At 57.6% G+C, this 113,780-nt stretch carries 108 protein-coding genes, 1 tRNA gene and 3 pseudogenes (1 of these 112 running past the window's edge); 48 read left to right on the top strand and 64 right to left on the bottom strand.

Annotated features, from left to right (window positions below; translation table 11 throughout):
• Nucleotides 1-296, bottom strand: the beginning of a protein-coding gene (locus JIF53_RS14685) for an AraC family transcriptional regulator (protein ID WP_153740803.1). The gene continues 742 nt to the left of window position 1, outside the view; 296 of the gene's 1,038 nt are visible here — the first part of the coding sequence; it begins with the start codon at nt 294-296; its stop codon lies beyond the left edge, outside the window.
• A 235-nt stretch (nt 297-531) separates the two neighbouring features.
• Between JIF53_RS14685 and JIF53_RS14680 the strand changes: the two genes are divergently transcribed.
• Nucleotides 532-1,131, top strand: coding sequence for a sigma-70 family RNA polymerase sigma factor (locus JIF53_RS14680; RefSeq protein ID WP_014420382.1), 600 nt, complete (start codon nt 532-534; stop codon nt 1,129-1,131).
• Complete coding sequence (locus JIF53_RS14675) at nt 1,128-1,766, top strand: ChrR family anti-sigma-E factor (protein ID WP_023011742.1); 639 nt, start codon at nt 1,128-1,130, stop codon at nt 1,764-1,766. Before JIF53_RS14680 ends, JIF53_RS14675 begins: the two co-directional genes overlap by 4 nt.
• A gap of 34 nt (nt 1,767-1,800) precedes the next feature.
• On the opposite strand, the gene JIF53_RS14670 is transcribed toward JIF53_RS14675, so the two are convergent.
• Complete coding sequence (locus JIF53_RS14670; RefSeq protein WP_023011743.1) at nt 1,801-2,535, bottom strand: SDR family NAD(P)-dependent oxidoreductase; 735 nt, start codon at nt 2,533-2,535, stop codon at nt 1,801-1,803.
• A gap of 176 nt (nt 2,536-2,711) precedes the next feature.
• Here JIF53_RS14670 and JIF53_RS14665 point away from each other — a divergent pair, with 176 nt between their 5' ends.
• From JIF53_RS14665 to JIF53_RS14655, 3 genes are all read left to right on the top strand, one after another.
• Nucleotides 2,712-4,487, top strand: a complete 1,776-nt coding sequence (locus tag JIF53_RS14665) for an acyl-CoA dehydrogenase C-terminal domain-containing protein (protein WP_121208256.1) — start codon at nt 2,712-2,714, stop codon at nt 4,485-4,487.
• Nucleotides 4,488-4,747: 260 nt separating this feature from the next.
• Entirely contained in the window at nt 4,748-5,539 is a 792-nt protein-coding gene (gene tcdA, locus JIF53_RS14660) for a tRNA cyclic N6-threonylcarbamoyladenosine(37) synthase TcdA (RefSeq protein ID WP_199453062.1), read from the top strand.
• 21 nt (nt 5,540-5,560) lie between these two features.
• Nucleotides 5,561-7,429, top strand: a complete 1,869-nt coding sequence (locus tag JIF53_RS14655) for a cation:proton antiporter (protein WP_199453060.1) — start codon at nt 5,561-5,563, stop codon at nt 7,427-7,429.
• A 15-nt stretch (nt 7,430-7,444) separates the two neighbouring features.
• Here the strand turns inward: JIF53_RS14655 and JIF53_RS14650 are convergent, their stop codons facing one another.
• From JIF53_RS14650 to JIF53_RS14635, 4 genes are all read right to left on the bottom strand, one after another.
• Nucleotides 7,445-8,425 (bottom strand): NADP-dependent oxidoreductase, encoded by a 981-nt coding sequence (locus tag JIF53_RS14650; RefSeq protein WP_114434727.1) that lies wholly within the window; start codon nt 8,423-8,425, stop codon nt 7,445-7,447.
• Nucleotides 8,426-8,506: 81 nt separating this feature from the next.
• Entirely contained in the window at nt 8,507-8,977 is a 471-nt protein-coding gene (locus JIF53_RS14645; protein ID WP_041654511.1) for an acyl-CoA thioesterase, read from the bottom strand.
• Nucleotides 8,974-10,062, bottom strand: a complete 1,089-nt coding sequence (locus JIF53_RS14640) for an SMP-30/gluconolactonase/LRE family protein (protein WP_041655364.1) — start codon at nt 10,060-10,062, stop codon at nt 8,974-8,976. The genes JIF53_RS14645 and JIF53_RS14640 overlap by 4 nt, the downstream gene beginning before the upstream one ends.
• A 101-nt stretch (nt 10,063-10,163) precedes the next feature.
• Nucleotides 10,164-10,958 carry an alpha/beta fold hydrolase gene (locus tag JIF53_RS14635; protein WP_014420373.1) on the bottom strand — a complete coding sequence of 265 codons (795 nt, stop codon included), beginning with the start codon at nt 10,956-10,958 and terminating at the stop codon, nt 10,164-10,166.
• Nucleotides 10,959-11,342: 384 nt separating this feature from the next.
• Between JIF53_RS14635 and JIF53_RS14630 the strand changes: the two genes are divergently transcribed.
• The 3 genes from JIF53_RS14630 to JIF53_RS14620 all read left to right on the top strand — a co-directional run bounded on the left by JIF53_RS14630 (nt 11,343) and on the right by JIF53_RS14620 (nt 14,540).
• Nucleotides 11,343-12,383, top strand: a complete 1,041-nt coding sequence (locus JIF53_RS14630; RefSeq protein ID WP_041654510.1) for an AraC family transcriptional regulator — start codon at nt 11,343-11,345, stop codon at nt 12,381-12,383.
• Complete coding sequence (gene cls, locus JIF53_RS14625; RefSeq protein WP_014420370.1) at nt 12,380-13,816, top strand: cardiolipin synthase; 1,437 nt, start codon at nt 12,380-12,382, stop codon at nt 13,814-13,816. Before JIF53_RS14630 ends, cls begins: the two co-directional genes overlap by 4 nt.
• A 64-nt stretch (nt 13,817-13,880) precedes the next feature.
• Nucleotides 13,881-14,540 (top strand): GntR family transcriptional regulator, encoded by a 660-nt coding sequence (locus tag JIF53_RS14620; RefSeq protein WP_041654509.1) that lies wholly within the window; start codon nt 13,881-13,883, stop codon nt 14,538-14,540.
• Nucleotides 14,541-14,552: 12 nt separating this feature from the next.
• Here the strand turns inward: JIF53_RS14620 and JIF53_RS14615 are convergent, their stop codons facing one another.
• Nucleotides 14,553-16,799 (bottom strand): patatin-like phospholipase family protein, encoded by a 2,247-nt coding sequence (locus JIF53_RS14615; protein ID WP_199453058.1) that lies wholly within the window; start codon nt 16,797-16,799, stop codon nt 14,553-14,555.
• On the bottom strand, nt 16,777-17,385 hold the full coding sequence (locus JIF53_RS14610; protein WP_022992135.1) for a hypothetical protein: 609 nt from the start codon (nt 17,383-17,385) through the stop codon (nt 16,777-16,779). The genes JIF53_RS14615 and JIF53_RS14610 overlap by 23 nt, the downstream gene beginning before the upstream one ends.
• A gap of 239 nt (nt 17,386-17,624) precedes the next feature.
• Here JIF53_RS14610 and JIF53_RS14605 point away from each other — a divergent pair, with 239 nt between their 5' ends.
• Nucleotides 17,625-17,990, top strand: coding sequence for a hypothetical protein (locus tag JIF53_RS14605; RefSeq protein WP_011784046.1), 366 nt, complete (start codon nt 17,625-17,627; stop codon nt 17,988-17,990).
• A 13-nt stretch (nt 17,991-18,003) separates the two neighbouring features.
• On the opposite strand, the gene JIF53_RS14600 is transcribed toward JIF53_RS14605, so the two are convergent.
• Entirely contained in the window at nt 18,004-20,751 is a 2,748-nt protein-coding gene (locus JIF53_RS14600) for an ATP-binding protein (RefSeq protein WP_023011755.1), read from the bottom strand.
• Nucleotides 20,752-20,868: 117 nt separating this feature from the next.
• Between JIF53_RS14600 and JIF53_RS14595 the strand changes: the two genes are divergently transcribed.
• Entirely contained in the window at nt 20,869-21,102 is a 234-nt protein-coding gene (locus JIF53_RS14595; RefSeq protein ID WP_023011756.1) for a DUF2789 domain-containing protein, read from the top strand.
• 9 nt (nt 21,103-21,111) lie between these two features.
• On the opposite strand, the gene JIF53_RS14590 is transcribed toward JIF53_RS14595, so the two are convergent.
• From JIF53_RS14590 to JIF53_RS14560, 7 genes are all read right to left on the bottom strand, one after another.
• Nucleotides 21,112-22,497, bottom strand: a complete 1,386-nt coding sequence (locus JIF53_RS14590; RefSeq protein WP_011784043.1) for a GGDEF domain-containing protein — start codon at nt 22,495-22,497, stop codon at nt 21,112-21,114.
• Nucleotides 22,498-22,508: 11 nt separating this feature from the next.
• On the bottom strand, nt 22,509-23,483 hold the full coding sequence (xerC, locus tag JIF53_RS14585; RefSeq protein WP_011784042.1) for a tyrosine recombinase XerC: 975 nt from the start codon (nt 23,481-23,483) through the stop codon (nt 22,509-22,511).
• Nucleotides 23,480-24,229, bottom strand: coding sequence for a DUF484 family protein (locus JIF53_RS14580; protein ID WP_023011759.1), 750 nt, complete (start codon nt 24,227-24,229; stop codon nt 23,480-23,482). Before JIF53_RS14580 ends, xerC begins: the two co-directional genes overlap by 4 nt.
• An 18-nt stretch (nt 24,230-24,247) precedes the next feature.
• A complete protein-coding gene (gene dapF, locus JIF53_RS14575) occupies nt 24,248-25,174 on the bottom strand; it encodes a diaminopimelate epimerase (RefSeq protein ID WP_153740811.1) in 927 nt (308 codons plus the stop codon).
• Nucleotides 25,175-25,188: 14 nt separating this feature from the next.
• Complete coding sequence (gene lysA / locus JIF53_RS14570) at nt 25,189-26,439, bottom strand: diaminopimelate decarboxylase (RefSeq protein WP_011784039.1); 1,251 nt, start codon at nt 26,437-26,439, stop codon at nt 25,189-25,191.
• A 35-nt stretch (nt 26,440-26,474) separates the two neighbouring features.
• Nucleotides 26,475-26,669 carry an LPS translocon maturation chaperone LptM gene (gene lptM, locus JIF53_RS14565; RefSeq protein WP_022992130.1) on the bottom strand — a complete coding sequence of 65 codons (195 nt, stop codon included), beginning with the start codon at nt 26,667-26,669 and terminating at the stop codon, nt 26,475-26,477.
• A 71-nt stretch (nt 26,670-26,740) separates the two neighbouring features.
• The gene (locus JIF53_RS14560) at nt 26,741-29,590 is read right to left on the bottom strand and encodes a class I adenylate cyclase (RefSeq protein ID WP_011784037.1); all 2,850 of its coding nucleotides are present in this window, start codon (nt 29,588-29,590) and stop codon (nt 26,741-26,743) included.
• Nucleotides 29,591-29,717: 127 nt separating this feature from the next.
• On the opposite strand from JIF53_RS14560, the gene JIF53_RS14555 reads away from it, so the two are divergent.
• Nucleotides 29,718-32,162, top strand: coding sequence for an EAL domain-containing protein (locus JIF53_RS14555; RefSeq protein WP_199453056.1), 2,445 nt, complete (start codon nt 29,718-29,720; stop codon nt 32,160-32,162).
• 72 nt (nt 32,163-32,234) lie between these two features.
• On the opposite strand, the gene JIF53_RS14550 is transcribed toward JIF53_RS14555, so the two are convergent.
• The 3 genes from JIF53_RS14550 to argH form a co-directional block, all read right to left on the bottom strand.
• The gene (locus JIF53_RS14550) at nt 32,235-32,837 is read right to left on the bottom strand and encodes a DUF2931 family protein (RefSeq protein WP_023008373.1); all 603 of its coding nucleotides are present in this window, start codon (nt 32,835-32,837) and stop codon (nt 32,235-32,237) included.
• Entirely contained in the window at nt 32,837-34,939 is a 2,103-nt protein-coding gene (locus tag JIF53_RS14545) for a T6SS phospholipase effector Tle1-like catalytic domain-containing protein (protein ID WP_228285574.1), read from the bottom strand. The genes JIF53_RS14550 and JIF53_RS14545 overlap by 1 nt, the downstream gene beginning before the upstream one ends.
• Nucleotides 34,940-35,083: 144 nt before the next feature.
• Nucleotides 35,084-36,493: an argininosuccinate lyase gene (gene argH / locus JIF53_RS14540; RefSeq protein WP_023011763.1), complete on the bottom strand. Its 1,410-nt coding sequence runs from the start codon at nt 36,491-36,493 to the stop codon at nt 35,084-35,086.
• A gap of 59 nt (nt 36,494-36,552) precedes the next feature.
• Here argH and JIF53_RS14535 point away from each other — a divergent pair, with 59 nt between their 5' ends.
• The 6 genes from JIF53_RS14535 (at nt 36,553) to JIF53_RS14510 (ending at nt 42,610) form a co-directional block, all read left to right on the top strand.
• On the top strand, nt 36,553-37,671 hold the full coding sequence (locus JIF53_RS14535) for a sensor histidine kinase (RefSeq protein WP_416234186.1): 1,119 nt from the start codon (nt 36,553-36,555) through the stop codon (nt 37,669-37,671).
• Nucleotides 37,668-38,426 carry a LytR/AlgR family response regulator transcription factor gene (locus JIF53_RS14530; RefSeq protein ID WP_014420353.1) on the top strand — a complete coding sequence of 253 codons (759 nt, stop codon included), beginning with the start codon at nt 37,668-37,670 and terminating at the stop codon, nt 38,424-38,426. Before JIF53_RS14535 ends, JIF53_RS14530 begins: the two co-directional genes overlap by 4 nt.
• Nucleotides 38,427-38,511: 85 nt before the next feature.
• Complete coding sequence (gene hemC / locus JIF53_RS14525) at nt 38,512-39,453, top strand: hydroxymethylbilane synthase (RefSeq protein WP_011784032.1); 942 nt, start codon at nt 38,512-38,514, stop codon at nt 39,451-39,453.
• A complete protein-coding gene (locus tag JIF53_RS14520; RefSeq protein WP_199453054.1) occupies nt 39,434-40,246 on the top strand; it encodes a uroporphyrinogen-III synthase in 813 nt (270 codons plus the stop codon). Before hemC ends, JIF53_RS14520 begins: the two co-directional genes overlap by 20 nt.
• Nucleotides 40,247-40,256: 10 nt before the next feature.
• Nucleotides 40,257-41,372: a uroporphyrinogen-III C-methyltransferase gene (locus JIF53_RS14515; protein WP_206769614.1), complete on the top strand. Its 1,116-nt coding sequence runs from the start codon at nt 40,257-40,259 to the stop codon at nt 41,370-41,372.
• The gene (locus JIF53_RS14510; RefSeq protein WP_023008378.1) at nt 41,369-42,610 is read left to right on the top strand and encodes a heme biosynthesis HemY N-terminal domain-containing protein; all 1,242 of its coding nucleotides are present in this window, start codon (nt 41,369-41,371) and stop codon (nt 42,608-42,610) included. The genes JIF53_RS14515 and JIF53_RS14510 overlap by 4 nt, the downstream gene beginning before the upstream one ends.
• Nucleotides 42,611-42,689: 79 nt before the next feature.
• Here JIF53_RS14510 and JIF53_RS14505 read toward each other — a convergent pair whose 3' ends face one another.
• From JIF53_RS14505 to rho, 3 genes are all read right to left on the bottom strand, one after another.
• The gene (locus JIF53_RS14505; protein ID WP_183580081.1) at nt 42,690-43,682 is read right to left on the bottom strand and encodes a CDP-6-deoxy-delta-3,4-glucoseen reductase; all 993 of its coding nucleotides are present in this window, start codon (nt 43,680-43,682) and stop codon (nt 42,690-42,692) included.
• A 14-nt stretch (nt 43,683-43,696) separates the two neighbouring features.
• Nucleotides 43,697-45,184, bottom strand: coding sequence for a 4-hydroxy-3-polyprenylbenzoate decarboxylase (gene ubiD, locus JIF53_RS14500; protein ID WP_011784027.1), 1,488 nt, complete (start codon nt 45,182-45,184; stop codon nt 43,697-43,699).
• A gap of 165 nt (nt 45,185-45,349) precedes the next feature.
• Nucleotides 45,350-46,612 carry a transcription termination factor Rho gene (rho, locus tag JIF53_RS14495; protein WP_023011768.1) on the bottom strand — a complete coding sequence of 421 codons (1,263 nt, stop codon included), beginning with the start codon at nt 46,610-46,612 and terminating at the stop codon, nt 45,350-45,352.
• A gap of 355 nt (nt 46,613-46,967) precedes the next feature.
• Between rho and moaB the strand changes: the two genes are divergently transcribed.
• Genes moaB through JIF53_RS14475 form a run of 4 tightly spaced genes read left to right on the top strand, consistent with a single transcriptional unit; the run spans nt 46,968 to nt 49,478 of the window.
• Nucleotides 46,968-47,540, top strand: a complete 573-nt coding sequence (gene moaB, locus JIF53_RS14490) for a molybdenum cofactor biosynthesis protein B (protein ID WP_011784025.1) — start codon at nt 46,968-46,970, stop codon at nt 47,538-47,540.
• A gap of 12 nt (nt 47,541-47,552) precedes the next feature.
• A complete protein-coding gene (gene glp / locus JIF53_RS14485; protein WP_022992120.1) occupies nt 47,553-48,767 on the top strand; it encodes a gephyrin-like molybdotransferase Glp in 1,215 nt (404 codons plus the stop codon).
• 2 nt (nt 48,768-48,769) lie between these two features.
• On the top strand, nt 48,770-49,030 hold the full coding sequence (gene moaD / locus JIF53_RS14480; protein ID WP_023008381.1) for a molybdopterin converting factor subunit 1: 261 nt from the start codon (nt 48,770-48,772) through the stop codon (nt 49,028-49,030).
• Between the two features lies 1 nt (nt 49,031).
• On the top strand, nt 49,032-49,478 hold the full coding sequence (locus JIF53_RS14475) for a molybdenum cofactor biosynthesis protein MoaE (RefSeq protein ID WP_199453052.1): 447 nt from the start codon (nt 49,032-49,034) through the stop codon (nt 49,476-49,478).
• Nucleotides 49,479-49,624: 146 nt separating this feature from the next.
• Here the strand turns inward: JIF53_RS14475 and mobA are convergent, their stop codons facing one another.
• Together mobA and trxA are read right to left on the bottom strand one after the other, a co-directional pair.
• Nucleotides 49,625-50,215, bottom strand: a complete 591-nt coding sequence (gene mobA, locus JIF53_RS14470; protein WP_199453050.1) for a molybdenum cofactor guanylyltransferase MobA — start codon at nt 50,213-50,215, stop codon at nt 49,625-49,627.
• Between the two features lie 57 nt (nt 50,216-50,272).
• On the bottom strand, nt 50,273-50,599 hold the full coding sequence (trxA, locus tag JIF53_RS14465) for a thioredoxin TrxA (protein ID WP_014420340.1): 327 nt from the start codon (nt 50,597-50,599) through the stop codon (nt 50,273-50,275).
• Nucleotides 50,600-50,917: 318 nt separating this feature from the next.
• On the opposite strand from trxA, the gene ppx reads away from it, so the two are divergent.
• The gene (gene ppx / locus JIF53_RS14460) at nt 50,918-52,399 is read left to right on the top strand and encodes an exopolyphosphatase (RefSeq protein ID WP_199453128.1); all 1,482 of its coding nucleotides are present in this window, start codon (nt 50,918-50,920) and stop codon (nt 52,397-52,399) included.
• 12 nt (nt 52,400-52,411) lie between these two features.
• On the opposite strand, the gene JIF53_RS14455 is transcribed toward ppx, so the two are convergent.
• Nucleotides 52,412-54,358 carry an ATP-binding cassette domain-containing protein gene (locus JIF53_RS14455; protein ID WP_199453048.1) on the bottom strand — a complete coding sequence of 649 codons (1,947 nt, stop codon included), beginning with the start codon at nt 54,356-54,358 and terminating at the stop codon, nt 52,412-52,414.
• Nucleotides 54,359-54,400: 42 nt separating this feature from the next.
• Between JIF53_RS14455 and JIF53_RS14450 the strand changes: the two genes are divergently transcribed.
• The 3 genes from JIF53_RS14450 (at nt 54,401) to JIF53_RS14440 (ending at nt 56,182) form a co-directional block, all read left to right on the top strand.
• Entirely contained in the window at nt 54,401-54,943 is a 543-nt protein-coding gene (locus tag JIF53_RS14450) for a DUF2390 domain-containing protein (protein ID WP_036149388.1), read from the top strand.
• Nucleotides 54,934-55,314 carry a DUF4124 domain-containing protein gene (locus tag JIF53_RS14445; RefSeq protein WP_022992113.1) on the top strand — a complete coding sequence of 127 codons (381 nt, stop codon included), beginning with the start codon at nt 54,934-54,936 and terminating at the stop codon, nt 55,312-55,314. Before JIF53_RS14450 ends, JIF53_RS14445 begins: the two co-directional genes overlap by 10 nt.
• A 136-nt stretch (nt 55,315-55,450) precedes the next feature.
• A complete protein-coding gene (locus JIF53_RS14440; RefSeq protein ID WP_022992112.1) occupies nt 55,451-56,182 on the top strand; it encodes an FKBP-type peptidyl-prolyl cis-trans isomerase in 732 nt (243 codons plus the stop codon).
• A 93-nt stretch (nt 56,183-56,275) separates the two neighbouring features.
• Here the strand turns inward: JIF53_RS14440 and JIF53_RS14435 are convergent, their stop codons facing one another.
• Nucleotides 56,276-56,755, bottom strand: coding sequence for an Rsd/AlgQ family anti-sigma factor (locus JIF53_RS14435; protein WP_011784014.1), 480 nt, complete (start codon nt 56,753-56,755; stop codon nt 56,276-56,278).
• A 105-nt stretch (nt 56,756-56,860) separates the two neighbouring features.
• Entirely contained in the window at nt 56,861-57,367 is a 507-nt protein-coding gene (locus tag JIF53_RS14430) for a disulfide bond formation protein B (RefSeq protein WP_199453046.1), read from the bottom strand.
• A 102-nt stretch (nt 57,368-57,469) separates the two neighbouring features.
• Here JIF53_RS14430 and JIF53_RS14425 point away from each other — a divergent pair, with 102 nt between their 5' ends.
• Nucleotides 57,470-57,925 (top strand): flagellar basal body-associated FliL family protein, encoded by a 456-nt coding sequence (locus JIF53_RS14425; protein ID WP_081699726.1) that lies wholly within the window; start codon nt 57,470-57,472, stop codon nt 57,923-57,925.
• 30 nt (nt 57,926-57,955) lie between these two features.
• Here JIF53_RS14425 and rmf read toward each other — a convergent pair whose 3' ends face one another.
• From rmf to JIF53_RS14405, 4 genes are all read right to left on the bottom strand, one after another.
• A complete protein-coding gene (rmf, locus tag JIF53_RS14420; protein WP_199453044.1) occupies nt 57,956-58,171 on the bottom strand; it encodes a ribosome modulation factor in 216 nt (71 codons plus the stop codon).
• 111 nt (nt 58,172-58,282) lie between these two features.
• Nucleotides 58,283-59,839 carry a glutamate--cysteine ligase gene (gshA, locus tag JIF53_RS14415; RefSeq protein ID WP_199453042.1) on the bottom strand — a complete coding sequence of 519 codons (1,557 nt, stop codon included), beginning with the start codon at nt 59,837-59,839 and terminating at the stop codon, nt 58,283-58,285.
• Nucleotides 59,840-59,904: 65 nt separating this feature from the next.
• On the bottom strand, nt 59,905-62,229 hold the full coding sequence (locus JIF53_RS14410) for a Tex family protein (RefSeq protein WP_199453040.1): 2,325 nt from the start codon (nt 62,227-62,229) through the stop codon (nt 59,905-59,907).
• Between the two features lie 52 nt (nt 62,230-62,281).
• Nucleotides 62,282-64,015 (bottom strand): EAL domain-containing protein, encoded by a 1,734-nt coding sequence (locus JIF53_RS14405; protein ID WP_199453038.1) that lies wholly within the window; start codon nt 64,013-64,015, stop codon nt 62,282-62,284.
• 146 nt (nt 64,016-64,161) lie between these two features.
• Between JIF53_RS14405 and rep the strand changes: the two genes are divergently transcribed.
• Nucleotides 64,162-66,180, top strand: a complete 2,019-nt coding sequence (gene rep, locus JIF53_RS14400) for a DNA helicase Rep (RefSeq protein ID WP_011784007.1) — start codon at nt 64,162-64,164, stop codon at nt 66,178-66,180.
• 50 nt (nt 66,181-66,230) lie between these two features.
• On the opposite strand, the gene JIF53_RS14395 is transcribed toward rep, so the two are convergent.
• Nucleotides 66,231-66,644, bottom strand: a complete 414-nt coding sequence (locus JIF53_RS14395; RefSeq protein ID WP_041654495.1) for a c-type cytochrome — start codon at nt 66,642-66,644, stop codon at nt 66,231-66,233.
• A gap of 197 nt (nt 66,645-66,841) precedes the next feature.
• Between JIF53_RS14395 and JIF53_RS14390 the strand changes: the two genes are divergently transcribed.
• Both JIF53_RS14390 and JIF53_RS14385 read left to right on the top strand, forming a co-directional pair.
• Nucleotides 66,842-67,183, top strand: a complete 342-nt coding sequence (locus tag JIF53_RS14390) for a hypothetical protein (protein WP_011784005.1) — start codon at nt 66,842-66,844, stop codon at nt 67,181-67,183.
• Between the two features lie 9 nt (nt 67,184-67,192).
• Nucleotides 67,193-68,290, top strand: coding sequence for a phospholipase A (locus JIF53_RS14385; RefSeq protein ID WP_011784004.1), 1,098 nt, complete (start codon nt 67,193-67,195; stop codon nt 68,288-68,290).
• 166 nt (nt 68,291-68,456) lie between these two features.
• On the opposite strand, the gene JIF53_RS14380 is transcribed toward JIF53_RS14385, so the two are convergent.
• From JIF53_RS14380 to JIF53_RS14325, 12 genes are all read right to left on the bottom strand, one after another.
• On the bottom strand, nt 68,457-69,809 hold the full coding sequence (locus tag JIF53_RS14380; RefSeq protein ID WP_011784003.1) for a phosphomannomutase/phosphoglucomutase: 1,353 nt from the start codon (nt 69,807-69,809) through the stop codon (nt 68,457-68,459).
• Nucleotides 69,810-69,989: 180 nt separating this feature from the next.
• Complete coding sequence (gene bfr / locus JIF53_RS14375) at nt 69,990-70,466, bottom strand: bacterioferritin (RefSeq protein WP_011784002.1); 477 nt, start codon at nt 70,464-70,466, stop codon at nt 69,990-69,992.
• Between the two features lie 116 nt (nt 70,467-70,582).
• A complete protein-coding gene (locus tag JIF53_RS14370) occupies nt 70,583-70,789 on the bottom strand; it encodes a bacterioferritin-associated ferredoxin (protein ID WP_011784001.1) in 207 nt (68 codons plus the stop codon).
• Between the two features lie 99 nt (nt 70,790-70,888).
• On the bottom strand, nt 70,889-72,178 hold the full coding sequence (gene pepQ, locus JIF53_RS14365; RefSeq protein ID WP_011784000.1) for a Xaa-Pro dipeptidase: 1,290 nt from the start codon (nt 72,176-72,178) through the stop codon (nt 70,889-70,891).
• A gap of 1 nt (nt 72,179) precedes the next feature.
• A complete protein-coding gene (locus JIF53_RS14360; protein ID WP_011783999.1) occupies nt 72,180-73,085 on the bottom strand; it encodes a LysR family transcriptional regulator in 906 nt (301 codons plus the stop codon).
• A gap of 75 nt (nt 73,086-73,160) precedes the next feature.
• Nucleotides 73,161-74,171: an ABC transporter ATP-binding protein gene (locus JIF53_RS14355; RefSeq protein WP_014420321.1), complete on the bottom strand. Its 1,011-nt coding sequence runs from the start codon at nt 74,169-74,171 to the stop codon at nt 73,161-73,163.
• Entirely contained in the window at nt 74,168-75,166 is a 999-nt protein-coding gene (locus tag JIF53_RS14350) for an ABC transporter ATP-binding protein (protein ID WP_023008397.1), read from the bottom strand. The genes JIF53_RS14355 and JIF53_RS14350 overlap by 4 nt, the downstream gene beginning before the upstream one ends.
• 4 nt (nt 75,167-75,170) lie before the next feature.
• Entirely contained in the window at nt 75,171-76,103 is a 933-nt protein-coding gene (locus tag JIF53_RS14345) for an ABC transporter permease (RefSeq protein ID WP_011783996.1), read from the bottom strand.
• Nucleotides 76,100-77,149 (bottom strand): ABC transporter permease, encoded by a 1,050-nt coding sequence (locus JIF53_RS14340; protein WP_011783995.1) that lies wholly within the window; start codon nt 77,147-77,149, stop codon nt 76,100-76,102. The genes JIF53_RS14345 and JIF53_RS14340 overlap by 4 nt, the downstream gene beginning before the upstream one ends.
• A gap of 81 nt (nt 77,150-77,230) precedes the next feature.
• Nucleotides 77,231-78,793 carry an ABC transporter substrate-binding protein gene (locus JIF53_RS14335; protein ID WP_011783994.1) on the bottom strand — a complete coding sequence of 521 codons (1,563 nt, stop codon included), beginning with the start codon at nt 78,791-78,793 and terminating at the stop codon, nt 77,231-77,233.
• 156 nt (nt 78,794-78,949) lie between these two features.
• Complete coding sequence (locus JIF53_RS14330; RefSeq protein ID WP_014420317.1) at nt 78,950-79,672, bottom strand: LrgB family protein; 723 nt, start codon at nt 79,670-79,672, stop codon at nt 78,950-78,952.
• Complete coding sequence (locus JIF53_RS14325) at nt 79,665-80,030, bottom strand: CidA/LrgA family protein (RefSeq protein ID WP_011783992.1); 366 nt, start codon at nt 80,028-80,030, stop codon at nt 79,665-79,667. The genes JIF53_RS14330 and JIF53_RS14325 overlap by 8 nt, the downstream gene beginning before the upstream one ends.
• 78 nt (nt 80,031-80,108) lie before the next feature.
• Between JIF53_RS14325 and JIF53_RS14320 the strand changes: the two genes are divergently transcribed.
• Nucleotides 80,109-80,654: a YaeQ family protein gene (locus tag JIF53_RS14320; protein ID WP_011783991.1), complete on the top strand. Its 546-nt coding sequence runs from the start codon at nt 80,109-80,111 to the stop codon at nt 80,652-80,654.
• A gap of 90 nt (nt 80,655-80,744) precedes the next feature.
• Nucleotides 80,745-80,821: transfer RNA gene (locus tag JIF53_RS14315), tRNA-Arg, on the top strand.
• Between the two features lie 198 nt (nt 80,822-81,019).
• On the opposite strand, the gene JIF53_RS14310 is transcribed toward JIF53_RS14315, so the two are convergent.
• The 4 genes and pseudogenes from JIF53_RS14310 to JIF53_RS14295 form a co-directional block, all read right to left on the bottom strand.
• Nucleotides 81,020-81,259: a hypothetical protein gene (locus tag JIF53_RS14310; RefSeq protein WP_199453036.1), complete on the bottom strand. Its 240-nt coding sequence runs from the start codon at nt 81,257-81,259 to the stop codon at nt 81,020-81,022.
• A 630-nt stretch (nt 81,260-81,889) separates the two neighbouring features.
• Entirely contained in the window at nt 81,890-82,297 is a 408-nt protein-coding gene (locus tag JIF53_RS14305) for an HNH endonuclease family protein (protein WP_228285573.1), read from the bottom strand.
• 489 nt (nt 82,298-82,786) lie between these two features.
• A pseudogene (locus tag JIF53_RS14300) lies at nt 82,787-83,140 on the bottom strand (DUF3703 domain-containing protein).
• 64 nt (nt 83,141-83,204) lie between these two features.
• Nucleotides 83,205-84,101, bottom strand: coding sequence for a cation transporter (locus JIF53_RS14295; protein ID WP_011784792.1), 897 nt, complete (start codon nt 84,099-84,101; stop codon nt 83,205-83,207).
• A 172-nt stretch (nt 84,102-84,273) separates the two neighbouring features.
• Between JIF53_RS14295 and JIF53_RS14290 the strand changes: the two genes are divergently transcribed.
• The 3 genes from JIF53_RS14290 (at nt 84,274) to JIF53_RS14280 (ending at nt 86,835) form a co-directional block, all read left to right on the top strand.
• On the top strand, nt 84,274-84,741 hold the full coding sequence (locus JIF53_RS14290; protein WP_041343552.1) for a hypothetical protein: 468 nt from the start codon (nt 84,274-84,276) through the stop codon (nt 84,739-84,741).
• A gap of 485 nt (nt 84,742-85,226) precedes the next feature.
• The gene (locus JIF53_RS14285) at nt 85,227-85,832 is read left to right on the top strand and encodes a DUF6088 family protein (protein ID WP_199453032.1); all 606 of its coding nucleotides are present in this window, start codon (nt 85,227-85,229) and stop codon (nt 85,830-85,832) included.
• A complete protein-coding gene (locus tag JIF53_RS14280) occupies nt 85,825-86,835 on the top strand; it encodes a nucleotidyl transferase AbiEii/AbiGii toxin family protein (RefSeq protein WP_303293793.1) in 1,011 nt (336 codons plus the stop codon). The genes JIF53_RS14285 and JIF53_RS14280 overlap by 8 nt, the downstream gene beginning before the upstream one ends.
• Before the next feature lie 544 nt (nt 86,836-87,379).
• Here JIF53_RS14280 and JIF53_RS14275 read toward each other — a convergent pair.
• The 6 genes and pseudogenes from JIF53_RS14275 to JIF53_RS19795 form a co-directional block, all read right to left on the bottom strand.
• On the bottom strand, nt 87,380-88,153 hold the full coding sequence (locus JIF53_RS14275) for a TonB-dependent siderophore receptor (RefSeq protein ID WP_023008775.1): 774 nt from the start codon (nt 88,151-88,153) through the stop codon (nt 87,380-87,382).
• Nucleotides 88,125-88,511: pseudogene (locus tag JIF53_RS14270) on the bottom strand (IS66 family transposase); the annotation flags it as partial. The pseudogene JIF53_RS14270 and the gene JIF53_RS14275, both read right to left, overlap by 29 nt.
• A gap of 109 nt (nt 88,512-88,620) precedes the next feature.
• Nucleotides 88,621-89,091, bottom strand: a complete 471-nt coding sequence (locus JIF53_RS14265) for a hypothetical protein (RefSeq protein WP_100690258.1) — start codon at nt 89,089-89,091, stop codon at nt 88,621-88,623.
• Between the two features lie 1,515 nt (nt 89,092-90,606).
• The gene (locus JIF53_RS14260; protein WP_034733587.1) at nt 90,607-91,071 is read right to left on the bottom strand and encodes a hypothetical protein; all 465 of its coding nucleotides are present in this window, start codon (nt 91,069-91,071) and stop codon (nt 90,607-90,609) included.
• A gap of 94 nt (nt 91,072-91,165) precedes the next feature.
• Nucleotides 91,166-91,435 carry a hypothetical protein gene (locus tag JIF53_RS14255; RefSeq protein WP_199453026.1) on the bottom strand — a complete coding sequence of 90 codons (270 nt, stop codon included), beginning with the start codon at nt 91,433-91,435 and terminating at the stop codon, nt 91,166-91,168.
• Nucleotides 91,436-91,870: 435 nt separating this feature from the next.
• Nucleotides 91,871-92,194: a DUF6678 family protein gene (locus JIF53_RS19795; protein WP_303293792.1), complete on the bottom strand. Its 324-nt coding sequence runs from the start codon at nt 92,192-92,194 to the stop codon at nt 91,871-91,873.
• 354 nt (nt 92,195-92,548) lie between these two features.
• Between JIF53_RS19795 and JIF53_RS14250 the strand changes: the two genes are divergently transcribed.
• Nucleotides 92,549-93,517 carry an integron integrase gene (locus tag JIF53_RS14250; protein ID WP_199453024.1) on the top strand — a complete coding sequence of 323 codons (969 nt, stop codon included), beginning with the start codon at nt 92,549-92,551 and terminating at the stop codon, nt 93,515-93,517.
• A gap of 388 nt (nt 93,518-93,905) precedes the next feature.
• Here the strand turns inward: JIF53_RS14250 and JIF53_RS14245 are convergent, their stop codons facing one another.
• The 5 genes from JIF53_RS14245 to JIF53_RS14225 form a co-directional block, all read right to left on the bottom strand.
• Nucleotides 93,906-94,658 carry a VIT1/CCC1 transporter family protein gene (locus tag JIF53_RS14245; RefSeq protein WP_011784790.1) on the bottom strand — a complete coding sequence of 251 codons (753 nt, stop codon included), beginning with the start codon at nt 94,656-94,658 and terminating at the stop codon, nt 93,906-93,908.
• A gap of 75 nt (nt 94,659-94,733) precedes the next feature.
• A complete protein-coding gene (locus JIF53_RS14240) occupies nt 94,734-96,950 on the bottom strand; it encodes a PepSY domain-containing protein (protein WP_199453022.1) in 2,217 nt (738 codons plus the stop codon).
• Between the two features lie 22 nt (nt 96,951-96,972).
• Nucleotides 96,973-97,446, bottom strand: coding sequence for a DUF2271 domain-containing protein (locus JIF53_RS14235; RefSeq protein ID WP_011784788.1), 474 nt, complete (start codon nt 97,444-97,446; stop codon nt 96,973-96,975).
• A gap of 54 nt (nt 97,447-97,500) precedes the next feature.
• The gene (locus JIF53_RS14230) at nt 97,501-97,881 is read right to left on the bottom strand and encodes a PepSY domain-containing protein (RefSeq protein WP_011784787.1); all 381 of its coding nucleotides are present in this window, start codon (nt 97,879-97,881) and stop codon (nt 97,501-97,503) included.
• A 76-nt stretch (nt 97,882-97,957) separates the two neighbouring features.
• Nucleotides 97,958-99,274: a ferric reductase-like transmembrane domain-containing protein gene (locus JIF53_RS14225; protein ID WP_011784786.1), complete on the bottom strand. Its 1,317-nt coding sequence runs from the start codon at nt 99,272-99,274 to the stop codon at nt 97,958-97,960.
• 167 nt (nt 99,275-99,441) lie between these two features.
• Between JIF53_RS14225 and JIF53_RS14220 the strand changes: the two genes are divergently transcribed.
• From JIF53_RS14220 to ltrA, 5 genes are all read left to right on the top strand, one after another.
• A complete protein-coding gene (locus JIF53_RS14220) occupies nt 99,442-100,107 on the top strand; it encodes a response regulator transcription factor (protein ID WP_011784785.1) in 666 nt (221 codons plus the stop codon).
• Nucleotides 100,097-101,422 carry an ATP-binding protein gene (locus tag JIF53_RS14215; RefSeq protein ID WP_199453020.1) on the top strand — a complete coding sequence of 442 codons (1,326 nt, stop codon included), beginning with the start codon at nt 100,097-100,099 and terminating at the stop codon, nt 101,420-101,422. The genes JIF53_RS14220 and JIF53_RS14215 overlap by 11 nt, the downstream gene beginning before the upstream one ends.
• A complete protein-coding gene (locus tag JIF53_RS14210; RefSeq protein WP_011784783.1) occupies nt 101,413-102,552 on the top strand; it encodes a helix-turn-helix domain-containing protein in 1,140 nt (379 codons plus the stop codon). The genes JIF53_RS14215 and JIF53_RS14210 overlap by 10 nt, the downstream gene beginning before the upstream one ends.
• A gap of 216 nt (nt 102,553-102,768) precedes the next feature.
• Complete coding sequence (locus tag JIF53_RS14205) at nt 102,769-103,350, top strand: DUF6448 family protein (RefSeq protein ID WP_011786660.1); 582 nt, start codon at nt 102,769-102,771, stop codon at nt 103,348-103,350.
• A gap of 218 nt (nt 103,351-103,568) precedes the next feature.
• A complete protein-coding gene (gene ltrA / locus JIF53_RS14200; RefSeq protein WP_081265577.1) occupies nt 103,569-104,414 on the top strand; it encodes a group II intron reverse transcriptase/maturase in 846 nt (281 codons plus the stop codon).
• Here the strand turns inward: ltrA and JIF53_RS14195 are convergent.
• Genes JIF53_RS14195 through phnC form a run of 5 tightly spaced genes read right to left on the bottom strand, consistent with a single transcriptional unit; the run spans nt 104,329 to nt 108,751 of the window.
• Nucleotides 104,329-105,189, bottom strand: a complete 861-nt coding sequence (locus tag JIF53_RS14195) for a LysR family transcriptional regulator (RefSeq protein ID WP_199453018.1) — start codon at nt 105,187-105,189, stop codon at nt 104,329-104,331. The genes ltrA and JIF53_RS14195 overlap by 86 nt on opposite strands.
• Nucleotides 105,183-106,193: a phosphonate dehydrogenase gene (locus JIF53_RS14190; RefSeq protein ID WP_011783502.1), complete on the bottom strand. Its 1,011-nt coding sequence runs from the start codon at nt 106,191-106,193 to the stop codon at nt 105,183-105,185. The genes JIF53_RS14195 and JIF53_RS14190 overlap by 7 nt, the downstream gene beginning before the upstream one ends.
• A gap of 9 nt (nt 106,194-106,202) precedes the next feature.
• The gene (gene phnE / locus JIF53_RS14185) at nt 106,203-107,033 is read right to left on the bottom strand and encodes a phosphonate ABC transporter, permease protein PhnE (protein ID WP_011783501.1); all 831 of its coding nucleotides are present in this window, start codon (nt 107,031-107,033) and stop codon (nt 106,203-106,205) included.
• 10 nt (nt 107,034-107,043) lie between these two features.
• Nucleotides 107,044-107,907: a phosphate/phosphite/phosphonate ABC transporter substrate-binding protein gene (gene phnD, locus JIF53_RS14180; protein ID WP_011783500.1), complete on the bottom strand. Its 864-nt coding sequence runs from the start codon at nt 107,905-107,907 to the stop codon at nt 107,044-107,046.
• A 4-nt stretch (nt 107,908-107,911) separates the two neighbouring features.
• Complete coding sequence (gene phnC / locus JIF53_RS14175; RefSeq protein WP_011783499.1) at nt 107,912-108,751, bottom strand: phosphonate ABC transporter ATP-binding protein; 840 nt, start codon at nt 108,749-108,751, stop codon at nt 107,912-107,914.
• 510 nt (nt 108,752-109,261) lie between these two features.
• On the opposite strand from phnC, the pseudogene JIF53_RS14170 reads away from it, so the two are divergent.
• From JIF53_RS14170 to JIF53_RS14135, 8 genes and pseudogenes are all read left to right on the top strand, one after another.
• A pseudogene (locus JIF53_RS14170) lies at nt 109,262-109,627 on the top strand (Tn3 family transposase); the annotation flags it as partial.
• Between the two features lie 386 nt (nt 109,628-110,013).
• Complete coding sequence (locus JIF53_RS14165) at nt 110,014-110,322, top strand: hypothetical protein (RefSeq protein ID WP_223268882.1); 309 nt, start codon at nt 110,014-110,016, stop codon at nt 110,320-110,322.
• Nucleotides 110,323-110,432: 110 nt separating this feature from the next.
• On the top strand, nt 110,433-110,738 hold the full coding sequence (locus tag JIF53_RS14160; protein ID WP_011784777.1) for a hypothetical protein: 306 nt from the start codon (nt 110,433-110,435) through the stop codon (nt 110,736-110,738).
• 99 nt (nt 110,739-110,837) lie between these two features.
• On the top strand, nt 110,838-111,350 hold the full coding sequence (locus tag JIF53_RS14155) for a DUF411 domain-containing protein (protein WP_199453016.1): 513 nt from the start codon (nt 110,838-110,840) through the stop codon (nt 111,348-111,350).
• Nucleotides 111,351-111,360: 10 nt separating this feature from the next.
• Nucleotides 111,361-112,215: a WD40/YVTN/BNR-like repeat-containing protein gene (locus tag JIF53_RS14150; RefSeq protein WP_199453014.1), complete on the top strand. Its 855-nt coding sequence runs from the start codon at nt 111,361-111,363 to the stop codon at nt 112,213-112,215.
• Nucleotides 112,208-112,639: a c-type cytochrome gene (locus JIF53_RS14145; RefSeq protein WP_011784774.1), complete on the top strand. Its 432-nt coding sequence runs from the start codon at nt 112,208-112,210 to the stop codon at nt 112,637-112,639. The genes JIF53_RS14150 and JIF53_RS14145 overlap by 8 nt, the downstream gene beginning before the upstream one ends.
• A gap of 36 nt (nt 112,640-112,675) precedes the next feature.
• Nucleotides 112,676-113,152: a hypothetical protein gene (locus JIF53_RS14140; RefSeq protein ID WP_011784773.1), complete on the top strand. Its 477-nt coding sequence runs from the start codon at nt 112,676-112,678 to the stop codon at nt 113,150-113,152.
• 26 nt (nt 113,153-113,178) lie between these two features.
• A partial coding sequence (locus tag JIF53_RS14135) for a cytochrome c biogenesis CcdA family protein (protein ID WP_199453012.1) occupies nt 113,179-113,780 on the top strand: 602 nt, incomplete at its 3' end.

Genomic DNA, 113,780 nt, shown 5'->3' with positions numbered 1-113,780 from the left:
GTGTCGCAACTGATGGCAGCCTGGGACAGGGCTCCGTGCGCGGTGAACTTCAGGCGTTTGCCGTATTCCAGCCCCAGGCATTCATCACCACAGCGGGTCAGTGCCTGCTGGCATAACGCCGTGAACTGATCAAGTGTAATGAAATTGTCGGGATGACTGAGCTGGCTGTTTCGAATACCAGCCACTGACACGAGATCCGAACGACGCACCCCACGCTCCTCTGCCAACTGGCAGAGAATTTCAGCGTAATGCACCCGCATAACGGGCAAAGAGCCACTGGAGAGCGTTGCGTTCATGGTCTGGAATTTTTGATCGTTGTTTTACCGATCAGACTAGCCCCTGCCGGGGCAACCGGCAATAACCCCGGTGACGCAGTTCTTCCGGCCTTCAGGCCATCCCGACAATTTTTTCGGAATCCATGAATCCGCCCGGTAATCCATTGCGTAAACACTCTCACTGACAAATCTGTGACGAGTGCATAGAATGATGACCATAGCCAGCTCAAATACGATAACTGTCAAGGAGCGCCCGGTGACAACACTGGAGCAGCAACCAACGAAAACCGAAGGGCGCAAAGACCCCTGGGGTGTTTTGTTGGAAAAAGTCGGCAAGCATCAGGATCGGGCGGCTTATCATGCTTTGTTCGAGCACTTTGCCCCGCAGATCAAGTACTACGCAATCTCGAACGGGCTGGCCAGCCACGCGGAAGAGCTGGTGCAGGAAGTCTTCGTCTCTATCTGGCGCCGCTCTTGTCTTTACGACTGGCGCAAAGCGGCCGCATCCACCTGGATTTTCACCATTGCCCGGAACCAGCGCATTGATATGCTGCGCAAAATGCAGCGCACCAGTGCTGAGATGGCGGTGGAAACCGAGGATCTCTGGCAGATCCCGGGTGATAATGAAGACGAGCCGGTCACCTCCCTGCACCGCCTGATGTCCGAGCGGCGCATCCGGGAGTCGCTGAGCCAGCTCCCGGAAGAGCAGATTACCGTAATCGCGAAGGTGTATATGGAGCACAAATCCCACCAGATGGTGGCAGATGAGCTCAACATTCCTCTCGGCACCGTGAAAAGCCGGGTTCGCCTGGCACTGAACAAACTGAAAGTGATTTTGCAGGATCAAAACGTATGACACGGCACCATCCCGACAGCCTGAGTCTGATGGAGTACAGTGCGGGCAACCTGAGCGAGCCCCATGCACTGTGCATCCGCCTGCATCTGGAGCAGTGCCCCCACTGCCGTAGCCGGGTCGATACTCTGAACAGTCTGGGCGCGGTCATGATGGATCACCAGCCAAAGGTGACGGTGGCTGATTCGAGCTTTGATCAACTGATGGCGCGTATCGATAGCTCCCCGCAAGCATCATCCCCGGTGGTTCCCCAGCCAAAGGTGAGCCCTCTGCAGAAACTGCTCGGGGATGACATCAATGCGCTGCCCTGGAAACGTCAGCTTGCGGACGTGAGTGTGCTCGACATTACCGACAAGTTTCCCGGCCAGAACGAGCGGGTCGTCCTGCAAAAACTGGTAGCGGGCGGCAAGGCGCCGGCCCATACCCACCGTGGCGATGAAACCACGATTGTGCTGCAAGGGGCATTTGCCGACCAGAAGGGCGTATTCAATCAGTGGGACTTTGTGGTTCTGAACGAACAGGACGAACATCGTCCGGTGGCCGTCGGTTGCGAAGACTGCATCACGCTGTCAGTGCTGAGCGCCCCCCTGAAGCTGACCGGGGCCTTCACCCGTCTGCTCAATCCGTTCCTGCGTTAACAGCGTGCTGCGGCACCGCCGCAGCATGACTTCGCTACCATGGCAGATCACTGCCATCCCAACTGATAAAACGCCCATTATCCCTGGCATCGAGGCTTTCCAGAACCGAAAACAGATTGCTTGCCGTCTGCTCTGGCTCGTGCACCGTTAACTGCTCCAGCGACTGCTGAAATGGTTGGCTCAGCGACGACAAGGTGGTGCCCGGGTGCAGGGAAACGCATGCCAGTGGCGCGTAACGCCTCGACAATTCAATAGAAAGGTTCTTCACCACCATATTCATCGCCGCCTTGGAGGCGCGATAGGCGTACCAGCCCCCTAACTGGTTGTCCGAAATAGACCCCACTTTCGCAGACACCGCGGCAATACGCTTGAAGTGCTTTCCCCTCAGCACCGGAGCCAGCCTCTGCATCAGCGAGACAAACCCGAGGCAGTTCACCTGGTAGCTCCGCATCATGCTTCGGCCATCGATATCCTCCAACCGTTTCTCCGGAAACATCTGGCCATCGTGCAGCAGGCCTGCGGCATAAATAACGGTTTGAACCGGACCAGAAGCTTCCAGCACAGCCTTGAACTCGGCGACATCAAGCCGCTGCTCGTCCTCTGCATCCCAGGCCATCAATCTCACGCCAGAGTGATTCTTCAAATCGTCCGGCGCCGTCTCCGGCCTCCGGCACAGCCCAATCAGGCTCCGGTCCGGATAGCTGCTCAGATAACGTCGGGCCAATGCCGCACCGATGGCACCGGACACCCCCGCAATAACGGTCGTCATTCACCGATCTCCCGATTATCAATCAAGCCCATGTCGTTGATACGAAAAATCAATGCGTTCGGGCCATCCTGAAGCAAACCAAATAATTCAAACGCCCGTATGAAGAAAGGCTTCCAGATCAGAACGACGATATCCGGCGGTCGTTTAGACCGTCAAATCAAAACAGGAGAGTATCCATGCAATACCAGGCACCAGCGAACGATCTTCGCTTTCTGTTGTTTGATGTGTTGGGTGCAGACAAGCTGCACGAGCTGGAAAAATATGCCGATGCCACACCGGACCTGATCTCCGCGGTCATTGATGAGGCCGGCAAGCTGGCGGCAGAGGTCATTCAGCCCACCAACCAGGTTGGCGACCGTCAGGGCTGCAGCTACGACCCCGAAACCAAACTGGTCAAGACTCCAGACGGCTTCAAAGAGGCCTACCAGAAGTTTGTCGAAGGTGGCTGGACCGCGCTGGACGCGCCACTGGAGTTTGGCGGCCAGGGCCTGCCTCACACGCTGAAATTCGTGGTGGACGAGATGGTGTGCTCCACTAACCTGTCGCTGGGCATGTACCCCGGCCTGACGCATGGTGCCATCAGCGCCCTCTTTGCCCACGGCTCGGAAGAGCTTAAGCAGACGTATCTGGAAAAACTGATTTCCGGCGAATGGACCGGCACCATGTGCCTGACCGAGCCCCATTGTGGCACCGATCTGGGCCTGATTCGCACCAAAGCCACGCCGAATGATGATGGCAGCTACGCGATTGAGGGCACCAAAATCTGGATCACCGGCGGTGAGCACGATCTGGTGGACAACATTGTCCATCTGGTGCTGGCCAAGTTGCCGGGCGCGCCAGACACCACCAAAGGGATTTCCCTGTTTGTGGTACCCAAGTTCCTGCCAGACTCCGGTGAGCGCAATCCGGCCTTCTGTGGTGGCCTGGAGCACAAGATGGGCATCAAGGGTTCCGCCACCTGCGTCATGAACTTTGAAGGCGCCAAGGGCTGGCTGGTGGGCGAGCCCAACAAAGGCATGAGCGCCATGTTCACCATGATGAACGAAGCTCGTCTGATGGTGGGCATGCAGGGCCTGGGCCTGGCGGAAATGGCCTACCAGGAGAGCCTGGCCTTCGCCAAAGAGCGTCTGCAAAGCCGCTCCCTGAGTGGCCCGAAAAACCCCGACGGCCCGGCCGACCCGATCATTGTGCACCCGGATGTACGCCGCATGCTGATGCGCCAGAAAGTGCTGAACGAGGGCATGCGTGCACTGGCACTGTTTACCGGCCATCAACTGGATCTCTCGGTGGCACACCCGGACGAAAAGGTTCGTGAAAACGCCGACGACCTGGTACAGCTGCTGACGCCGGTGGTCAAAGCCTTCCTGACCGATGAGGGCTACAACAACGCCAACTGGGGCCAGCAGGTGCTGGGTGGCTCCGGCTTCACCCAGGACTGGCCGCTGGAACAACTGGTACGCGATGGCCGTATCGCCCGTATCTACGAGGGCACCAACGGCATCCAGGCGATGGATCTGGTGGGCCGCAAACTGTCGCTGAAGGGCGGGCAACTGGTACGCGCCCTGTTTGCCGAGCTGACGGGTTACCTGAAAGACAATCCTGATGCGCCCTACCGGGAAGAACTGAAAGGCGCCGTCAAGGGTCTTGAGCAGGCCACTCTGTGGCTGGCCCAGAATGCCCCGAAAGATCCGGAGCAGGCTGGCGCTGCGGCAACACCATATCTGCGTCTGACAGCCCTGACCGTCATCGGCTATCTGTGGTCCCGCATGGCTGCGGTGGCTGGCCAGCAGCTCGAAGCAGGCGCAGGTAACAAGCCACTACTGGAAAGCAAGCAGGTATCCGCCCGTTTCTATTTCGAGAAACTGATGCCCGAGGCGGACTGGCTGCTACGGGATATCCAGTCCGGCAAAGACAGCCTGATGGCCCTGGAAGATGAGCAGTGGATGGCCTAAGCGGCAGAGTTTCCGGTCAGGCCAAAAATTCTGGCCGGAAATGACCGACAAATGGCAATTTGTGACCTTCATCAAGACAGATCAGAAATTGATAATAGTCACGTTGATTAGTGTCTCTGAACTAGTCCAACCCGCCTCCTTGCGAGGCTGGTACCTTCTTGAAGCCGCGCTTTGCGCGGCTTTTTTTATGAATGCTTTTCGCCAGTCCTGCTACACAAGTACAATGCACGCTGCATTTTTAATACTCCAGTAGAGACCGCATGACCACCGATGACTACCATCTCCGCTTTGGCGGCATAGAGCGTCTGTACGGCCGCAAGGCCCTGCATGCTTTCCGCAATGCCCACATTGCCATTGTCGGCCTTGGCGGTGTTGGTTCCTGGGCGGCGGAATCCCTGGCGCGCAGTGGTATCGGCACCATCACCCTGATTGATATGGACGACATCTGTGTCTCCAACACCAACCGGCAGCTGCATGCTCTGCAGGGCCAGTATGGTCGCACCAAAACCGACGCCATGGCGGAGCGGTTGCGGGCCATCAATCCCCAGGCGGACATTCGGGTGCACTTCGGCTTTCTCACGGTGAAGAATGTCGGGGAGCTGATTACAGAAGACATGACCGGCGTGGTGGATGCCATCGACAGCGTGAAGGCAAAAGCGGCGCTGATTGCCCACTGCCAGCGGCGCAAGATTCCGATCATCTGTGCCGGTGGTGCCGGGGGCCAGATGGATCCGACCCAGATCCAGGTTGCAGACCTGGCGAAAACCACACAGGATCCATTATTGGCCAAGGTCCGTAATATGTTGCGCCGGGAATACGGTTTTTCCCGAAACCCGAAACGGCGCTTCGGCGTAGAAGCTGTATACTCTCTGGAACAACTGACCTATCCCGCCCCGGACGGCGAGGTATGTCAACAGAAACCGACAAGCGATGGCCCGGTGCGGCTCGACTGCGCCACCGGTTTTGGTGCTGCCAGCCCGGTGACCGCGAGTTTCGGCTTTTTCGCAGCGTCCCGGCTGCTGAACCGCGTCGCCCGTAAGGCCAACGCCTAATTCAACCATCGGGGCCCTTTTATGGCCGTAAGCACCACGTTAATTCTGGCCGGTATCGGCGTTTCTTCCCTGGTCTGTCAGTGGCTGGCATGGCGAGTACGCATGCCGGCTATCCTGTTCCTGCTCGCCGGCGGCATCCTTGCCGGCCCGGTGACCGGCTTCCTGCAACCGGAAGCCATTTTTGACGACCTGCTGTTTCCCGTCATCTCCCTGGCAGTGGCCATCATCCTGTTCGAGGGCAGCCTTACCCTGCGCTACGAGGAAATAAAAGGCCACGGCAAGATGGTGCGTAACCTGATTCCGGTGGGCACCATTGTCACCTGCATCATCGGTACCCTGGCCGCCCGCTGGATTCTCGAAGTGTCCTGGGAAGTCGCACTGTTGTTCGGCGCCATATCCGTGGTCACCGGGCCCACGGTGATTGCGCCCCTGCTCCGGGCTGTACGACCCACCTCCAAGCTGGCGAACATCCTCACCTGGGAAGGCATCATCATTGACCCGGTGGGCGCATTGCTGGCGGTTCTGGTGTTCGAGGGCATCGTTTCCTGGGGCCAAGGCAATGTTTTCAGCCATTCCCTCTATATTTTTGGCAAAACCCTGCTGGTAGGCTTTGCCATCGGTGCCGCCGCCGGCTACCTGAACGGCCTGGTCCTCAGAAAGCACTGGATCCCGCAGTACCTGCATAACGCCGGCACGCTCACCTTCATGCTGGGTGTCTTTGCCATCTCCAACGAACTGGCACATGAATCGGGCCTGCTCACCGTCACCGTGATGGGCATCTGGATGGCTAACATGAAGCAGGTTCCGGTCGACAGCATTCTGGAATTCAAGGAATCCCTCAGTGTCTTGCTCATTTCGGCCCTGTTTATCATTCTGGCCGCCCGCGTGGAGTTTGCTGCCATCGCCGAACTGGGCTGGGGCCTGGTTGCTGTGCTGGCTATCCTCATGCTGATTGCACGCCCCGCGAGCATTTTCCTCTCGGCCATTGGCACCACACTGAACTGGCGCGAAAAGCTGTACCTGAGCTGGATTGCTCCACGTGGCATTGTCGCTGCGGCGGTCTCAGCGCTGTTCGCATTCCAGCTTGAACGAATCGGGTATGAGAGTGCCGGCGTGCTGGTACCGCTGGTGTTTATGCTCATCATCACCACCGTTACCCTGCAAAGCCTCACTGCCCGGCCAGTGGCAAAATTGCTGGGAGTTCAGGAACCGCCTGCCCACGGCTTCCTGATACTGGGCGCCAACCCGGTAGCCCGGCTGGTGGCCCAGGCTCTGAAAAAGCATGACATTCCCACCATGCTGACCGACACCAACTGGGAGAACGTGCGTCAGGCGCGCATGGAAAACCTGCCGGTGTATTTCGGCAATCCGGTGTCGGAACATGCCGCCACACATATGGACCTGACCGGAATCGGCAACCTCCTGATACTGTCGCCATACAAGCAGATGAACAGTCTGGCCACCTACCATTTTCTGGACTGGTTCGGAGATGATTCGGTATTTGGTCTGGTGGAAGGCGACCAGGATCAGCGGGCGCGGCTTCAGACCGCAGGCAAGGTGCAGCGAACCCGGGGTCTGTTCGATGGTGTCAGCTATGCCAAGCTGGCGAGCCTGGTCAGCCAGGGCTACACCGTGAAAACCACGCAGCTAAGCGAAGAGTTCAGCTACCAGCAGTTTCTGAACCAGTATCAGAACCAGGCCCTGGTGTTGTTCGTACGCGACAGTCGGGACCATATTCACCCGGTCAAGGACATGGAAACCCTCGAGCCCGGTGACGACTGGGTACTGATCAGCCTGGTTCCCCCACAACCCCAGAAGGAACGTCGGGACCGGGAAGAACCTGCCGGTGAGAAGGGCGACAAAACGGCAAGCGGTGCCGCTCCAGCCTGACGCTATTCGCCTCCGTCAGCGGCAGTCAAGCACCAGCTTGCCACGGACGTGGCCGCCCTCCAGCAATGCGTGGGCGGCCTGCACCTGATCCAGCGGGAAAGCCTGTTCAATGTGAACCCGCACATCGCCGTCCTCAATCAGCTCGGCGATCTCGTCCAGGTGAAACACATCCGGCCTCACGGTCATACCATGGGCCCGAAGCCCCATGGCCTCGGCGGCGCTGACAATGTCATCGGCGGTCACGGTGGGAACGGTCACCAGCACGCCGGTTTCTGACAGGGTATGCAGGGAGCGTTTGCCGGCTTCCCCTCCCACCAAGTCCAGCACCACATCCAGGCCATAGCACTCCTCAGCCACGTCGGTAGTGTGGTAATCAATCACTTCGTGCACGCCGAGCTCTGCCAGAAAATCCCGATTGGCCGGTGAGGCTGTCGCCACCACATGGGCGCCACGCTCCAGCGCAAACTGAACCGCAAAATGGCCGACACCGCCAGCCCCGGCGTGAATCAGTATCTTCTGACCGGATTCCAGCCTGGCCACCTCAAACAGAGCCTGCCAGGCCGTTAATGCCGCCAGGGGCACCGCGCCGGCAGTCACCAGATCAAGCTCATCAGGGACGATGGCCAACTCGTCAGCACGAGCCAGTGTGTACTCCGCATAAGCACCACCGCCGGCCGGAAAGCCCACCATACCCATTACCCGGTCCCCCGGGGCCAGGGTGGTTACGCCCTCAGCAACGGCGACGACCTCACCGGCAACGTCGTACCCCGGCGTCCAGGGCAGCCGGTTTTCGATCTGTCGGGCGGCGAACCCCAGCCCCTTCCGGGTCTTCCAGTCAATCGGGTTTAAACCGGCGCCATGCACTCGGACGACCACTTCACCTTCCCGGGGCTCAGGCACCGGAGCCTGCGCCACCTGAAGCACCTCCCGCTCACCAAACTCGCCGTAGATGACGTGCTGCATGAGGATTGATTCACTAACGTCGGTAGGTTCCATGGTTGCCTCCGGAGTGCATGGGGTCAGATGTCCCTCGAAGGGCATCAAGGATGAGACTAGCAGATATTTCCGTCGACGGCCCTAGCGCGGCAGGCCCCGGCCGCCGGGCACCAGAGCGCCGGACAGAATATCGACAAATGCTTTCGGCGCCCGAGCCGGGCGCTGGGATTTCATATCAACGCAGGCGTGAGTAGACAGGCCCCGCAACAGGGTTTTGCCATCGGCCCTGCGAATCAACTGGAATTGTCGGGCCGAGCGAAAACGACCATCCCAGTCCGTCAGCCAGGTGCCCAGCACCAGCTGGTCGCCGGCATTAGCCGACATCAGGTAGTCAACGTCGGTGTGGGTAATGGCCATGGCCTTGCCGGTTTCCTCGTGCAGGGCCCAGGTCATGCCCAGGCTCTCGATGTGGGCCCAGCTCACTTCCTCCAGCCAACGGATGTACACCACGTTATTGGCATGGCCAAGTCGATCGGTATCTTCGGCCTGAACCGAGATTTCCAGAGTGAACGGGCCGGGCAAATCCCAGTTCAGGGCGGGGGCATCAGTCATGGGGTGGCTTCTCCAAGGCCGGGGATGGCCTGCAACGGTAGCCGGCCAATACGGTCGTTGTGAAGTGAACCAAAGTATAGAACACCGTCGTGGGGGTTAACTGAGGTAATCTCCTGCAGATGAGTACCGCGAGTGTCGTGCAGGCTGGTCAGCATCTGGCCCTTGCTATCGAAGGCGACTACCAGACCGTAGTTCTGGGGCTTGGGCTTCAGGCTCTCCGGCAACTTGGCAACCAGATCCTTCAGCCAGGGGGACTTGTGCATGGCATCGACCCGGGGATTACGCAGGGTCGGGAAGGCGACCCAGTAACGGCCCTCACCATCCACCGCCAGGTTATCCGGAAAACCCGGCAGGTTGTCGGCAAATACCTCAGCCCTGCCAGCCTTGGGGCCACTGATCCAGTACCGGAGAATGCGGTATTTCCAGGTCTCGTTCACCAGCACATAATCGCCCTGAGGGGCTACCGCCACACCGTTGGCAAAGTGCAGGTTGCCCAGCAGCACCTCGGTTTTCCGGGTCTTCGGATTGTATCTCAGCAGCCGGCCGTGAGGACGCATCTCCAGCAAGTCGAGTACGTAATCAGGCTGCTGGAAGCGGGAACTGGCGTCGGTGAAATAGATCCGGCCATCGGGGGCGATCACCACATCATCCGTGAACCGGAAGGGGGTGCCCTCGGCCTCTCGGGTAAGCACCGTGATGTCACCCTGAGGGGTAATGGATAACAGGCCTTTCCAGGCGTCGGCGACAATCAGATTGCCGTTGCTGTCAAACACAAGTCCAAGCGGCCTGCCACCGGTTTCCAGCCAGTGTTCCACCGTACCATCAGGGTGAACACGAACAATCCACCCATCCTGGGTACCGGTGTAGAGCACACCATCAGGGCCGATGGTGGTGTCTTCCGGGCCGTACACCTCACCACGAGCAAGCAGATCCGCCAGCCGCAACCGTTCATTGGGCGCCAGCACACCGGTCATGGCCGGTGGAGAGGGCGCATCCCAGGCTTTACTGTCAATCGGAGACGGGGTCAGCAGAAAGCTGCCAAGCAACAAAAAGACAACCAGCAAGCCAACCAGCAACCATTTCATCATGCGCGCCCGTTCCCTTTTATGATTCTTTGTCCGCAGGCGACCCGGCGGATAACTCCGTGTGCCTAACCTTAGCAGACATCACAGGGTTTCTGACAAGATCAGGCCTGTTCCAGAAAACGCCGGCACAGCATGGCAAAAGCGTCCGGCTTTTCCGCGTGCAACCAGTGCCCGGTGCCTTCAATGATTTTCAACTCGGCGCCCGGAAACAGGGTACGAATGGTGTCCCGGTGTTTCTCCTGGATGTAGGCGGAATCCGCACCCTTGATAAAAAGCACCTGTCCCTCAAAAGGTCCCTGCCCTTCCGGCGCTGCCGCCAGCTTGTCATAACATGCATCAATGACAGACAGGTTCAGCCGCCAGCGGAAGGCCACCTCGTCGTCGGCCTGTTCCTGGGCCGGAATACGCTCCAGGTTTTTCAGCAGGAACTGGCGCACACCCGCCACTTCGACAAACTTGGCCAGGCGGGCATCCGCCTCGCTGCGGGATTTCACGCCACGAAGATCCATCTGCTGCATGCCTTCAAGAATGGCGTCGTGGTGGGCCTTGTAGGTAACCGGCGAGATATCCGCCACAATCAATGACCGCACCCGCTCAGGATGCTTCAGGGCAACCTGCATGGCGACTTTGCCGCCCATGGAGTGGCCCAGCAGACTGGCTTTTTCAATACCCTGGGCATCCAGATAGGCAATGACATCCTCGGCCATAGCCGGATAGTCCATGTCGTCAGTATGGGGAGAGCTGCCGTGATTGCGTTCATCCAGAGCATGGATCTGCCAGCCGTCCTCAAGCCGGCGGGCAATACCACCCAGGTTTTCCAGGGAACCAAATAGTCCGTGCAGCAGGATCAAGGGATCTCCCTGACCGGAAATTCGGTGGTTCAGTGCAACACTCATGGTCTGGCAGCCTCCGGTTGTCGGATCAAACCGGATACACTACCACTGCCAGTTTACGGGGCAAGGGGAAATTGGTGACAACCCCACGGGCAGAAAAAAGCCGGGCATGGCCCGGCTGGAAGGTCACAGACATACGCCTGAAAGATCAGCAATAGAAAATGCTGTCCAGGTATTCAGCGAGTGCCAGAACGTTTTTGCGCTCCATTTCGCTATGGGGTACAAAGATTTCCTGTTCCATACAACACCTCCACTTTGCAACGCATTACTTCAACCTGATAGCCAACATGCTATCGTTGAAGCAGTGGCAACCCGTTGACTTGCTGTCCCAATCATTTGACATTTTGTATCAGTCCACCAGATAACAAACGGGAGCAGAACCCAGGCATGCAGCCCCAGACCGAATATCCGGAATCGCCCCAGGTGGCGGCATCCAGCACACTGGCGCTGGTGCATTATCTGGAAACACGGGGTCTTCTGGATCGTGTCCGGGTGGAACAGGCTACCGGGCTGACACTGGCGACTCTGAAAGATCCGGACCTACGGGTACCCGCTTCTGCCCATTACCGTTTGTGGGAACTGGCCGAGCAGTTGACCGCCGATCCGGGCGTCGGCCTGCATGCCGGCCAGGTCATCGACCCCGAGCGCATGGGGCTGGTCGGCCATGTGTTCTTCAACTGCGACACTCTGGGCGAAGCCGTGGTGCAGTATGTCCGGCTGCACCGACTGATCAACGAATCAGTCACCCTGAGTTTTGAGCAAACCCCGGACCAGGCCATCCTGACCTGGCAGCCGGATCGTCCGGATCATTACTGTCGCCAGGACATGGACCGCACCCTGGCCGCCGCCCTGTGCCGGACCCGGCACTTTATCCATCGCAGTATCGAGGCTGACTGGCTGGAAATTGCCCATCCGGAGCCCGTATATGCCGGTGAATACCGCAAACTGTTCGGTGGCACTGTCCATTTCGGCTGTGGCGTTACCCGCATGGCGTTTAACAGCAAGCACCTGGGCCACCCCATCCCGCACCGGAATCCCTATGTTTACTCAGCGGTGCTGAAACAGGTAAATGCGGTCATGGCCCGGCTACAGACCCGCCGCTCGTTCAGCCGAAAGGTGCGTCGCCTGATTTCCCGGCAGATGGCCACCGACCGGATTGACGCCGACACCCTGGCCCGGCAGTGTCATATGAGCCGCCAGACCCTGTACCGAAAACTCAAGAAAGAAGGCATGAGTTTCCACGACCTGGTGGAGCAGGTCCGCAAGGACAAAGCCCTGCGCTATGTCGCCGACGACCAGTACGCACTTGGCGAAATCGCCTTTCTCCTGGGGTTCTCCGAGCTGAGTGCCTTCAGCCGTGCGTTCAAGCGCTGGACCGGTGTCGCCCCGGCCCAGTTCCGGGCCAGTCATCAGGGACACGAGTCATGATCACAGAGAACCTTTCGCTACTGGCCATTCCGCTGGCTGCGCTGTACCTGGCGGCGCTGGCCTGTATTTACCGCATCCTGCTCACCTATCGAACGGCCCAGGGAGCCATAGCCTGGATTCTCGCGCTGGTGGGCCTGCCCTACATTGCCGTGCCCATGTTCCTGCTGTTTGGTCGTTATCGCTTTGGTGGTTACGTCAAGGCTCGCCGCATGGGTAACAAGTCTCTGACCAGCCTGCTCGATAATTTTGAAAACCAGACCACCTCCATCACCAATCCGGGCCAGGAGCATTTCAGCGACGAGTTGCAGGTGTTGTGCAAACTCGGCCGGCAACCGTTCACCGCTGGCAACCACTGCACGCTGCTGCGAGACGGTGAAGCCACCTTTGAAGCCCTGTTCGATGCCATGGAAGACGCCCGCCATTATCTGCTGCTGGAGTTCTACATTGTCCGCTCAGACCGTGTCGGCCAGCGCATCAAGGCCATCCTTGAACGCAAGCTGGCCCAGGGCGTGGAGGTCTGGTTCCTGTATGACGACATTGGCAGCGCGTTTCTGTCCCGCAAATGGCTGAATGAACTGTCTGCTGCCGGCGCCCGCATTGCCTCGTTTGGTGACGGCAACATCCGGCGTCGGCGCTTCCAGATCAACTTCCGTAATCATCGCAAGCTCCTGGTCTGCGATGGCAAGGTGGGATTCGTCGGTGGTATCAACCTGGGCGACGAATACCTGGGCACCGCCATGGACCAGGAACCCTGGCGCGACACCCATTGCCGGATTGAAGGGCCCGCTGTCACCGGCCTCCAGCTGGCCTGGCTGGAGGACTGGAACTGGGCCAGCAATACCCGGCCGGAACTGAACTGGGCGTCCGTGTCTCAGCCTCCCGGCGACCAGGAAGTACTGGTATTGCCCACCGGCCCGGCAGACACCTGGGAAACCTGCACCCTGTTCTTCCTGAACTGCATCAACAACGCGCGCACCAGGATCTGGATTGCCTCGCCCTATTTTGTGCCGGATTTCCAGATCATGAATGCCCTGCAGTTGGCGGCGCTCAGGGGGGTGGATGTTCGCATCCTGATACCGGAGAAAACCGACAGCCCACTGGTCCGGCTGGCCGCCTATTCCTATCTGGTACAGGCCAGTCAGGCCGGCATCGGCATCTATCGTTACCAGCCCGGCTTCATGCACCAGAAAGTGGTTCTGGTGGACAGCCGCTACGCCGCCATCGGCACCGCCAACCTCGACAACCGGTCCATGCGCCTTAACTTCGAGATTACCGCCGTCAACACCAGCCCGGCGTTTATCCAGCAGGTGGAAACCATGCTGGAGGAAGATCTGGGCGCCAGCCGGCCCATGACCGAAAACGACTATCGCCAGCGCTCAATCCTGTTCCGGCTGGGCTGCCGGGCGGTACGACTATTGGCGCCCCTGCTTTGATCTGGCCCCGGGCGGGCGCTTGTGCGAACATGAGCGCTCGACTGATGCTGTAAACGAACATTTCATGAACGCATTCAAACCCAGAGAAACCCTGACCGAACAGGTCGCTCGCCACATTGAAAATCTGATTGCCTTCGAGCAACTCCGTTCCGGCGAGCGCATCTATGAAAGTGCCATGGCCAAGCAGATGGATGTCAGCCACGGCTCCATCCGGGAAGGCCTGCTGCTGCTGGAGAAGCGCCATCTGGTGCGTAACGTCCCCCGCAAAGGCGCGTTCGTCACGCCGCTGGATGAACACTTTGTCCGCAGTCTCTATGAGACTCTGGAACTGTACCTGACTCACACCGGACGGAAGCTGGTGCGTCAGTGGCAACCGAATGACATGCAGCGGCTGGAATCCCTGTACGAGCAGATGCGTGACCGTTTTCAGAACAACGATCTGATGGCGTTTCTGGAGCTGGGTATTGAATACACCAAAGCCTCACTGGTGTACGCCGACAATTACTTTATTGTCTCGGCCATCGAGGATCTCTGGCCCTCTGCCAAGCGTTGCGCCTTTGTCGCCCTGCGCCATGGCGGCAAAAAGGTTCTGGAAGACAACCTGGTGCACATGGAAGAATCCATCCGGATAATACGGGAACGGGACGAACAGGCCCTGGCCGATATCCTGCACCGCTATGCCGTGCAGCAGTGTGAGCAGGTGCTATCCGCTCTGAACAACTGATACCGCGAAAACTCAGTAGAACAGCTGGGTGAATGAGAAGCCGATATTGAGGTATGCGGTCCATTCGTCTTCGTTGTTATAGGCGGCCGAGAGCTGTACCGGCCCCAGGAAGGTATCCACACCGGCGAAAACACTCCAGGATCGCACCAGCCCAGACCAGGTGGCATCATCCATCTGCTCCCAGGCATTGCCGGTCTCAAATCCCAGGCCGGTGAACCAGGGCAGCACCGGCCCGCCGAATTCGCGCCTGGCCCAGGCCGCCAGTAAAACGGCATCGTTTCCTGTGATCTCGCCCGGGGCGTAGGCTGACAACTGCCGAAAACCGCCAAGACGCGCTGCGTTCTCAACGCCCGGTTCACCGCTGATGACCTGCCGGGTATACAGCAAGCCGGTGAGATTGAAACGTTGCCAGGTGCCGGTTCCCAGCAACATGCCGGTGAGGGCATCGAACTCCCGGTCACTGCCGAGCTCTTCCCGCTCTACTCTGGCCCGGATACCGGCAAAAGCACCGGATTTCGGATAGAAGGCATCACTCAGGGAATCATGCACCAGTTGCAGGCTGCCGTAGCCCTGATGCACCTTACCGGAAGGTGCAACCGGAACGCCCACTTCGTCATCCACGGTGGCATAGCCACGGACATAACCCAATCGGATCTCGCCATCGCCACCCAGTTCCATGCCAAGGGCCAGATCCACTTCCCGAAAGGTCACATCTATCTCGGAAATACGGTCGCCGTTGTCGTAGACACTGTAATCATCACGGCGATATTCAACCCCAACCACCGCAAACCGGTCATAACCGTAATCCAGAGGCTGGTACCATTGGCTACGCACCCAGGGCTGGGTGCCTAATTGGAGCCCGGTCTGCCATTCCGCGCCAAGGCGATTGAGTTCGGTCATCCGTAACCCGGTGGCCAGATTGAATCGTGTATCGCCGTCGAAGTTGTCCTCATAATTCAGGCCAAACGACAGATAGTTGGGCCCCCAGCTCTTCTCCCTGGCCTGGATAATCAGCACGGGGCCGGCCTCGGAAGGACGCATGGACCAGGACACGGTCTCGTAGTACCCCAGCCCGTAGATGCGTTTGAGATCGGCTTCCAGTTGCTCCACATCGAGCGGCTCACCCTCTTTCTGCCGGATCCGCTCGCGCAGAAAATCACTGGCCAGGCGGTCGCCTTTACGGAATTCGATCCGGACGACCGGCCCCGGTGCCAGTTTCTCGGCCCGGAGCCGTGCACGGTAATCCCGCCACTCCGAGTCAGACACCGCCAGCCGGTTCAGGGCCACAGCATGATCCCTGGCTCCACTGGCCCCCAGCTCAAACAGCACCGGCGCGTCGTAGAAATCGGCAGAGGTGTGGCCTTGCAGATCTGGCTGGATCAGAATGTCGCGATCGGTTAACAGGCCCAGCTGTAATTCGGTGTTGCGCCGGGTCATCAGCGTGGTGAGCTGCCCGACCACTGAAAAAGCTTCGCGCATGTCCTCTGTGGTCATGAGCGGATCGGTGATATCCACGGCAATGACCACATCAGCCCCCATGTCCCGGGCCACGCTGACCGGTAGGTTGTTGGCCACCCCACCATCCACCAGTAATCGCCCGCCTCTTTCCACCGGGGCGTATACGCCGGGAATGCTCATACTGGCACGAATGGCGTCGGCCAGGTTGCCGTCGCCAATCACCACTTCAACACCGGTTTCCAGATCAGTGGCCACAGCCCGAAAGGGGATGGGTAGCTGATCAAAGTCATCCACCAGCGCGGCGTTACGGGTCAGCTCATTGAGAATAAACCCGAGATTCTGGCCGGTAACCAGTCCGCCACCAAACCGAACGCCCTCGGAACCGACGCCAATACCCGGCACCAGAGGCAGGCGCCAATCGTCCTGCTTTCGGCGCACCGGCTTGTAGGCCCGGCCCGGGTCATCGCGAAAGCTGGACAGCCAGTCCAGCCCGATAAAGCGCTTTTCAATTTCTTCCACCGGCATCCCGGTGGCGTAGAGGGCGGCAACGGCCGATCCGGCACTGGTACCGACCACCACATCAACCGGCACCTGCATTTCTTCCAGCACCCGCAATACACCGACATGGGCCATACCTTTGGCGCCACCGCCACTGAGCACCAGGCCAATGGTTGGGCGAGCGCTACTCGCGCCAGCATCGGCGAAAGCAGAAGGGAATACGGGCAGGACAAGCAGAATGCACAGCAACCAGGACGGCCAACGAGTGCTCACAATCCCGTCACGAGCTCTGTTTATTGTCATCGTCGGCCAGTGACAGATGGGAGGTATCCGGCACAACCGGTGGGGGGAGATCCCGTTTTATACCCAGATCACTGCCGGCCGGAGCCAGTGTCCAGTCATCAAGATGCTCAAACATCGGTGCCTCAGCCTCCTGATGCTCAACCAGAGTCACCCCGACCGGGTCCAGGCTCAGGCCGGAACCGGCCAGAATATCATCCACCTTTTCGCCGGCCACTGGCAGGCGATCGCCCGGTTCAACGGCTGGAGTGTTACCGGATTTCGCTTCCGGTTGCGCCGACTTTGGTGCCGGAGACTGTGGCGGGACCGGCTGTGAGGCCAGAGTCTGAGCAGAGGGCGCCGGTGCTGGTCTGGCCGGCTCGGCTCCGGGCATCGGCTGTGCATACGCCACCATTCCGTGTTTTTTCAGCACCGCCAGATACTTCTCGGCCTGAACCTGCTCAAGCTTGTTACGAATGACGACCGGTTGCCCACTGAACATGCGGTCCAGCTGCTCGACGCTGGCCTTGAACAGGGCCCGGGCATTGTTGCGAGCGGTTTCCAGATCGGTGCCTGGTGTGCACTCTCCTTTGAACACGAGCTGGTACATGGCTATCCCTCTGCTTTTACAACAACTGTTGGTCAATGATAGCTGAAATCACAGGCCACAACAGGCATTAACCAACGCCGGGCCTTACCATCCGGAAATCATTTCAGCATTGCAAACAATTGAAAAATCCAGCGTCCACAGGAGGAAAAGTAAGCCACACTCTGCAACAATCAACTGTAACCAAACTTTACACTTGGTTACACTAACAAGAATCGCAGATTACGTTCCGGGAGCCTCACATGCGCACCAACATTACCGCCCTTCTCTCTGGTCTGGTGCTCGGCTTGTCATCGGCGCAGGTATCCGCCGAAAACCTGGATGTATTGATGAGCCAGGTTTTTCAGGCCAATGAAGCCACCTACATAGGCTATGAAAGCATCGAGCGCGAGGACATTCCCGCCCGGGCCAGCGTAGACCGGAAATACCTGATTGTGGATTTCCGCTTTCCGAACCAACAGCCGGCCGCCGAACAACTCCAGGCCAGCGTACACAAAGTGTGCATGACCCTGCTGAAAGATCGTGAACTGATCCGCTCGCTGTCGGATTCCGGCTACGACATGGTGGCCGTGGCCTTTGACCGCCAGTCCCAGTTTGACTGCCTCTAGCCTGTAGCCCGGGCTATTCCTGTCCCAGTAGGCGGGGGAATGCATCCAGGGCGGTATTCACCGCGTCCAGATTAAAGGCCTCCACATCCGCCAACAGCTTCTCACCGTAGCGCGTGACCGACGATGAGCGATGCCGCTGCCCCCATTCGATAATGCGGACCGCGAAATCCTTCATCTGTTCCGGGTCGCCGCTCTCGCGCACTTCCTGCCATTCATTACCGAAGTCTTCAGCCAGTTTTTCCCGCAGCCAGCCCCGCTCATGCATACTCATGGTCTGGGCCAGCAGGCGCTCGGATTCCTCCGGCGCGCCATCGTCATCAGCCTGCTCCACCGTCGCTTCTACTCTGGGCAGTACCACCTTGAACGTCGAGCCCACATTGGCTTCACTTTTCACGGTCAGTCTGCCGCCCATCATTTCCACCAGTTTACGACTGATCGCAAGCCCCAGCCCGGTACCGCCATAACGCCGGGAACTCTGGCCTTCCTGCTGCTCGAAGGCTTCAAAAATGCGCTCCTGCTGGTCCGGGGCTATGCCGATACCGGTGTCAGCTACGGTCACCACCAGCCGGTAGTAACAAACCTCGGAATCGGCATCCGCCGGCTCGCCCAGCGGCTTGGCGACCGCTCGCACGGTAACCCCGCCGTCGTGGGTGAATTTGATGGCATTGCCCACCAGATTAAACAGCACCTGTCGCAAGCGGGTTTCGTCCAGCATCATCGCCGAGGGCATACCCGATCCCACGCTCACTTCCAGGGTAATGCCCTGCTCCGTCGCCCGCAGGTCAAAGATGTGGCGGACATCACTGAGCAGCCGGCGCACGGAAACAGGGCCGAAATCCAGGCGCATCTTGCCGGCCTCGATCCGCGACAGGTCCAGAATGTCATTGATCAGCATCAGCAGGCTTCGACTGCCCGCCCGGATGGCATTGAGGTAATTGCGCTGTTGGGGATCTGTGACCGAATTGTAGAGCAGATCGCTGTAGCCAATCACCGCGTTCATAGGCGTTCGGATTTCATGGGACATGTTGGCCAGGAATTCGCTCTTGGCACGGCTCGCAGCCTCCGCCTCCCGGGCCAGCCGCTCCGCCTCAAGCTTGGCGGCACGGAGTTCATCCTCACTCCGGCGCAGCGCGTTCTCGGACCGGATTCGCTCATCCACTTCCAGTGAAAGTTTGCGGTTCCAGTACAGGAAGATCAGCACCACCACGATGGCTATCAGAATGATCCGCCGAACCACGGTGTAATCGGCTTCCTGTTCGATATCCAGGTGAATCCAGCGATTATAGATGGCTTCGGTTTCGGACGTCGGCAGACTGCCCAGCGCCTTGTTCAGAATGCGGTGGAGCTCAGGCTGGGCCGGGCTGACCGCCAGTCCCAGATCGTACTGGTAAGGGGTAATACTGGTAATCCTCAGGTTCGACAGACCGAGCCGTGCCACCGTGTAGCTTACCGCCGGGATATGCGTCACCATCACATCCAGATCGCCGTTGGAAAGCGCAAGCAGCCCGTCTTCCACGGTCTGCTGGGGATAGAGGTCGAGATTCGGATGATTGATCAGCAGATAGTCATGACTGGCCTGGCGGTTTACCACGCCGACCCGCTCATCCCGAAGTTCACGCAGGTCTCCGATAAAGCGACCGGCGTCGCGGATCGCCAGCGCAATGGGCACGTTGACATAGGCCCGGGTGAACAGGAATTCCTGCTCGGTACGAGGCGTGCGGGACATGCCGGGAAGCACGTCCAGCTCACCGGATTTCAGTTTTTCCTCGGCGTCGGCCCGACTGTCTACCGTCACTCGCTGGAAGCGAATCCCCAGATCCTTCTCCAGCCGGCTGAGCAAGTCGGCGACCAGCCCCGTGGGCCGGCCATCCTGTTCAAACTCGAACGGCGGCCAGTCCGGCCTCAGTCCGACGGTAATCTCCGAGTTACTGGCCAGCCATTCCAGTTCACCGGCGGTCAGGGCCACGTTTCGGGTCTCGACTTCAGGCAGCTCCCCCGCCAACCAGGACTGGCGAATATTGCGATGTTCCTGATGGGTCAGTGACGATACCGTGCGATCAAACACCCGAAACATGCGCTCCTGCTCAATGGGAACCTGCAGCACCACATCCACAGGTCGCCGATCCAGCAACACCGCCAGCCCGACACCATTGATCATCGCCGATTCGAGGTAGTCAGACACCACCGGAACCGGCCCGAGAAAAGCATCTGCCTCGCCCGACATAACCCGGCTGACCGCCTCACCCAGGCTGGAAACCGGTACCGGCGTAAAGCTTTCCACCGGGTCCAGCAGCGGAAACTGATTGGGGTCGTCGCCGACAATGACAACCTTCGCTGCCTCCAGATCAGACAAAGTCCGGATTGCCGGGTCGCCGGCATTCACAAACACCCCGTAGGTGAGTGACATCAAGGGCGCTGTGTGTCGCACGCCGGGAATAACCGGGGCGCCGGGCAGTCGGGTGGTCAGGATCAGGTCCGGCTCTGGCCGCTCAGTGCCCAGCATCTGGTTCATCAGAAAGGGCTCAATGGGCAATCCCAGCTTGGAGGACAAGCGGTTGAGGTAGTCCACCCAGATGCCCGCCATGCGCCCCTCCCCGGTATCGAACACCAGCGGCACCTGGGTATGCCTGACCCCCACATTGAAGCCATCCTGTTCTGCAAGCCAACGCAGATCTTCAACGCCCAGTACGGGCGCCGGCGAATTCTGGGGTGGATCCGCCAACACGGCCCCTTGAAAAAGCAGCAACAGGAGGCAAAACATGAACTGTGAACGAGACTTCACTGGATATCCTCGGCGGGTCCACTACATTTCAGGAAAACCATACCTGCAAACGGGCAGGATTGCATTTTGCCAATGAGCTGATGGAGGTACGTAACCATGGACACCAGCAAACACAGCCTGAGCACCCTGTTCGAACAACTGGGTCTGCCCTCCGGTCAATCGGAAGTCGAGCATTTCATCGCCCGACATTCACCATTACCCAGTGAAGTCGCTATCCAGGATGCGCCCTTCTGGTCAGAGAGCCAATCCCATTTTCTGGAGGAAGGGCTGGAAGATGACAGCGACTGGGCGGAGGTGATTGATGAACTGGATGCCCTGCTAAGGCGCTGATTGGCTGGGTCAGAGCACCGACACCCGATTTCGGCCCTCATCCTTGGCCTGATAGAGGGCCCGATCAGCCCGGTCAAACACCGACTCTTCGGTGTCGTCGTCCTGAAAACCGGTCAGCCCCGCTGAAAAGGTAATGCTTACCGGCTCGCCGCTGAAATGGAACGGCAGGCCGGATACATGTTCGCGCAGGGAATCCAATACCTTGCGGGCTTCATCTGTGGGCGTTTCCGGCAGAAGCACCACAAACTCCTCGCCACCGAACCGGGCGATAAAATCCGTCGACCGCAGGCGAGTGCTCATCTCCCGGGCCACCAACTGCAGCACGCGATCCCCTGCCTTGTGGCCATAGGAATCGTTGATGCGCTTGAACAGATCCACGTCCAGCACAGCCACCGTGAGCGGGTGCCGGTAGCGCAACCAGCGATTGTATTCAAACGACAGCCGTTCCTGCCAGGCTTCACGGTTGGGCAGCTGGGTGAGCAGATCGGTCAGGGCTCGCTGACGCTCTTCACGCACCTGGGCCTGCATCTGTTCCGAATGGGCCTCCATGGCCGCGACTTTCTCCTGCATGGCTTCCAGTTGGTTCGCCAGCAGTTTTTCACGCTCGCTTTCCGACGTCCGGAACCGCTCCAGCGCACTGCCAATAAATTCCAGGCGTTGACTGACCGACTGCTTCAAAGCTTGAATATCCTCGCTGGCGCGGATGTCATCCCCCACCTTGTCCAGCTCGGCACGGATTTCCCGGTCCAGCGTTGCTGTGGCGTCCTGCCGGCCAGTCTGGACATCGCTCTGCTGGGCAAAATGCTCCCGTAACGCCTGCAAGCGCTCATCCAGGCGTTTCAGGAAGGCCTCGAATTCGCGCTGGCTGCGGGTGATGGCGGCGATCACCAGGTCGGCGACCCGGTTCAGCCCCTCCCGGAGCACTTCCCAGTCGTTGCTGGTCAGCAAGGTCTGCTGTAATTCCCGGGCTTCTGCTTCTGCGGCCGGCTCCAGGGAAGCCTGTTGCAACAGTTGCCCCAGTAACTGGCCGATGCGGCGTGCAATTCTCAGTCGCTGTGTGGTATCCGCCAGATCCACACCTTCTGCCGGGGCTTGCGGTTCCGGTGTGGGCGACACAGCCTGAGGCCCGGCCTGCTCGTCCAGCAGGGTAATCTGCCGGTCAATCTGGTCCTGCAGCTCCCGCCAATGCTGCAGGTTGATCTGTTTCTTACGGATATCCTCCCGCAACCGACCCAACAATTCGTCCAGCTCCGGTCGCTGTCCTTCAGAGGCCAGACTGGTTCGTACCAGCATTCGTTCCAGCAGATTACGTTCGGATTCCCACTGTTTTTCCCGATGCTCTGCTTCTTCCAGTTCCCTGAGATATTTCTCTTTCCAGGAATCTTCAGATGCCATGAACTACTCCCTTACTGGCCGGCACGATGCTCTTCCTCTTCACACCCTGTGCGATCGGTCGTTCGGCGGCGCGCCCGGGGATGGCTCTGATCATAAACCCGGGCAAGATGTTGAAAGTCAAGATGAGTATAGACCTGGGTTGTGGCAATGTCCGCATGACCCAGCAATTCCTGAACCGCGCGCAGGTCGCCACTGGATTCCAGCATGTGACTGGCAAAGGAATGCCTGAGCAGGTGGGGGTGCAAACGCTGGTCCGCGCCGTGCAGAATACCCCAGCGAGACAGGCGACTCTGGATACTGCGCCGGCTCAGACGGGTACCCCGCTGGCTGACAAACAGTGCCTTCTCACCCTCGGTGACCAGTGCCCGCCGGCAGGACAACCACTGTTGCAACGCCGCCACGGCCTTACGGCCGACCGGCAGCACGCGCTCCTTGTTACCTTTACCGAGAACGCGGATTTCTGGGCCCTTCAGATCCAGAGCCGACAGATCGGCCCCGGCCAGCTCCGCCAGCCGAAGGCCGGAGGAATACATAAGCTCGAACATGGCCAGATCACGGATTTCGAGGGGGTCTTCGGGGGTGGCATCCAGTAACTGGCCAATCTGATCAACATCCGCAACGCGGGGCAAACGCCGACCACTTTTCGGCGCCCTGATGTCCAGAGCCGGATTATCGATGGCAAGCCCTTCGCGAAGCAGATACTGGTAGAAACGCCGAATCGACGACAGGTGCCGGGCAATGCTGCGTCCGCTCAGCCCATCCCGGCTGAGCCGGGCTACGTAGCGCCGAACATCGTGGGCAGACAGCTCTGACCAGTCGTTGAGGCCGTTATCTGCAAGCCAGGCGACCAGCCGCTGAAGGTCGCGCTGATAGTGTTCGCAGGTACGGGGTGAATGCCGTTTCTCGGATTGCAGATGACGAATGAAGCCGGTCAGCGCCGCCAATTGGCTCGCTGATCCTTTGTGGTCACTCGCCGCCACGCTCACCCCTGGCCGGTCTCCGCGGTCAGATCCGTCACCGGAGCGCCGGTACCATGGCGCTTGAGCATGGGCGGCAAAAGCCGGCTCAGGGTGTCACTGATGTAGCTCAGGAACAGCGAGCCCATGCTCTGATCAAAGTAACCGGGTTCACAACTACCGACAGCAAACACACCCACCAGACCTTCGTGGCGCAGGGGCACAAGGGCAACGGAGGCGATGGGCTCGTCACGGTCCGGGAACAGGAATTCACGCTCATTCTCGCGGAACTGGCCACAAACGGCCCGCTCCCCTTCCAGCAGGCTTCCCAACCGTTCGCGTGCCGCGGCCGCATCCACCATATGCAGGGCACCCTGTGACTGAAGCTGACCGGTTTCACTGAACAGAAGTACCGACGCGGCATCCAGACCAAAATCACCCCGGATACTGTCATCAATGGCAGCCGCCATATCCTGCAGGTTACGGGCTTCAATCACCTGCATCAGCAGGCGTTTGCTTTTCTCGAACAACCGGTCGTTGTGGCGGGCGATGGACACCAGTTCCACCAGCTCCCGGCGTAACGTGTCCCGCTGTTCCCGGAACAGGTGCACCTGACGCTCCACCAGGGAAATCGCCCGGCCGCTGTCATGGGGCAGAGTCAAACTGCGCAGCAGCTCGTCCTGGTCGATAAAAAAGTCCGGATTGGCCCTCAGATATTCTGCGACCTGTTCCCTGGTGAGTTCGCCGGCCTTCTGGCGGGCCGTTTGTTCTGTCATCGTGTTCTCCTGATCGGTTCAGGCCCCGTTTTTATGAGGTCGGGTGTTCGGGCGGGCACTCCTGCGGCGCCGGGGCTGGGGTTCGCCAGGCAGCCGCAACTGGCCTTCAAATACCGTGGTTGCAGGACCTTCCATCATAACAGGGGTACCTTCCCCCTGCCATTCAATGACCAGCCTGCCGCCACGCAACTCGACTTCGACCCGACTGTCCAGCAAGCCGCGGAGACAACCGGCCACCACCGCTGCACAGGCACCGCTGCCGCAGGCGAGTGTTTCGCCGGAGCCCCGTTCAAACACACGCAACCGGGCATGGCGGCGATCAATCACCTGCAGAAAACCAATGTTGGCCCTGGCCGGAAACCGGGGATGCTTTTCCAACTGCGGGCCAAGGCTTTCCACCGGCGCCGTATCGACATTGTCCACCACCAGCACTCCGTGGGGATTACCCATGGAGATGGCTGACAGCTCGACCGTCTGACCATTCACGTCGACGGTATACACATCCTTGCGCTGATCCGCTGCAAAGGGGATCGCGGGGGGGTTGAGCTCCGGCACCCCCATGTTGGCCGCTACCAGGCCATCCCGACCCACTTTGAGCTCAATCACACCCTTGGCAGTCTGGACCCGGATAACACGCTTGTTGGTCAGGCGCTGATCGCGCACAAAGCGGGCGAAGCAGCGGGCTCCGTTGCCGCACTGTTCCACCTCCGAGCCATCGGCATTGAAAATGCGGTAGCGAAAATCAACATCCGGAAGCCCCGGTGGCTCCACCACCAGCAGCTGATCAAAACCGATCCCGAAATTGCGATCCGCCAGCTCCCGGATGGTGTCCGGGGCCAGCCGGAATGGCTGGCTGATGGCGTCGACCACCATGAAGTCGTTACCCAGCCCGTGCATCTTGGTAAAGCGCAGGACCGGACCCTGGCCACGTCGTTGCTGAGACATCTCGTTCCCCCCGCTCATTCCGGCAGGCAACTTTCCGGCGCCAGTTGGTCGTCCAGAGTCTCCCGGCGCCGAACCACATGCACCTGATCTCCGTCCACCATCAACTCCGGGGGCCGGTTGCGGGTGTTGTAGTTAGAGGCCATAACAAATCCGTAGGCCCCAGCCGAGCGCACCGCCAGCAAATCGCCGGCTTTCAGGCGCAGAGCGCGATCCTTGCCGAGGAAATCGCCGGTTTCGCACACCGGGCCCACCAGGTCCCAGGGCCTTTCCTCACTGTCCTGATGGGGCTGAACCGGAATAATGGCCTGCCAGGCACTGTAGAGTGCCGGCCGGATCAGATCATTCATGGCCGCATCGATGATGGCGAAATTCCGGTGTTCGGTGCACTTCAGGAATTCCACCCGGGTCACCAGAATGCCCGCATTCGCGGCAATGGAGCGGCCCGGCTCGAGCACCAGTTCGAGCTCCCGATCACCCATGCGTTCATTAAGGGCTTTCACATAATCTGCCGGTTGCGGCGGGGTTTCCTGGTTGTAGGTCACACCCAGACCGCCCCCCATATCCAGATGGCGGATACGGATGCCCTGCTCTGCCAGGGTGTCGATCAGAGAAAGCACCCGGCCCAGGGCATCCAAGAACGGCGAAACAGACGTCAGCTGTGAGCCGATGTGGCAGTCCACCCCGTGGATATCCAGGTTGGGCAGGCTGGCCGCCCGGGCATAGACTGCCGGCGCCTCGGCGATATCGATGCCGAACTTGTTTTCCTTCAGGCCGGTCGAGATATAAGGATGAGTGCCCGCATCCACGTCCGGATTCACTCGCAGGGAAATGGGCGCTTTCACTCCCAGTTCGCCAGCCACCTTGTTCAGGCGATCAAGCTCGGTGTCGGATTCGACATTGAAACAGCGAACGCCGGCCTCCAGGGCCCGCTTCATTTCCCATTCCTGCTTGCCAACGCCGGAAAAAACCACTTTACCGGCATCCCCGCCGGCACGAAGCACACGTTCAAGCTCTCCGGCCGAGACTATGTCAAAACCGGCCCCCAGACGAGCCAGCACATTGAGCACGGCCAGATTGCTGTTCGCCTTGACCGCATAACACACCAGATGAGGGCGATTCTTCAGGGCCTCATCGTAAGCACGGTAATGGCGCTCCAGCGTCGCCCGGGAATAGATGTAGGCTGGCGTACCAAAGCGCTCGGCGATATCGGCAACGGCAACGTCTTCGGCGTAGAGTTCGCCGTTACGGTAATTGAAGTGATCCATGCTGTTCCTGAAAGCTTAAGGTCGGGTGGTCTGGCTCAGGGCTGTTCATTGTCCTCATCGGCATTTTCGCCCGCCTCCGCAGCTGCCTCGGTGTCACCAGTCTGCGATGGTACGGCGTCGGGCACCGGCGCGTTCCGGTACAGCGGCCCTTTCTGGCCACAACCGGATACCATCAAAACCACAAACACCGAGAGCGCGACGGCCAGGCGGCGCACAAGCCCAAGCTGCATACCCAATCCCCTGAGTGAATAATGGCCGAAGTATACCCGACACCCGGGCCGCACCGCGAGGATTCACATGTTCAGGACAGGTGCTGGTTTAGGGCATCTTCCAACTGCGCCCGGTAGAACAGGTACTGGCTGGTCTGGATATCGCGCTGATACAGCTGTGGATCGAGATCGTGGGGCAGATGCAGGTCAGTCAGATACACCGGATAGGGGTCCGGACTCTGCCGCAGGGAGCGGATGTAATGGGCCACCGCCGGAATCAACCGGTCGCCATATTCCTGCACGGTAAACTCCTGATCGTTGCAATACAGATCAAAGCGCAGAATGCTGTCACCCTGTTGCACGCCCACCGCCTGCACTTCGAGGCCGGACAAGGGCATTCCGGCGACCAGTTCTGGCCGCGGATCGGCCAGCCATCGGCCATCCCTGCGTACCAGTTCGTAACACCGGATACCGGCGACCGGCTCCAGATTATCTGCCTGGCGCAACTGCCGGCGCTCAATAACACTGTCCAGAAATCGCAATAACGGTGCCAGTAGATGACGGCGTTGCTGGGCCTTCAGCTGGCGATGCCACAGACTGCCATACTCATCCACCACCCAGAGCTGGCCCTGGTCTCCCTGCAGCTGCCAGAATACCTGGATGTTACCGGCTTCGGAGGCTTCACATACCGCTTTCAATAGGGGAGCATCCTGCAAAGCATAGCGATCCGGCACCACCGGCAGAAAACTGTCCTGGGGCTGGAACAAGGCATCCATCAATGCCGCGCGGCTATCCAGGGCAACAAACCCCGGCTCCTGCCCATTGAACTGGAGCAGAAAATAACGCTGATCCATCTCGATGATATAACGCAAGGGATGGGGGCCGGTGCCGCCTGCAAAAAACTGTCGGAGCACATCGGCAAACAACTCACTCACACGCCGGGCAATGGCCTGTCCGTGCCCCCGGCTGGGCGCCATCACTCGGATATCCGGCAATTCCGCAGGGTTGATCGCCACCTGAGCGAGCACATTCTTCAAACACTGGATCAGGGTATCCCCAGCCGCGTAATGCTGCAGACTGACTTCGTGCCAGCTGTTCAGGGTAATCTGGTCGATGGTCACCACCAGGTTGTCCCGGGCCCCACTGAACCCGAGCGAGTCGTTGCGGGCGCTGAGTTTATGCAGCCCCCGCTCGGTCAGATGAGCCTGTGGGTCCACCGCCACATTCAGCAACAACAGGTTGCGTAACGGCCGTACTGCACGGGACAGGGCCTGCCGGGGCGCCGGGGGCATAGGCACCGGCAGGAAACCAGCCAGCACATCCAGTATTTCCTTCAACTCGCTGACCGACGCCACGCTCTGGCCCGCTCGCACATTCAACCGTGTACTGCGACTGAGCAGCCCGTTGCAGTAACACCAGACAAGCAACTCAGCCAGGTTGCCGGCGCGGCGAATAACCGGCTGCCAGAAGGCGTCGGACGGATCTTCAAGATCCCGGTACAACAACCAGCCGTCTCCGGCTGCCCCCTGTTCACTGCGATGGTGAAACGACAGATTCTCTTCTGCCAGCGAGGGCACCAGCCCAGGATTGATCAGCTCGACCTTACCGGCCTTGCGCTGGAAGGCGGCATAGAGCTTGCGGCCCAGCAGGTTGATGTCATTGGCGCTGATCGACGCCTGTGCATCCTGTTCCCGGGCCAATCTGGCCAGCAAGCGGTAACTGTGGGTAAGCTCGGCAACCACCCGCCGGCGTAACCCCATCACTTCCTCGGCACACCAGCGCTGACGATCGTCCAGCCTGCCCAGATCCTCCGATGACCAGCCCCAGCCTTCAACCAGGCTGCGCAACAACTCGACCCGCCAGGGGTCACCTACCATACCCGCCCGGCTGAGCGGCAAGCCGGATTTCAGGTACAGGCTTCGGCGCACCAGCTCCAGCCGATCTGCGCCGTCACGGGCCAGCAACCACTGCTCCAGTCTCTGGTACAAAAGCACGTAGGGGTCCAGGGCATCGGCGCTAATCACACCATTGTGAACCGCCTGCTTGAAGCTGGCCGAGAGCAGTGGTCGCTCCCGGTCGGTGGCGTAACATTCAATCAACAGCAGCTTGAGGATGGCTTTCCAGGGCGCATCGATTCCTTTGTAGAGCTGCCAGATGCCAGCGCCAGGCAGTTCTGCGGGAGGAATGTCCGGCACCGCGCCAAAGTCGATGTAATCCCTGGCCTGGATAAACCGACACTCCACCAGCTGTCGCCGGCAGTGGTCGTAATCGGCCTCCCGGTCTACCGGGATCAGCCACCACAACGGATATTGGCCGGCGAGGTGAATGCTGGTGCGGTAGAACTCATCCAGCAACAGAAAATGCTGGGCGCTGCCGCAGTTTTCCCCGGTGACTTCCACGCGCTGTCGCCCGGCCCGCCAATCGGCGGCAGAGAACACAAACACGTGCAGCTCCACCCCCAGGCCACCGGCCCATTCCGACAGTTTTTCGGCTTTTCGCTCCAGGCACCGAATGCCCGACGCCGGCAAATCCTGACGGTGGCAGAGCCAGACATCCAGATCACTGGCCACCGAGTGGCCGAGGGTGCCAGGGCTTCCCATCAGGAACAGACTGTCCAGATCAGGCTTTCGAGTGCCCTTGTCACGATAGTGAAAGCTACGGGCGTAACGGCGGGCGGCGTCCAGCACTTCCTGGCCGGGCGTGTAACCACTGAAGCCGTCCGGGCAGTTACCATCCAGATAGCCAGGCAAGGCCGGATGGTTACGGTGAAAAACCAGCGGCAACAACTCCAGCACCATCTGCTGCCGGTAGGTCAGTGCCGAGCACGCCCGCTGCCAGCGCTGCTGGTTAACCAGCAGAAACCGGTCCCGCAGGCGCCTGAGCGTCTTTCGGTCGATTCCATCCTCGAAATCGAGAACTATGGGCGCGGCGTGAACGGTCAAGAGAGCTCCGGCAAGAGGTTATTTTCGGCAAGATAGTCAGTATGATGAATGAATCGTGGCAAAACCTGTAAAAAAATAAAAGCACAGGCAGTGAACACGCTGCCAGCCCGAGCGAGGCACCCGAGCTGTGAAAGAGTTTCTGATTCAACGCTACCGGCCCGATCCGACGGGCCCCGTTATCCGGCCCACCCTGCTTCGGGTGGATGACGATGGCCGGATCATCCAGGCTGATCGCCATGCAGAAACCATGTTTGGCTACGACATCAGCGATCTGACCGGGCAGAAAGTCCAGCATATTCTGGCTTCCCGCCAGGACGATCCCTTCGCCCCCGCCCACCGACACCGGCTCGACAATGGCCAGACAGTGCTGGTGACGTTCCGCCACAAGGATGGCTTTTTCTTTACTGCCCTGCTCGGGCTGCGAATGGAGATCCGGGATTCAGACCAGGCCGCTACCGCCTCGATTACCCTCAGGGACAGCGATGCCATGGATAGCCGGATTCAACGACTGGCGGAACAGAGTGCCGGCTTTGGTCTCTGGGAACTGGACATGCCCAGCAACGAGATCAGCTGGTCCGAAGGTATGTACCGCCTGCTGGAACTCAAAGCCGGCAGCGAGCTGACACCGGAACAGGCGCTGTTTTATTGCCAGACAGGCCAGAACCGGGTACGAGCGATGTTCAGGCGCTGTATGCGCACCGGCCAGCCGTTCAGCATGGACCTGACCATTCTCACCAGCCGGCAACGGCCACAACGGGTTACTCTGGCCGGTCGTGCTCTGAAGAACGGCGGCCGGGTGCATAAACTCGGCGGCGTGATGGTCAACCACAGCGAGGCCATGGTCCACGATCTGGAAAAACAACAGGCTCAGCAGATTCTTCAAGCCACGACCGCCGCATCCTCTGATCTGGTGGTAGCCATCGACACCGAATTCAGACTGTTGCATTTCAACACCCCCTGGTGCCAGCAGTTTCAACACGCCTTTGACCTGACGCCAAAGACCGGAGACAACCTGCGCAGCCTTTTGAAGGACTTCCCCAATGAGCGGAGACTGATCGAACGGCTATGGCAACGGGCCTTCGACCGTGAGCATTTTGTGGCAGAAATGCCCCTGAACCGCCAGGGAGAGGGACTGCCGATTTACGAATTTCATTTCCAGAGCATCCGCGGAGACCGGGGCGAGGTCACCGGGGCCGTTCATGTCGCACGCGATATCAGCAACCGGATCCAGCACACCAGCAACAGCGATTACCGCATGCGACACGATCCGGTCACCGAACTGATGAATCGCCGTTCTTTCATCGAACACCTGGAACGGGCCATGGGCCATCGCCACAAACGCCAGAGCACCGACGGGCTGCTGTTTCTGGATCTGGACAACTTCGAACAGTTCAACGAGGACGCTGGCAGCGGCACCTGCGACCGCTACCTGCGGGAACTGGCCGCCATGCTCGGGCTGCGCGTGCGACAGCGCGATGCCCTGGCACGACTGGCCGGCGATACCTTTGCGCTGTTCATCGAGAACTGCCCGGAACCCAGAGCGCGAAAGATCGCCGAGGAAATCCGCGAACAGATTGCCCAGTTCCAGTTTGAATGGCAGGGGCATACCCTGCAGACCACTACCAGCGGCGGTCTGCTGATTCTGGACAGTGAGTTGCCGGAACGGGCCGACACGCTGCTCACCCAGGCTGCGGACCTGTGCCATACCGCCAAGACTTCAGGCCGGAACCGGATCCACACCGCCCATGCACTGCCGGATGCCGCCGGCGATACTGGTACAAACAAGCAGCTGGAACAGCTCCGCCAAGCCCTGGACCACCATCAACTGATCCTTGAGTTCCAGGCTCTGAAGCCGGTGGCGAGTGTGACCTGGGGCGACCATATTGAAATACTGTGTCGCATTCCCGGTCAGGGACCGGACGACACCACACTCCTGCCCGGACAGTTCCTGCCCCTGGCCGAGCGCTTTGACCTGGCCAAACGGCTGGACCGTCAGGTCATTCGTCAGGCCCTGGACTGGCTGGGGCAGCACCGACTGCTGGAACCAAGGCTGAAATACTGCGGCTTCAACCTGTCTCTGGCCTCGGTACTGGATGACACCTTTGCCGATTTCATGGAACAGCTACTGGCACCCTCACCGTTCCGGGCGGAGTGCTTCTGCCTGGAGATCCGGGAAGCCCATGCCACCCAGTATCCGGACGAAGTGGCCGTGCTCTGCGATGCACTGCATCGAATCGGTTGCCGGGTGGCTCTGGAGGGCGCTGGTGCCTCCGTGGAAAGCTACAGCCTGGCCGCCCAGCTGCCGGTGGATATCATCAAACTGGATAGACGGGTGATGGATCATCTGGAGGATGACCCGGTTCAGCAAGTAATGGTGGATGCCCTGCATCGTATTGCAGAAGCCGCAGGCAAGGAGACCGTTGCCACCTTTATCGAGAGCGACGAAACCCTGAGAAAGGTCCGTACCCTGGGCATCCATTTTGGCCAGGGTTACCGGTTATCAAGGCCCCGACCGCTGGCGGAGCTGAAGCCGGTAGGGGTTGAGCTGAGTACGGGCTGGATCGGCGGCTAAGTTATGTTGAGGGCAGGCTTCATTCTACCCCGACCTCACACTGGATCACTTCAGAACCGCTTCCGCGGCTGCTTACCAGCCCTCCGTCGGGATTCCGTGTTCCCTGAGGTAATCGCCGTTCCTTTCGAGATAGCCTTTTGTGCGTTCCGTGAACCGGGAAGGGTCACCCGGCAACTCCGTGGCCTGCATGCGCATCACCTCGATCTCGTTGCCAATCTGGTTCGAAATCCAGACCACCACGGTACCGCCGGGCGCCAGGCCAATGGTCAGGAGGTTCCGGGGGCCTGAGCGCACATCAACCTGCGTAACATAGGTTGCCGGCTCCCGCATTCGGTCCAGCAGGTCTTCCGGCACCTGAATGATCTTGGTGTAATATTTCTGCTCCGCGTAGGAAAACCACTTGACCAGAATCAGTTCCGGAAAGGGGTCAGCTCTGCCCCCAGGCCCGGTTGGGCCACGGGCCCCCTTCCAGCAGCACCCCACCGTGCCTATCGGCTGGCGCCAGCTCCGCTCACCCGACTTCTCCAGGAACATATCAGTCACCCACACTTCGTAGTGCTGTGGCGCCGCTATCCTGACCATCCAAAGAGTGTCGTCCGCCTTCGACCACGCCGAACAGCCGCTGCCCAACAGGGCGATGGCCATGACTCCCATGGCCAGTATTTTCTGAATCATTAGTCGCCCTCTGTCTGTGGATACACCAGGCGCTCGCCTGAAGGTGCTGGTGCATTGGGATGAAACCCCTGCAACTTCGCAGGCAAGCCCGCCACCATGGTCTCAATAGCGTTGTAGTGCGCCGAGTAATGGATATAGCGCTGGAGCAACAAGTTCTCATGTTCCGTGGTCAGTGAGGGGGCGTCATTCCCTTGTACAACCTGTTCCAGAATTTGTTGAAGGATGGGTTCAAGTTCACCCTGTATCAACACGGTCTCATCAGTGGGATCAACTTCTCTCAGTGGCACTTCCTGTTCTACCGCCAATCGGTGCATCAACCGAAGAGGCACCCGTGAATACTCCCCCCGCACCTGGCGCAGCATCCGCAACACCAGTTCTACCCGGCCATCCTGGGCCGGGTGCTCGTGGCGCAGGGTGACAATGTCCAGCCGGGCTGGCCCTTCCGGGCCCTGGTCTTTCGGCCATGCCTGCAATTGCTCGGATTGCCGTACCGGCAGATTATATGGGCCAATCCAGCCTGCCGCCTCTATCTGTTGCCGCTTGGCCTCCAGGTTATCCCATTGGAGGGTTTGGTCCGGCCTGCTCAGCCGGTCGCGAGGCACCTGTAACCTGAGGCTTAACAGCACGTCCTCTCGCTGGCTGTCGCCGTAGCCACCGCCAATATCGGAATGAACACCCGGCAGGGAAATTTCCCGGAAGTTGGCCGGCAAGCTGCCGTCGCGGCTTCGCAGACTGTTCAGGGCAAAGTTCCTGCGGTGCTCATGGGCCGCGGTCAGGTGCACCGCCTGGCCCACCTTGCCTGGATCCAGGTACAACTCCACCGGGTGGTTGCGGTTGTTATGGGCCAACGCATCACCAGCAGCGAGGTTAACGATGGCGGCCACGGAGTCGAACAGCCCCACGAAGCGAATTTCTACCGTCTTCGGCCAGAGGATACCGCTGTCAGCCAGCATCTGGGCCAGCAGACCATTCTCCCCCTGATTTATCTCGTGTGCAGTATGGCGGCCAGCCGCCGCGCCCCGGCTGAAGCCGAACAGGTCCAACGTAAGTTTGTCGATGGGTTTGTCCAGACGGTCGGCGGGCAGGTTCTGCAAGACTTCTTTCACCCGCAAGGCCAGTTGCGAGAAAGCATAGTCCACCTGTGCGATAACGCCGGCCTCCCCCATGCCGGTGGCTGCGCTATACATCACATCATCCTCGCCAGTCTTGGTGCCAGCCCCAGGAGCATAAATTTTACGCCGGTAGGTGCTGGTACCCTCCTCCTCTTTTTCGTCTTCGACGTACAAATCCCACAGCTTCGCCACATTGCTGGCCGCATTGGCGTAACTGTCGCCCAACATCAGACCCATCCGCCGCTCACACTCTTCCCGGCCGATGGTGTTATTTTCGTAGGGAATCAGGCACTCCTGCTCCAGCTGCTCAACGAAGGCCCGGGTATTGGCGGCGTTGTTCATGGTGCCATCGGTAAACAGGCCCACTTCCAGGTGTATCTTTGGGGCGGGTGCCTGAGAGGAGTCTGCCTTAGCGTCTTCGGTTGCGGATGCTGCAGACATCAACACGGGAGCCACCAGTGCGGAAGCCCCTAAGGGCAGGCTCAGCCGATGGTCATCCACGCTACCTTGAGCCGCCCGCTCCCGGCGCTGACGCTGCCGGTAGTTCATTGAGAACATGTTCACTTCCAGCGACCCGACACCCCAGGATTCGGATTGGCGCAACTGCTCGCAGGTAATGCCACAGTTGTTCAGCTCTGCTACTGCACACTCAATCTCAGATGGAACGTTCAGCCAACTGCCCTCTATCCGCCACTGGCCACCGGCAGGCAGACTGTTGTCTGGCCGCCAGGTCACCATCGGCGAGAAAGGCTTATTCCACTCCGAACAGACCAACATCAACTCGCCGTCTCTGACCGCCCGATGGACAGTTTCCGCTAGGTTCCGTCGGTCACCAGAGCCATACCTGAACAGCGATTGCATGCTTGAACGAAGATGGTTGTCCTGCTCAACCAGGAGGCGGGCCCTGTCGGCAGCAAAAAAAGGAGTTTCAACAAAGGGAATGTCGAGGACCTTCAATTCTGAAGGCCTGACCAGTTTCACAAAGCTCATCGTCAGCGTCCTTGTTGACGGTAGCAAGCAGGTAAAGTTAGTCGGACAATCCTAGCCGATATTGTGTATTTATGACAAAACCGCACTTTACGGTTTTGTCATAAACTTTTTTTCTAAACTGCCTCGCCCATGACAGCCAATCGACTATGCCAGAGTTTTCCGAGCGCGGGCCACCGCTGCACGTACCTGGTTTGGCGCAGTTCCACCCAGATGATCACGGGCCTGCACGGAACCTTCCAGGGTCAGCACGTCGAACACATCTTCGCCGATCACATCGGAGAACTGTTGAAGTTCCTCCAGCGTCATATCTGACAGGTCACGACCTTCGGCGACACCGAAAGCAACTGACTTGCCGACAATCTCATGGGCATCACGGAACGGCACGCCTTTCTTGACCAGGTAATCAGCCAGATCCGTGGCGGTGGAGAAGCCCCGCTTGGCGGCTACCCGCATGTTGTCGGCCTTGGCCCTGATGGCCGGGATCATGTCGGCGTAGGCCTTCAGGCAGCCCTTGATGGTATCGACCGTGTCGAACAGCGGCTCTTTGTCTTCCTGATTGTCCTTGTTGTAGGCCAGCGGCTGGCTCTTCATCAGGGTCAGCAGGCTGATCAGATGGCCGTTTACCCGGCCGGTCTTGCCACGCACCAGCTCGGGTACATCCGGGTTTTTCTTCTGGGGCATGATCGAGGAACCGGTGCAGAACCGGTCCGGCAGGTCGATGAAATCGAACTGGGCGGAGGTCCAGAGCACAAGCTCTTCACTGAACCGGGACAGGTGGGTCATCAGCAGCGCGGCGAAACTGCAGAATTCAATGGCGAAATCCCGGTCGGAGACCGAATCCAGGCTGTTTTCAGTGGGCCGGTCAAAGCCCAGCAGTTCGGCGGTCAGATTGCGGTCAATCGGGTAAGTGGTGCCGGCCAGGGCAGCAGCCCCCAGAGGCATCACGTTCACCCGCTTGCGGCAATCCTGCAGACGATCGGCATCGCGCACCAGCATTTCGTACCAGGCCAGCAAATGGTGGCCAAAGGTAACCGGCTGGGCGGTCTGCAGGTGGGTAAAGCCGGGCATAATGGTGTCTGCCTCGCGCTCGGCCAGGTCCAGCAAGCCAGCCTGCAGGCGCTCCAGTTCCTCGGCAATCACGTCGATTTCATCGCGCAGGTAGAGGCGGATATCGGTGGCGACCTGATCATTCCGGCTGCGGCCGGTATGCAGTTTCTTGCCGGTGATGCCGATGCGATCGGTGAGCCGGGCTTCGATGTTCATGTGCACATCTTCCAGGCTGACGGACCATTCGAAGCGCCCGGCTTCGATGTCTTCCTTCACGCCCTTCAGGCCGTCGATGATCTGGTCGCGCTCGGCGTCCGTCAGCACACCCACCTTCGCCAACATGGTGGCATGGGCGATGGAGCCGGTAATATCATGATGATACAGGCGCTGGTCGAAGCCCACCGAGGCGGTGAAGCGTTCAACAAAGGCATCGGTAGGCTCGCTGAAGCGGCCACCCCAGGGTTTTTCGGAGGATGTGGTCTGGTCAGACTTTTTCTGATCCGTCATGGTCTATCTTTCCTGCTGACAGCCCGGCATCATCATGCCGGCAATGGATAAGTTAAAAGTTGCGGCAGTATAGCATTCCGGCCCCGGTTAAGGAGACTCCCCTGAAACCCGACAAAGGCATGAACCACAAGGACACCGACAGCTTCTACGTGCCCGATCTGTGTCGTGTGCGGGCCGTGTTCATGCTGTTGATTACCAGCGAACTGCTGGTTCTGGTGCTGGCCATCGTGCAGGCACAGAACAGCTGGATCGACTGGAACTACTTCGGTCTGCTGTCCCTGTTCGTGCAATGGACCACCCTCACCAGCGCCGCACTGATCTGTCTGTTGCGCCCCCGCCTGGCCCGCATGAGCAACAGCCGCGCCACGATGACCATCGCCGCCATTGTCTTGCTGGACGTACTGGCGTTCAGCCTGTTTGCCGACAGCGTATTGCACCCGCAGCCGGGCGTGGCGCTCTGGCAGGGCATTGCCAAGAAGCTGTTACTGGCACTGCTGATTGTCCTGATGGTGCTGCGTTATTTTTACCTTCAGCACCAGTGGCAGCAACAGCGTGAGGCGGAAATGCAGGCCCGGCTGACCTCCTTGCAGGCCCGGATCCAGCCACACTTTCTGTTTAACAGCATGAACACCATTGCCAGCCTGATTGCCACCAATCCGGAGCAGGCGGAAGAAGCAGTGCTGGATCTGTCGGAACTGTTCCGGGCCAGCCTGCGCACCGACGACCAACTCATTCCCCTGAACCGTGAGTTGGAACTGTGCCAGCGCTACCTGGCGATTGAGTCTCTGAGACTGGGGGAACGCCTGCAGCTGGAGTGGGATATTCAACCCGGGCTTGGGCAACAGGTAATACCACCCCTGACACTGCAGCCGCTGGTGGAAAATGCCATCTATCACGGCATCCAGCCGCGGCCGAAAGGCGGTGTCGTCCGGGTCGAAGTATCGGCCAAGGATCACTTTGTCTACCTTCTGGTGCAGAATCCCGCGCCGGAATCTACGGAACGCCAGCACCAGGGCAACCGCGTTGCCCTGAGTAACACCCAGGCCAGACTACAGGCACTGTTTGGCGAACCGGCCGTGCTCAAACACAGCCGCCAGGGCAATACCTACACCGTCACTCTTCGCCTGCCCCGGCGCAGCATCAATACCAGCAACCGTCAGTCACGAAACAGGCCATGAATATCGAAGACAGCAAACGCGTACTGATTGCCGATGACGAACCTCTCGCCCGCCAGCGCATTCAGCGCCTGCTGGAAGCCCTGCCGGATTACCGGGTTTGTGGCGAAGCGGTGGATGGCAACGACACCTTGCGCAAAGTGGCCGAACTGGAACCGGACATCCTGCTGCTGGACATCCGCATGCCCGGCATGGATGGCATGGAGGCAGCCGACCAGCTCAGCAAGCTCCAGAATCCGCCCGCAGTGATTTTTTGCACCGCCTATGACCACTATGCCATCCAGGCGTTCGAGGTTCGCGCCGTCGCCTATCTGCTCAAACCGGTCCGGCGTGAGGCGCTGGCCGATGCCCTGGCCCGGGCCGGCAAGCTGAACCGGGTACAGAGGCAAGCCCTGGCGCAAAGTACCGATGCCGGTAACGACCAACTGGCGGTGCGCACGCACCGAGGTACCGAACTGATCGACCTGGCAGATCTGTACTACTGTGAGGCCGACCAGAAGTACGTGACCCTGCACCACAGCCACGGCGAGACAGTGTGCGACTACACCCTGAAAGAACTGGAGCAGGCTTACCCGGATCACCTTCTGCGCATCCACCGACACACACTGGTTGGCGTGCGCTTTATCCAGGGGCTGCGGCGGTCGTCCGATGGCCAGAATCAGCTGGCACTGAAAGGCAATGCCACCCTGCTGCCGGTCAGCCGCCGCCATGCCAGTACGGTCCGCCAATGGTTACACGAACACCAACCCTCCCCCTGAGGGGGTAGGCGGGGGTTCACCGCGGGACTTTTTTTCTGCCACAAGGTAACCTTGGGGCACATTTTCCCGAACGACAGTGAGTGACATGTCCAAACGTACCCTTCGCATTGCAACCCGCAGCAGCGCACTGGCGCTGTGGCAGGCGGAATTCATCAAGGCCGAGCTGGAAAGGCTGCATGACAACGTTGACGTTGAACTGATCAAGATAAAGACCCAGGGCGACAAGATCCTGGACGTCCCCCTGGCCAAGATCGGCGGCAAGGGCCTGTTCGTGAAGGAACTCGAAGAAGCCATGCTGGACGGCCGTGCCGATCTGGCCGTGCATTCCATGAAAGACGTGCCCATGGAATTCCCCGAGGGCCTGGGGCTGGTCGCCATTTGCGAGCGTGAAGACCCCACCGATGCCTTCGTCAGCAATCAGTATGAACACATCGACCAGCTGCCTGAGGGCGCGGTAGTAGGCACCGCCAGCCTGCGTCGGGAAGCCCAACTGCGGGCCAACCGCCCGGATCTTCAGATCAAGGTACTGCGTGGCAACGTGAATACCCGGTTGGCGAAACTCGATGCCGGTGAATACGACGCCATTGTACTGGCCAGCTCCGGCCTGAAGCGTCTCGGCTTCCACGACCGTATCCGTTACTGTCTGCCAGACACGTTTTCCCTGCCAGCCGTTGGCCAGGGTGCTTTGGGCATCGAATGCCGGGTCGGTGACACGGAACTTCTGGAGCTGATTGACCCGCTCAATCACACCGACACCTGGGACCGCGTCAGCGCTGAGCGGGCGCTGAACCGTCGCCTTGAAGGCGGTTGCCAGGTGCCCATTGCCGCCTATGCCCTGCTGGAAGACGATAACACCCTGTGGCTGCGGGGCCTGGTTGGCGCAGTCGATGGTACCCAGATTTTCCGGGTGGAAGGCCGTGCCCCGCGCGCCGAAGGTGAACGCCTGGGCCGTGAACTGGCTGAACAGCTGCTGTCCATGGGGGCCGACAAGGTGCTGGCTGAAATCTATGGCCACACCCCGCGCTGAGTTTCAGCAACCGTCTGAACTCCAGGGCCGGCGTGTATTGATCTGCCGGCCCGAGCCCGAAGCCAGCCGCCTCGCCGAGGCCTTTCGTAAGGCCGGTGCCGATGCCCGGGTGATGCCGATGATGGCGCGCGAGCCTTTACCGGAAACCCCGGAGCAGCGCGGCATCCTGCAGCAGCTGGACAACTTTTCCCACATCATCGCGGTCAGCCCCTATGCCGCCCGCCGGCTGATGGAGGAAATCGACCACTGGTGGCCTCAACTTCCCGCCGGCCTGCAATGGTACGGAGTGGGCGCCGGCACCGCCGCGGTCTTTCGCGAACATGACCTGAAACCGAGAATGCCCGCCGAAGGCTGGACCAGCGAAGCGTTGCTGGCGCTGCCATCACTGCAGCGCGTTGACGGAGAGAAAGTTCTGCTGGCTCGGGGCGAGCATGGCCGGGAACTGATTCGTGAGACCCTGGCGCAACGGGGCGCACGGATTACCACCCTGCCCCTGTACCGGCGCGTGCTGCCGTACTATTCTGCAAAACAGGTGAAGGCTCTGGTTGCCGACTTCCACCCCGAGGTGGTGATTGCGCTTTCCGGCGAAACCCTGAACAATCTGGTGGAGCTGGGCCACAGATACCAATTGGCTCTGACGCCCGACATAATCGTAGTACCTGCGGAGCGTGTAGCGGAACAGGCGCGCGCGCTGGGCTTCCGCAAGCCACTGGTGCCCGGTAGCCTGAACGATGACGACCTGGTCATCAGTGTTGCTTCCTGCCTGTCGCAGGAGGCCGGTGACAACGGATAACCAAGTAAGGATGCCCGTGACTGAAACAACAAAACAACTCCCCGCTCCCGTACAACCCGCCAGGCCAGAACGCCCACGCTTGTGGCCAGTGTGGATTGTGGCGGTTCTCGCGCTGATTCTGGCGATTGCCCTTGGGCTCTGGAACTGGCAACAGTGGCAGAAGCACCAGGCCACCCTGCAGGTGGTTCAGGACCTCCGGCAGGATACCAACCAGCTGGAAAGCCTTTACGGCAACCGCGGCAGCGAACAGAGCGAGCGGCTTCAGGCACTGGAAAACCGCGTGGCGGAACAGCGGGAGCTGATTGCCACCCAGCAACGCCAGATCGATCACACCGCCCGCGAATTGCTGGAAGCCGGCAACCGCACCCGCACCGACTGGCTGCTGGCGGAAGCCGAATATCTGCTGCGTATTGCCAACCAGCGCCTGCTGATTGAAAAAGACATCCGCGGTTCACTGTCCGCCTTGGAATCGGCCGACGAGGTGTTGCGGGAATCCGACGATATCGGGGTTTATCCGGTACGCCAGCAACTGGCACGGGAAATCCAGTCCTTGAGAGGCATTCAGGGTGTCGACCGCACCGGGCTATACCTGAGACTGGAGGCTGCCATCGCCAGCGTCAACGATCTCACCGACCAGGCCCTGATCAGTGATCAGGCGCCGGGATTCGACATGGTCGAAGACCAGAATGCGCCGTCTGACGGCAGCAACATGTTCACCAGAGGCTGGAACCGGTTCCTGGGCACCCTCAAGGAAGTCGTTGTGATCCGCCGGATGGACGAACCGGTAAAACCCCTGTTGTCTCCGGACCAGAGCGCCTGGGCCCGTCTCAACCTGCAACTGATGCTGGAAGAAGCTGAAATGGCGGTCTTGCGGGGCAATCAGCCACTGTATGAACGCGCTCTGAACAAGGCCATCACCACCATCAACGACTGGTATGACGGCACCAACCCGGCCATTCGCGGGCTCAACGAGACCCTGAACGAACTGGCCGAGCGCAACGTAGACCCCGAACTGCCGGATATCAGCCAGTCCCTGAGCCTGCTGAAGGAGCGGTTGGCGGGGCGCCTGGCCACAGGCGACAACGATGCCGACAGCAAGGCGGCCAACGGGGGCGATGAGTCATGATCCGCGTATTGCTGATCCTGCTGCTTGCCCTTCTGGTGGGCACCGGGCTTTCCCTGGGGTTGACCTACGACCTGGGCTATATCCGCATCAGCCTGGGCAACTACCTGATTGAAACCAATTTCTGGGTCGGGTTGGGGCTGATTCTGGTGATCATCCTGCTGACCGTCACCCTCATCAACACGGTGCGCCGCTTCCGCCAGGGCACCGGTGTGATGGCGGGTTGGATTGCCCGCGGTAATGAGCGCCGGGCCCGGCGCCGGACCACACGAGGCCTCCTGGCTCTGGCCGAAGGCAACTGGCCCCGCGCCCGCAAACTGCTGACCAGCTCCGCCAGCCATGCCGATACCCCCCTGATCAACTATCTCGCGGCGGCCCAGGCCGCGTTCGAGTCCGGCGACCATGAAGCGGTCGATGAACTGCTGCGCAAGGCCTTTGAAAGCACACCTGGCTCCAGCATGGCGGTGGGGTTGACCCAGGCCCAGCTGCAACTGGCCGGCAACCGGCCCGAGCAGGCTTTGGCGACCCTGCTGCGCCTACGCAAGGAATCTCCACATCACCCGTTTGTCCTCAAGCTGCTGAAGAACGCCTATCTGCGTCTGGAGGACTGGCGCGAGCTGTCCCGTCTTATTCCGGAACTGCGCAAGCGCAGCGTGGTGCCAGAGAGCGAACTGAACGAGCTGGAACGTCAGGTCTGGCAAAACCTGCTGGAACAGGCCGCCGAGGAATGCCAACGCAGCCGCAAGGAAAACCCCGAAGCCAGCCTGGAACCGCTGACTCGCCTGTGGGACGAACTGCCGGGCTTTGTGCGCCGGGATGAGTACACCATCCGCGACTACGCCCGACTGCTGGCGGGACTGGGTGATGAGGCCCAGGCAGAAACGCTGCTGAGAAAGGTACTGCGTAACCACTGGAGCGACGAGCTGATCAACCTGTATGGCCGGATTCAGGGTCAGGATCCGGAGGAACAGCTATTGATTGCCGAACAGTGGCTGAAACATCGCACCAACAACCCCGAGCTGTTGCTGGCACTGGGCCGGCTCAGCCTGCGTAATGAGCTGTGGGGAAAAGCACGGGAGTACTTTGAAACCAGTCTGAAATTACGCCGTAATCGTGAAACCCTCGCGGAGCTGAGCCGGCTGAATGCCCATATGGGCGAGGAAGAAGCCAGCATCAAGCTGCTGATGCAGGGGCTGGAAACCGACCATGGCCTGCCCGACCTGCCCATGCCCCGGGCCTGAGACTTCGCAGTCTTTGATTCAGACAAACAACAAGGGCCGGCAAATTGCCGGCCCTTGTTGATAGCGCCCACTGAAACTGTCAGCTGCGGGGAGCATACTCCAGAACATCCGAGAAAAAGGCCTGCTCCGGAAGGCCAGCCTCCACCAGCGCATCCATCAGGGTATACACCATGGTGGGCGAGCCACTGGCATGAACTTCCACGTCCTGCCAATCGAACCCTGAAGCCAGCACAGCCCTGACCAGTTGGTCGTGGTGACCGCCCCAGTCATTGTCTTCATCGTCTCCCACCACCGGCAAAAAGCTGAACGGCGCCCACTCCTCCTGCCACTGCTGCGCGAGAGAACGCAGGTACATGTCCTCGTGCTTGCGCACGCCCCAGAACAGTTTGACTGGCTTCTGGTAACGGGTTTCCCGCAGGTAATCCACCAGGCTTTTCATCTGGGCAAAACCGGTACCTGCCGCCACCAGCAGCAGGGGTTTGTCCGGCATACTGGCCAGGCAGGCCTTGCCATGGGGCAGTTCCACCGTCACATCCTGGCCGGAAGTCAGCGCATCGATGACTTTCTGGGCCGAGATCCAGTCGGGCGACGCCTGGATGTGCAGTTCGATCTGCTCTGCTGAGGGGCTGCTGGCAATCGAGAAATAGCAGGGGTCAGCTCCGGGCAGAATCACCGACAGATACTGCCCGGCATGGAAAGCCACATCCCTCCGCCGGGGAAGCTGCAAGGCCACCCGGTACACATCGTGACTGATGGAACGTACGTCGATTACCTTCGCCTGGTACTGGCGGGGCTGGTAATTTCCTGATGCCATAACGGCGGGTATCTCCAGTTCAAGGTCGGCGAGCGGCCGTGTCCGACACATCATCAGTGGCTCGCCAACCGCGATAGAATGTTGATTTCGGGTATTCAGCGCCCGACCTTTCAGCAACCGGGCCTCACAGATTTCGCACACGCCGTTTCGGCAGGCTGCCGGCACCCGTATTCCGGCTGCGGTCGCTGCAGACAACAGGTCTTCAGCCTGATCCGCACCATAACCAAGCCCCGATGGCTGCAGGCGTATCCGAAACACTCTCTGCCCCCTTGTCAGTCGGGGCGGGCACCGGGAATTTCAATCCCCAGGCTGTCCCAGATGTCATCCACCCGCTGTTTAACCTCATCGGTCATGGCGATGGCAGTGCCCCACTCCCGGTCGGTCTCTCCGGGCCACTTGTTGGTGGCGTCCATCCCCATCTTCGAGCCGAGCCCAGACACCGGCGAGGCAAAGTCCAGATAGTCAATCGGGGTGTTTTCCACCAGGGTGGTGTCCCGGGCCGGATCCATCCGCGTAGTAATGGCCCAGATCACGTCTTCCCAGTTACGGGCATTGACGTCGTCATCGGTGACAATCACAAACTTGGTGTACATGAATTGCCGCAGAAATGACCATACCCCCATCATCACCCGTTTGGCATGGCCGGGATACTGCTTCTTCATGGTGACGACGGCAAGCCGGTAGGAACAGCCTTCCGGCGGCAGATAGAAATCGACAATTTCCGGAAACTGCTTCTGCAGGATTGGAATGAACACCTCGTTCAGCGCCACTCCGAGAATCGCCGGCTCGTCCGGTGGCCGGCCAGTATAGGTGCTGTGATAGATCGGATCCCGGCGGTGGGTAATGCGTTCCACGGTAAACACCGGGAACTGATCCACTTCGTTGTAATACCCGGTGTGATCACCAAACGGCCCTTCCGGCGCCATATCGTCCGGGTAGATAAAGCCTTCCAGTACAATCTCGGCACTGGCCGGTACCTGAAGATCGCTCAGGCCCGCATTCACCAGTTCCGTTCGACTCCCTCGCAGCAATCCTGCAAAAGCATATTCAGACAGCGTATCCGGCACCGGGGTAACGGCACCCAGAATGGTGGCCGGATCAGCACCCAGTGCGACCGCAACCGGATAGGGCTTGTCCGGGTTGGCCTTACGGAACTCCTGGTAATCCAGGGCGCCCCCCCGATGGCTGAGCCAGCGCATAATCAGACGGTTACGACCAATCACCTGCTGCCGGTAGATACCCAGGTTCTGACGTTCCTTGTTGGGGCCACGGGTAATCACCAGCGGCCAGGTCACCAGAGGACCGGCGTCACCCGGCCAGCAGTGCTGGACCGGTATCTGGTACAGATCCACCTTGTCTTTTTCAATCACTACATCCTGGCAGGGTGCCGAGCGCAACACCTTGGGGCTCATGCGCATGACCTGCCGGAATAATGGCAGTTTTTCAATGGCGTCCTTGAAGCCCTTGGGGGGATCCGGCTCTTTCAGAAACGCCAGCAGCTTGCCAATCTCCCGCAACGCTGCCACATCGTCCTGCCCCATGCCCAGTGCCACCCGTTTCGGTGTTCCGAACAGGTTGGCCAACACCGGCATATCGTAGCCTTTCGGATTCTCGAACAACAACGCCGGACCACCGGCACGCAGGGTGCGGTCGCAGATTTCGGTCATTTCCAGGTGGGGGTCAACTTCGGCAGTAATGCGCTTGAGCTCACCCAGCTTTTCCAGCTGGCTGACAAAGTCCCGAAGGTCGTTGTATTTCATGGTGTGCTCCGTTTCTGGTCTACGGTACTACGGAGTTTTTTCTGGTCTGGATTCAGACCTGAGTTCAGGTATTGGCCTGAGCAGCTTGAATGCTGGGGAGGGAATCCGCCCCGACCAGCCGGACATTCCATAAGAATGCCCGCCGGTCGGAAATCGGAGTCAGTATCACCGACGCTTCATGGACTGGAAGAACTCGTCGTTGGTCTTGGTGTCCCTGAGTTTATCCAGCAGGAACTCGATGGCGGCGGTATCGTCGTCCATGGAGTGCAGTAGTTTGCGCAGAATCCACACACGCTGGATGTCGGCTTCGGACATCAACAGGTCTTCGCGGCGAGTGCCGGAGCTGCGGATGTTGATGGCCGGGTATGTCCGTTTTTCGGCAATCTTGCGATCCAGATGGATCTCCATGTTGCCGGTGCCCTTGAACTCCTCGTAGATCACCTCGTCCATCTTGGAACCGGTATTCACCAGCGCGGTCGCAAGAATGGTCAGGCTGCCACCTTCTTCCACATTACGGGCAGCACCGAAGAAACGCTTGGGCTTTTCCAGGGCGTGGGCATCAACACCACCGGTCAACACCTTACCGGAGGAAGGAATGACCGTATTGTAGGCACGGGCCAGACGGGTTATGGAGTCCAGCAGAATAACCACATCTTTCTTGTGCTCGACCAGGCGCTTGGCCTTTTCGATCACCATCTCGGCCACCTGCACGTGACGGGCCGGCGGCTCGTCAAAAGTGGAGGCGATGACTTCGCCGCGCACAGTGCGCTGCATCTCGGTCACTTCCTCTGGCCGCTCGTCAATCAGCAGAACCATTACATGGCACTCTGGATTGTTACGGGTGATGGACTGGGCAATGCTCTGCATCAGCAGCGTCTTACCGGCCTTGGGCGGGGATACGATCAGGCCTCGCTGCCCCTTACCAATGGGCGCCACCAGGTCCAGAACCCGTGAGGAGAGATCCTCAGTGCTGCCGTTACCAGCTTCAAGCGTCAGACGCTCATCCGGGAACAGCGGCGTCAGGTTCTCGAACAGAATCTTGTTGCGGGCGTTATCCGGCTTGTCAAAGTTGATCTCGTTGACTTTCAGCAGGGCAAAGTAACGCTCACCGTCTTTCGGGGGCCGGATCTTGCCCGAGATGGTGTCACCGGTGCGCAGGTTGAACCGGCGGATCTGGCTGGGGGAAACGTAAATATCGTCCGGCCCGGCCAGGTATGAGGCATCGGCGGAGCGGAGGAAGCCGAAACCATCCTGCAGAATCTCCAGTACACCGTCACCGTATATGTCTTCGCCGCTTTTGGCGTGTTTTTTCAGGATGGTGAAGATCACATCCTGTTTGCGCGAACGAGCCAGGTTGTCGAGGCCCATTTCTTGCGCGATATCGAGCAATTCGGGCACGGATTTCTGCTTGAGTTCAGTAAGATTCATAGTTTGTTGGATTTTCAGGAATGGAAGTAAACGACTGTTGGAATGACAGGGGCGCCCCTGAACGTGTTGATCGAATCAAAAATGAAACAAAGGTGCTGGCAGATGGAGCAACCGGTGTAGATGGAAGCCGGATATTAAATGCCGAAGCCAGAGAGTGGGAACAACTGTTCGCCGGGCAACGGCATCATCGGCCACCTTTAGCGCGAATGTCAAGCCCCTGAACAAAATTAAGCCGGTTTTTGGCATGGGGTTCACTCGTTCTGGGGCTCCCTCTGATGGGTTACTCCCTTCCCAACCACGCAGCAGATCAGGATACTGAGCCTATGATTGATGACAGACTTCCGGAGCCTACCCCATGAGCAGTGATCGCACCAGCGAACTGAAGCCCCTGAACATCGCCCTTCTGACCGTCTCGGACACCCGAGGCCCGGATGAAGACACGTCTGGCCAGTTTCTTGAGGACAGTGTTGTCGAGGCCGGTCACCGGCTGGTGGCCCGCCGCATCCTGCCGGATGACATCTACCTGGTCCGGGCCCTGATGTCACAATGGATTGCTGATCCGGAGATTCACGCCGCCATTATTACCGGCGGCACCGGCTTCCACGAACGTGACAGTACGCCGGAGGCGGTAGCGCCCCTGCTGGATAAAACCATCGACGGATTTGGTGAGGAGTTCCGGCGACTGTCCGCGTCTGAAATCGGCACCTCCACCATCCAGTCCCGGGCCTTTGGCGGCCTGGCCAACCATACGGTTATTTTCTGCCTGCCCGGCTCAACCGGGGCTTGCCGAACCGGCTGGAACGGCATTCTGGCAACCCAACTGGACAGTCGCCATGGCCCCTGTAACTTCTCTGCTCTGGCCCTGCGCAAGCCGGACCGCCCCTACCAGCGGGTTCAGGAAGTGATTGGCCAGCGTGCCGAGCGATAAACAGGAGGACACATGGTGGCTAACGATCTGACATCGGTTGACGATGCACTGCAACATATTCTTGACCGGGCGCCGGCCATCACCCGGACCGAAGCCGTTGCCTTAACGGACAGCCTCGGCCGGGTTCTGGCGGAGAACCAGTATGTTCCCGCGGATGTGCCGCCAGCGGATAACAGCGCCGTGGACGGCTATGCGGTATGTCTGGCCGATGTCGCCGCCGGCAAACCGATGTCCGTATCCGCCAGAATCCCGGCCGGCGTTGCCCCCGGAACACTGGCACCCGGCACAGCGGCACGGATTTTTACCGGCTCCGAGATTCCCGAAGGGGCCGATGCGGTCGTGATGCAGGAACGGGTGGAACGCACCGACGACATGATTCTGATCCAGGCCGAGGTTTCAGAGGGCCAGAACATTCGCAGGCAGGGCCAGGATCTTGCCCGGGGCGATCTGGCGCTGGCGAAGGGCAAGCGCATTCGCCCCCAGGAAATGGGCCTGCTGGCCTCCATGGGAATCAGCCAGGTTCCGGTCATGGGCCGGCTAAGAGTCGCGGTATTGACCACCGGTGATGAACTGGTGGAGCCGGGCCAGCCACTTGATTCTGGCCAGATATACAACACCAACCGATTTACCCTCATGGGCCTGTTGGCCGAGGCTGGCTGCGAGCTGGTTCTGTGCGAAACCCTTGAAGATACCCGGGAAGCCACCCGCAGCACGCTCGAGTCTGCTGCTGCCAAGGCCGACCTGATCATCACCAGCGGCGGCGTATCGGTCGGTGAGGAGGACCACGTTCGCGCGGTACTGGAGAAATCCGGCAAGCTGTCACTTTGGCGCATGGCAATCAAGCCCGGCAAACCACTGGCGTTTGGCGAAGTGGCAGGCATACCGGTACTCGGTTTGCCGGGCAATCCGGCAGCGGTCCTGGTCACTTTTCTGGTGGTGGCGATGCCTTACATTCGCAAACGCCAGGGCCGGCAGGACCTCCTTCCCGTGGGCGAATCTCTGCCCGCTGGGTTTGACGTAACCTCCACATCTGTCCGCCGCGAGTTTGTACGGGCCCGGAAGCAGGGTTCAGCAGCGGGTCTGGAGGTTGTCGCCTACCCCAACCAGAGCTCCGGCGTCCTGAGTTCCGCCTGCTGGGGCGACGGCCTGGCTGTGGTGCCGGAACACACGGCCATCCGCGCCGGCGATTTGATTACATACTATCCGTTCACCGAATTACTGAGTTAACGATGACAGAACCAACACTGACCGTGCGTTTTTTCGCCCGACTAAGAGAAGAGCTGGGTACCGAAAGCCTGACCCTGCCGGCATCAGAGCACCAGACGGTCGCGGACCTGCTTACCCACCTGGCCAGCCGGGGCGGTGCCTGGGCCCAGCTGACCGGTGGCCAACCGGTGATGGCGGCCATCAATCAGTCCATGGCAAAGCCGTCCAGCCCGGTACAGCCAGGGGATGAGGTAGCCTTTTTCCCACCGGTCACCGGAGGTTGAGATGATTTCAATCCAGACCGACGATTTCGATGCGGGTGCAGAATATGAGGCGCTTCGCGGGACCGGACCGGGCACCGGGGCCATTGTGACCTTCTCGGGTCTGGTGAGGGATTCCGGGGATCTGTCCGGGGTGACGGGGCTGTTTCTCGAGCATTATCCGGGAATGACCGAGCAGGTGATTCAGGGGCTGATTGATGAGGCGGGCCGGCGCTGGGATGTGCAGCGGGCCCGGGTGATTCACCGGGTCGGGCAGTTGGCGCTGGCGGACCAGATTGTGTTTGTAGGGGTGTGCGGTGCCCACCGGGGCGATGCGTTTGCGGCCTGTGAGTTCATTATGGACGCGTTGAAAACGTCGGCGCCATTCTGGAAGAAGGAGATTACCCGCGAGGGTGAGCATTGGGTGGAGCAGAAAGAGTCTGATGTTGCCCGGAGTCAGGGCTGGTCGTAAGACTTACGTTTGAATTTGCCGCCCGGTCGCCGAGCTGGTGAGCCTTCCGAAAACCGCTGCAAGTACTTCCCTGTAAGCTTGTCTCCGCCATCCATGGCTACGAACATTTTCGGAAGGCTCACCAGCCCAACGCCCTACATAATCCGTTAATGCTCCAGATCCTTCAAACTGTTCCGGTTTTCGAATACTTCGTCGGTTTCAGGACAATTAACCGCAACCGCCCCCACCGATTCGGCAAATCCCATCACCCGGCGGTTGTCCAACGCCAGCCAGCGGTCCAGCTCCACCATTACATTTACCGGATACACACCGTGCAACGGGTGCAGGCGGCCGTTATGTTCGGCAATAGCCGGGCGGTCGGGTTGGGTTTGCCAGGCGGTGACCAAGGCGCTGAGGGTTCCCGGGGTGATTCCCGGGGTATCACAGGGGCAGACCAGCACAGCTTCGGCACCCTGAGTTTCCGCGGCTTTCAGGCCCGTGAGCAGGCCCGCCAGAGGGCCCTGGTCGCGTAGTTCAGGAGGATCCTCAAGGATACGGCCGGGAGCCAGGCGTTCGTAGTCCGGCAGCGAGCGGTTGGCGCTGACGAAGACGGCCGGGGTGATGGTCCTAAGGGCCTGCAGCACCCATTCGGCCATGGCTTTGCCTTGCCAGGGTACGAGGCCTTTGTCCTGGCCGCCCATGCGGGTGCCTTTGCCGCCTGCCAGGAGCAGGCCGATGATTCTGTCGGGTCGGGTCATGGCATAAAAAAACCGCCCGTGAAGCGTTGTTCAGGGGCGGTTTCCTTCAACAGCGGATCAGAGGTTGCTGTCGAGGAAGGCAGCCAGCTGCGATTTGGACAGCGCGCCTACTTTGGTGGCATCCACGTTGCCGTTCTTGAACAGCATCAGGGTCGGGATACCACGGATGTTGAACTTGGGCGGGGTCTGTTCGTTTTCGTCGATGTTGAGTTTGCAGACCTTAAGCTTGCCTTCGTATTCGTCAGCGATTTCTTCCAGAACCGGAGCAATCATTTTGCACGGGCCACACCACTCGGCCCAGTAGTCTACCAGTACCGGAACGTCGGACTTCAGTACATCCTGCTCGAAGGAAGCGTCGGTGACATTAACGATATTTCCGCTCATTACCTTTTCCTGATTCAGGCGCTCCGGGGCTTGGATTCCGGCCCTTCGGGAGTCGCTGTTGACTGTAGTGGACGGTGTTCTCTTTACGGACCGGCCGCCCACCCGGATTAAGACAGACTATTACTTTACGCGATTGCCGGCCCTGATGTGAAGCCGGTTGTATCTACCCTCGGGTTGATCCGTGTCAGTAATGTCCGCAGCGAGTTACTGACACGGCCGGGAAGTTTCACTTATAGTACGGCCAAGTTCATATCACACAGGACGCCTATCAACGTGACGGCCGCATCCCCTGCCGAGAAGCCTGAAACCTCCCCGGACATGCTGGCAGCCATCGATATGGGCTCCAACAGTTTTCATATGGTCGTCGCCCGTCTGGTGCATGGCGAAATCCGCACAGTTGAGAAGATGGGCGAGAAAGTCCAGCTTGGCGCGGGGCTGGATCAGTATAATCGGCTGACCGAAGAAACCCAGCAGCGGGCCCTCGAATGTCTGAGCCGGTTTGCCCAGCGCCTTCAGGGCATGCCCCGGGAAGCAGTCCAGATCGTCGGCACCAATGCCCTCCGGGTCGCCCGCAATGCTCACGATTTCATTGCCCGTGCCGAGGAAGTGCTGGGCTATCCGGTAGAAATCATCGCCGGGCGTGAGGAAGCGCGGTTAATCTATCTCGGTGTCTCCCATACCCTGTCGGACGATTCCGGTCGGCGGCTGGTGATTGATATTGGCGGCGGCAGCACGGAATTCATCATCGGGCAGCGTTTCGAACCCCAGGAGCTGGAAAGCCTGCACATGGGGTGCGTGTCGTTCCGCAACCGCTACTTTCCCGATGGCAAGATTACCCGGCGCCAGATGGACAAGGCCATTACCCATGCCGAGCAGGAACTGTTGAATATCCGGCAGCACTATCGCTCGGTGGGCTGGCAGAGCGCGGTGGGCTCTTCCGGCTCGATCAAGGCGATTGCCAACGTGCTGGCAACCCTTAAGATTACCGACGGCTCCATTAACCGCGACGGCATGGAAGAGCTGCGCAAGCGCCTGGTGAGCATGGGCAAGGTGGAGAAACTGGCCGAACTGGGGGTAAGGGAAGATCGCCAGAGCATTTTCCCGGCCGGCTTTGCCATTCTGATGGCGGCGTTCCGTTCACTCGACATCCAGACCATGACCTTTGCCGACGGCGCCCTGCGTGAAGGCCTGCTGTACGACATTGTCGGACGCATCCAGCACGAGGACGTTCGTGAACGTACGATTGCGGCGCTGCAGGAGCGTTACCACGTAGACCAGGCTCACGGCGCAGCGGTCGAGAAAACCGCGATTGCCGCCTGGGAACAGGTGGCGGGGCAATGGGGCCTGCGCACCGCCGCCGATGAAGACGTGCTGCGCTGGGCCTGCCGGCTGCACGAGATCGGCCTGACCATTTCCCACAGCCAGTACCACAAGCACGGCGCCTACCTGTTGCGTTATTCCGATTTACCCGGCTTCAGTCAGCCGTTCCAGAAGGATCTGGCCACTCTGGTCCGGGGCCATCGCCGGAAGTTCTCGTCGGCGGTTTTCGAGGGTATCGAGCCCGAGGACAAACCCCGCCTGACCTACCTTTGCGTGCTGGTGCGACTGGCGGTGCTGATCCAACACCCACGCAACCTGGAAGCCCCCCCCGCCTTCACCCTTCACGGCCACGATAACCGCCTGGTAGTCGAGTTCCCCGAGGGCTGGCTGGACAACCGCCCGCTGACCCTCGCAGACCTGGAGAACGAACGGGACTATCTGGCACGCCAGGACTTTACCCTGGAGATCTCGGGCCGGTAACACTGGCCGGCCTCAGCCAGCCAGTTCCGCCTCCAGGCTCTCCACAGTTTCGCTCACCTCCAGCCACTCGGCTTCAATGCCTTCCAGCTCGCGCTTGAGCTCTGCCTGCTCCGCCAGCAGTCCCTTGAGCCGAACCTTTTGCTGGTCATCGTAAAGACCTGGGTCGGCAAGATTCTGCTCCACGGTGGCCAGCTGTTGCTGCAACTGTTCCATACGGGCCTCAAGCGTTCCCTGTTTTTTCCGCCACGGGCTGAGTTTCTGTCGCAGTTCAGCTTCCTGGCGCTTGCGGGCCTTGCGTTCGTCCGCCGTCAGGGTCGCGGGTCCGGCGGTATTAACCGACTTTTCCTGCCCCCCGACCACTTCACGCCGGGGTGGCGATTCCTCATCTTTCCGACGTTCCGCCAGCCAGCGTTCGTAATCCTCCAGGTCGCCCTCGTACTCGCCAACAGCGCCGTCGCATACCAACCAGAATTCATCCACCGTGTTGCGCAGCAAGTGGCGGTCGTGGGATACCACCACGATGGCGCCATCGAAGTTCTGGAGCGCCATGGTCAGGGCCTGTCGCATTTCCAGGTCCAGATGGTTCGTGGGCTCATCCAGCAGCAGCAGATTGGGTTTCTGCCAGGCGATAACGGCAAGCGCAACCCGGGCCTTCTCACCGCCCGAAAACGAGCGAATGGGCGCAAGTGCTTCGTCGCCGTGAAAATCGAAGCCGCCCAGGAAGTCCCGGACTTTCTGCTCCGATGCGGTTGGCGCCAGACGCTGCAGATGCAGGAACGGGCTGGCGTCGAGATCCAGGGACTCCAGCTGATGCTGGGCGAAATAGCCGATGGCCAGATGTTCGCCACAGGTGCGCTCACCACTGAGCAGGGTTCCGGTGCCGCGAAGGGCATCCATAAAGGTGGACTTACCGGCCCCGTTCGGCCCCAGCAAACCAACCCGGGTGCCGGGCAACAGGGTGACATTGATGTTCTTCAGAATGGGCACATCCCCATGGCCCGCGACCCCGTGGCGAATGGACAGCAATGGATTGGAGACCTTGTCCGCGACCGGGAACTCGAAACTGAAGGGTGAGTCCACGTGCGCCGGCGCAATCTTTTCCATCCGTTCCAGTGCCTTGACGCGGCTCTGGGCCTGCCGGGCTTTGGTGGCTTTGGCCTTGAAGCGATCAATAAAGCGCTGGATTTCGGCAATTCTGGCTTGCTGGCGTTCGAAACTGGCCTGCTGCTGGGCCAGTCGCTCGGCGCGCTGACGCTCGAAGGCTGAGTAATTTCCCGTATACAGCACCAATTGCTTCTGATCGAAATGCACCAGATGAGTAGCCACCCGGTCCATGAAGTCCCGGTCGTGAGAAATAAACAGCAAGGTACCCGGATACTTTCTGAGCCAGTTCTCCAGCCACAGACAAGCATCCAGGTCCAGGTGGTTGGTGGGCTCATCCAGCAACAGCAGATCGGATGGACGCATCAGTGCCTGGGCCAGGTTCAGTCGAATACGCCAGCCACCGGAAAATGCGGAAACCGGGCGCCCGGCATCGCTGTCGGCGAAGCCCAGGCCCCTGAGCAGTGTCTCTGCCCGGCGCGGTGCGGACCAGGCTTCGTGAATATCCAGCTCCCCGTGCAGACGGGCAATGGCATGGTCATCACCACCCGCTTCCGCCTCGGCCAGCGCCCGCTCCATTCGCCGCAACTCGGTGTCGCCATCCAGCACAAAATCCCGGGCGGATCTGGACGAAGCCGCGACTTCCTGAGCCATATGGGCAATCCGGCAGCCACCGGGCAACGCCACGCTGCCTTGCTCGGGTGCAAGCTGCCCCAGCAAGAGCTGGAAAAGACTGGATTTGCCGGCACCATTGGCACCAACAATGGCAACGCGCTGCCCCGGTTGCACGGTCAGGTTCACGTTTTCTAGCAACCAGACGCCGCCCCGTTGTAAACTGAGATCGGTTATCGTTAACATAGATTTAATCTATCCATGGATTACTGCCAGGGAAGCGCCAACATGACCGTTCAACAAGCGGAGCCGCTGGAACTTCCAGAACACATGGAACCAGACAATCCGTTATGGCGTTATGCCCTAGCCCAATGGCAGGATCCACAGGTGGCTGAGGCCTGTCTTGAGCTGCAATCCGAGGGATGGAGCGTAAGCCGCATCCTCTGTGCCGGCTGGCTGGCCACGCAGGGTCAGTCGTTCTCTGGCGTTGAGGACGCTAAGGTAACAGAGTGGCGAAGCCGTGTAACCGGTTGCCTTCGCTCCGCCCGCAAGTCTGTTCCCCGAGCCAATGATCATGGCGTGGAGTTGCGGGATACTCTGGCGAGGGCAGAACTGCTGGCCGAACAGCTGGAGCTGGCTCTGGCCTGGCAAACGTTGAAAGAATCCGAAGCGGAGCGCGGAATCATGCAGGAATCAGGCACCATCATCGGGCAGAATCTTGTCGCTGCCGCGCCGTCCGACAACATACCCACGCGGGTAAAACCTCATCTTGAACTTCTGGCCAGCCGGCTTGCAGGCCAGACCACCAGAGGCGGCCCATCATGTTCATGAAATGGCTGATCCGGCTTTCGTTTCCGGCGCTCGGCCTTCTGCTGCTGCTGATTTTCTTCGGCCTCGGCGATCCCGACCAGGTCTCGGAACCGGTGAAAACCGAGCAGGCGACGACGATTCCCTCCTTTGAGGGGTTGCTGCCATCGCCGATTCCCACCGAAGGCCCGGATATCGTTTTCAAGTGGCAGGACACCGATGGCAACTGGCACTATGCCGATCAGCCCCCGGCCCAGGGCCCCTGGAATGCCTTGGCCATTGAGCGCCCAGACCCCGTGCCCCGGAAGCCGCAGACCATCAGCCCGGAAGATGACTGGAAGTCCCCCTACCAGGCCCCCTATTCGCTCAATGGCTCACCCGCCAGCGGTTCCTGACGCGGGTTGCGCATTGCCGCGAAATGAGTCTCTGATTAACACATGTTCAGTGGCATCCCGCTGCTGAACCCGTTACCTTGTTCACTTTCAGAATCCAGGGTCAGAGAGCCCAGAAACACGTGAAAAGGATGAAATGATGAAGAAAACGCTTTTGGCTATCGCCGTTACCGGCCTGATTGCCGGTTGCTCAACAGCCCAGGAGCCGGCAAACGACCCGGCCCTTGAAACCACGCCCGAGAAAGTCAGCTATGGCATGGGATTGGTGCTGGGTGAGCGCATGAGCAACGACTTGCCGGATCTCCAGATGGACCAGTTCCTTCAGGGCATCCAGCATGGCCATGCCGGTGATGAAGACAGCAAGCGACTGACCCGCGAGCAGATCCAGGAAGCGCTGATGGCCTACCAGCAGGAGCTCCAGCAAAAGCAGGAGCAGCAACTGGAAGAACTGGCTCAGAAGAACAAGGATGCCGGCGAGGCTTTCCTGGCTGAAAACGCCGAGCGTGAAGGCGTTGAGACCACAGAGTCCGGTCTCCAGTACGAAGTGATTGAAGAAGGTAACGGTGAGCGCCCAACCGCCGAGGATCAGGTGGAAGTCCACTACACCGGCGAACTGATCAACGGTGAGGTGTTCGACAGCTCCCGTGAGCGCGGGCAAACCGTGACCTTTGGCCTGAACCAGGTGATTCCTGGGTGGACAGAAGGTCTGCAGCTGATGAGCGAAGGTGCTCGGTACAAGCTTTATATCCCGTCTGACCTGGCCTACGGCCCGGGCGGAAACCAGGCTATTGGCCCTAACGAGACCCTGGTATTCGATGTCGAGCTGATCGCCGTGAATCCGGGGCAGGACGACGCCGGTTCAGACGAATAAGCTCTGGCCAGCACTCCGGCAGGCAATAAAAAACCGGCACCATTTCTGGGGCCGGTTTTTTATTGCGGGTAATGCGGTTCCGGGTAGAGGCAATCAGGCCGAAGCCACCTTGCCCGCATGGGCGTTATGCAGATTCTCAATCAGGAAATCTTCCATCTCGAAGCGTGACTCCAGCACTTCTCCAAGCCGTGACAACTCGTTGAACAATTCCTTGACGTCGACCTCGGACAGCTCCCGGCCATCCAGACGATCATTGAAGTTCAATGCCACTTCCGTGGTCTGCTCGATCCGGGGATAGAGCTTTGCTGCCAGTTCGAGACCGCCATCGTTGAACTCACGGGCCTCCTGAATCAGCTGTTCGTAGACTTCAAAGTGGCCGGCCGAAACATAATCCACCAGCACTTCGCACAGGCGGACGAATTTTTCGCGGAGGGCATCGGTCTGGGAAAAATCACTTTCTCCAGACAACTCGCAATACTGAACCAGAAGCTCCTGGCGCTCCTTCAGCCAGCGATCAATCAGCTCGCTGACACCACCCCAACGCTCCCTGGCATTCCGGCAATTCTCCAACATGACGCCTGTCTCCCCTCGGTCAATCCGCCCGTTCTCTGGATCTAGTCTTGATAATTATTATGTGGCATTCAAGTTACCCCATGGTCATGGTCAGCCGCAACTGTTTCAGCTCTGCAACCAGTCCCGGGGAAAATAGCGTCGCAGCATCACAAACAGCCCCAGTACAATCAGCAGGCTAAAAAAGACCGCGGTCCATCCGGGGATACTCAAACCGAGAAAACGCCAGACCACTTCGGCGCAATCACCCGTGCCTTTCAAAGCGGTTTGCAGCACTTCAAACCAGGGTAGTACCTCGAGCATGTAATCAACCGAGGGACCACAGGCAGGCACCTGGTCCGCAGGCAGACTCTGTAACCATAGCTGACGCCCCGCCACCGCCAGACCAGCGCCGGCGGCAACAATCAGTAACAGCCCGTAGACCCGGTTGCCGAACCCGCGGGGTCCGTGCAGAAACGCCAACAGACTCACCAGCCCTGCACCCATAAATCCGAAACGCTGCAACCAGCACAACGGGCATGGCTCCAGACCCATCACGTGCTCCATGTAAAAGGCCACCGCCAGCAACCCGGCGCACACCAGAAATACCAACCCGAATATCCATCTGCTTGTCAAAACGCTACCCCGGAATCATGATGTGGACTGCACAAGCTTCCATGGCCTGATATTCTCAGAGAAAAACCAGCGTGCCATGAAACACTGAACCAATCCTAACCCATGACTAACGCCAAGCCTATGACCATTCTCAGAAAACTGACGCCGGCCCTGTTACTGACCCTGTGCGCACTGATGCCACCCCTGCCCGCCATGGCCGAGGAAGCTGATGAAGAAACCGAAGTGAAGGGGGTAACCGACTATATCGCCATGGAACCGGCATTCGTCACCCATGTCGGCAAACCGGATGCGAAAGTGGCCTATCTCAAAGCCTCCGTAACCATTCGGGCCTCCCGCGAAACCACCCGGCCGGCGGTAGAAGCGCACATGCCCAGGTTACGGCACGAACTGGTGATGCTGTTTGGTGAGCAGACGGATCTTGACCAATTGTCTTCCATGGACGGCCAGCAGGCGCTGCGGGAAGAAGCAACCAAACGGATAAACGGAGTGCTGGAGGAGCAGCAAACCGGTGAGACCATTACCGGAGTGCTGTTTACCGAGTTTGTGGTTCAGCGCTAGTTGCGGCATCCACCGGGCGGTGGCACCGGATCAGGCGATGCGTGAGAACAGATCATCGTCCTGTTGCGGGCGCTCTTTCCGGGCCTGACCGGCATCATCCCAACCGGCTTCCCAGGCGGCAATAATGACCTCACCGCGGTAAGGGCAGCGGGTTTTGTCCATGCCCATCTCTCCGGCCATGTATCCCTGCCGGTAGGCCTTGTTCAATGCTTCTACATCCCAGCCGAGCTTGATATCCGTTGCCATGGGCCACCTCCTTACCTGATGTAATAGAAAGTAACAGCAGGTAACAGATCCGGCAAACCGGACAGCCGGTTCTGTGCGTCACGTCCCTTTCCGGACGTGACGCAAGCGGCGTCAGGATTTCAGGTAGGCATCCAGAAACTCCGGAAATGGCTGGCTGTCCGCAGCTTCCTGCTCTTTCTGCTCGGCCAGGGACCGCGCACTCATGGCAAGGAAATCCGCCAACACCTCCGGCGCCAGTGGCTCCGACTTCAGGGTTTGCTGGTGCTCACGGGATATGGCCTGCACCCAGTCGCGGTGGCCCAGGCCGGACTGCCCCATGGCCTCGAGCACTCGAGCCGAGGGCACGGCCCAATCATTACCTTCCAGCTTCGACCGTTGAGCCGACAGCGCCGACCGGTAGGTATCACTGCGATTCCAGCCATCCAGCAGCTCCGCCAGGGGCTGCAAGTGCTCCAGCCATTCAACGGCAGCCTCACCCACAGGCACACGCTGTCCACCCCGGCACAGACTGAGCGAATGCAGGCGACCGCTGGCGACCACATCCTTGTAATTGTCATCGAGCCGTTCGCACTCGTCGTCTTCAATGCGGGGCGAGTCGGTGAGCAGGCAATCCAGCAGGAACAGGTCGAGGAAATCGATCTGCTCGCGGTTCACGCCCACCGGCGAGAACGGATCCAGGTCCAGACAGCGCACCTCGATGTATTCCACACCCCGTGCATCCAGAGCCTGGATCGGTTTTTCACCCCGCTCGGTAGTGCGTTTGGGACGCACCGCGCTGTAGTATTCGTTTTCTATCTGAAGCACATTGGTATTGATCTGGACAAACTCACCGTTGCGCCGGGTGCCGATGGCTTCATACGCTGGCCAGTTGGTGTGGATGGCGCGATCCAGTGTCCGGGTATAAGTGCTCAGTTCATTGAAGCAGATATTCAGCGAGGCCTGGGCATTGTTGTGGTAGCCCAGATCCCCCATGCGCAGAGACGTGGCGTGCTGGCCAAACCAGGTGCGATCATCGAACCGGGCCAGGTCGTGCCGGACGCCGGCCACAAAACTGGCATCCAGCGCCGGCGAGGCGCCAAACAGCAGCATCAGCAACCAACTGCGACGGCGGAAATTCCGGATCAGCCAGAAATACTGATCGGATTTGAAATCCTTCAGGCTGTCCTTGTTGCCCACCAGCTCCTGCCATTTGCGCCAGAAACTGTCCGGCAGGGAAAGATTGTAATGGGCGCCTGCAATACTCTGCATGATCCGGCCATAACGCACCGCCAGCCCCTGGCGATACACATGCTTGAGCCGGCCAGTGTTGGAGCTGCCGTACTCGGCAATGGGAATGCTGGCATCGCCGTCAATCTCGCAGGGCATGCTCGCGGCCCAGAACACTTCGTTATCCAGGTTCTGCTGGACGAACCGATGTATATCCCGCAACGAGGCCAGCATAGCTTCAGTATTGTCGAAGACCGGCGTGATCAGTTCCAGCAGGGCTTCCGAGTAGTCGGTCGTGATACGGGGGTGGGTCAGTGCGGAGCCCAGGGCTTCCGGATGTGGTGTCTGGGCAATGAAGCCATTGGCATCGACGCGCAGGCCTTCCTTTTCGACCCCTTTGAGGAAACCGTCCCAGTCACTGGCGGCAAACTGTTGGAACAGGGAGTGGCGGGATTGTGCCATGTTGAGCTCCTGTTGCAGCCGTTACGCCCTTGTGAGACGTAACGGCTGTGAATCAGTGGAAGGGGTTAACGGCCGTTCTTACGGGCAGAGGCCATAGCCTGGGCCAAAGCGCCAGCCATGGCACCTTGAGGTGAGCCCTGGCCGGCCTGAGGTTTGCGCCCTGCACTGCGGCCAGAGTTCCGGTCTGCGCCCCGGGCTGGCTTGTTGTCCGCCCCCGGCTGGTCATCCATACGCATGGACAGGCCAATCCGCTTACGGGGAATGTCCACTTCCATCACTTTGACCTTGACGATGTCACCGGCCTTGACCACTTCTCTCGGATCTTTCACGAAAGTATGGGACAAGGCCGAGATGTGCACCAGGCCATCCTGGTGAACACCGATATCCACAAAGGCACCGAAGTTGGTGACGTTGGTTACCGAGCCCTCCAGCACCATACCGGGCTTGAGGTCGTTGAGGGTTTCCACCCCTTCCTCGAAATGGGCAAAGCGGAATTCCGGTCGCGGGTCCCGGCCCGGTTTTTCCAGCTCGGAGATAATGTCCTTGATGGTGGGCAAACCGAACTGCTCGGTTACGTAGTCCTGTGGGTTCAGACTGCGCAGGAACGCGGAATCGCCAAGGATATCCTCCACCTTCTTGCCATTACGCTCAGCAATGGCCTCAACCACACCGTAGGCTTCCGGATGCACGGATGACCGGTCCAGAGGGTTTTCGCCCCCGGCGATACGAAGGAAGCCCGCAGCCTGCTCAAAGGTGCGATCACCCAATCGAGACACCTTCAGCAGCTGTTTGCGACTGGTGAACTTGCCGTTCTGGTTCCGGAAATCCACGATGTTCTGGGCAATGCTCGGATTCAGGCCAGACACCCGGGTGAGTAACGGTACCGACGCGGTATTCAGATCCACGCCCACGCCGTTTACACAGTCCTCAACCACCGCATCCAGGCTACGGGACAGCTGTACCTGGGACACATCGTGCTGGTACTGCCCCACGCCGATAGACTTGGGCTCGATTTTCACCAGCTCGGCCAGCGGATCCTGCAAACGGCGGGCAATGGACACCGCACCACGGATGGTGACATCTAGATCCGGCAGTTCCCGGGAGGCAAATTCCGAGGCGGAATAGATCGATGCCCCGGACTCATTCACCACAATGCGGGCCAGCTTCAGTTCAGGGTAACGTTTGCAGAGGTCGCCCACCAGTTTCTCGGTTTCCCGAGAGGCGGTGCCGTTGCCGATAGCCACCAGTTCGATGTTGTACTTCTGACACCAGGCTGCCATCTGGGCAATGGACTGATCCCATTTATTCTGGGGCGCATGGGGGAAAATGGCGCCGTGATCCACCACCTGGCCGGTACCGTCGATTACCGCCACCTTGACTCCGGTACGCAGGCCGGGATCGAGCCCCAGCGTTGGCCGCGGACCGGCGGGCGCGAGCAGAAGCAGGTCTTTCAGGTTGGCAGCAAAAACGTTGATGGCTTCGGTTTCAGCCGCTTCACGCACCTGGGCGATCAGATCGGTTTCAATCTGTGTCGACAACTTCACGCGCCAGGTCCAGCGCACCACATCCGACAACCATTTGTCGGCGGCCCGGCCGTTATCCCGAATGCGCCAGTGGGCGGCAATTCGCTGCTCGCCGGGATGGGGCTGACGGCGATCCTCCTCAGCATCGCCCATAACAATCGAATAGGCCAGAATGCCCTCATTGCGGCCCCGAAGAATGGCCAGCGCCCGGTGCGACGGAACTTTTCTCAGCGGTTCAACGTGGTCGAAGTAATCCCGGAACTTGGCGCCTTCGTTTTCCTTGCCTTCCACCACAGTGACTTTCAGCTGGCCTTCCTGCCAGACGAAATCCCGCAGGGCGCCAAGCAGCTCGGCATCTTCGGCAAAACGCTCCATCAGAATGTAGCGGGCACCGTCCAGAGCGGCTTTGACATCCTCAACGCCGGCTTCCGGATTGAGGTAACCGGCAGCGACGGTTTCCGGATCCTGGGTGGGATCGTCGTGGAGGGTATCGGCCAGCGGCTCCAGGCCTGCTTCCCGGGCAATCTGCGCCTTGGTGCGGCGCTTGGGTTTGTAGGGCAGGTAAAGGTCTTCCAGGCGATTCTTGGTGTCGGCAGCTTCGATGGAGGCTCGCAGCTCGTCGGTCAGCTTGCCCTGTTCCTCAATGCTGTTGAGAATGGTGCCCCGGCGGTCTTCCAGCTCACGCAGATAGCGCAACCGCTCTTCCAGAGTCCGCAGCTGGCTGTCGTCCAGGGAACCCGTTACTTCTTTTCGGTAGCGTGCAATAAAGGGAACGGTAGCGCCTTCATCAAGAAGGGTAACGGTGGCATTAACCTGCTGTTCACGTACGCCGAGCTCTTCGGCAATGCGCCGGGAAATACTGTTCATGCTGCCTCGATCTGGTATCGCATTCGGAATTAATGCGCAAAGGTACAGCGGCTTACTTCTGCAGGCAAGCGGACTGGTTCTGGCGGTTCATGAATTGCACCAGATCGTTCCAGGGCATCGGGCGGGCGTAATAGTAGCCCTGGATTTCGTCGCAGTGTTGCTGGCGCAGGAATTCCAGCTGGCCTTCGGTTTCCACCCCTTCGGCCACCACGCTGATCTGCAGGCTGTGAGCCAGACTGATAATGGCCCGGATAATATGCTCGGCATCGGCAGACTGGCCCAGTTCCTGGACAAAAGACTTGTCGATCTTCACCAGCGAGATTGGCAGGTGCTGCAGATTGCTCAGGGAGGAAAAGCCGGTACCGAAATCGTCCAGCGCAAAACTGATGCCCAACTGATTGAGCTCCCGCAGGCAGCGCTGGGCGTATTCCGGATCGTGCATCATGGCACTTTCGGTCAGCTCCAGCTCCAGCAGGCTGGTATCGACGTTGGCATTGAAGATGATACGAAAGATGGTTTCGGTCATCTTGCGATCGTGGAACTGCCGGAACGACAGGTTGACCGCAAACACCAGTCCGGGAAAGCCCAGCTCGTTGGATTCCTGCAAGCGCTTGCAGGCCTGCTCGATAACCCAGTAGCCGATGGGCACAATCAGACCACTGCGCTCGGCCACCGGGATAAACTCATCGGGACCCACCAGGCCGCGCTCCGGATGATTCCAGCGCAGCAGGCATTCGACCCCTCGCACCTCCTCCGTCGCCAGGTCAATCCGGGGCTGATAATACAGCTCCAGTTCCTTGCCCCTCAGGGCATTGCGAAGGTCAGCTTCGAGCCTGAGCTGATAGCCAGCAGAAATGTGCAGCTGTCGATCGTAAAACCGGTAACTGGTACCCGGATCGCGTTTGGCCTCGAACATCGCCCGGTTGGCCCGGCGGAGCAGCTCTTCCGGGCTGTCACCGGCCTCCGGATAGGTCGCTACGCCCAGACTGGCACTGACCACCACATTCTGGCCATCCACCGTCACCGGCTCATCCAGTGCCGAGACCACCTTGCGGATGATCTGGGTGATATCCAGCGAGTCTTCCACCTTCTCGACTATGATGGCCAGCTCATCACCACCGATGCGCATCAACGAATCCACCCGTCGCAGCTTCTGCCTCAGCCGATCGGCCAGCCGCAGCATTAAATGATCGCTTTTCTGGTAACCAAAGGATTCGTTGATGTTACGGAAATCATCGATATTCAGGTGCAACAGAGCCAGGCGATGATTCGCCCGCTCGGCCCTCAGCACCGCCTGCTGTAGCCGATCGAAGAACAGGTCGCGATTGATGAAGCCGGTGGCCACTTCACGGCCAAGCTGGCCATTTGTCGACTGCGTGAGCTGGGAGCGGTACCACAGGCATTTAATGGAGCGCCGGAAATTCCAGGGATCTAACTCACGGCGGCTCAGATAGTCCGATGCACCATTTTCAACCAGGTACCGGGCTTTTTCTCCGCAGGATTCGGCGCTCATGGCCAGAATGGGTTTGTCCTCACTGGATACCGACAGATATTGCAGAAACGACGCTTCCGAGCCGCCATGGAACACGCAGTCCCACACGATCACATCGAAGCTGGCGTTGGAAATAAGATCATCACAGTCCACCAGATCCGGGCACCAGGTGGCGTCACTGCAGATTTCGGAATCATCCGCGAGCATGGCGCTGAACCAGAGATAGTCGGCGTATTCCGGTGTCAGCACCAGAAGGCGCAAACAATCAGGCCTGGTGTCGGTGGGCAGTGTCATCTGGTGAGATCCATATATCGGTACAGAACAGCGTAGTCCATTACATAAAGAATAGCTGATAGATCGGCAAGGTACAGCATGCTGGCCTGGTGTAGAATAGCCAGACGCTAAAAACCCATGCCCCGTTCCCCTTTGGCACCAACACTGTGAACAAGCTCAATCCCAGACAACATGAAGCGGTACGCTACGCCGACGGCCCCCTGCTGGTGCTGGCCGGTGCCGGCAGCGGCAAAACCAGCGTGATTACCCGCAAGATTGCCTATCTGATTGAGGAACTGGGCATTCCGGGGCGACACATCGCCGCAGTCACCTTTACTAACAAAGCCGCCCGGGAGATGAAAGAGCGTGTGGGCCGTATTGTCGACCGGGGCAAAACCCGGGGCCTGATCGTATCAACATTTCACAATCTTGGCCTGAACATGATCCGGGAGGAGCACACCCACCTGGGCTACCACCCAGGCTTCTCCATTTTCGACGCCGAAGATGCCAAGGCGCTGCTGCAGGATCTGATGATGCGCGAAGCCAGCGCCGAGGCCGGCGACGAGCTGAACGATGTGCAGATGACCATCTCGTCCTGGAAAAACGCCATGCGCAGCCCTGCGGAGGCCTACAGCAAAGCGGCAGACGAGCGTGAGCAGCGCATTGCCATCGTTTACAAGCACTACAACGAATACCTGAAAGCCTACAACGCGGTGGATTTCGACGACCTGATTCTGCTGCCGGTGCAGCTGTTCCGGGACAACCCGGAAGTGCTTGCCAAGTGGCGCCGGAAAATCCGCTACATGCTGGTGGATGAGTACCAGGACACCAACGTGTGCCAGTACGAGCTGGTGAAACAGCTGGTGGCCGAGCGGGCGGCGTTTACCGTGGTGGGCGATGACGACCAGTCCATCTACGCCTGGCGCGGCGCCCGGCCGGAGAACCTGGCCCAGTTGAAAGATGATTTCCCGAGCCTGAAGATCGTCAAACTGGAGCAGAACTACCGCTCCACCAGCCGGATCCTGCGATGCGCCAACACAGTGATCGCCAACAACCCCCACGTGTTTGAGAAGGCGCTGTGGAGTGACCACACCATAGGCGAGGAAATCCGCATCATCCGCTGCCGCAACGAAGATGCCGAAACCGAGCGGGTGGCCACCGAGATCCTCGATCAGAAGCTGAAAAACGGCCTCGACTTCAGGGACTTCGCAGTCCTTTACCGGGGCAACCACCAGGCACGGCTGCTGGAAATGAAACTGCAGGCCTACCAGATTCCCTACCGCATCTCCGGCGGTCAGTCGTTTTTCTCCAAGAACGAGATCAAGGATGCGATGTCGTACCTGCGGCTGATGATCAACCCGGACGACGATGCGGCCTTCCTGCGGGTGGTGAACGTGCCGCGCCGGGAGATTGGCCCGCGCACCCTGGAACAGTTAAGTCACTATGCCCGGTCACGCAATGTCAGTCTGTTCAAGGCCCTGGGGGATATGGGGGCGGAAACCCACGTCACCGAGAAAGGTCTGGACCGACTGAGACGGTTCGCCCACTGGGTCGACAAAACCTGCGAGCGCCTGTTCTCGGAAGACCCGATCCCGGTCATCAAACAGTTATTCACAGACATCGAGTACGAAGAGTGGCTGCACCAGCATTCCGGTAGCCCGAAACAGGCCGAACGCCGGATGGAGAACATCTGGTACCTGGTGGAGTCGATCCAGCGCATGCTGGACGACGGCAAGGGCACCGCCGACGAAATCGGCATTGAGGACGCCATCGCCAAGCTGGTACTGCGGGACATGATGGAGCAGCGGGAAGAGGAAGACGACAGCGACAAGGTTCAGTTGCTGACTCTGCACGCTTCCAAGGGGCTGGAGTTTCCCCATGTGTTCATTATGGGCCTGGAGGAAGAGATTCTGCCGCACCGCAGCAGCATCGAGGAAGGCAACATTGAGGAAGAGCGCCGCCTGATGTACGTGGGCATTACCCGGGCCAGGGAAACCCTGGCGCTGACTTACGCGGCTTCCCGAAAACAATACGGGGAAAAACTGGAGACCATTCCCAGCCGCTTTCTGGATGAGTTGCCGGAAGAGGATGTGAAATGGGAAGGACTGGGCGACCAGGACAAAGAAGCGAACCAGAAAAAGGGCAAGGCGACTCTCAGCGCCCTGATTGGCGATCTGGGCCTGTAGAAACAACAAACCCCGCTCGGGGCGGGGTTTGTCAGGTCGTTACAGATTGCTTACTTGCTCTGCTCAACCATATGCTCAACGGCAGCGGTGATTTCCTCATCCGGGCAGTTGGCACAGCCACCTTTGGCCGGCATGGCATTGAAGCCATTGATGGCGTGATCAATCAGGGTATCGATACCCTTCTCAATGCGCGGAGCCCAGGCAGCGGCATCGCCAATGACCGGAGCGCCGGCTGCGCCGGTGGTATGACACGCCATGCACACGGCGTCGTAGACTTCACTGCCAGAACGCGGGCCGGAGCTGGCTGTCTCAGCAGGTGCAGCAGCCTCGCCACACTCTTCACCCTGCAGACACACTTCGCCCACCGGCTTGATGCGCTCGCGGATTTCGTCTTCAACACTTGCCACTGCGGCGCCGGCGGCCAGGCCAAAACCAAGCAGAACAACAGCCAGGACTCTCTTCATCTTCACAATGCACCTCGCATTTGAGCGTTATAATCTTTCGGTCGCCGCATTATAGCGATTGAGCCTCCGCAAAAAAACCAGAGAGCAAAATCAGAATTTGATTTCAACCATTTTAATGACAGTTTCGTAGGTTGTAGCTCCTTTGCCATGGATTCCGGTTACCATAGCGTTCATTCACTCAAACCCAGAGTCGCCGCATGAACCAACAGCAACAGACGACCCCGGACAAGCGCCGAAAAACCTTACTGATCCTGGAGTTTTCCAGCCTGGCGGTACTGCTGATCTCGATGGCCTGGTTCAGCAACCAGTCAAGCGATGGCACCCCGCTTTCTGCCGGCTGGCTGCTGATTCCGGCGTTTGCCAGCCTGGGCGTTTTTCTGAGTTTTATCGGGTTGATGTATCTACGCTGGGTCGCCTCGGCGAACGACCAGCGCCGCCCCCGCCATCGCGCGATCTTCGCCCTGCTGACCCTCACCCTGCTTGGGGTCTGGATTTACGGCATTGCCAACACCTGGATAAGCCTGAGTACCGCCCAATAAGGAGCCCCCATGACCCCCAGCCTCAAGCTGCTACCCCTGATTCTGTTGGGCACGGCCAATCTGGTTGTTGCCCAGGATCGGCCAGAGGAACCCGATGTTAACTGCGCGCTGATCAAGGAAGGTGTGCAACGGCTGGCCTGCTATGACGCCAAGTACAACCCTCAGGCCGAGCGTGACCAGGCCAGCGAGGAACAGCTGGAAGAAGCCGAGGCGGATGCAGAGGAACTGGTGGCCGACAAGAAAACCCGGGAGAAGATCGTGGGTAATGCCCTGGAAGACGATCCTGATGACGGGGTGATGGCCGCGCTGGTGGACAACTATCTTTCTGCCGAGCGGGCGATCTTCTCGTTTACCGGCAGTTTCGTGACTCATCAGCCCAATTACATTCTGCCGATCACCTGGGTGGACGACCCCAATGCCTTGCCCGCAAGCCCGCGACTGGGAGCTATCGATTATGACTACAACCTGGAAAACGAGGAAGCCAAGTACCAGATCAGCTTCAAGGTTCCGTTGCTGACGGGCATTTTCGACGACCGCACAACCTTCTGGTTTGGCTACACCCAGAAATCCTTCTGGCAGGTCTACAACCAGGATGAATCGGCGCCTTTCCGGGAGACCAACTATGAGCCGGAGCTGTTTTTCAGGCACGCCCTGAACTGGGATCTCGGTCCCGGTACGCTCAGTGCGGTGTCGGTGGGCTTTAATCACCAGTCAAACGGACAGCCTGACCCCCGGTCCCGGAGCTGGAACCGGATTATGGGTTCCGTTGCCTATAGTGTGGATCGCTGGCTGTTTATGGTTCAGCCCTGGTATCGCTTGCCGGAAAACAGCAGCAGCGACGACAACGAAGACATAGAGAGCTATCTGGGCCACGCCAGTTATCACGCGGTTTACAAGCTGACGGAAGATCGGACGTTTTCTTTGAAGCTGCTGAATAATCTGAGGTCGGATAACCGGACGTCGGTGGAGTTCGGGTACAGCTTTCCCATGGGGGATACGCTGAAGGGGTTCTTCCAGTATTACAACGGTTATGGGGAGAGCCTGATTGACTATAACGAGCGGATTGAGCGGGTCGGGTTTGGCATTATGCTGAATGACTGGCTCTAGGCGCTGGTGCAAGACCAGGATGGCGGTACCCCCTTCTGAAACACGCTCCTTCGGCACATCCTTGTGACGCTTGAGCTCCGCCATCCCTGGCTCCGCACAGTTCCATAAGGGGGTACCGCCACCCTGGCCCCACAAACTTCAGGGGCCTTCTAACACTGCCAGCCTTTTAAACGTTCAGCCTTTTCATTTCTTCCAGCAGTTCTTCAGTTTTCGCTTCCATCAACGCTTTATCTCCACGGGCCTCAACATTCAGGCGAACCACCGGTTCAGTGTTGGACATGCGCAGGTTGAAGCGCCAGTTGTCGAATTCCACGCTCAGGCCGTCTACATGGCTGACGGATTTCGCGCCCACGCCGTACCTGGCTTCGATGGCGGCGATAACTTTCGGGGGGTCGCTGATGGTGCGGTTGATTTCACCGCTGGCCGGGTAGGCTTCGATGCGGGCGTCGATCAGGGATGACAGGGTCTGGCCGCTCTGGCACAGGCGTTCGGCCACGAGCAGCCAGGGAATCATGCCGCTGTCGCAGTAGGCGAAGTCGCGGAAGTAGTGGTGGGCGCTCATTTCGCCACCATAAACGGCGTCTTCGTCGCGCATTCTCTGTTTGATGAAGGCGTGGCCAGTCTTGCTTTCGATGGCTTCGCCGCCAGCAGCTTCAACCAGATCCAGAGTGTTCCAGGTCAGGCGGGGATCGTGAATGACTTTGCCGCCACCGGTCTTGCGCAGGAACTGGTCCGCCAGCAGGCCGACGATGTAGTAGCCTTCGATGAAGCGGCCGGTTTCGTCGAAGAAGAAGCAGCGGTCGTAGTCGCCGTCCCAGGCAATGCCCATGGCGGCGCCATTCTGGAGTACGGCATCGGCAGTCGCGGAGCGGTTTTCCGGCAGGATCGGGTTGGGCACACCATTCGGGAAGTGACCATCGGCTTCGTGATGAACCTTGATGAAGTCGAACGGCAGATGCTGTTCCAGTTCGTCGATCACCAGGCCAGCACCACCGTTGCCGGCATTACAGACGATGGTCATGGGTTTCAGTGAGCCAGCATCAATATAGCCCAGCAGATGGTCGACGTACGCGCTCATTACTTCCAGGGTTTCGTATTTGCCCTGCTCTGCGGCGTCAAAGAACGGTTCCAGCACCCGGTCCCGGATGTCGTTCAGGCCGTTGTCCGAACTGATCGGCCGGGATTCCGGGCCCACCATTTTCATGCCGTTGTGGTCTTTGGGGTTGTGGCTGGCGGTGACCATGATGCCGCCGTCCATCTGGTAGTGACTGGTGGCAAAGTACACCTGTTCGGTGCCGCACAGGCCAATATCAAACACATCGGCGCCGGCCGCCATCAGGCCGGAGCTCAACGCGTCGGCGATTTCGGGGCTGGACAGCCGGATGTCGTAACCGACGATGACTTTTTTGGCGCCGGTGATTTCAACGTAGGCACGGCCGATTTTCTCAGCCAGGATTGGGTTTAGCTGGTCAGGTACTCGGCCACGCAGGTCGTAGGCTTTGAAGCAGGACAGGTCCATTTCAGTCTCCGGAGTGGTTTATTAACCGCGTTGGGCCAGCATATCTGGCCAATCTGGGCGACCATTCTACCTGTTTCGACAGACAATCGGGGAAGCACCCGGAAAAAGGCAGGGGGAACAGAGTGGAGAGAAAGCGCCACCGGCCCGCAGAGTGAGCCGGTGGCCGGAAAGCCGGGGAGTTTACTCAGCAGCTGCCGACTGCAGCTGGATATAGTTCTGGATGCCCATCTGGGAAATCATTTCGAGCTGGGTTTCGAGCCAGTCGATGTGCTCTTCCTCGCTGTCGAGGATGCTCCGGAACAGTTCACGGCTGGCAAAGTCCTGAACCTGCTCGCAGTAGATGATGGCTTCTTTCAGGTCTGTGTGCGCGGTGTGCTCAAGCTTGAGATCGCACTCGATCATTTCCTGAACATTCTCGCCAATCAGCAATTTGTTCAGATCCTGCAGATTTGGCAGGCCCTCAAGGAAGAGAATTCGCTCGATCAGCTGATCGGCGTGTTTCATTTCATCGATGGATTCTTCGTATTCTTTCGCCGCGAGCTTGGTGATACCCCAGTCTTTGTACATTCTCGAATGCAGGAAGTACTGGTTGATGGCCGTCAGCTCGTTGGCGAGGACCTTGTTCAGATGCTGGATGACTTTTTTGTCGCCTTTCATAACCGGATTCCTTGTGTCGCGAAAGCGTTAATTCACAAGGATAGTCGGTTTAACGGCAATAAAAAATCACGGATGGGAAAGAGGTGCAATTGCAGTATGTGGACAGGCCCGCCCGCTCAGGCGGGTTGCGCCAGCATATTGGCGAGCGCCATATAATCCGGTGACCGGGACTCTTTCAGAATTTCCCGGGCAGTGCAGGCGCAACGACCGCACTGGCGACCGACGCCAAGTTCCTTGCCGAGCTGGCGCATGGAACTGACACCGCTTTCAGCGGCTTCGCGGATTTCTCTGTCTGTTACCCCGTAACACAGGCAAACGTACATAGGGCGCTCTCACTAACAGCAATAAAGTTAGTGATAATTATTGTTATTAACAAACAGGATTGCAACCCTTTTGCAGTCAGTTTTTGTAGTAAAAAGTGACTATTCGCATTCTCGCGTTAAGTTCCGGGCCCCGGCCGCTGTGACCACCACATTATCTTCAATCCGGATTCCACCACAGCTCTTCAGTTCATCAATCAGCGCCCGGTTCAGATACTGGGCTTCAGGCCCGTTCAGCAAAGGCTCCAGCAGCGATGGAATAAAATAGAGCCCCGGCTCGATGGTGACCACCATGCCGGCTTCCAGGGTGCGGGTCAGGCGCAGGAACGGCGCATCTTCCGGGGACGGCGTCGGTTTGCCGGCGACATCGTGCACCTGAATGCCCAGAAAATGCCCTATGCCATGGGGAAAGAACGCCCGGGTAATGCCCTGCTCCACCATGGCTTCATCCGCTAAACCGGACACCAGCCCCGAAGCTGATAGCAGGGTCGCAATGCCCAGGTGAGCCTTGCGGTGAATGTCCACGTAGTCCACGCCGGGCGACACCATCTCGCATAGCCGCAGCTGCAGTTTCTCCAGCCCGTGAACCAGCGCGGTGAATCTCGGCTCATCCGGCCCGGCGGTGGTGCGGGTTATATCTGAACAGTAGCCACGGTAGCGCACCCCGGCATCAATCAGCAGACTGCGGGGCCGGCGGGGAGGCTTCAGGTCGTAGTACTGGTAGTGCAGTGTGCCGGCATGTTCGTTCAATCCGATGATGCTGTGATAAGGCGCCTCCACTTCCCGCTGGCCGGTGGCCTGCTGGTAGGCGAGATTGATACCGAATTCGCTGTCGCCGGCCAGAAACGCCTCTCTGGCCGCCCTGTGACCAGCCAGGGCGATCCGGTTAGCGTGTGCCAGGCATTCAATTTCGTAAGGAGTTTTGCGCACGCGGGCTTCTTCCACGGCTGCCACCAGTGCCGCCGGGTTATGATCTCCCGGCACGCCATCCAGCACCAGCGGATCACCGATTACCACCAGCCGCCCCGGGCTATCGAGCTCCGGGGCGCCAGATTGCTGCCGGCTGCGCACGTCTACAACCTCTAGCCAGGGTTCTTCAGCCATCACCGGGTTGGCGTGCCAGAAGTCCACCGGCTGGTATAGCCAGAGCACCGGTTTCTGGCCGGGCCGAACCAACAGCCAGCTGTGCTCCTGGCCAGCCAGCCCGGTCCAGTGCAAAAACGGGCCGAAGCCCTGAAATACATAGGCCTGATCATCCCGATACCGGTAGGGCGCCGCGCCCGAGGCAATCAGCAGGCTGTCATAACCGTGATCAGCCATGGCCCGTTCGTACCGGTTCTGCAGCTCACGGATGTGGGCAGGCTGCAGGTCGAGGATGTCTTGATTTGGCATATCAGGTTTCCAGTTGTTTCCAGAGATTCAGTATGTCGTCTGAGCGGGCGTCACTCAGGCGGATCAAACGTATTTCCAGCGGTACGTCCCAGCGCTCATCACCAGCCCGTACCAGGCGCCCAAACTGTTCGCTTTTTTCCGTCATCCGCTTGGGCAACCAGCCCATGCCGAAGCCCTGTTTGACCAGGGCCTTGATGCTCGCGGACTGGGTATTCTCGTTCAGTGGTAAAAGATTCGCCGGCAGCTTGCCGCGTTGCAGATGCCCGTCGATAGCCGACTGCAAAAAACCACGGCTGTGGTAGGCAATCAGAGGCACAGGCTGTTCATTGGTGCCCGGCAACCGGTAACGGGGCTCGCCCTGCTCATTGGCGATACTGACCGGCACCAGTGCTTCCCTGCCGATGGTCTGCCACTGAAACTTGTCACTGGCCAGGCGATCCCCCCAGGGCAAATCCGGGTGCCAGTAACACAACACCAGGTCACATTCGCCGCTTTCCAGGGCATCCAGAAACTGCTCCCCCACCCAGTTGGTGGCGGTCAGGTTCAGTTGAAGGCGCTCGGCAATGCCCATCTCCGTCGCCCAACCCTGATAGAAATGCGAAAACAGCCCCTGGGTAGAACCAACGCTGATGCGGGCAGACGCTTCCGCATCCAGAGCGGCTATCCGGTCCCGGGTGTCCCGGACCTCCCGGGTGATGCGTTCACACAGTTCCTGAAACACTTCTCCGGCCGGGGTCAGGGACAATGGCAGAGTCTGCCGATTGATCAGGGTGGTGCCCATGGATTCCTCCAGCAGCTTGATGCGCCGGCTGAACGTAGGCTGGCTCACGTGCTGCTGTTCGGCAGCCCGTGAGAAGTGGCGCGTGCGGGCAAGCGCCAGAAAGTCTTCCAGCCAGCGTATTTCCATGGGAACCCCTGAGGTTTGGCAATGATCACAACCGGTACGTTGCTGCAGGCATGATAGCCTATGCGCGCCCGGCCGTTACAAACGCCCTTCCTCAACGGCGTGACAGGCCACCTGCGCCCCGCCGTCGGTGGCGATCAGCTGTGGAACTTCCTGCCGGCAACGCTCATTGGCATAGGGGCAGCGGCCGTGGAACACGCACCCCGAGGGCAGATTCACCGGCGTGGGCACCTCGCCCTGAAGGCGAATGTGATTGGGCCGGTCATCCTCGAGTTTCGGGATGGCCGACAGCAACGCCTGGGTATAGGGATGCCGGGGCATGGCGAACAGGGTTTTGGTGTCTGCCAGCTCACACACCCGGCCCAGGTACATGACGGCCACCCGGGTACCGAAGTGTTCTACCACCGCGAGATCGTGGGTAATGAACAGGTAGGTCAGACCACGGCTTTCCTGGGCATCCATCAACAGATTCAGCACCTGGGCCTGGATAGACACATCCAGGGCCGAGATGGGCTCATCGGCAACGATAAATTCCGGGTCCACCGCCAGGGCGCGGGCAATGGCAATCCGCTGGCGCTGACCACCGGAAAACTCGTGGCCAAAGCGACTGCCCCAGTCCGGGTCGATACCCACCGAATGCATCACTTCGTGAATCTTGTCCCGCACCTGAACCGGGGACCAGTCCGGATGGTGGAAACGGATCGGCTCTTCCAGGGTCTGCTGAATCGTCATTCGCGGATTCAGGGAAGCATAGGGATTCTGGAAGATCATCTGCATCTTGCGGCGGTAGGGCAGCGCAGCCTTACCTTCCAGATTATCAATCCGCTGGCCGCCATAGTGGATTTCTCCAGCGCTCGGCGAGAGCAACCCCATCACGGTGCGGGCGACGGTGGATTTGCCACAACCGGACTCACCGACCACACACAACGCCTCGCCCTTCTGCACCTCCAGGTTCACACCATTGATGGCGTGCACCGCTTCCTGTTTGCGGCGCAAACGCCCACCTTCAAACCGGAGCTGTTCAAGGAAGCTGCCCGAGAGGTCAAAACGTTTTTCCAGACCGCGGATACTTACCAGAGGGGAGGTCATGATTCGGCCTCCTGCATGCGTTTCTCCTGCTCAATCAGGTTGGCAACTTCGTAACAGGCGACGTCAACGTTGCCGGAACGCACATATTCCGGCATGGCGCGCTTGCACTGGTCGGTGGCGAAGTTGCAGCGGGGATGGAACGGGCAACCCGAAGGCACATTCTTCAGGGATGGCATGGAGCCCGGTATCTGGAACAGCCGCGCTCCCGGCTCACCCATCTGGGGCAGCGCGTTGATCAGCCCCTGGGTGTAGGGATGCTGGGCATCGTTGATGATTTCCCGGGTCGGGCCCTGTTCGATGATCCGGCCGGAGTACATGACCAGCATGCGCTGGGTCACCTGCGAGACCACACCGAGATCGTGGGTGATCAGCATCAGCGCCACGTTTTCCTGCTCACACAGGTTCAGCAGCAGGTCCATGATCTCGGCCTGGATGGTCACATCCAGGGCGGTCGTGGGTTCATCGGCAATAATGATTTCCGGGTCCAACAGCAGGGCGATGGCAATGATCACCCGCTGGCGCATGCCCCCTGACAATTCATGTGGATACTGGTCCAGCCGCTTTTCCGGCGAGGGAATCTGCACTTTCTGCAGGCGATCCAGGGCAATGGCCCTCGCCTCTTTCTTGCTGATCTTCCGGTGTGCCAGGATCGCCTCCACCATCTGGGTGCCGATGGTGAGCACCGGGTTCAGGGTCATCATCGGATCCTGGAAAATCATGGCGATGCGGTTGCCACGAATTTTGCGCAGCTCCCGCTCGCTCATGGCGGCCAGGTCTTTGCCTTCAAACAGAATCTGGCCACCGGCGATATAACCGGGCTTGGCAATCAGGTTCAGGATAGAGAAGGCCGCCACTGATTTACCGGCACCGGATTCACCCACCAGGCCCAGCCGCTCGCCCTTGTCCAGGCTGAAACTAATACGACGCAGGGCGGTCAGATCGCCACCGCGCACCGCGAAACGTACATCCAGGTTTTTCACTTCCAACAGTGCCATGGTGTTACCCCTTATACAGCCGTGGGTTCATCACATCCCGCAACCAGTCACCCAACAAATTGATGACCAGCACGAGCACCACCAGCACCAGGCCGGGGATCAGGGTGATCCACCAGGAACCGCTCTGGATGTAGTCAAAACCGGATTTGATCAACGAACCCAGTGACGGCTGGGTTTCCGGCATGCCAAGGCCGAGGAACGACAGCGCCGCTTCGGAGATAATGGCATTGGCAATCTGTACCGTGGCAATCACAAAAATGGGCGACAGGGTATTGGGCAGTATGTGCCGGAACATGATGCGTGGCGTACCGAACCCCATCACCTTGGCCGCGTCCACATACTCCTTTTTCTTCTCCGCCAGCACCGAGGCCCGCACGGTACGGGCAATCTGCGGCCATTCCGCCACGCCGATGATGAAGATCAGCATGTAGATGGCAATCTCACCGAACATCAGGTTGCCAAAACTGGCCTTGAACACCGCGCCGACAATGATCGCCACCATCAGGGTAGAGAACGACAGCTGCACGTCGGCAATGCGCATCAGGATGGCATCAACCTTACCGCCCAGATAGCCGGCCAGCAGGCCAAACAGGATACCCAGCGCCGCCTGCAACACCACGGCACCAAAGCCAATCATCAGCGACACCCGGGTGCCGTAAAGTATGGTGGAGAGCAGATCCCGGCCCTGGGCATCCGTTCCCAGCGGGAACGCGGGATCAGCGCCGTCCAGGCCCACCGGTGGAAGCTCGGAGTTCATGATGTTGATCTGCGCCAGATCATAGGGATCGGCGGGCGCCAGCCAGGGCGCAAACACCGCCGCCAGCACCATGGCCAGCAGCACCAGAAAGCTCGCAATCGCTACCTTGTCGCGTTTGAAGCTGTACCAGAAAAAGGACTCGCGGAAGCGGTCCCAGCGGGAAACCGTTGCCGTTGTCATGCTTTCTTACCTGTCAGTTTGACGGTGGGATTGACCAGTCCGTAGATCAGGTCCACCAGTGTGTTGGTCACCACAAAGATCAGGCCCACTACCATCAGGTAAGCCACAATCAGGGGAATATCGCTGCGGGTGATGGCCTCCAGGAACATCAGGCCCAGACCCGGCCACTGAAACACCGTCTCGGTCAGGATGGTGTAGGCCACCATAATGCCGATCTGTACGCCACCCACGGTAATCACCGGCAGCATGGTGTTCTTCAGGGCATGCAGGAAATTGATACGGCCCGCGCTCAAACCCTTGGCCCGGGCATAGCGGATGTAATCGCTTTGCAGAACCTCCATCATCTCTGCCCGGATCAGGCGGATAAACAGAGGCAGCATAATGGACGCCAGCGACACGCAGGGCAGCACCAGATGGGCCAGGCCTTCGCTGGTAAACAGGCCGGATTCCCAGGTGCCGAACAGGTGCACCAGGTCATCACCACGGCCATAGGACGGCAGCCCACCTTCGGTGGTAAAGAAATCGTTGAGCCACTGGCCCCAACCGGTATCGGCCGGAAACCAGTTGACCGTCACACCAATGGAGAACAACTGAATCAGAACAATGGCCGTGAGAAACACCGGTATGGAAATACCGACCGTACTCACGCCCATGAAGAATTTGGACAGCCAGGCCTGGGGCCGGATGGCGGCGTACACGCCAATGGGTACCGACAGGAAGATGATGATCAGACTGGCGCCGATCACCAGTTCCAGGGTGGCTGGCAGATGTTCGGCAATCACTTCCAGCGCCGGCTTGCTGTAAAAATAGGAATTGCCCAGGTCGCCCTGTATGGCATTACCCGCAAACCGCAGGTACTGGACCAGGAAGGGGTCGTTCAGCCCCAGCTCCTCACGAATGGCTTCCCGCTCTTCGGCAGAGACGGACATGCCCACCATTTCCTGAAGCGGGTCCCCGAGGCCATCCTGAATGGCAAAGGCGATGATGCTGATCACAAACATGACCAGCAGCGCCTGGGATATCCGCTGAACCAAAAACGCTAGCATGAAGGATTTACCGTTGATGAATACGTGAAAGCCTCTCTCCCGCACCGGGAGAGAGGTTGGGTCTCAGGGAGCACGCTCCCCTTATTCGATAACCAGATCGCCCAGGTAGGGGAAGTTCATGACATTGAGCACCGGCTCGATGTTCACGCCCTTGCGGGAGGCCCAGGCCAGGTCCTGCCAGTGCAGCGGTACGAAGGCTGCGTCGTCGTACAGACGCTGTTCCACTTCCTGCAGCATGGCCGCACGCTTGTCCAGGTCGGTCTCCACGTTGGCTTTTTCCACCAGGGCATCGATTTCCGGGTTGCAGTAGTTGCCGGCGTTGTACTGGCCATCACCGCTGTCAGCATCCGGGCAGAAGGTGAGGAATTCATAGAAGTTGGCCGAATCCTCGGTGTCTGCGTGCCAGCCAATCAGCATCATATCGGCGGCACGGTTATCATACTCCGGCCAGTACTGGGCTTTCGGCAGGGTTTTCAGGTCCACCTTGATGTTGATGCGCGCCAGCATGGCCGCCGCTGCCTGCGCGATCTTGTCGTCGTTCACGTAGCGGTTGTTGGGGGCCATCATGGTGATGGTAAAGCCGTCCTCATAGCCGGCTTCTTTCATCAGCTGCTTGGCTTTCTCAACATCGAAGCGAGGCTTCAGGTTTTCGTTATGGCCCTGGTAACCCGCTGGCGACATCTGTGCTGCCGGCGTGGCAAAGCCTTTCATGATCTTGGCAGCAATACCTTCCTGGTTGATGGCGTAGGCGATGGCCTGGCGAACTTTCGGGTTCTTGAAGGCTTCAACCCGCTCCTGATTCATATGGAACAGGATGATACGGGTGCCGCTCATGGTCACCAGTTCGCTGTTGCGGTCGCGCTTGATGCGGTCCAGATCATTGGGTGGAACCGGAGCGATGAAGTCGACACCGCCAGACAGCAGGGCGGATACCCGGGTAGCGTTTTCCTTGATGGGAGTCAGCACGATCTTGCCCACGTTGCCCGGAGACTCAGTATCCCAGTAATCATCGAAACGCTCGAACTCGACACGCACGCCCTGTTTACGCTCGGTTACCGTGTAAGGACCGGTGCCGGACAGGTTCTCGGAAGCGAAGGAGTTGCCGTGCTTGAGGATGGCGTCCTTGTCTTTGCCATCTTCGGTCTGGCCGGAATAGAACTCACTGTCCAGCGGGAAAATGTAGGTGGCGGTGTTCAGCAGCAGAGGGTAAGGCTCGCTGGTGACCAGCTCGAAGGTGTAATCGTCGATCACATTGATGGCGCTGAAGGGTTTGAAAATCGCCTTGAAGTCCTGGCTTTCCTTCAGTCGCTCAAAGGTGAACTTCACGTCGGCCGTGGTCAGTTCGTTACCGGAATGGAACTTCACACCCTCGCGCAGCTTGAAGCGCATGGTTTTGTCGTCCACACGCTCCCAGCTTTCTGCCAGGCGCGGCTCGAAACCCAGATCTTTGGTCCAGCGCAACAGCGGATCAAAGGTCATGTGAGACAACTGCAGAATGCCGCCAGACAACTGCTCATGAATATCGAGGGTAACTGGATCGGCGTCGTACGCCATTTTCAGTTCTTTGGTCGCATCGGCTGCCAGGGCCAGAGGCGCAGACGCCAGGGCCATGGAGCCAACAAAAGCTGCCAGTATTTTTTTCATCGCGTTTTCCGTCGCTGTTTTAGGAATTTTCACGGAACATCGGTGCAGGACGGCACCGATTGCCTGGCAAACAAGCTAGTCTCGGAAAACCCTTACGGCAATCGAAATTGCAACATGGACCTATTCGTATGGTGAATGACCCAAAAAGCAGCAGCCTCAGAACGGAAAGACAAAAGGCAAAAACAGCGCCGTAAACACACCCGTCAATCCCATCCCCAGGGAGGCAAAAGCGCCCGCCGTGGGGCTGATCTCAAACGCCCGGGCAGTGCCAATGGCATGACCATTAAGCCCCAGGGCAAAACCCACCATCCGGTCATCGGAAATCTTCATCCATTTGGCACCCCAGTCCACAAATACCGAGGCCAGTACGCCGGTAATCAGCAGACCGCCGAGGGTGAGTGCAACCGAGCCACCCAGCTGTTCCGCAATACCCATGGCAATGGGCGCGGTAACCGACTTCGGCGCCAGCGACGCCAGTATGGAAAGCGGAGCGTCCATCAGCCAGGCAATACCCACCGCATAGACAGCCGCCAGACTGGCCGCCAGTGGCAAGGTGCACAGAATTGGCCGCCAGAGCGCGCGAATATGGTGCATCTGCTGATACAAAGGCACACCCAGGGCCACCGTCGCCGGGCCCAACAATACCGTTAACCAGCGCGCCCCCTGCTGATAGGTTTCATAGCCAATACCACTGGCCGCCACCGCCGCCGCCAGAATCACCGCCGCCATCAATACCGGCGGCATCCACAGGGGGCGTCCCACCTTCGCGAACAACCAGTTTGCCGCCATAAACGCCGCCAGCGTCAGGGCAATGGAGAGCATCGGGCCTGTGGTCCAGACCAACAGCAATTCCTGCATTCGTCCGTTGAACTCAGTCATGACTGTGCCCCCGGGTGCGATCTCCCGCTGTTTTCTTCATCAGCCACAGCGTGGTCACGGAACTCAGCAAGGTACCCGCAACCAAAGCCACTGCAACGGAAAACCAGTGGCCCGCAAAGCGATCGGCAATAAAGAACACCCCGACAACACCCGGTGAAATCAGCAGCACCAGCACCGAGATCAGCCCGCGACTGGCTTCCGCCAACTGATCACTGACCCGCCCCCTCAACATCAGAGTGGCCGTGACCATCACCATCCCCAGCACGCCACCACTGATGGGCAGGCCGACCAGTACCCGCAATGCCTCACCCAGCAGAAAAAACACCACCAGAACCAGAAAACCCCGCAACAACACCATGCTGCTATGCCCCGCCACGCTCAATATGCTCTACACTAACGCCCTGACCCGCCCAAAGACCACAGGACTATTCATTCAATGGCACTGAAAGCCACCATCTTCAAAGCCACCCTCCATATCGCCGATATGGACCGGCACTACTACGCCGACCACCATCTGACCGTTGCCCGCCATCCCTCTGAAACCGACGAGCGGATGATGATCCGGCTGCTGGCCTTCGCCCTCAACGCCAACGATAACCTGGAATTTACCAAAGGCCTGAGCACAGACGACGAGCCGGAACTCTGGCAAAAATCCCTGACCGGAGACATCGAACTCTGGGTGGAACTGGGCCTGCCCGAGGAAGACCGCCTGCGCAAGGCCTGCAACAAGGCCAACCAGGTCATTCTCTATACCTACGGCGGGCGTGCGGTGCCGGTGTGGTGGGACAAGCACCATAACAAGCTGGAAAGATTTAGCAACCTTACTATTGTCGACCTTCCGGCAGAAGGAACAGCCGCACTGGCGGCCCTGGCAGAACGGTCCATGACCTTGCAGGTAAGCATCCAGGATGGCGAAGTGACCATCAGCAACGAGCAAAATCTGGTCAACCTGACGCCAGACCAGCGGCTACCTCGAATCTGAACGAAACGCTTAATGGCCGGGGCTGGACAGAAGCCGCCGGCACACGTAAGATTGCGCACTCGAAATTGACGAGCACTCGTTGTTTCGAATGCGCCCGTAGCTCAGCTGGATAGAGCGTTGCCCTCCGGAGGCAAAGGTCATAGGTTCGAATCCTATCGGGCGCGCCATATTTTTCAAGGGCTTACGTGAGAACGTAGGCCCTTTTTATTTGGCTGTGTCCAAATTGTGTCCATGGTGTGTCCACGGTTTCTAGGGCATTTTTTCCGGCCGTGGAATTTTGACCTTTGCACTGAAAAAGTTATGTTCGACCACGGACACAGGAAACTTTTGAAAACACCCTCCTCGGATAGTCGTAAGTCACTTTACTAATCTTCGATGAGAGCTCTCCATTCGACAGCACTCACGATTTCATATTGGTTGGCAGATAAAGGTCTACCCCAGCGAGCGACCGCCATATTTCGAAGATAATCGAGTGCCTCGTCATAGTCGGAAAACTCCTGAGTATCCTGTTTCCCTTGAACGATGTATTTACCAGGAATACAAGATCCTTTACGACAAAAAAATGAACCGTCCCTCGCGTATGGCACTGCGGTCATGCTGGTCATCTCAGGGTCGTTCGACCATATGTCCGAATCACCGGAACGGAACTCTTTGTTTGAAGACGGGGGCTCAGATGTAGGCTCGTAAGCAAGCTGATGAATCACCTGTGGCTCTAGCGCTACCCAAATCTCTGCCCCAGCCCGATGAATGTACGAATGGCACTGGCTCAGGCAAGGGCATGACCCGGGTGCCGTTGAGGCCCCAAAGATTGACGGCTTTCAAGAACCACTCTTTCGCCATCTCTGTATGATCCATCGGTGTCAGGCGCTCCAAGGCTTTATGGAGCCCCAGAAGCAGGCCAATCCATTCAATCACGGACCCAGGTAACTCCGGGCTGTGACCGACACTACTTTGAATGTTCGCTAACCAGTCGCTCATAGTCATCCAAGCGACGCCCAGCAGATGCGCAAGTTCGGCACCAGAAAAATAGCCTGGTTGGATAGAGACAGTGGCCCCGCGATTCCGTGGAGGTTTGTGATGCTGAGCGACTGATTCAACGGCTACACTCCTTGAGAAACTCTTGAAACCAGGCCGACTCCGCTGTCGAGGGTTTGAGATCATACAGCTTCACCACCCGAACAAACCGGGCCACATAGCCACACTGACCCGCCGGTGGCAGCCATTCGTCCGGCCCTTTAGCGCCCTTGCAGATTCAGGCAAGCCTCAACCGGCAGCAAGTTCACAGGATCATTAGCAAACCGCAATCGCGTCTCTCCGGGCCACTCGCGAGCTCCGCGATCCCAGGACCAGGCAAGTGGCACCACGTGATCAATGTCGATATTCGAGGCGTTTTGGATGACGTTACCAGTGAAGGCGCTCACCCAGCGACCGGCAACCACCCGACACCCACGATCTGTCGCAAAGTGAACTTGAGTGGTAGAACTGGCGATCAGAGCCTCTGCTCGACTATTTCGGCAGTCACCATCCGCGTCGTCCCAACCGTGACCAAAGGCCGACCGCTGGTACCTCGCCATAGCGCCTGAGGAGGCGTCATCGGAGCGTTTGGCTTGATCCAGGGATGCTAACGAGATCCCCTTGGGCAATCGCCCTCCAGCATCTAGGCACGCCTCAACGGTATCGAAGGGCTTGTAGGTCCGAGTCCGGTCATACCAGCTGCTTTGCGGCGGATGGCACAGGCCACTGGTTGACTGCTTTATGGTGCTAGCAGCCGCAGTGTCGTTAGCAAGTGAGAAAACGGCGAAGAAGACGACGATATAAGAAAATACAACAACGCTTTTCATAAATCCGACTGGTCTAAAGGGCGGGGGTACCTATACGTGCGTTTAAATGCCTGACTTGGATCGATTTTGCAACCCAGAGCCACTAGAAGTCTTCGTAGATTAACAGCTACAACCCATTCTGAACGTGCCAGAGTCGCTGCCTGATTGGCTTCACAGGGTTGAGCGGGGCTTTCGACCGGGCGCACCGACACGACTTAAAACGTAGGTCTGCCGTAACGTAAGAGTATGCGTAGCGTAGATGACCTAGCTGTCGGTGGATGAAAGAGTTCCTATTAAACAAAAGCGAACATTCTAGTCACGCCTTCCCTCCGCCTCCGAAAGCACCACTGCCAAATCCTCGGGCACCGGCATGGGTGCAAATGCGCTGATGTTTGCACCAGTGTTTCCCAACGGAACCTAAATTCGGGAAAAGACCAGGGCGGCAATGGTTCGAATAGACTGCCCCAGCACTTCACGAACGTCTCTTGTTCGCCAACCCAGTCTGAGCATCCGTAAGTGGGTTGCAGCGTGCGCCAGAGCATACCTCTGGCTGAGGATATGGGCACGTTCCAGATGGGTGAAGGCTGTCTGGAAATCGCCTGCGCCTTCCGCCCTGCGTGTCGCCTCAAGCTCCGTAAGATCGGACGCCTTCAATTCACTGTGCATCGATGTTTACTCCCCCTGAAATGCCAACGACGGGCCAATAATCGACCATTTGACTCCGAATGGTTCAGCCTTTCAGTGCCAGTATGCGTTTGGCACCCATCAATACGATGGCACCAACAATTCCCCCAATAATCAGATCTGGGTAGTTGGTACCGGTCCAGGCAACGAGCAGCCCCGCAAGTATTACACCCAGGTTGATGACCACGTCGTTTGCTGAAAATATCCAGCTGGCTTTCATGTGAGCACCGCCCTCACGGTGTTTTGCGATCAGAAGAAGGCAACTGATATTCGCGATGAGAGCAACAGATGCGACGGCCATCATCATTAACGACTGGGGATCACTCCCAAACAGAAAGCGCCTGCCAACTTCAACCAATACCCCAGCGGCAAGGATAAGCTGGAGGATGCCAGCCACATGCGCCGCTCTGACCTGCATTTTGATTCCGTGTCCAACGGCGTAAAGTGCGAGACCGTAGACGGCGGCATCGGCAAGCATGTCTAGCGAGTCTGCAATCAGGCCAGCAGACTGGGCGATCAGGCCCATCGTCATCTCGACCAGAAACATCAGAGCGTTGATTGCCAGCAGTATCCATAAAGTGCCGGATTCTCCGCTTTCGTTGGCCTTAGAAGATTCAGCCGCTCTGACGGATTCAGCGCTGGCGTCTTCTGTCCGCTGCAAGGAAGCACCCAGGCCCAGGTTTTCCAGTTTGCTGGTAATAGGACCGGTTTCTCCATGGTGGATAATTTCCAATGTACGACCCGATAAATCGAATGACAGCGACTGAATGTTTTCAACGCCAGTCAGTGCCATTCGAATCATTCGCTCTTCCGAGGGACAATCCATTTTTGGTATTTTGTAGGTGCTTAGCTGGCTACCTGTTTCGGCGGTGGCGCGTCCCTGAAACTTGTCATCTACGACAGAGTCTTCACTACCACACTGCCCATTGCAGGGTTTGCTCATTTTCTCGGCTCCGGTTTTCGTACAAATGATGCAATTTAAAACCCTGTAGCCACTACAGGGTCAATAACTAATCTACACTAGTAGTCGTCAAAATCGGCGTTTGTCTGGATAAAGATCTACAATGATAAGTGCGATGGTGTGGACGTCTAATTTTATTTCGAGGGTAAACTTTATGATTTCATTTAAAGGACTTACAGCAACCGCTGCGTTGTTGGTTTTTCCTGCATTCGTGCTAGCGCATGGTGATCAAGGCTCATGGCAAGGGCATGGTCCTGGCATGATGATGGATCAGGAGCAAATGCAACAGATGCACCAGAACTGGTCTCACATGAACCAGCTGATGCAACGCATTCCTGATGAAGCTTCACCGCAAGAACGGCAACGATTGATGCGAGAACACAGGGAGGCGATGCAAGAGCAAATGGGTTTTATGCATCACGGTATGATGGGCCCCGGCATGATGCGTGGACAAAACGGCATGATGGGAGGTCAGCACATGATGAACGGCGGCGGTAAATCAAAGAATGGTGGTAGTCTGTCTAACGAGCAACAAATTCAGATGATGCAGGAGCGCATGGATCAAATGCAGCTGATGATGGAGCAAATGCTGCAATACCAGCAAAATCTAAAGGTAGAGTGATCGAGAAGCCTTCAAATACTTTTACTTAACAGACGCGTAGTAACTGGCGAGTTTGATAGGCTGAAGTTTGTGAAAACGGCGCAGTAGCTGGGTTTCGGTCTCAACGAAATCCCTGGCCTTTTACGGCTGGAAGATGGCGCTCTGGGCACCACTTCGAATGTTCGCTTTGCGACCATAGCTTGCGTTTGTACCTCCGCCAATCGCTGGGCCGCCCACTCCATAGTTATGCTGCTTGAGTTCGACACGTTCTTTTAGCCCGGAAGCCAGCCGGAATTCCCGATGGTGTCAGTACTACCTAGCAAAGAAGGTGGGCACTCTTCAGCACCAACGGCCGGCTAAACTATGAGCTCAAGAACACAGCAAGATATCGTCATCAAGCTAATGCGCATGTCGTGTCGCAGTCGTTGTAGGCAAGCGCCGATTATATTTTGAACTATGTCAGAAAAAATGGTAGTTTTTCTGACATCTGTTTAAAGGTGAATGCCATGTCCGTTACAGAGTCTATTCAGCGCCAGATCGCCAAAGTTCCGCAAGGTGAACCTTTTACCAACAGCCGTTTCCTGAGGCTGGGGTCGCGTGCTGCTGTCGACAAAGCCCTGTCCAGGCTCGTAGAAGAAGGCGCTATCCAACGGGTCGCACGGGGTGTTTTCGTCCGCCCCAAAAAAAGCCGGTTTGTCGGCAATGTCATGCCGGATGTTTCACGCGTGGTCGAGGTGATCGCGAGGGACCATGGAGAGACCGTTCAGGTCCATGGGGCGGAAGCGGCTCGCCGCTTCAAGCTCAGTACTCAGATGCCAACGACGCCGGTCTACTACACCAATGGACCTACACGTGAAATTCGCATCGGAAACCTTAAGGTGAAGCTCATGCACACCAGCAGTCAGAGGAAGCTTCAGCATGCAGGCAAAAAGCCGGGTTTGGCCCTCTCCGCGCTTTGGTATCTGGGTAAAAACAATATCAGCACCGAGGTAGTGAAGCGGATCCAGGAAAGACTGAGCGAAGAAGAGTTCGAGACGCTGCTTTCCTCACGTATGCCAGCGTGGATGAGCGAGGCGTTCAGGCAATATGAGACAGGGCGTGCCCGTGGCTGAGCAGGTGTTTCTCGACCTGTCCGCAGAAGAACAAAGCGATATCCTTCAAACTGTTGCGCCTCAACTGGCTCGCGGAGCCTCGGTGCTGGAGAAGGATATATGGGTCTGCTGGACCTTGCAGGCTCTGTTCTCCATGCCTGGAACGCATCCGATGGCTTTCAAAGGAGGTACATCACTCTCCAAGGTATACGGTGTCATTGATCGCTTTTCCGAGGACGTTGATATCACGTTGGATTACCGGGCCTTCGATGAGGGCTTTGATCCTTTCGCGGAGGGGGTGAGTCGGACCAAAACCAAGCAGTTCAGTGACCGACTGAAAAGTTATGTCCTGGCCTATGCGACCGAAGTGGTTGTTCCATACCTCGAAAGTGAGCTGGCCAAATTGCCAACGGCTGAGCAGCATACCGTTGAGTTGGACGATGGCGGTGAAAAGATCTGGGTCACTTACCCATCGGTTGTAGAGGGTACGGACGAATACATCCGTTCCCAGGTACTCATTGAGCTGGGTGGCAGGAACGTTATCGATCCCAACGAAACTCATACAGTCTCCCCGTACATCGCCGAGCTAACGCAAGGCCTGGTCTATCCGAGCAGTGAGGTCGTGGTTCTATCTCCGGAACGGACCTTCTGGGAGAAAGTCACGCTCATACATGTCGAATGCAACAGGGGCAAGCATAGGGAGAGTGCTGAAAGGCTTTCCAGGCATTGGTACGACTTGGTCATGCTTTCAGCACATCCTGCCGGTCAGTCAGCCGTTGAAAACCGGGAACTGTTTGAGGAGGTTGTCCGACACAAGAAAGTTTTCTTTCATACGGGCTACGCGAACTATGACGCATGTCTGGATGGGCGGCTGAAGCTATTGCCGGAGACGGATACTCTGGAAAGCTTGCGTGCTGATTATGAAAAAATGGTGGGTGCGGGCATGATGTACTCAACACCTCCGAGCTTTGGGGAAATTATCGATTCAATCCGGTACCTTGAAAGACGCGTTAACAGCTGGTGAGCGTCGTTGTGCCCGCCAATTTACTGATCAGCCAGTGAACGCCGAGCACTGTCAGGGCACCATTTGGGCACAAACCAAAAAAAAAGGACCTGCGCTCTCACGCAAGTCCTTGATATTCATGGCGCGCCCGATAGGATTCGAACCTATGACCTTTGCCTCCGGAGTGCACAGATTCTGGTCGGGGCTGAACGGCATAATAGGGGCTGATTCGAGACTGTTCAAGCAGATACAGTAAGAAGACCTGATTGCATGAAGCCCTTATCCTGAGCGGTTTTCACCGATTAACGCCATTTTTGGGCACAGATGTGTCTGGAATGGATTGACCAAATTCGGACACTTCGACCTTTGTTCCGCGCATCAGTATTTCGATGAAACGCCATTGTCGCACGCTTTTGAGCGACTTCAAATTGTCGGGTTTGAGTTGTCCCATTGAGGACATTATTACTCACCTATCAACGAGCTGACTTCATATCTGCGTCGATGGCTCACGGCAGACTTATCTGTCGGCCATGAGCTACAGATATCAGCAGGGGCTTGTTACCACTTAAAAGTCGTAGCTCAGTGACAAGCGAAGGTTGCGTGGTGCGCCCCACCAGGCCTGGCTATAAAATCCGACCTGATCGTGGTACTCCTTGTCTAACACGTTGTTCAGGTTCAGTTGAGCACTGATATCAGGAGTAAAGTCGTAACGGGCCATCAGGTCTATCACGGAGTAACTGCCCTGGGTAACACGTGTTGTGCCTGCCGGTCCTCGAGTATCCCGGTAGATGTCACTCTGCCAGCGCAGGCCTCCGCCAAGGCGAAGCGGACGCCAGTTACCGGTAAATTGATAGCTGGTAAACAGTTTGGCTTGCCGGTGAGGGTGTGTGGTATTCATGCGATCCCCATCTGCATTTTTCGGATTTGCCAGAGTAAAGCTGGCATTGAGGTTCCAGCCCGGCGCCAATTGCCCAACCAGCTCGGTTTCAAGCCCTTCAACGGTGGCGCCATCGGCGGCCCGATACGCCTGGGTGTCCGGGCGACCGCTCACCGTTTCACCCGGAATGGCTTCACCCAGGCCGTCCTGTTCACTCCTGAAAACGGCCACGTTCATGTCCAGCGCATCCGCCAGCGTCGCTTTCAAGCCCAGCTCATAGTTGCGGCCGGTGATAGGATCAAGCAGAGAGCCGTTTGTGGAACGTACGTTCTGAGTCTGAAAAATTTCGGTATAGCTGACATAGCCACTGAACCGGTGATCAAAGTCATATATCAGCCCGGCATAAGGTGTGAGTTCATCGCTGTAGGAATATTTCCTTGAGCACCTGGATCCGGGTTTCATCAGCTTGCAGGTAATTACTGCCATTCTGGGTTTCCCGCATCAGGGTCATCAGCGGTTTGAACACGTCGTTCAGGCGGATGATCCAGTGCGCCATGCTGGTTCGGCTGACTTCGTGTCCCAGGCGCTTGAGCATTTGCTCCTGGCGGTACAAGGGCAGGCCGTCGGCGTATTTGGAGGTAATCAGGTAAGCCCGCAGTGACGGTGTCGCAATGCATTTGCCCAGTGGGTGGGCTGAGCGCGGTGCAGCCACAATATGCTCCTGGCCACCCTGCTCGAAGACGGCTTTTTCCTGCCAGTATTCCAGCACCTTCAACTGTGCGGGAATGTACTCCAGCTCTTCTTTCACCTTGGTCGCAAAGCGGACATTCAGATTTCGGAATAACGCCAACAGCACGCGCGGCTGCGGAATGAAGGCGAAGCCGCAATGTAGTAGCCGTCGCCGTGACTGTTTTTGTTAGGAGTAAACTTCACTGCACAAAAACTTTTGACAAAAGGTTCTGATCAATTTTTTCAATAGCGCCCTCTATTGTTGGCGCTGGTAGTAATCTGTCCCAACTCCATCGATAAGTCCCCAGTACTTTATTTTCTTTTCTATCGCGAATAGAAGCTGCAATTAATTGGATTCTTTCTTGTATTGGCTGGTACGCGAGAATGAGTTCATATCGGTAATTAGACTGACTCACATTTTTATGAACAATACTCCCACTGTTAGTATTCTCTACAACAGCTCTCCCAGTCTCTTCTGTGCTTAAAGCTACCCGATATCCTTTCGACTCCAGAATCATCCTTAATTCAATACTGATAAGGAGAGGATCTGCCTGCAAGTTCACGAATAAATCTTTCGGCCCATCGGCTTCTTGGGACACCATTGATTTGTTTACGCCACAACCAACTAATATTAACGAAAAAAATACGACTAAAATTATTCGAAATCCCATTTCTGCTCCTTTGCCTCTTATTGAGGAGTAATGGCAGCCCAGTACCCCAAATTACTGGGACGCTCCCATGCGGACAAGCCTTCCATCGTGTTGAATGCACCAATCGTTCACAACTTTTGCACAGTTCAGCATTGCCTCTGGGGGATAGTGCCGAACTGTATCCCCATACCGTATTTCATTTGGGTAAACGGAACCTCCCGACAACTCTGATTCAAGCAATGTTCCGATTGTGCCATTTCCCGTGTCTGGCATTGCCATTTTTGATCGCAGGGTAGATGCCTTCCCAGAAGAGATCAAAGTGCAAGAGCTAACCTCCGTGAGTAATGCAGAGAGATCATGGGATAGCTTCTTTAACTCCTTCGATGTATACCCGGTGCGTTCGAGAAGTGCTTTTAAACTGATTTCACATGACAAACAGCTCAAGTACAAAACCGTTCGACCAGCCTCGTCCATTTCGAAACCGTTGTGGAACGTCGATTCGGCTGCCTCGATGAGCCTCTTTGCGAACTCAAAGCTGTAAAGCACGACCAACCTCCTAACGCTGTTGTTCAGCGGCAGCCTTGGCAGAGCGAAGCGGCGACAAGGCTGTCCGGTGGAGGGCCACAAGGCCCGAAACGAACTGGAACTAATTGTTATGCCTTGAGGGCAAACATCAGAACGAATATGGCTACGAAAAGAGTCAAACTCAGGCCGTTTAACGCTGCAAAGCATACCGACCTGTATTTTTGCGGATTCTTCCGGAACAAAAGTAGCTCGACAGCTGGCCATAGAAAGTAAACCAAGTTAACGACTGCGAGAACCACCAAGTCAGCTATTAGGGCACCAGCGATTTTATTGAGAATGTTATCCGCAGTCGCGAGGCCAAGGCTGTACGAGGTCATTAACAACAGGACCTGGCCAGCAACCAGACAACCCAAGAACCTCAGGTTGTACTCTAACCGTTTGCTATTCCACCACTTGAAAGCGGGCAAACTTGCATCCTTGGCACTCCCAAAGAAAAATCTACTGCTCAATTCCATTTTCTCTCCTAGGCATAACGCTGAGGTAACCGGCGCCGGAGCGCAGCGGAGGGAACCAAAAGCGGTACGCTTTTGGCGTCCGGTTGACCGCCTGGTTAATGGCCGTTCACCGCCGTGGTTGAGCCTGACACCCAGGCCGCATGCCCTCTCCCGGACAGCTTGCACCAACTCGACGGATGGCGAAAGGAACCAGAAAGCAAAGGCTACCCGCCCGATTACCGTTTGAGACGGACGGCCCCACAACTGGGGCACACCATGAATACCAACACCGCTGACCACTGTGGCAACCAAACCAGACAGCGAATTTTCCGGCCTTGGCGATCACCAGAGTGGGCGGGCTTTGCAGCCAATCTTGATGCCAAGGCCTTTGCACCGGACCAGCCAAAAACCCACAAATGCCTGGCCGTTAACGCTTCGCGTAACCGGCGGCCGGAAGTGGCAGAGCGAAGCGGCGCCACTTTTGGCTGTCCGTGTTCACGCGATTGTTAGCCAGTGTTCAGCCATTTGACGGTCGCACCTCCACAAGCTCTATGTATAGCAGCGGCCTACTTGAAGCCAACGTATCCACTTTGGTGGCCGCGATTTTACCGGTGTATTTTACTTGCTGCCCTATTGAAACGTCCTGCCATTCTTCGGCATCCGCTGGCGTGGAATAGTACATAACCCGGGCAGCCTTCATGCCTGGTTCAATCAACGCAAAGCTTTCATTGAAATAAAGTCGCTCATCTCGAACAGCTCGAACGGTGCCTACCCATTCGACCTCACCTGCCAAGGCGTCCGACAATTGACTAAGATACGATGCGCGATCCTGAGCAGCCGCTAGTTCGGCAGAGGCGCAGTCCATTAAAGACATAAACACGTGAAAGTCAGAGCGCCATGCTTTGTGCGCGTTCAAGCACGAGTCGCTTGCGCTCGCCAGGGAGCAGAATAGGAGCGCAAAAATCACGAATAATGTCCGCATCGGTTTCTCCTGGACGGCTAACGCCCGCAGTTGCGGCTGGTTTGGAGCGCAGCGGAAAAACAGTCCGACAACCTGCGCTTGTTAAATGCTGAACTCACAGTTTATTCAAATGTTCAATTTGAACTTCACCACCGATATATGGGCCATCATCACTGCAATCATTGGCTGGCTCATCGAAGTTCACCCACACACTTGTAATAATTCTGTCCTTGCCTTTAATGGTTCGCTGAGTACTTTCTATTGACGCTTCGCTACCAATAGTTTTCCTTACGAATTTGGGCTGCATAGAAACAGTGCCAGTCGCACCTTCTGGCCACGAGAAATGTGGTTCGACCTTTACTCTATCACCGTCTCGAAATTTCATAATATCTTCCGATCGTGCTTGCCATTTAACGCCGCGCACAACGGCGCCCTGACAAGGGCGTCCGGCGGCCGCAGGCCGCGTATTGATGCGCCTGGTTAAGGGCCGTTCACCCGATTACTTATTTGGGCACCCAAAGTCGAATGCCCACTCCCGACACCTTGCACCAGGCTGACCCATGGCGCCAGGAATCAGAACACCAAATGGACGGAAGCTGACCAATGAATGCGCCGGATTGTCCCGCGACCTGAGCACCGAATTACCGGCCAAAACAATTGCCAGACTGAGGGCTGTGTTCTGCCTGCCGGCAACCGCTGAAATAGCAGCCAAACACCAAACCCAAGAACACTGGAGCCAGGCCTTTAACGCCCGCAGCATGCGCGGCTTTGGAATGGAGGCGAAGCCGCAATGGAAAAGACGTCGCCGTGCCTGCGATTGTTAGAGCCTCCGATACCCAATCACTCGCACAGAGGTCTCGTAAACTTCAATTTCAAACCCAATGTGACGGCAAATCTCTACAACCTCGGCTAAGGTTAGCCCTTCATCTTCAGTTCTTGGCTGCATTTTGCACCACTCTATAAATTTGTGCTCACCTAGGCGGAAGTGATAGGTCCAATCGCCGTCCCAGCCATCCGGAGGATAGACAAAACCATTAGTGGCCTGAGTTTTCCAGTAGGGAGCCCTTTGGCCATAGCCAGACATTATTTTCTGTAGCTCATTCCACTTGGTGTTATTGGCAAAACCCACAAGTTGCTGATTCATCATTAGCTCTAACAGCTTATTAGTTTGCTTTCTTATTAAACCGCAACACCATCACCCAGTCCAATACTGCTTCACAACCTGAATAACCTCGATTTTTCAGATCATTACCCCTCCATCTCAGGGGGCTTTTGAGCTTTTGGTTCTGTGAAAAGTGTGCACGCGGGATATTTATGCACGTTTTTGCACGTTAAATCCAGTGGGTCGAATTTTTCCCATGCTGAAACAGATACCTACAGAGATGCATTGTGAAAAGCGAGCAGGGCCGTGCAAATTAAGCCGCAAGAATTTTGGCGTTTTTGGGTGTTTTTTATTATAACTGTACGTACATACAGCATTCAGCCACGGAGGGCGAGCGTGTCGAAATCACCGTTTCTACAATCGGTCCGCACAGAAATTAGGACAAAGCAGTACAGCTACCGAACCGAGAAGTCCTATCTTTACTGGGTTCGTCAGTTCATCATTTTCAATGACAAGAAGCACCCAAAAGTCATGGGTAATCACGAAATTGAGCGTTTCCTGAATCACCTCGCCGTCAATCGGGGAGTCAGTCCGGGCACTCAAAATCAGGCGCTATGCGCGATTATTTTTGTCTACAAGCATGTGCTGAAGCGGGAGATTGAAAACCTACAGTACAAGATGACGAAAACGCCTCGACGCATGCCAACCGTTCTGAGTCCCGATGAAGTTGCTTCTATTCTTCAAAACATGGATGCAGAGTATTGGCTCATCACTGCGCTTCTTTATGGATGCGGTTTGAGAATCAACGAAGCTCTTTCGCTTCGCGTGAAAGACATCGACCTAAAAAGCCGCAGTTTGCTCGTATTCAACGGTAAGGGACGAAAAGATCGATACACACTGATTCCAGGCAATCTAAGAGAAAACATGGAGCGACAATTCGCCCATGTCAGGGCTGTACATGAGTCCGATCTGGCCGATGGATTCGGGCTTACGTCAGTGCCGGCCTCACTTCACAAGAAGTATGGACCGGCCATGAAGGACTTTGGTTGGCAGTACCTGTTCCCATCCGTAACAAGATGCGTTCATCCCATCGCTGGTTATGTGTGCCGCCACCATCTTCATCATTCATCGTACTCGCGGCGATTGAGGCAGGCCGTTCTGGCCACGGAAATCACCAAGCGTGTGACGGCTCATACCTTTCGGCATGCCTTTGCGACAGAGTTATTGAGATCGGGGAGCGATATCAGGACGGTTCAGGAAATTCTTGGGCATAGCGACATTCGAACGACAGAAATCTACACGCATGTCATTGGCGATCGACGTGCTGGAACCGTCAGCCCTTTTGATCGTTTGCCAAGTTCTTGATGGGGCGTTGCTTACCCGTTTAAGGGGCGTAAAGCCTGGAATTGGGAGTGCGGCGAATGTTCGCTTTTGTTTAGGTGCTGGTCGCAAAGCGAACATTCTGGGGTCAGTTCACGAAACGGAAAAAATTGTACGCTAAGCCTTTGGCATCAATGATATCGACACCATTTTTTCCACAATTCATAAAGTTGCGCAGTAATTAGTCGACGACTGGCCCTTGCTAAATAATTTTCATTTCAGCATGAGTTGTGCTTTAAAAATTCAATTCTGCAACTACACTCATTGGGCGAACAGAGCGAGAAATCCGCCGTTAATTCCAATAGCGGGTACGCGAATGAATATCAGCTCTTAGGGGAATATTATGTTAAATTGTCTATTCACCGCTGAAGAACTAACCCCCCAATAACCCCTGCGCAAAATGCCCAGTAGCAAACGCCAGCCCCGCTGCGGCCGTACCCATGATCAAAGTCCGGAGTCCTGATCGCATTGCTGGTAAGCCATAGACGATACTTTTAAGCATTCCGATACCCAAGAAGACGACGCCTGCCAAACCAAGACTCGTCAGGAACTGAATCTGACTCTCCATACCCGGGATGGCATAAGGCAGTAAAGGTAAAGCACCAACCGACAAAAATGCGGCGAAGGTAGTCAACGCGGCTCGGCGTGGGCTGAGTCCGGCACCCGAGAGTCCGTACTCTTCTCGCAACATGGTTGCTACCCACACATCGGGATTACGACTGATAGCCTCCACTACTTGCTCCAGCAATTCGCCGTCGAATCCCTTCGCCTGAAACAGCTGGCGAATTTCCTCACGTTCACCTTCTGGCACAGCACGGATATGTTCACGTTCTGTGCGTTCAGCAAATTTGATCTGATTCAACTGCGCCTGGCCCGCTTCGTAATTACTTACCGCCATGCTGAAGCCGTCTGCAATCAGGTTTGCAAAGCCGAGTACCAACGCAACCTGTGGCGAGAAACCTGCGCCGAACGCACCCGATACAACCGCAAACGTTGTAACGCAGCCATCGATGCCGCCAAGCACAGCATCTGGTAGCGTCGAGGCCTTAACGGGACCAGCAAGCCGTGCACGAACGGCATTAGGCTGGTGCTCGCTGAGCAGTCTTTCATTTTCTGTGGATGGCATCTTTCAGCTTCCTGTTCAGGACGCGATTTGGTGCTTTGGGATTATAGGCTCAGTTCGACCTTGTCACTTTATCTGTCAATATACATCTTCAAGATAACGTCCCTGGCCTCTCAGAGTTTCAATATCGATGTGCAAGGGTTTGATAATGTCTTCTATAACCTGCCGCACAGCCGCCGCCATATCCCGGCCACCACAGACCAGTATCTGCGCACCGGTGTTAACCATCTGTCGCACGGCTAATTCATCCTGTTTGAGCTTATCCTGCACGTAGGCGCGCTCGTCTGTTCTTGAGAAGGCTGTGTTCAGCCCGCTCAGTCGATGATCCTCAAGATAGCGCCCAAGCTCAGGTTGGTAGAGAAAATCTGACCTGGCATCGCGACCGCCCCAGTACAGATACATAGGGTTGCAACTGGTATTGTTTCTGATGAAACCGGTTAACGGACCAATCCCGGCACCTGCACCGACAAGAATCACTGGTCGGTTACCGGTAGCTGGCCGAAAGCCTGGATTGGGGCGGATGAAGCCATCGATACAATCACCCGGCTTGAGGTCATGCAAATAACCGGAGCAAAGACCGCCGGCCTGCTTACGGACGCATATCTCAACAATTTCGTCATTTGCCGAGGACGCGAGCGAGTAGAACCGCGGGGGTTGACCGTGTGGGGGAATAACCCCCAAAAGGTCTCCCGCCTCGAACGGTGGCAGCGCTTTAAATCTTCTTGGAGAAGCCGTTAGCCATCCGCCCTGCTCCGCCGGTTTGAACCGGAAGATACTGGTGGGCGCCTGAACCGCAATCCCGTAATCCGCCCTTTCTACCAGTTCCAGTTTGACCGTTGCTGGCTGCAATGCACAGTAGTTCAAGAAAAGCGGAGTACCGATAACCTCACCAACCCGGTTTCCCCACTCACTGAATTGCGAGGCAGAACACCGATCAATCAGTTCAATGGCGTGCAAACGGCTGACGCCTTTACCGGCGAGCGCAGCATCCACCGACAAGGCAAACTGACAGAAGTTCGGAAACTGCCGGTCACCAAAACCCAGTACCGTGTATCGCAGGTTCTTCTCAGCCCGGAATTCTTTGAGCCTGGCCATAAACTGCCGGGCCGATGCGGGTGCATCACCATCACCGTATGTCGAAGTCAGCACGAACAGCCTGGAAGCCTGCGGATACTGCTTAGCCAGGGCATTCATCTCGCTGCAATGCACGCGGAAACCGGCCTTATTCAGGCTGCTATGGAGTTCCTGGGCAAATCCCCAGGTGGCATTACCTTCGGAGCCGACCAGAATAATTGTATCCGCCTGAGCGGCATCGGCGTTGTCAGGAAGCTGCCCTGAAGACCGGCGACGCTGCCACCAGATGGTTGCACCTGTTATCGAGAGAGCTGGCACAGTCAGTGCCGCAGCGCCAAGAATCAGGCCAAGCCACCATAGGCCTTCACCGGTGTGCAAACGTACAATCCAGTCCTGCAATACGCCGCTGTCAGAGCGCGGCTGGAACTGCAGCAACTCGCCCGTAGCCTGGTCCACGAATCCGGAGCCGCCGGCGGTTGACAGCGAATAGACGTCCTGCGGATCACCGGGATAGGGAAACACCAGTTCCCGGAGTTCGCCAAGATCGAAATTGCCTAGCGCTTTTAAGGTGCCCACAGGCGATGGTTGCCCGCCCGAGACCTCAGCCGGAAACCTTGGCCCGGTGTCAGGCGCTTCAGCCAGCAAACCAAAGCGCTGTGCGGACATATAGCTGCCGGTCAGCGCGGATAACAGTAGGCCGAGCACGGCAAACCGGGCCAATTCGGCATGGATTCGTTTCCCGCCAGAGCCGGAAAGCGGTCTTAATATATTCTTCCAACCCCCGGTACGCCGGGCTATCAAAAATATTCCCGAAAGACACAGAAGCACCGTCAAAACAGCCAATACGCCGGCCAGCGCTCTACCGGCATCATCCAGCATAAACGCACGATGCAGATCCTTGATCCAGCCAAAGAATGCGGAAGGTTCGTAGGGCGTGCCCTCACCTGTTACCGGATTCACCAGATCCGCACCGGCCTGGCCGTCACGGCTGTAATAGACAATGACCTTGCCAGAAGGCTCTCGCACGATCTGCTCAGTCCCGGGATAGTGAGCAACGACCCGGTCTGCCAGCTCGGCAATACTGACTTCACCGGAAGCCGGAATGACCGCTGACACTCTATCCAGCGTCGGAGCCAAAGCCAACACAGCTCCCGTGACCGAGAGAACGATCAGGAACACGCCTGCAAGCAAACCCGGTAAACTGTGGAACTTGCGCAACATAATAGCCGATGCTCCTGGTGAATTATTGAAGCTCGTAGGTCAGAGCGCGCACGTAACCACGTCCTGAAACCGGCTTTCCGGACCCTTCGGTGGTCAGGGGGGCTATCACATCGGCTCTGATATCGCGCATATCTTCAACAGCAGAGTCGACTCGAACCTCATAGCCGTTGTCGATCAGCGAATCATCGAGGTTCAGAGTCACTTTCAGCGTGCGGCCACTGGTAACACTGGCGCCAGTCAAGCCGTCATACTCTGCAGGATCAAGCCCACTGCCCCGGGCCCAGCCTCCCAGGTGTTTGTAGTATTTAGATTTCTTCCCGGAAACCCAAAGGGTACCCTGATACTCTCCGGCGGCATCGGTAAGATACAGCGCCAGATAGGCTCCATCGCCGCCGTAATTCTGTAGTTCCGTAGTGAAGGTCACGTCACGGGCCTGGGCGAATACCGGTAAAGCCAAGGCGGCGAAAAGGCTGCAAGTGAGAACAAACGTTTTCATAAATGGTCTCCAAAAACCTGATGAACGTTAAAGGAACAGGGCAAATTCGCTGAGTTACTCAACGGTAACCGTGGGACGCCCCTTGACGATGCCGTTGCGTGGCGCCTGACTTTTGGGATTGTCCTGTCCATTTTTCCTGTTGCCGCGGTCCCTCTCCTCATCGTCACTGTCTTCACGCTCCCATTTCATCATGGTCAATGAAGCGGGCGCGAAAGAGGCTTCTGCCCTGACCCCATCGGCATCGAGGCCCCGGACTTCATAACAACCGTCGTCAACCTTTATTCGGTGAACTGTCCAGCCTTCGGCTTCCAGCTTTTCACGCAGATTTTCACGGGGCTGCCAACTCGCCACCGGATCATCGCAGTCGTCATCGGCCACTGCGGTACCGCTCAGAAGTAACAAAGACAGGCTCAGAATAATGGGTTTGGTCTTCATGGTGTCTCTCCTGCTGGTTGTGTTAAATCCACTCTAAGGCGCTAACCTGACAACGACCTGAACAAACGAGGCCATTTCAGCGGAACTGAAAAGCTTCTTTATGGAAGCGAGTCAGGCGGAAGGGTGCTGCCCGCAAGCCGTTTCTAATGGCTTCCCCCAGCCCTGCCGGGCCGCAGAACCAGACCTCTGCGCCTGCTGCCGAGCGTCCGTTGGTAGACAACGTCTCGGCAGACAACCTCTGCCCCTTGCTGCTGTCATGAATCTCGAGGTGTATCCCGGGAAAGCCATCGCAAAGCGCCCGAAGTCGATCCACCATGGGATCCTGGCCGGCGTTGCGCGTGCAGTAATGCAGATCGGCTTCAGGCACGGTGGCGTCGGTGGCGCTGCTTAGAGCTTCGAGCCAGGCCAGAAACGGCGTGATCCCGATGCCACCGGCTATCCAGATCTGGTGGGATTTGCGGTTGCGGCGATCGAAGTTAAAACAGCCGTAAGGGCCTTCTATATTTACGGTTTGCCCCACGCTGATTTTTTGGCTCAGATTGCGGGTGAAGTCGCCGAGCGATTTAATGATGAACGTAACCGTGCCATTTTCCCTATCGGCACTGGCAATCGTGAACGGGTGCGCGCCCTCTAGTCGGTCGAAGGTCACAAAGGCGAATTGCCCCGCACGGTGACCGGGCCATGCCGGCCCCATGTGGCAGGTAACTTCGGTGACGTCCCGGTCTGGTGTTTTGATCGCGGTGACCATGCCGCGAACCTGGCGACGACGACCAACTCTGCCGGTCAGGGATAGCCCGCTGGCGATGCTGCCGCCAAAGAGCAAAATGGCCATCAGCACACCGATTGGCTGCTGCCACCATTGCAGCGGAGTAAGCCACGCCGCGTGGAAAGCGAGCAACAGATAAAGCACCGGCATGCCGCGATGCAAATAGCGCCAGTATTTGTAGGGGAACTTGCGCAACAAGGTGATCAGCAGCATGGCGAACAGCAGATAGATGGCGAACTCCCCTACCTCTTCCGCCGCATCGCGCATGGTGTCGATGAACCCGGAATAATCCTGATCGTGCAGCTTGCCGGCTTTTCCGAACACCGACTCTATTACATCGTCACCCATTTCAATCAGCCAATGGGCGGCGGCGAATACCACTGCCAGAATGCCCGCCCATTTGTGGGTGCGATAGATCTGATCCAACCCGCCCAGCGGTCTCTCCAACCAGGCTGGGCGCAGTGCCAACATCATGGCTAGTGACATCAGAGCAATGGATAACAGCCCACTGAGCAGCAGGCTCTGGTCATAGACTGCCCAGGGAGAACCGGCCCCAGGACCTGCAAAGAGGTTCCAGGCCCATAGGCCCAAAACCAACACAACGAAAGGAAAAATCATCCGCATCATCACATCTCCTGCGATCGGTACCTGGAATATTCCCCCGAAGGCTAGCGCCCAAACCTGACAGCCAGCTGAAGGTCGGTGAAGAGAGATCGAAGCGTTATTGACCATTCAGGCTGTTGTCAGGTTCGAGCTGTAGTATCTTGATTTCAGGGCTGGGTCAGAGGTGAACAATGCGGGTTCTTTTGGTGGAGGATACGGCGGGATTGGGCGAGGCGGTCCGGGATCAGATTGCGGACGACGGCCACGCCGTGGACTGGGTGCAAACTCTGCGCTTTGCTGAGGCGAGTATCAGGACCACAGCCTACGACCTGATTCTGCTGGACCTGATGCTGCCCGACGGCCATGGCTTCGGCTTTTTGCGAACGATCCGGGCTACCGGAATAACAACACCGGTGATCATTCTGACCGCCAGGGATCAGGTGTCTGACCGGATTGAAGGATTGAATGCCGGTGCTGACGACTACCTGGTCAAACCCTTTGATCTTTCGGAGTTGTCGGCCCGCGTGGCCGCGGTGGCTCGCCGATATCGCGGCAATCCAAGCCCGATCATACAAGTGGGCGAGCTGATGATTGATCTTGGCGATCACCGCATCAGTCGCAACGGCCTGCCGGTAGAACTTACGGCACGGGAGTGGGCATTGTTTGAGGGCTTTATCCAGCGACCCGGAATGCTGTTATCGCGATCGCAACTGGAGGATCGTCTATACGCTTTCGGGGCCGAAATCGAAAGTAACACCATCGAAGTTTATGTCAGCCGTCTGCGTAAAAAGCTGGGGCGGGACGCCATCGTAACCGTCAGGGGAATGGGCTATCGCCTGGAAACACATGGCCATTAGAACCAGTCTGCAAAAAACACTCGGTATCGGCCTGACGCTCGGCGTCACCCTCCTCTGGCTGCTGGGCGTGACCGCTTCGGGACTGGTGGCGCAGCACGAAATGAACGAGGTCTTCGACAGTGCCCTGGAAGAAACCGCCCAGCGAATACTGCCACTGGCGGTCACCGACATCCTGAACCGGGAGAACGGAGCGGGCAATCAAAAGGCCCCAGCCCTGAAAGACCATGACGAATATCTGACTTATCTGGTACGGGATGAACACGGAAATATTCTGCTCCAGTCCCACGATGCAGACCCTGGCGTGTTTAGTACAATCCCCGCGGAAGGGTTTTCAGACACTCTGACCCACCGGCTATATGGCGTATCTGCAGTCAGTAATACCATCTATCTTGAAGTGGCCGAACCCTTGGCGCACCGGCGTGAATCCGCCCTGGAGGCGGGTTTGGCCTTACTGATGCCTTTAATGGTTTTGATTCCGGTCAGCCTGGTGGGTGTCTGGTGGATTGTCCGGCTTTCCCTTCGCAAGGTGGTCGATTTTCAGCAAGACATTGAATCCCGCGGCGCGGGAGATCTGTCCCCTGTTGTAGAAAAGCACTTACCCCGTGAATTCGAACCAATCGCTATTGCCGTCAACCGACTGCTTGAGCGATTACACCGTGCACTTGAATCGGAACGGAGCTTTACCGCCAACAGTGCCCATGAACTGCGGACACCTCTCGCAACAGCACTCGCCAAAGTGCAGCGGCTGAAAACCAGAGTGCCCGATGATCATCTGAAGAACGATGTTGCGGAAATTGAAGAAGCGTTACGCAGTCTGTCTGTGCTGTCCGGAAAACTGCTCGAATTGGCAAAAGCAGAAGGCGGCGGTGCACTCTCACAAAGCCAGCAGGACCTTGCGCCCATCCTCGCGATGATAGCCCGGGATTTTGAGGACCATGCACCCGGGCGAATTGTTTTATCGCTGCCGGAGCGCGAAGCGAACTCCTTTCTTGATCCCGACGCCTTCGCCATCCTGGTGCGTAACCTGATCGAGAATGCCCTTAAGCATGGTTCCCGTAGCGAGCCGGTGAAGATCAACCTGAACGATAATGGGGTTTTAAGGGTCTGCAATGGCGGTGCAAGAGTGCCACCGGAACAGCTCGCTCTTTTAAGAAACCGGTTTGCACGCGCCAAAACGGACGCTGCAGGTTCTGGCCTGGGCCTCGCGATTGCCGATGCGATTGCTAAAGGTGCCGGCATGACCCTGCATCTCAGATCGCCGGCAACAGGACGGCAGGATGGTTTTGAAGCGGAGCTGAATCTGGCATGTATCTGACACTCACCGACATTGTGCTGCTGACGAGCATCATTCAATCGCTGGCTCTTGCCGTTTTTCTCCTACTTCCATCCAACAGTGGGCTCATATCTAACCGACTCCTGGTTGCCACTCTGGTGTTCTTCGCCGCCGGGCTGGGAGAGATCTTCCTCTATGGCAGCGGGCTTGCGCTCCAGTACCCAAACTTCGCCTACCTCGGAACACTCATCGGACTTCTACAAGCCGGCTCGCTCTATCTATATGCGCAATCGCTGATGTATCAGAATTTCCAGTTACGCGGGAAGCATCTCGTGCACACGTTGCTCTTCTGGGTGGTCGGCGCAATTTTTCTGATTGAATATTATTTACAGCCAAGCGAGACCAAAGTTCAGATTCTGCTTGAACGGGACCACCCGGGCGTACTTACCTCTCCCCTTCTTGCAGTCGCTATTCACGCGGTCTTTCTGGGCTACCTGTACGCGACTATTCGTGCGATTAACCGTTTCGGCCTTGGTATTCGACAGATTTTCTCGAGTATTGAAAACAAACAACTTGCGTGGTTACGGACGCTTCTGATCGGCTATGCAGTGGCTTGGACCGTGAGCATGATGTACTGCCTTACAGCGCATGTGTTTAGAAGCGTGCCTGGAACCGAGTGGGTGGCCGGCGCTGGCGCTGTAACGGGCTTCATTTTCATCAATTTTCTGATGATAAACTCTCTTCGCCAACCCGTTGTTTTCTCTGGATTGGCAGCAGACCAGGCCGCCTTGCTGGAAGAAGAGCCCACGCCGCAGTTTGATCAAACTTTAAAGGTCAGGCTCCAACAGTTAATGCACCAGGAAAAGCCCCACTTGCACCCCAACCTGACCCTGGAACAACTTTCACGGAAATTGGGCGCCCCTTCAAGAGAGGTTTCACGGGCCATTAACCAAGGCTTTGGCTGCAATTTCTTTGAGTTCGTCAGTCGCTATCGCATCGACGAGGCGAAATCGCGCCTGGCCGATGCAGCCAATCAGGCAAATATTCTGCAAACTATGTATGACTCTGGCTTCAACTCGAAGTCCGTATTCAACACTGCTTTCAAGAAAGAGACAGGATTTACCCCCAGTGAATATCGCCGACGAGCCCTGCAGGGCGATATCCGACCCTAGCCACGATCCTGAACCTGGCTACCCGGCGTTCGAGTACGCTCTCACCCGATACTGAAACCTCTATCCTTTTGAATTATATATTTTATTTCCAAACCGATGGAATCGGTTCGGTTTCGTACCTGAGAACGCTTCTTTGACCTCCCTTCCGTACTCTGATTGCCAAGCGCCACCAAACCCGGTGCTCGTGAAGCTCAACGCACTATGAGGAGGTCATGTATGAAAACCAAATTACGCAAAACCACTGTTCCCGCAGTGGCCGCAGCAATCTTCAGCCTGATGTTTGCCGGTAGCGCCCAAGCTCATTGTGATGCTCTGGACGGTCCCGTGATTACCGAAGCCCGTGCGGCACTGGAGTCAGGCAATGTTAAGCCCTTGCTCAAATGGGTGCCGGCAAAGGATGAGGCCGAAATCAAAAGGGTATTCGCCGATGTGCGCCAAGTCCGCGGGCAAAGCGAAACTGCGAAAAACATTGCCGATCAGCATCTGTTCTCGACGCTCGTTGAGGTTCATCGTGCCTCCGAAGGCGCACCCTTTACCGGCATCAAGCCTTCCGGACAGATTGATCCGGGTTTAATGGCGGCGGATGCGGCGTTGGAAAACGGGCAAATTGATCGCCTCGTGGCAAATATAACCCGCAAGATCGAGAACGGTATTCGTGAGCGTTATCATGAGGCTCAGCGTACAAGGGCCATGGCTGATCAAAGCGGCGATAAGGGGCGTGCCTTTGTCGCTGACTACGTCAATTACATTCACTATATAGAGGGCGTGCATGGCGCTGCTGGAGGGCAGGGGCACTAATTCCTATCTTCACGCAGACGCAAAGCAGGCTGACGGCCTGCTTTGCCGTTGTATTCATTTCCAGTTTCGCCTTCGGCTGAATTGGTACCATCATTCTATTAAGGCGCATCAAAAAACATAAATGAAGCCAACACCAATCTCCGCTTCATAATCATTCCGGGATATCGGGCAGCCATATTACTAACTGAGGGGCGTGCTGTGTTTTATCTAATTTCGGTATTTCCGCAATTAGAGAAAAAAATTCCAAGCGCCAGGTATGGAAGGCGTATCAGCGCGTTAAATCAAATCGAGGTGCGGCCGGTGTAGATGGCCAGACGATTCAGGACTTTGATCGAGACTTAAGTAAGAACCTCTATCTAATTTGGAATCGGATGTCGTCCGGCAGCTATTTCCCACCGTCCGTCAAAGCAGTTCCAATTCCGAAGAAAAGTGGAGGAGAAAGATTGCTCGGGGTACCCACGGTTAGCGATCGTATAGCGCAAACTGTGGTTACTATGACGCTGGAACCTATCCTGGAACCTGTCTTTCATGTGGACTCGTACGGGTATCGGCGCGGGAAATCCCCGCATGATGCGCTTGCGATCACGCGAAAGCGGTGCTGGGAAAGGGACTGGGTGCTGGAGTATGACATCCGTGGCTTGTTTGATCATATTGATCATGAGCTATTGCTCAAGGCCCTTGACCACCATTGCTCTGAATCCTGGGTGCTGCTGTATGTGAGGCGCTGGCTAACGGCACCGATGCAGACGAAAGATGGTAAGCAGGAACGACGGAACGTTGGCACACCACAAGGTGGCCCGTTATCGCCAGTTCTGGCAAACCTGTTTCTGCATTATGCATTGGATCGTTGGCTGACCGTTCGTCATCCGGATATCCCATTCTGCCGATATGCAGATGACGGAATACTGCGTTGTCGAAGTGAGCGTGAGGCTCAGTATCTGCATTCCCAGCTAGATATGCGTGAGGTGGACCCAATAGCTATTCACAGAGATGCCCAACAAACGAGTATACTGGCCTGTGTTTGTCCAGGCTGCTCGGATAAATCACCATCAGCTCCTTGCTAAGGCCAGGCTCACTCACGGGAATAGCCACCAGACTTCCATTTTGGACCTCCTCCCGTACAGAACTTTCAAGCACCAACGATGCGCCAAGTCCGACCTTAACCGCTTGCTTGACGGCTTCGGTGCTACCCAGCTGCATAGATACCGTCGGAAATGGCCCATGCTCACCGAAGTAGGTCGCCAAAAGCCGGCCAGTGCCGGTGCCGGGTTCGCCGCCGATCAGAGCCATGTTAGACAGCGTATCGCGGTCGATATCGGTTCGACGGACTAACGGGTGACCAGGCGGAACGATTAGAACAACGGGCTCGTTACGCCACGCCTGAGCATGGAATCCGGGTAGATCATGCCACCACTCCATAATCGCCACGTCCAGCTCACCGTCCGATAAATGCCGTGCAATAGTCGGATTGGAATCTATTACCACATCCACCTCGGGCCCTACGCCCAGCTCCTTGTAACGACGGATGTAGGGCTGGAGCATATAAATCCCAATATTGGAGCTCGCCCCAACGCGAAGTCGAGCCTCCATAATGGAAGATCTCGCCTGCTCCTCCAGCCGGAGCAGACTTCGGGCAAAAGGCAACAAGGTTAAGGCAGCCCGGGTTGGCTCACAGCCAGAGCGCCCCCTGTGGACCAATAAAACGCCAAGTTGGTTTTCGAGTTTTTGAAGGTGCTGGGACAGTGTGGGTTGTGCGATGTCCAACTGGCGGGCTGCGGCCTGAAACCCGTTGTGGTCCAGCACCGCCACGAAACTCTTCAGCCAGACAAGATTCAGCATGGGCCGCTCTCGCGGCCACTGGGATCATTGATCGCATCACCCGGCCGCTCACCCCGAAGCACTTGCAGAATGTTCCGAGCAGCGCGTTGCTCGATAGCCAGACGCACCTGGCTGACTGCCGATCCGATGTGAGCAGTAAACAGCGTGTTGGGGTGGGCCCTGAGCCCCTGGGCGATCTCCCTCGGACGATCTTCTCTCGCCCAATCTTCCATCTCAAACACATCAGCGGCGTACCCCCCCAACTGACCGGATTGAAGCGCTTGCAGAACACTACCCTCATCCACCACAGATCCACGGCAGGGATTGATAAGGAATGCGCCCGGTTTCATTCCTGTTAGCGTTTCGCGATTAATGGTGTGGAGAGTTTGCTCATTGAGCGCCAGTGCCAGGATCACAATATCTGACTGGGCCAGCAGCATCTTGAGGGGAGTATGGGACAAACCCAGTGCCTGCTCATGCTGCACGGGTAAACGTTCCGGCTGGGAATAGATTAAATCCGCTCCCCATCCGTTCAGGCGCTGCGCCACCGCTTGGCCGATGGCCCCCATACCCACAATACCAATCCGTGAGCCTTCGATCCCCTGCCCATAGAAGCGTGGTGTCCAGCCAGTAAATTCACCGGATCGAACGAAGTGGTCCGCCGCCTTGACTTGTCGGGTGAGACTGATCGTCAGCCCGACCGTTAGCTCTGCAGTAGGCACGGTTAGCAAATCCGGTACAAATGTCAGCCAAACCCCATGACGCGTGCAGGCATCCACATCAAAGTTGTCATAGCCTTTCAGGGCTGCACCAATCACCTTCAAGCGCGGACACCCCTGTAGGAACTCCACTCCAACTCGGTCTGGCATGAACGCCATCATCGCATCAGCGTCTGCAACGCGCGCAGCCACTTCCTCCTGGGGCAACGTGGCGCCGGATTGGTTGGTGACCAGCTCGCAATCTTGGGCAAGTTCATCCAGAACACTGTCATGGATCTTATGGGTTATCACAACCTTGGGTTTCATCGACGTTCCTTATTTGAATTTCTTACGAAGGCGGCCACTGAGACTGTCCACGACGGTGACCATCAACAAGATGACAATGAGAATGGCGCTGACTTCCTGATACTGCATGATTCTCAGCGAGCCCATCAATTCGAAGCCAATACCACCGGCACCCACCATGCCCATTACGGTCGAGGCACGGAAATTGTATTCCCAGCGATAAATGGACACGTCCGCGAATTGAGGAAGTACTTGTGGCAGCACGGCGTGATAGAGCACCTGCAAGCGAGTAGCGCCGGCAGCATCGGCCGCTTCCACTGGCGCCTCATCTACATGCTCAATCGCTTCGGCAAAAAACTTTCCAACCATGCCAATGGAGTGAAGACCGAGCGCCAGTACGCCAGGCAACGCCCCAAAACCAACAGCAGCCACGAAGATGATGCCCATGATCAGTTCCGGGACTGAACGCAAACCGTTTAAAAGGGTTCGAGTTACTTGGAACACCACCGGATGTGGAGAGGTGTTGCGCGCAGCCAGGAATGCCAGTGGCACAGACAAGGTTACTGCAATGGCAGTACCGGCAATGCTCATCGCAAGCGTGTCGATTAACGGCGACACCCAGCTGGCCACATTGGTGAAGTCAGGTGGAAGAGATTCGCCAATGAGTGTGCCTATGGCTGGCACGCCATTGGCAAGTGTATTGAAATTGAGCAGCCCTACGTACCAACTTGCGACAAAAATGATGAGCAGCACTAACAGCGACTGTCCGAGTTTTTTCCGCCAGCCTTTCGCGTGCTCATCCAGCACGGAGGCCGACGGGGCCGGCGACAGAGTCGCCGGTTCCGTCGTTGTATAGTTCATGGGGCACTCCTCACATTTTTGCGAAATCAAGATTGAGCAGGACACCCATAGCGCGGATGACATCGTAATCTTCGTCGGTAATTGCCGCGAATCCCTCAGCCTTCAGGTTGTCGAGAATCTCCGGGTCATCGATCTGCAGAAAGGCTTTCTGAATGTTGCTCTTCAGCTCAGGGGCCAGGTTCGAACGCATGGCCCAGGGGTATTGAGGAAAGTCACCGCTGTAGCCCAGCACTTTGACCTTGCTCCGATCAATCAAACCGCGGTCCATCACATGCTCGAAGATAACTTCGGACAACCCTCCGGCGTCGGCATTGCCATTGGCGACGTTAACCGCAACAGCGTCATGGCTACCGACGAAATGAGCCTCATAGTCCTTTCCGGCTTCGAGCTCTGCCTTCTCAAGGAGTACGGTCTTGGGGATCAGGTGGCTGGAAGTGGATGCGCGGTCACCGTAGGCCATTTTCTTGCCTTTGATATCCGCGAAGGAGCCAACGCCAGAGTCCGCATTGGCAATAATGATGGAGCGATAAGTCGGCTTCCCGTCTACCACCATGGCGGCAAAGGGTTCAATGTCACTCTTACTCTTGGCCATCACATAGGACAACGGACCAAAGTAAGCCAGGTCAATTCGGCCAAAACGCATGGCTTCGATCATGGAGGAGTAATCGGTGGTAACAATCAGTTCTACTTCCTTACCAAGAGTGGTTTCCAGGTAATCCTTCAAAGGTTGGTTTCGCTTGATCAGTTCTGACGCGTTCTCATCCGGCAGCAAGGCAACTTTCAAAAGATCAGGGTCTGTATCTGCGGCATGGGCTGACCAATGGATGCCGAGCATCATTATCAGAGCCAGCAAAGAGTGAATCATTGTCTTCATTGTGCTATCTCTCCAGTACGTCTGTCGTTATCGGGGTGGTCTTAGGTTTATGGATGGCTGGTTTGCCTTCCGCAGCTACCACGCTGGGTGAACGGTGGTAAATCTCGTCCAGGTGTTTCGATTTCAGGTTTTCAGGAGCATCGTCAAAAACGATATGAGCGTTCGAAAGGCCGATGATCCGGTCTGCAAAACGCTGGGCGTATTCCAATTGGTGCAAGGAAATAACCGCGGTGATTCCATCTTCCTGACAAATATCGCGCAGTAGGCCGAGTACCTTTTCAGAAGTGGCCGGATCCAGGCTGGCAACGGGCTCATCGGCAAGAATCATGGATGGTTGCTGCACCAATGCTCTGGCGATTCCAACCCGCTGCTGCTGGCCGCCGGACAACTGATCTACTCGGGAAAGCGCTTTGTCAGCCAGACCTACGCGGTCGAGGCATTGCAGAGCCAACTCCAGGTCCTGCCGGGGCAGGGGAAGCAGGCTTCGCCAAGTACCGTGATACGCAAGTCTGCCTGTCAGCACATTCTGTAACGCGGTGTATCGTTCGATCAGCTGGTGATGCTGGAACACCATGGCGGTGCGGCTGCGGTGCTGTCGCAGGATTCTACGGTTGGTCAGTTCACCAAACTCGCCAGACACAACCTTCCCGGTTGTGGGCTTAACCAGGTGATTCAGTGAACGAAGCAGAGTGGATTTACCCGCGCCTGAAAGTCCCAGTAGCACGGTGAATTCGCCCTTGTGAAAGTGAACGTTGGTGGGTTTGAGCGCGAGGACGTTTCCCGGGTAGGTTACGCCCATACTCTCGACTCGAAGCATCACATTGGTTGATTGAGTTGGCGCCACAGGATCACCTTTTGCAATAAATAAGCTCGCCGTATTGCGAGTTACAATTGAACGGTAAAGCTGAGAGATGACACTGTCGTGTCACTGACGTGACAGGTTGATGAAGTGCTTTTGGTTCGCAAGGATTTTCCGAAGGGCTCTGTGAAATACATGGAGCTCAGCCAAAGTGGAACGAGCCACCCAGGAGCTTAAGCAACAAAAATTGCGTTCCACCGTCAGTCGGCGAATCTCACGGTACAGTTCGTCCGTGCTGAGTTCATCGAATTGCTTACCGACTATACTCTTGCCTTCGAGGAGGTCGGACGCGCTCTCCAATAGGTCGCGCTTCCAGGTGCTGACTATGGTGGGGTGGATCTGGAAACGGGCAGCAATTCAAGGTGTGGCCTTAAGGGTGGGCAAGGACAGCCTTGCACTTACTAATTCGAAATAAAGTAAGCGAACATTACCCGGAGATATAAGCCAAATCCGGATGGCCAAAAAACGATTTCAATAGTCGTGGCAATTTTTGCAAACGTCGAACTGCGTCGCCGCGTGCAGGTTGGTTTGAATAAGGGCGAGGCTAAGAACGCGCTGGCTCGTGCCGTCTTCCTGAACCGGCTCGGTGAACTCCGCGATCGCAGTTACGAGAATCAACGCTACCGTGCAAGCGGACTCAATCTCGTCGTCAGCGCTATTATCCTTTGGAATACGGTTTATATGGAGCGGGCGGTTCAAGCACTGCGCGAAGACGGCCGGGATATCGACGAGACGCTTCTGCGGCATCTTTCTCCCTTGGGCTGGGAGCACATCAACCTGACCGGCGACTATATCTGGCAGCAGGACAAACAGGTCGAACAAGGAAAGTACCGATCGTTACGAACACTGCAGAGGTCTTAGCGTACGATTTTTTCCGTTTCGTGAGCTGACCCCATTCTGTCCCCCATCCCTTCAACCACGCGTAATCCTTCGTCGAGCCTTTGAATGTCTGCGAGATGACACTCCGTCGTATTCGCCCGATTAGCCAAACGCCACTGTTGCCAGTCCTCCTCCGCGCCAAAATAAGACGTTCAGCTAGTCATCGGAAAGTCCACTCCCTTTCCGACCGGGCGAGTGTGTTTTGGGAATAGAAAAGTGCTAAGATCTTCGGAACTGACAGAGTAATTGCATGTCAGAGCTCATGTCCTCAAAGCTTGGTGCTAAAGATCAGGATGTCCGCAAAGAACCGCCCAATCATCTCCCTATTGCTATCACTGCTTCTTGTGATCAGCGCGCCGGCGTTTGCTTTGTCAAAAGTAGCAGGCGGCCAGGCGGAGCCAGCGATGGCGGATTGCGGCACCATGATGATGGACCAGACTGAAGACACCGCTTACTCCTCAGACACAGAACCGGATTGTGTTTCCGCCCCGGAAATGGCCTGTCCAAGCGCCACTGGGCCGGTCAAATGCGGCGTCAACGTAAGCTTTGCCCTACTACCGGGGCATTCTATCGGTTTTACCGACACCGGTTCCCAAACGGTGTTGATCGGCCGAGCGGCCCTTTACCAGAATCCGTTCCTGGCCTCTATTACACCCCCTCCAGAACATCACTCCTGAGTTTTAACCCGGGTTTTTGCCCATCGCGGCAAGCTCTTTGAAGTTAATTCTTGCAACAAAGTCTCGTACTTCCGTTCATCCGTAACGAGGCTTTAACTGGAGTGAATCAAATGCGTAATTCAAATCTCAAGCTCACCGTAACCGCCGCCGTTCTGGCCGGCAGCGTCGCCCTTTTCTCTGCCCTTGCCCATGGCGAAGGCGCCGGCATGATGGCTGGTCATTCCGAACACAGCCGCATGATGTCCTCGCACGGTATGGAGGGTATGGGCGGCATGATGGGGATGATGAACATGATGTCAGATATGTCCCCGGAAGACCGTAAAGCCATGACCGAGGCTTGCATGAAGATGATGCAGGCTCATAGCGACGATGGCATGCCTGGTGGCATGAAAGACAAAGACACCGGCGCCAAATAACCATTTGGGCACCCTCATGAACTGAAGCTCTGGGCCGGGGATGCATGTGCACCCCCGAGCCCTGCACTGCCCATAAGCGATTACAAACGAGGATTTCCCATGAAGACCAAGAAACTCGCCCTGTATACGGGTATAGCCGCTATCGTTATCGGCGCTGGCGCCACCACATTGGCCCTCCAGGCCGACGAATCCGCCCAGCCGTCGGCTTCTCTAACCGAGAGTGAAGAGGCAGGCCAAACCATCACCATCTACAAGAGCCCCAATTGCGGTTGCTGCCAGGACTGGGCCGAGCACCTCGCGACCAATGGCTTTGACACCCGAATCGTTGAAACCGACAACCTTAATGAAATTAAACAGCAGCATGGCGTGCCACGCGATATGGCGTCCTGCCACACCGCACTGGTTGATGATCTGGTGATTGAGGGGCATGTGCCGGCCAATGACATCCTGGCCTACCTTGAGGATCCGCAATTCAACACGGCCGGCTTGTCTGTACCCGGAATGCCCCATGGCACCCCTGGCATGGAAACCGGCCGGAAGGACGATTACCAGGTCATTGCCTTTAACGCCAATGGCCAGCAACAGGTTTTCCGTGAGCACAAGGATTACTGAGGTCAGCCCTATGAGAGCAATGGTTTCCCGCCTGAATTCAGCAGTCTCCAGACTTTTTCTGTTCGCGTTCGTGGCTGTCATGCCGACCCTGGTTCAAGCCCAGTCTGTGAATGAGGGCCAAGCAGTGAGAGCGCTGACGACGGACTCATCTGGCGCTTTGCTGGTGCTTCGGCAGAGCGGTCTGTTTGCCCTGGATAGCCAGAACACTACCGAGATCCCCCTGCCACCGTCCGATTCCGGCGCCCAGCCCCGGTCCATGGCAAAGGGCGGAGACGAAAGCCTGTACCTGGCAGGGCCTGGCCTTGGCATCTGGCGCTATGACGAGGCCAGCAAGCGTTGGCAATCCCTCAATGACACCCTGCCGGACCTGGGTGTCACGGCGATTGCCGCCCACGCCACCCAACCGGATACGCTCTACGCCTATCTCGGTGACGGCGGCATGTTCCGATCCAGGGACGACGGTGCCGAATGGGTGAAGGTAGACAATGGCCCTCGGGAGCCGGTGCAGGCCTTCCTGCACTCCGATATGCCAGGCAGCATGGAAAGTGGCTGGCTGTTCGCCGGCACCACCCGCGGTGTGGCCCGATCCATGGACTGTTTCTGCTTCTGGGGCGATGCCGGCGAATTGCGAGGAACTGTTTCCGCCATTGATTACGGTCCTTGGGCCCCGGAAAACGTCTACGCCGTGATCGAGGGGGAACTTCACCGCAGTTCTGACGGTGGCGAAACCTGGGCTGGCCTTGAGATACCCCAAGCGGTGACCGCTCTGACGTTCTCGCCCACGGAAAGACTCGTGGTCGGCACTGAAAACGGAGAGTTGCTTTCGCAGAACGCCTCTGGCGAATGGGTTCCTGTTTATGAATAAGTGGTCTTTCCCGCTGGTCTTGCTCGTTGCCCCGGCCCTTGTGATGGCGGGGGGCGCGCCAACAGACAGTGGCAGCGTGCCGGCCGGAGTAACCGAGGGCCGCCAGATTTATGAGCAATACTGCGCCGCTTGCCACGGATGGCAGGGTGAAGGTGCGGCCGACTGGAACAAACCGGATGAGAAAGGCGAAATGCCGCCACCGCCTCACGATGAGACAGGCCACACCTGGCGCCACAGTGATGCCATGCTGTTCAGGATGATTGCCGAGGGATGGCGGCATCCCTTCAACAAAACAGACCGCCTGACCATGCCAGCATTTGAGGACACCCTCACCGACCAGGAAATTCAGTCGGTGATCAACTACCTGAAAACACTCTGGACCGAGGACCAGCGCCGCTATCAACCTAACGAAAGTCAGGAATAACGAACAACCCTCCCTCAAGTCTTTGGTAACTGGAAAATGGCATTGAAACAGCTTTTTAAGAAGTGGTCATGGTTATTCGGCCTCATCGGTTTCAGCATTGTGGTCACAGCAATCTTCGTGCTGCCACAGTACCTGAAGCCTGATCTGGATGCCGGTGTTACCTTTTACGCCACCGAGGGATGCGCACCTTTCAAAGGTCAGTGTATCGGGCGAAAGGGCGATCAAACCATCACAGTCGGCTTAGGTAATGAAGCCATCGAATCGATGACAGAGATTCCCATCCGTGTGTATCTCGGCAACGTGACAGCCGACTCCCTGATCGTGGATTTCGAAGGGCTTGAAATGTACATGGGCGTGGTCCGCACCCAGCTGTTACCGCATACCCAGGGTGTTTACCAGGGAACCATTACCCTGCCGGAATGCGGTACCGGCAAAATGCTATGGCGCGCACGGGCCATCATCGACAACGGCACGTCCAAGGAAGGCATCAAATTTGATTTCTGGGCGGTTTAACGAACTAACAAAACTTAGGGGGCTGAATGCCTGATCTTGCAACCTGGCGAATTGCCGCCGCGTTTGCCGGAGGTCTCGTGTCGTTTTTCTCACCCTGTACTTTACCCTTGGTTCCCGGCTACCTGTCGGTTGTTACCGGAGGCGCTCTGACTGAGGCTTCAAATCGGTTGAAGGCGTTCTGGCTGAGTCTTTGTTTCGTGATGGGGTTCAGTCTCGTATTCGTTGCCCTGGGAGCAAGCGCCAGTGTTCTTGGGCAATGGCTGATGGCTTATCGTGAAGAGGCCAACCTGGTGGCTGGCGTGCTCATCGTGTTAATGGGCCTGTTTATGTTGGGTTGGTGGAGCATGCCGGCGTTACAGCGGGACTGGCGCATTGGGCAGTCTCTTGAAGGCGGGCGCCCCACTGCCGCCTTCCTCCTGGGCATCGCGTTTGCCATCGGCTGGACACCCTGTATAGGCCCCATACTCGGGGCCATATTGGCGCTCAGCTCCACCCATGCCAATGCTGAGGCTGGCATGCTGTATCTGGCGGCGTATTCGTTCGGGTTAGCTCTCCCTTTTCTCGGAACTGCCCTGTTTATTGAACACTTTCGGCAACGAGTACGCTGGCTCAGTCGCTGGAGTAGACT

The organism is Marinobacter sp. bablab_jr008, from assembly GCF_016464145.1.
Taxonomy (GTDB): Bacteria; Pseudomonadota; Gammaproteobacteria; order Pseudomonadales; family Oleiphilaceae; genus Marinobacter; species Marinobacter nauticus.
Note: the sequence above shows the minus strand (reverse complement) of the source record. Positions and strands in the feature narration are given on the sequence as shown.

Coding starts and splice junctions, on each gene's coding strand:
- JIF53_RS14675 (WP_023011742.1), top strand. CDS start 1,128: ATGACACGGCACCATCCCGACAGCCTGAGTCTGATGGAGTACAGTGCG.
- JIF53_RS14670 (WP_023011743.1), bottom strand. CDS start 2,535: ATGACGACCGTTATTGCGGGGGTGTCCGGTGCCATCGGTGCGGCATTG.
- JIF53_RS14665 (WP_121208256.1), top strand. CDS start 2,712: ATGCAATACCAGGCACCAGCGAACGATCTTCGCTTTCTGTTGTTTGAT.
- tcdA (WP_199453062.1), top strand. CDS start 4,748: ATGACCACCGATGACTACCATCTCCGCTTTGGCGGCATAGAGCGTCTG.
- JIF53_RS14655 (WP_199453060.1), top strand. CDS start 5,561: ATGGCCGTAAGCACCACGTTAATTCTGGCCGGTATCGGCGTTTCTTCC.
- JIF53_RS14650 (WP_114434727.1), bottom strand. CDS start 8,425: ATGGAACCTACCGACGTTAGTGAATCAATCCTCATGCAGCACGTCATC.
- JIF53_RS14645 (WP_041654511.1), bottom strand. CDS start 8,977: ATGACTGATGCCCCCGCCCTGAACTGGGATTTGCCCGGCCCGTTCACT.
- JIF53_RS14640 (WP_041655364.1), bottom strand. CDS start 10,062: ATGAAATGGTTGCTGGTTGGCTTGCTGGTTGTCTTTTTGTTGCTTGGC.
- JIF53_RS14635 (WP_014420373.1), bottom strand. CDS start 10,958: ATGAGTGTTGCACTGAACCACCGAATTTCCGGTCAGGGAGATCCCTTG.
- JIF53_RS14630 (WP_041654510.1), top strand. CDS start 11,343: ATGCAGCCCCAGACCGAATATCCGGAATCGCCCCAGGTGGCGGCATCC.
- cls (WP_014420370.1), top strand. CDS start 12,380: ATGATCACAGAGAACCTTTCGCTACTGGCCATTCCGCTGGCTGCGCTG.
- JIF53_RS14620 (WP_041654509.1), top strand. CDS start 13,881: ATGAACGCATTCAAACCCAGAGAAACCCTGACCGAACAGGTCGCTCGC.
- JIF53_RS14615 (WP_199453058.1), bottom strand. CDS start 16,799: ATGACAATAAACAGAGCTCGTGACGGGATTGTGAGCACTCGTTGGCCG.
- JIF53_RS14610 (WP_022992135.1), bottom strand. CDS start 17,385: ATGTACCAGCTCGTGTTCAAAGGAGAGTGCACACCAGGCACCGATCTG.
- JIF53_RS14605 (WP_011784046.1), top strand. CDS start 17,625: ATGCGCACCAACATTACCGCCCTTCTCTCTGGTCTGGTGCTCGGCTTG.
- JIF53_RS14600 (WP_023011755.1), bottom strand. CDS start 20,751: ATGTTTTGCCTCCTGTTGCTGCTTTTTCAAGGGGCCGTGTTGGCGGAT.
- JIF53_RS14595 (WP_023011756.1), top strand. CDS start 20,869: ATGGACACCAGCAAACACAGCCTGAGCACCCTGTTCGAACAACTGGGT.
- JIF53_RS14590 (WP_011784043.1), bottom strand. CDS start 22,497: ATGGCATCTGAAGATTCCTGGAAAGAGAAATATCTCAGGGAACTGGAA.
- JIF53_RS14580 (WP_023011759.1), bottom strand. CDS start 24,229: ATGACAGAACAAACGGCCCGCCAGAAGGCCGGCGAACTCACCAGGGAA.
- dapF (WP_153740811.1), bottom strand. CDS start 25,174: ATGTCTCAGCAACGACGTGGCCAGGGTCCGGTCCTGCGCTTTACCAAG.
- lysA (WP_011784039.1), bottom strand. CDS start 26,439: ATGGATCACTTCAATTACCGTAACGGCGAACTCTACGCCGAAGACGTT.
- lptM (WP_022992130.1), bottom strand. CDS start 26,669: ATGCAGCTTGGGCTTGTGCGCCGCCTGGCCGTCGCGCTCTCGGTGTTT.
- JIF53_RS14550 (WP_023008373.1), bottom strand. CDS start 32,837: ATGATTCAGAAAATACTGGCCATGGGAGTCATGGCCATCGCCCTGTTG.
- JIF53_RS14545 (WP_228285574.1), bottom strand. CDS start 34,939: ATGAGCTTTGTGAAACTGGTCAGGCCTTCAGAATTGAAGGTCCTCGAC.
- argH (WP_023011763.1), bottom strand. CDS start 36,493: ATGACGGATCAGAAAAAGTCTGACCAGACCACATCCTCCGAAAAACCC.
- JIF53_RS14530 (WP_014420353.1), top strand. CDS start 37,668: ATGAATATCGAAGACAGCAAACGCGTACTGATTGCCGATGACGAACCT.
- hemC (WP_011784032.1), top strand. CDS start 38,512: ATGTCCAAACGTACCCTTCGCATTGCAACCCGCAGCAGCGCACTGGCG.
- JIF53_RS14520 (WP_199453054.1), top strand. CDS start 39,434: ATGGCCACACCCCGCGCTGAGTTTCAGCAACCGTCTGAACTCCAGGGC.
- JIF53_RS14515 (WP_206769614.1), top strand. CDS start 40,257: ATGCCCGTGACTGAAACAACAAAACAACTCCCCGCTCCCGTACAACCC.
- JIF53_RS14510 (WP_023008378.1), top strand. CDS start 41,369: ATGATCCGCGTATTGCTGATCCTGCTGCTTGCCCTTCTGGTGGGCACC.
- ubiD (WP_011784027.1), bottom strand. CDS start 45,184: ATGAAATACAACGACCTTCGGGACTTTGTCAGCCAGCTGGAAAAGCTG.
- rho (WP_023011768.1), bottom strand. CDS start 46,612: ATGAATCTTACTGAACTCAAGCAGAAATCCGTGCCCGAATTGCTCGAT.
- moaB (WP_011784025.1), top strand. CDS start 46,968: ATGAGCAGTGATCGCACCAGCGAACTGAAGCCCCTGAACATCGCCCTT.
- glp (WP_022992120.1), top strand. CDS start 47,553: ATGGTGGCTAACGATCTGACATCGGTTGACGATGCACTGCAACATATT.
- moaD (WP_023008381.1), top strand. CDS start 48,770: ATGACAGAACCAACACTGACCGTGCGTTTTTTCGCCCGACTAAGAGAA.
- JIF53_RS14475 (WP_199453052.1), top strand. CDS start 49,032: ATGATTTCAATCCAGACCGACGATTTCGATGCGGGTGCAGAATATGAG.
- mobA (WP_199453050.1), bottom strand. CDS start 50,215: ATGACCCGACCCGACAGAATCATCGGCCTGCTCCTGGCAGGCGGCAAA.
- trxA (WP_014420340.1), bottom strand. CDS start 50,599: ATGAGCGGAAATATCGTTAATGTCACCGACGCTTCCTTCGAGCAGGAT.
- ppx (WP_199453128.1), top strand. CDS start 50,918: ATGCTGGCAGCCATCGATATGGGCTCCAACAGTTTTCATATGGTCGTC.
- JIF53_RS14455 (WP_199453048.1), bottom strand. CDS start 54,358: ATGTTAACGATAACCGATCTCAGTTTACAACGGGGCGGCGTCTGGTTG.
- JIF53_RS14450 (WP_036149388.1), top strand. CDS start 54,401: ATGACCGTTCAACAAGCGGAGCCGCTGGAACTTCCAGAACACATGGAA.
- JIF53_RS14445 (WP_022992113.1), top strand. CDS start 54,934: ATGTTCATGAAATGGCTGATCCGGCTTTCGTTTCCGGCGCTCGGCCTT.
- JIF53_RS14440 (WP_022992112.1), top strand. CDS start 55,451: ATGAAGAAAACGCTTTTGGCTATCGCCGTTACCGGCCTGATTGCCGGT.
- JIF53_RS14435 (WP_011784014.1), bottom strand. CDS start 56,755: ATGTTGGAGAATTGCCGGAATGCCAGGGAGCGTTGGGGTGGTGTCAGC.
- JIF53_RS14425 (WP_081699726.1), top strand. CDS start 57,470: ATGACTAACGCCAAGCCTATGACCATTCTCAGAAAACTGACGCCGGCC.
- rmf (WP_199453044.1), bottom strand. CDS start 58,171: ATGGCAACGGATATCAAGCTCGGCTGGGATGTAGAAGCATTGAACAAG.
- gshA (WP_199453042.1), bottom strand. CDS start 59,839: ATGGCACAATCCCGCCACTCCCTGTTCCAACAGTTTGCCGCCAGTGAC.
- JIF53_RS14410 (WP_199453040.1), bottom strand. CDS start 62,229: ATGAACAGTATTTCCCGGCGCATTGCCGAAGAGCTCGGCGTACGTGAA.
- JIF53_RS14405 (WP_199453038.1), bottom strand. CDS start 64,015: ATGACACTGCCCACCGACACCAGGCCTGATTGTTTGCGCCTTCTGGTG.
- JIF53_RS14395 (WP_041654495.1), bottom strand. CDS start 66,644: ATGAAGAGAGTCCTGGCTGTTGTTCTGCTTGGTTTTGGCCTGGCCGCC.
- JIF53_RS14390 (WP_011784005.1), top strand. CDS start 66,842: ATGAACCAACAGCAACAGACGACCCCGGACAAGCGCCGAAAAACCTTA.
- JIF53_RS14385 (WP_011784004.1), top strand. CDS start 67,193: ATGACCCCCAGCCTCAAGCTGCTACCCCTGATTCTGTTGGGCACGGCC.
- JIF53_RS14380 (WP_011784003.1), bottom strand. CDS start 69,809: ATGGACCTGTCCTGCTTCAAAGCCTACGACCTGCGTGGCCGAGTACCT.
- bfr (WP_011784002.1), bottom strand. CDS start 70,466: ATGAAAGGCGACAAAAAAGTCATCCAGCATCTGAACAAGGTCCTCGCC.
- JIF53_RS14370 (WP_011784001.1), bottom strand. CDS start 70,789: ATGTACGTTTGCCTGTGTTACGGGGTAACAGACAGAGAAATCCGCGAA.
- pepQ (WP_011784000.1), bottom strand. CDS start 72,178: ATGCCAAATCAAGACATCCTCGACCTGCAGCCTGCCCACATCCGTGAG.
- JIF53_RS14360 (WP_011783999.1), bottom strand. CDS start 73,085: ATGGAAATACGCTGGCTGGAAGACTTTCTGGCGCTTGCCCGCACGCGC.
- JIF53_RS14355 (WP_014420321.1), bottom strand. CDS start 74,171: ATGACCTCCCCTCTGGTAAGTATCCGCGGTCTGGAAAAACGTTTTGAC.
- JIF53_RS14350 (WP_023008397.1), bottom strand. CDS start 75,166: ATGGCACTGTTGGAAGTGAAAAACCTGGATGTACGTTTCGCGGTGCGC.
- JIF53_RS14345 (WP_011783996.1), bottom strand. CDS start 76,103: ATGACAACGGCAACGGTTTCCCGCTGGGACCGCTTCCGCGAGTCCTTT.
- JIF53_RS14340 (WP_011783995.1), bottom strand. CDS start 77,149: ATGCTAGCGTTTTTGGTTCAGCGGATATCCCAGGCGCTGCTGGTCATG.
- JIF53_RS14335 (WP_011783994.1), bottom strand. CDS start 78,793: ATGAAAAAAATACTGGCAGCTTTTGTTGGCTCCATGGCCCTGGCGTCT.
- JIF53_RS14330 (WP_014420317.1), bottom strand. CDS start 79,672: ATGACTGAGTTCAACGGACGAATGCAGGAATTGCTGTTGGTCTGGACC.
- JIF53_RS14325 (WP_011783992.1), bottom strand. CDS start 80,030: ATGGTGTTGTTGCGGGGTTTTCTGGTTCTGGTGGTGTTTTTTCTGCTG.
- JIF53_RS14320 (WP_011783991.1), top strand. CDS start 80,109: ATGGCACTGAAAGCCACCATCTTCAAAGCCACCCTCCATATCGCCGAT.
- JIF53_RS14310 (WP_199453036.1), bottom strand. CDS start 81,259: ATGACCAGCATGACCGCAGTGCCATACGCGAGGGACGGTTCATTTTTT.
- JIF53_RS14295 (WP_011784792.1), bottom strand. CDS start 84,101: ATGAGCAAACCCTGCAATGGGCAGTGTGGTAGTGAAGACTCTGTCGTA.
- JIF53_RS14290 (WP_041343552.1), top strand. CDS start 84,274: ATGATTTCATTTAAAGGACTTACAGCAACCGCTGCGTTGTTGGTTTTT.
- JIF53_RS14285 (WP_199453032.1), top strand. CDS start 85,227: ATGTCCGTTACAGAGTCTATTCAGCGCCAGATCGCCAAAGTTCCGCAA.
- JIF53_RS14275 (WP_023008775.1), bottom strand. CDS start 88,153: ATGAAACCCGGATCCAGGTGCTCAAGGAAATATTCCTACAGCGATGAA.
- JIF53_RS14265 (WP_100690258.1), bottom strand. CDS start 89,091: ATGGGATTTCGAATAATTTTAGTCGTATTTTTTTCGTTAATATTAGTT.
- JIF53_RS14260 (WP_034733587.1), bottom strand. CDS start 91,071: ATGCGGACATTATTCGTGATTTTTGCGCTCCTATTCTGCTCCCTGGCG.
- JIF53_RS14255 (WP_199453026.1), bottom strand. CDS start 91,435: ATGAAATTTCGAGACGGTGATAGAGTAAAGGTCGAACCACATTTCTCG.
- JIF53_RS19795 (WP_303293792.1), bottom strand. CDS start 92,194: ATGAATCAGCAACTTGTGGGTTTTGCCAATAACACCAAGTGGAATGAG.
- JIF53_RS14245 (WP_011784790.1), bottom strand. CDS start 94,658: ATGCCATCCACAGAAAATGAAAGACTGCTCAGCGAGCACCAGCCTAAT.
- JIF53_RS14240 (WP_199453022.1), bottom strand. CDS start 96,950: ATGTTGCGCAAGTTCCACAGTTTACCGGGTTTGCTTGCAGGCGTGTTC.
- JIF53_RS14235 (WP_011784788.1), bottom strand. CDS start 97,446: ATGAAAACGTTTGTTCTCACTTGCAGCCTTTTCGCCGCCTTGGCTTTA.
- JIF53_RS14230 (WP_011784787.1), bottom strand. CDS start 97,881: ATGAAGACCAAACCCATTATTCTGAGCCTGTCTTTGTTACTTCTGAGC.
- JIF53_RS14225 (WP_011784786.1), bottom strand. CDS start 99,274: ATGATGCGGATGATTTTTCCTTTCGTTGTGTTGGTTTTGGGCCTATGG.
- JIF53_RS14220 (WP_011784785.1), top strand. CDS start 99,442: ATGCGGGTTCTTTTGGTGGAGGATACGGCGGGATTGGGCGAGGCGGTC.
- JIF53_RS14215 (WP_199453020.1), top strand. CDS start 100,097: ATGGCCATTAGAACCAGTCTGCAAAAAACACTCGGTATCGGCCTGACG.
- JIF53_RS14210 (WP_011784783.1), top strand. CDS start 101,413: ATGTATCTGACACTCACCGACATTGTGCTGCTGACGAGCATCATTCAA.
- JIF53_RS14205 (WP_011786660.1), top strand. CDS start 102,769: ATGAAAACCAAATTACGCAAAACCACTGTTCCCGCAGTGGCCGCAGCA.
- JIF53_RS14195 (WP_199453018.1), bottom strand. CDS start 105,189: ATGCTGAATCTTGTCTGGCTGAAGAGTTTCGTGGCGGTGCTGGACCAC.
- JIF53_RS14190 (WP_011783502.1), bottom strand. CDS start 106,193: ATGAAACCCAAGGTTGTGATAACCCATAAGATCCATGACAGTGTTCTG.
- phnE (WP_011783501.1), bottom strand. CDS start 107,033: ATGAACTATACAACGACGGAACCGGCGACTCTGTCGCCGGCCCCGTCG.
- phnD (WP_011783500.1), bottom strand. CDS start 107,907: ATGAAGACAATGATTCACTCTTTGCTGGCTCTGATAATGATGCTCGGC.
- JIF53_RS14160 (WP_011784777.1), top strand. CDS start 110,433: ATGCGTAATTCAAATCTCAAGCTCACCGTAACCGCCGCCGTTCTGGCC.
- JIF53_RS14155 (WP_199453016.1), top strand. CDS start 110,838: ATGAAGACCAAGAAACTCGCCCTGTATACGGGTATAGCCGCTATCGTT.
- JIF53_RS14150 (WP_199453014.1), top strand. CDS start 111,361: ATGAGAGCAATGGTTTCCCGCCTGAATTCAGCAGTCTCCAGACTTTTT.
- JIF53_RS14145 (WP_011784774.1), top strand. CDS start 112,208: ATGAATAAGTGGTCTTTCCCGCTGGTCTTGCTCGTTGCCCCGGCCCTT.
- JIF53_RS14140 (WP_011784773.1), top strand. CDS start 112,676: ATGGCATTGAAACAGCTTTTTAAGAAGTGGTCATGGTTATTCGGCCTC.